This is a genomic window from Pseudomonas sp. CFBP 8770 (assembly GCF_014841705.1).
GTDB lineage: Bacteria > Pseudomonadota > Gammaproteobacteria > Pseudomonadales > Pseudomonadaceae > Aquipseudomonas.
Map to the genome: position 1 here is coordinate 912,611 of NZ_JACYUL010000001.1, position 115,343 is coordinate 1,027,953.

Annotated in this window: 91 protein-coding genes and 1 pseudogene (1 of these 92 cut by a window edge); 50 read left to right on the plus strand and 42 right to left on the minus strand. The window is 62.6% G+C overall.

Annotated elements, in window-relative coordinates; genetic code table 11:
* From IFT98_RS04005 to IFT98_RS04040, 8 genes are all read left to right on the plus strand, one after another.
* A protein-coding gene (locus tag IFT98_RS04005) for a glycosyltransferase family 4 protein (RefSeq protein WP_192047224.1) crosses the window boundary here: on the plus strand, nucleotides 1-534 show its final stretch. The gene continues 612 nt to the left of window position 1, outside the view; only the last 534 of its 1,146 coding nucleotides appear in the window; its start codon lies off the left edge, out of view; it ends in the stop codon at nucleotides 532-534.
* The gene (locus IFT98_RS04010; protein WP_192047223.1) at nucleotides 531-1,646 is read left to right on the plus strand and encodes a glycosyltransferase family 4 protein; all 1,116 of its coding nucleotides are present in this window, start codon (nucleotides 531-533) and stop codon (nucleotides 1,644-1,646) included. Before IFT98_RS04005 ends, IFT98_RS04010 begins: the two co-directional genes overlap by 4 nt.
* A gap of 24 nt (nucleotides 1,647-1,670) precedes the next feature.
* A complete protein-coding gene (locus IFT98_RS04015) occupies nucleotides 1,671-2,642 on the plus strand; it encodes a UDP-glucose 4-epimerase family protein (RefSeq protein ID WP_192047222.1) in 972 nt (323 codons plus the stop codon).
* On the plus strand, nucleotides 2,639-3,649 hold the full coding sequence (locus IFT98_RS04020) for an MraY family glycosyltransferase (protein WP_192047221.1): 1,011 nt from the start codon (nucleotides 2,639-2,641) through the stop codon (nucleotides 3,647-3,649). The genes IFT98_RS04015 and IFT98_RS04020 overlap by 4 nt, the downstream gene beginning before the upstream one ends.
* A 100-nt stretch (nucleotides 3,650-3,749) precedes the next feature.
* On the plus strand, nucleotides 3,750-5,750 hold the full coding sequence (locus IFT98_RS04025) for a polysaccharide biosynthesis protein (protein ID WP_192047220.1): 2,001 nt from the start codon (nucleotides 3,750-3,752) through the stop codon (nucleotides 5,748-5,750).
* Nucleotides 5,751-6,280: 530 nt separating this feature from the next.
* Nucleotides 6,281-7,177: a glycosyltransferase family 2 protein gene (locus IFT98_RS04030; RefSeq protein WP_192047219.1), complete on the plus strand. Its 897-nt coding sequence runs from the start codon at nucleotides 6,281-6,283 to the stop codon at nucleotides 7,175-7,177.
* A gap of 16 nt (nucleotides 7,178-7,193) precedes the next feature.
* Nucleotides 7,194-7,829 (plus strand): CatB-related O-acetyltransferase, encoded by a 636-nt coding sequence (locus IFT98_RS04035; RefSeq protein WP_122714147.1) that lies wholly within the window; start codon nucleotides 7,194-7,196, stop codon nucleotides 7,827-7,829.
* A 169-nt stretch (nucleotides 7,830-7,998) separates the two neighbouring features.
* Nucleotides 7,999-8,889, plus strand: a complete 891-nt coding sequence (locus IFT98_RS04040) for a glycosyltransferase (protein ID WP_192047218.1) — start codon at nucleotides 7,999-8,001, stop codon at nucleotides 8,887-8,889.
* A 445-nt stretch (nucleotides 8,890-9,334) separates the two neighbouring features.
* Here the strand turns inward: IFT98_RS04040 and IFT98_RS04045 are convergent, their stop codons facing one another.
* On the minus strand, nucleotides 9,335-10,540 hold the full coding sequence (locus IFT98_RS04045) for an O-antigen ligase family protein (RefSeq protein ID WP_192047217.1): 1,206 nt from the start codon (nucleotides 10,538-10,540) through the stop codon (nucleotides 9,335-9,337).
* A gap of 297 nt (nucleotides 10,541-10,837) precedes the next feature.
* On the opposite strand from IFT98_RS04045, the gene IFT98_RS04050 reads away from it, so the two are divergent.
* Nucleotides 10,838-11,161, plus strand: coding sequence for a ComEA family DNA-binding protein (locus IFT98_RS04050; protein ID WP_192047216.1), 324 nt, complete (start codon nucleotides 10,838-10,840; stop codon nucleotides 11,159-11,161).
* An 18-nt stretch (nucleotides 11,162-11,179) separates the two neighbouring features.
* Here IFT98_RS04050 and IFT98_RS04055 read toward each other — a convergent pair whose 3' ends face one another.
* The gene (locus tag IFT98_RS04055; RefSeq protein WP_192047215.1) at nucleotides 11,180-12,460 is read right to left on the minus strand and encodes a glycosyltransferase; all 1,281 of its coding nucleotides are present in this window, start codon (nucleotides 12,458-12,460) and stop codon (nucleotides 11,180-11,182) included.
* A gap of 449 nt (nucleotides 12,461-12,909) precedes the next feature.
* Between IFT98_RS04055 and IFT98_RS04060 the strand changes: the two genes are divergently transcribed.
* The 7 genes from IFT98_RS04060 to IFT98_RS04090 all read left to right on the plus strand — a co-directional run bounded on the left by IFT98_RS04060 (nucleotide 12,910) and on the right by IFT98_RS04090 (nucleotide 20,544).
* Nucleotides 12,910-13,371, plus strand: a complete 462-nt coding sequence (locus IFT98_RS04060) for a histidine kinase (protein WP_192047214.1) — start codon at nucleotides 12,910-12,912, stop codon at nucleotides 13,369-13,371.
* Nucleotides 13,372-13,673: 302 nt separating this feature from the next.
* Complete coding sequence (locus tag IFT98_RS04065; protein ID WP_192047213.1) at nucleotides 13,674-14,969, plus strand: MFS transporter; 1,296 nt, start codon at nucleotides 13,674-13,676, stop codon at nucleotides 14,967-14,969.
* A gap of 283 nt (nucleotides 14,970-15,252) precedes the next feature.
* Nucleotides 15,253-16,251 (plus strand): 2-dehydro-3-deoxygalactonokinase, encoded by a 999-nt coding sequence (locus tag IFT98_RS04070; RefSeq protein ID WP_192047212.1) that lies wholly within the window; start codon nucleotides 15,253-15,255, stop codon nucleotides 16,249-16,251.
* Nucleotide 16,252: 1 nt separating this feature from the next.
* Entirely contained in the window at nucleotides 16,253-16,876 is a 624-nt protein-coding gene (locus IFT98_RS04075; protein ID WP_192047211.1) for a 2-dehydro-3-deoxy-6-phosphogalactonate aldolase, read from the plus strand.
* A gap of 173 nt (nucleotides 16,877-17,049) precedes the next feature.
* The gene (dgoD, locus tag IFT98_RS04080) at nucleotides 17,050-18,198 is read left to right on the plus strand and encodes a galactonate dehydratase (RefSeq protein ID WP_122478323.1); all 1,149 of its coding nucleotides are present in this window, start codon (nucleotides 17,050-17,052) and stop codon (nucleotides 18,196-18,198) included.
* A 185-nt stretch (nucleotides 18,199-18,383) separates the two neighbouring features.
* Complete coding sequence (locus IFT98_RS04085) at nucleotides 18,384-19,694, plus strand: MFS transporter (protein ID WP_192047210.1); 1,311 nt, start codon at nucleotides 18,384-18,386, stop codon at nucleotides 19,692-19,694.
* 58 nt (nucleotides 19,695-19,752) lie between these two features.
* Nucleotides 19,753-20,544: an IclR family transcriptional regulator gene (locus IFT98_RS04090; protein WP_192047209.1), complete on the plus strand. Its 792-nt coding sequence runs from the start codon at nucleotides 19,753-19,755 to the stop codon at nucleotides 20,542-20,544.
* A gap of 169 nt (nucleotides 20,545-20,713) precedes the next feature.
* On the opposite strand, the gene IFT98_RS04095 is transcribed toward IFT98_RS04090, so the two are convergent.
* The 7 genes from IFT98_RS04095 to IFT98_RS04125 all read right to left on the minus strand — a co-directional run bounded on the left by IFT98_RS04095 (nucleotide 20,714) and on the right by IFT98_RS04125 (nucleotide 31,875).
* Nucleotides 20,714-21,169: an REP-associated tyrosine transposase gene (locus tag IFT98_RS04095; protein ID WP_192047208.1), complete on the minus strand. Its 456-nt coding sequence runs from the start codon at nucleotides 21,167-21,169 to the stop codon at nucleotides 20,714-20,716.
* Nucleotides 21,170-21,821: 652 nt separating this feature from the next.
* Complete coding sequence (gene efeO / locus IFT98_RS04100) at nucleotides 21,822-22,649, minus strand: iron uptake system protein EfeO (RefSeq protein ID WP_122800053.1); 828 nt, start codon at nucleotides 22,647-22,649, stop codon at nucleotides 21,822-21,824.
* 27 nt (nucleotides 22,650-22,676) lie between these two features.
* Complete coding sequence (efeB, locus tag IFT98_RS04105; protein WP_192047207.1) at nucleotides 22,677-23,990, minus strand: iron uptake transporter deferrochelatase/peroxidase subunit; 1,314 nt, start codon at nucleotides 23,988-23,990, stop codon at nucleotides 22,677-22,679.
* A 149-nt stretch (nucleotides 23,991-24,139) separates the two neighbouring features.
* Nucleotides 24,140-25,336: an iron uptake system protein EfeO gene (gene efeO, locus IFT98_RS04110; RefSeq protein WP_192047206.1), complete on the minus strand. Its 1,197-nt coding sequence runs from the start codon at nucleotides 25,334-25,336 to the stop codon at nucleotides 24,140-24,142.
* A 7-nt stretch (nucleotides 25,337-25,343) separates the two neighbouring features.
* The gene (gene efeU, locus IFT98_RS04115; RefSeq protein WP_192047205.1) at nucleotides 25,344-26,186 is read right to left on the minus strand and encodes an iron uptake transporter permease EfeU; all 843 of its coding nucleotides are present in this window, start codon (nucleotides 26,184-26,186) and stop codon (nucleotides 25,344-25,346) included.
* A gap of 105 nt (nucleotides 26,187-26,291) precedes the next feature.
* The gene (locus IFT98_RS04120) at nucleotides 26,292-31,385 is read right to left on the minus strand and encodes a dermonecrotic toxin domain-containing protein (RefSeq protein ID WP_192047204.1); all 5,094 of its coding nucleotides are present in this window, start codon (nucleotides 31,383-31,385) and stop codon (nucleotides 26,292-26,294) included.
* Nucleotides 31,386-31,557: 172 nt separating this feature from the next.
* The gene (locus IFT98_RS04125) at nucleotides 31,558-31,875 is read right to left on the minus strand and encodes an SCP2 sterol-binding domain-containing protein (protein ID WP_185793470.1); all 318 of its coding nucleotides are present in this window, start codon (nucleotides 31,873-31,875) and stop codon (nucleotides 31,558-31,560) included.
* Between the two features lie 249 nt (nucleotides 31,876-32,124).
* Between IFT98_RS04125 and sohB the strand changes: the two genes are divergently transcribed.
* The 3 genes from sohB (at nucleotide 32,125) to IFT98_RS04140 (ending at nucleotide 42,741) form a co-directional block, all read left to right on the plus strand.
* Nucleotides 32,125-33,150, plus strand: a complete 1,026-nt coding sequence (sohB, locus tag IFT98_RS04130; RefSeq protein ID WP_122795740.1) for a protease SohB — start codon at nucleotides 32,125-32,127, stop codon at nucleotides 33,148-33,150.
* Between the two features lie 96 nt (nucleotides 33,151-33,246).
* Complete coding sequence (locus IFT98_RS04135; RefSeq protein WP_192047203.1) at nucleotides 33,247-37,641, plus strand: NEL-type E3 ubiquitin ligase domain-containing protein; 4,395 nt, start codon at nucleotides 33,247-33,249, stop codon at nucleotides 37,639-37,641.
* A gap of 90 nt (nucleotides 37,642-37,731) precedes the next feature.
* On the plus strand, nucleotides 37,732-42,741 hold the full coding sequence (locus IFT98_RS04140) for a dermonecrotic toxin domain-containing protein (protein ID WP_192047202.1): 5,010 nt from the start codon (nucleotides 37,732-37,734) through the stop codon (nucleotides 42,739-42,741).
* Nucleotides 42,742-42,819: 78 nt separating this feature from the next.
* Here the strand turns inward: IFT98_RS04140 and IFT98_RS04145 are convergent, their stop codons facing one another.
* The 4 genes from IFT98_RS04145 to IFT98_RS04160 all read right to left on the minus strand — a co-directional run bounded on the left by IFT98_RS04145 (nucleotide 42,820) and on the right by IFT98_RS04160 (nucleotide 45,987).
* Nucleotides 42,820-43,314 (minus strand): DUF934 domain-containing protein, encoded by a 495-nt coding sequence (locus tag IFT98_RS04145; protein WP_192047201.1) that lies wholly within the window; start codon nucleotides 43,312-43,314, stop codon nucleotides 42,820-42,822.
* Entirely contained in the window at nucleotides 43,298-44,956 is a 1,659-nt protein-coding gene (locus tag IFT98_RS04150; protein WP_192047200.1) for a nitrite/sulfite reductase, read from the minus strand. The genes IFT98_RS04145 and IFT98_RS04150 overlap by 17 nt, the downstream gene beginning before the upstream one ends.
* A 553-nt stretch (nucleotides 44,957-45,509) precedes the next feature.
* Nucleotides 45,510-45,671 (minus strand): hypothetical protein, encoded by a 162-nt coding sequence (locus IFT98_RS04155; RefSeq protein WP_192047199.1) that lies wholly within the window; start codon nucleotides 45,669-45,671, stop codon nucleotides 45,510-45,512.
* A gap of 13 nt (nucleotides 45,672-45,684) precedes the next feature.
* Nucleotides 45,685-45,987, minus strand: a complete 303-nt coding sequence (locus tag IFT98_RS04160; RefSeq protein WP_122476881.1) for a DUF1883 domain-containing protein — start codon at nucleotides 45,985-45,987, stop codon at nucleotides 45,685-45,687.
* 149 nt (nucleotides 45,988-46,136) lie between these two features.
* On the opposite strand from IFT98_RS04160, the gene IFT98_RS04165 reads away from it, so the two are divergent.
* A complete protein-coding gene (locus IFT98_RS04165; protein WP_192047198.1) occupies nucleotides 46,137-46,487 on the plus strand; it encodes a hypothetical protein in 351 nt (116 codons plus the stop codon).
* Nucleotides 46,488-46,494: 7 nt separating this feature from the next.
* On the opposite strand, the gene IFT98_RS04170 is transcribed toward IFT98_RS04165, so the two are convergent.
* Nucleotides 46,495-46,785 (minus strand): hypothetical protein, encoded by a 291-nt coding sequence (locus tag IFT98_RS04170; protein ID WP_240998717.1) that lies wholly within the window; start codon nucleotides 46,783-46,785, stop codon nucleotides 46,495-46,497.
* A gap of 260 nt (nucleotides 46,786-47,045) precedes the next feature.
* Here IFT98_RS04170 and galU point away from each other — a divergent pair, with 260 nt between their 5' ends.
* Both galU and gorA read left to right on the plus strand, forming a co-directional pair.
* Entirely contained in the window at nucleotides 47,046-47,888 is an 843-nt protein-coding gene (gene galU / locus IFT98_RS04175; RefSeq protein ID WP_122476885.1) for a UTP--glucose-1-phosphate uridylyltransferase GalU, read from the plus strand.
* A 104-nt stretch (nucleotides 47,889-47,992) separates the two neighbouring features.
* A complete protein-coding gene (gene gorA, locus IFT98_RS04180; protein WP_192047197.1) occupies nucleotides 47,993-49,351 on the plus strand; it encodes a glutathione-disulfide reductase in 1,359 nt (452 codons plus the stop codon).
* Between the two features lie 16 nt (nucleotides 49,352-49,367).
* Here the strand turns inward: gorA and IFT98_RS04185 are convergent, their stop codons facing one another.
* Nucleotides 49,368-50,012 (minus strand): response regulator, encoded by a 645-nt coding sequence (locus IFT98_RS04185; protein ID WP_192047196.1) that lies wholly within the window; start codon nucleotides 50,010-50,012, stop codon nucleotides 49,368-49,370.
* Nucleotides 50,013-50,282: 270 nt separating this feature from the next.
* Between IFT98_RS04185 and ahpC the strand changes: the two genes are divergently transcribed.
* The 4 genes from ahpC to gloA all read left to right on the plus strand — a co-directional run bounded on the left by ahpC (nucleotide 50,283) and on the right by gloA (nucleotide 54,172).
* On the plus strand, nucleotides 50,283-50,846 hold the full coding sequence (ahpC, locus tag IFT98_RS04190; protein WP_192047195.1) for an alkyl hydroperoxide reductase subunit C: 564 nt from the start codon (nucleotides 50,283-50,285) through the stop codon (nucleotides 50,844-50,846).
* Nucleotides 50,847-51,085: 239 nt separating this feature from the next.
* Entirely contained in the window at nucleotides 51,086-52,648 is a 1,563-nt protein-coding gene (gene ahpF, locus IFT98_RS04195) for an alkyl hydroperoxide reductase subunit F (RefSeq protein ID WP_192047194.1), read from the plus strand.
* A 361-nt stretch (nucleotides 52,649-53,009) separates the two neighbouring features.
* The gene (locus IFT98_RS04200; RefSeq protein WP_192047193.1) at nucleotides 53,010-53,375 is read left to right on the plus strand and encodes a histone-like nucleoid-structuring protein, MvaT/MvaU family; all 366 of its coding nucleotides are present in this window, start codon (nucleotides 53,010-53,012) and stop codon (nucleotides 53,373-53,375) included.
* A 278-nt stretch (nucleotides 53,376-53,653) separates the two neighbouring features.
* Nucleotides 53,654-54,172: a lactoylglutathione lyase gene (gene gloA, locus IFT98_RS04205; protein ID WP_192047192.1), complete on the plus strand. Its 519-nt coding sequence runs from the start codon at nucleotides 53,654-53,656 to the stop codon at nucleotides 54,170-54,172.
* A 72-nt stretch (nucleotides 54,173-54,244) separates the two neighbouring features.
* On the opposite strand, the gene xylB is transcribed toward gloA, so the two are convergent.
* The 11 genes from xylB to IFT98_RS04260 all read right to left on the minus strand — a co-directional run bounded on the left by xylB (nucleotide 54,245) and on the right by IFT98_RS04260 (nucleotide 65,527).
* Complete coding sequence (gene xylB / locus IFT98_RS04210; protein WP_192047191.1) at nucleotides 54,245-55,714, minus strand: xylulokinase; 1,470 nt, start codon at nucleotides 55,712-55,714, stop codon at nucleotides 54,245-54,247.
* Nucleotides 55,715-55,720: 6 nt separating this feature from the next.
* Nucleotides 55,721-57,202: a mannitol dehydrogenase family protein gene (locus IFT98_RS04215; RefSeq protein WP_192047190.1), complete on the minus strand. Its 1,482-nt coding sequence runs from the start codon at nucleotides 57,200-57,202 to the stop codon at nucleotides 55,721-55,723.
* Nucleotides 57,203-57,215: 13 nt separating this feature from the next.
* Nucleotides 57,216-58,319 (minus strand): ABC transporter ATP-binding protein, encoded by a 1,104-nt coding sequence (locus IFT98_RS04220; protein ID WP_192047189.1) that lies wholly within the window; start codon nucleotides 58,317-58,319, stop codon nucleotides 57,216-57,218.
* An 88-nt stretch (nucleotides 58,320-58,407) separates the two neighbouring features.
* Entirely contained in the window at nucleotides 58,408-59,238 is an 831-nt protein-coding gene (locus IFT98_RS04225; protein ID WP_192047188.1) for a carbohydrate ABC transporter permease, read from the minus strand.
* A gap of 11 nt (nucleotides 59,239-59,249) precedes the next feature.
* Nucleotides 59,250-60,176 carry a carbohydrate ABC transporter permease gene (locus IFT98_RS04230; RefSeq protein ID WP_122476905.1) on the minus strand — a complete coding sequence of 309 codons (927 nt, stop codon included), beginning with the start codon at nucleotides 60,174-60,176 and terminating at the stop codon, nucleotides 59,250-59,252.
* A 60-nt stretch (nucleotides 60,177-60,236) separates the two neighbouring features.
* The gene (locus tag IFT98_RS04235; RefSeq protein WP_192047187.1) at nucleotides 60,237-61,556 is read right to left on the minus strand and encodes an ABC transporter substrate-binding protein; all 1,320 of its coding nucleotides are present in this window, start codon (nucleotides 61,554-61,556) and stop codon (nucleotides 60,237-60,239) included.
* A 211-nt stretch (nucleotides 61,557-61,767) separates the two neighbouring features.
* Nucleotides 61,768-62,661: an AraC family transcriptional regulator gene (locus tag IFT98_RS04240; protein ID WP_122715223.1), complete on the minus strand. Its 894-nt coding sequence runs from the start codon at nucleotides 62,659-62,661 to the stop codon at nucleotides 61,768-61,770.
* Nucleotides 62,662-62,785: 124 nt separating this feature from the next.
* On the minus strand, nucleotides 62,786-63,481 hold the full coding sequence (locus tag IFT98_RS04245) for a MurR/RpiR family transcriptional regulator (RefSeq protein WP_192047186.1): 696 nt from the start codon (nucleotides 63,479-63,481) through the stop codon (nucleotides 62,786-62,788).
* On the minus strand, nucleotides 63,481-63,723 hold the full coding sequence (locus tag IFT98_RS04250; RefSeq protein WP_192047185.1) for a hypothetical protein: 243 nt from the start codon (nucleotides 63,721-63,723) through the stop codon (nucleotides 63,481-63,483). Before IFT98_RS04250 ends, IFT98_RS04245 begins: the two co-directional genes overlap by 1 nt.
* An 81-nt stretch (nucleotides 63,724-63,804) precedes the next feature.
* The gene (locus IFT98_RS04255; protein ID WP_192047184.1) at nucleotides 63,805-65,088 is read right to left on the minus strand and encodes a glycosyltransferase; all 1,284 of its coding nucleotides are present in this window, start codon (nucleotides 65,086-65,088) and stop codon (nucleotides 63,805-63,807) included.
* Between the two features lie 76 nt (nucleotides 65,089-65,164).
* Entirely contained in the window at nucleotides 65,165-65,527 is a 363-nt protein-coding gene (locus IFT98_RS04260; protein ID WP_192047183.1) for a response regulator, read from the minus strand.
* A gap of 270 nt (nucleotides 65,528-65,797) precedes the next feature.
* Here IFT98_RS04260 and IFT98_RS04265 point away from each other — a divergent pair, with 270 nt between their 5' ends.
* From IFT98_RS04265 to IFT98_RS04285, 5 genes are all read left to right on the plus strand, one after another.
* Entirely contained in the window at nucleotides 65,798-69,283 is a 3,486-nt protein-coding gene (locus IFT98_RS04265) for a response regulator (protein WP_192047182.1), read from the plus strand.
* The gene (locus tag IFT98_RS04270; protein WP_192151346.1) at nucleotides 69,283-70,137 is read left to right on the plus strand and encodes a protein-glutamate O-methyltransferase CheR; all 855 of its coding nucleotides are present in this window, start codon (nucleotides 69,283-69,285) and stop codon (nucleotides 70,135-70,137) included. The genes IFT98_RS04265 and IFT98_RS04270 overlap by 1 nt, the downstream gene beginning before the upstream one ends.
* Nucleotides 70,134-70,709, plus strand: coding sequence for a chemotaxis protein CheB (locus tag IFT98_RS04275; RefSeq protein WP_192047181.1), 576 nt, complete (start codon nucleotides 70,134-70,136; stop codon nucleotides 70,707-70,709). Before IFT98_RS04270 ends, IFT98_RS04275 begins: the two co-directional genes overlap by 4 nt.
* Nucleotides 70,703-71,884 carry a hybrid sensor histidine kinase/response regulator gene (locus IFT98_RS04280; RefSeq protein WP_192047180.1) on the plus strand — a complete coding sequence of 394 codons (1,182 nt, stop codon included), beginning with the start codon at nucleotides 70,703-70,705 and terminating at the stop codon, nucleotides 71,882-71,884. Before IFT98_RS04275 ends, IFT98_RS04280 begins: the two co-directional genes overlap by 7 nt.
* A gap of 81 nt (nucleotides 71,885-71,965) precedes the next feature.
* Nucleotides 71,966-72,343, plus strand: a complete 378-nt coding sequence (locus IFT98_RS04285; protein ID WP_122795756.1) for a response regulator — start codon at nucleotides 71,966-71,968, stop codon at nucleotides 72,341-72,343.
* 58 nt (nucleotides 72,344-72,401) lie between these two features.
* Here IFT98_RS04285 and mltA read toward each other — a convergent pair whose 3' ends face one another.
* Both mltA and IFT98_RS04295 read right to left on the minus strand, forming a co-directional pair.
* The gene (gene mltA, locus IFT98_RS04290) at nucleotides 72,402-73,556 is read right to left on the minus strand and encodes a murein transglycosylase A (RefSeq protein WP_342214124.1); all 1,155 of its coding nucleotides are present in this window, start codon (nucleotides 73,554-73,556) and stop codon (nucleotides 72,402-72,404) included.
* Between the two features lie 279 nt (nucleotides 73,557-73,835).
* Nucleotides 73,836-74,165, minus strand: coding sequence for a hypothetical protein (locus tag IFT98_RS04295; RefSeq protein WP_192047179.1), 330 nt, complete (start codon nucleotides 74,163-74,165; stop codon nucleotides 73,836-73,838).
* A 535-nt stretch (nucleotides 74,166-74,700) separates the two neighbouring features.
* Between IFT98_RS04295 and IFT98_RS04300 the strand changes: the two genes are divergently transcribed.
* The 3 genes from IFT98_RS04300 to IFT98_RS04310 all read left to right on the plus strand — a co-directional run bounded on the left by IFT98_RS04300 (nucleotide 74,701) and on the right by IFT98_RS04310 (nucleotide 77,719).
* Nucleotides 74,701-75,972, plus strand: a complete 1,272-nt coding sequence (locus IFT98_RS04300) for a sensor histidine kinase (RefSeq protein WP_192047178.1) — start codon at nucleotides 74,701-74,703, stop codon at nucleotides 75,970-75,972.
* 273 nt (nucleotides 75,973-76,245) lie between these two features.
* The gene (locus IFT98_RS04305; RefSeq protein ID WP_192047177.1) at nucleotides 76,246-76,905 is read left to right on the plus strand and encodes a TIGR04211 family SH3 domain-containing protein; all 660 of its coding nucleotides are present in this window, start codon (nucleotides 76,246-76,248) and stop codon (nucleotides 76,903-76,905) included.
* Between the two features lie 91 nt (nucleotides 76,906-76,996).
* Nucleotides 76,997-77,719 (plus strand): DUF533 domain-containing protein, encoded by a 723-nt coding sequence (locus tag IFT98_RS04310; RefSeq protein ID WP_192047176.1) that lies wholly within the window; start codon nucleotides 76,997-76,999, stop codon nucleotides 77,717-77,719.
* Nucleotides 77,720-77,888: 169 nt separating this feature from the next.
* On the opposite strand, the gene xthA is transcribed toward IFT98_RS04310, so the two are convergent.
* A complete protein-coding gene (xthA, locus tag IFT98_RS04315) occupies nucleotides 77,889-78,707 on the minus strand; it encodes an exodeoxyribonuclease III (RefSeq protein ID WP_192047175.1) in 819 nt (272 codons plus the stop codon).
* Between the two features lie 161 nt (nucleotides 78,708-78,868).
* Between xthA and IFT98_RS04320 the strand changes: the two genes are divergently transcribed.
* The 3 genes from IFT98_RS04320 (at nucleotide 78,869) to IFT98_RS04330 (ending at nucleotide 85,028) form a co-directional block, all read left to right on the plus strand.
* A complete protein-coding gene (locus IFT98_RS04320) occupies nucleotides 78,869-79,537 on the plus strand; it encodes a GNAT family N-acetyltransferase (protein WP_122797743.1) in 669 nt (222 codons plus the stop codon).
* Nucleotides 79,538-79,602: 65 nt separating this feature from the next.
* Complete coding sequence (locus IFT98_RS04325) at nucleotides 79,603-81,330, plus strand: autotransporter assembly complex protein TamA (protein ID WP_192047174.1); 1,728 nt, start codon at nucleotides 79,603-79,605, stop codon at nucleotides 81,328-81,330.
* Nucleotides 81,331-81,338: 8 nt separating this feature from the next.
* Complete coding sequence (locus tag IFT98_RS04330) at nucleotides 81,339-85,028, plus strand: translocation/assembly module TamB domain-containing protein (protein WP_192047173.1); 3,690 nt, start codon at nucleotides 81,339-81,341, stop codon at nucleotides 85,026-85,028.
* Between the two features lie 39 nt (nucleotides 85,029-85,067).
* Here the strand turns inward: IFT98_RS04330 and IFT98_RS04335 are convergent, their stop codons facing one another.
* Nucleotides 85,068-85,442, minus strand: a complete 375-nt coding sequence (locus IFT98_RS04335; protein WP_122797741.1) for a Mor transcription activator family protein — start codon at nucleotides 85,440-85,442, stop codon at nucleotides 85,068-85,070.
* Nucleotides 85,443-85,709: 267 nt separating this feature from the next.
* Between IFT98_RS04335 and IFT98_RS04340 the strand changes: the two genes are divergently transcribed.
* The 3 genes from IFT98_RS04340 to IFT98_RS04350 all read left to right on the plus strand — a co-directional run bounded on the left by IFT98_RS04340 (nucleotide 85,710) and on the right by IFT98_RS04350 (nucleotide 87,350).
* Nucleotides 85,710-85,901, plus strand: coding sequence for a hypothetical protein (locus IFT98_RS04340; protein ID WP_192047172.1), 192 nt, complete (start codon nucleotides 85,710-85,712; stop codon nucleotides 85,899-85,901).
* A gap of 81 nt (nucleotides 85,902-85,982) precedes the next feature.
* On the plus strand, nucleotides 85,983-86,249 hold the full coding sequence (locus IFT98_RS04345) for a PepSY domain-containing protein (protein WP_122476941.1): 267 nt from the start codon (nucleotides 85,983-85,985) through the stop codon (nucleotides 86,247-86,249).
* A 75-nt stretch (nucleotides 86,250-86,324) separates the two neighbouring features.
* Nucleotides 86,325-87,350, plus strand: coding sequence for an Ldh family oxidoreductase (locus tag IFT98_RS04350; protein ID WP_192047171.1), 1,026 nt, complete (start codon nucleotides 86,325-86,327; stop codon nucleotides 87,348-87,350).
* Between the two features lie 83 nt (nucleotides 87,351-87,433).
* On the opposite strand, the gene IFT98_RS04355 is transcribed toward IFT98_RS04350, so the two are convergent.
* Complete coding sequence (locus IFT98_RS04355; protein WP_122476944.1) at nucleotides 87,434-87,754, minus strand: DUF883 family protein; 321 nt, start codon at nucleotides 87,752-87,754, stop codon at nucleotides 87,434-87,436.
* Nucleotides 87,755-87,910: 156 nt separating this feature from the next.
* Here IFT98_RS04355 and IFT98_RS04360 point away from each other — a divergent pair, with 156 nt between their 5' ends.
* Entirely contained in the window at nucleotides 87,911-88,165 is a 255-nt protein-coding gene (locus IFT98_RS04360; RefSeq protein ID WP_043189305.1) for a hypothetical protein, read from the plus strand.
* A gap of 40 nt (nucleotides 88,166-88,205) precedes the next feature.
* Here IFT98_RS04360 and IFT98_RS04365 read toward each other — a convergent pair whose 3' ends face one another.
* Nucleotides 88,206-88,676, minus strand: coding sequence for an LEA type 2 family protein (locus IFT98_RS04365; RefSeq protein ID WP_192047170.1), 471 nt, complete (start codon nucleotides 88,674-88,676; stop codon nucleotides 88,206-88,208).
* A 366-nt stretch (nucleotides 88,677-89,042) separates the two neighbouring features.
* On the opposite strand from IFT98_RS04365, the gene eat reads away from it, so the two are divergent.
* Genes eat through eutC form a run of 3 tightly spaced genes read left to right on the plus strand, consistent with a single transcriptional unit; the run spans nucleotide 89,043 to nucleotide 92,655 of the window.
* On the plus strand, nucleotides 89,043-90,401 hold the full coding sequence (gene eat, locus IFT98_RS04370) for an ethanolamine permease (RefSeq protein WP_192047169.1): 1,359 nt from the start codon (nucleotides 89,043-89,045) through the stop codon (nucleotides 90,399-90,401).
* 10 nt (nucleotides 90,402-90,411) lie between these two features.
* On the plus strand, nucleotides 90,412-91,803 hold the full coding sequence (locus IFT98_RS04375) for an ethanolamine ammonia-lyase subunit EutB (RefSeq protein WP_192047168.1): 1,392 nt from the start codon (nucleotides 90,412-90,414) through the stop codon (nucleotides 91,801-91,803).
* 45 nt (nucleotides 91,804-91,848) lie between these two features.
* Entirely contained in the window at nucleotides 91,849-92,655 is an 807-nt protein-coding gene (gene eutC / locus IFT98_RS04380) for an ethanolamine ammonia-lyase subunit EutC (protein WP_192047167.1), read from the plus strand.
* Between the two features lie 183 nt (nucleotides 92,656-92,838).
* Here the strand turns inward: eutC and IFT98_RS04385 are convergent, their stop codons facing one another.
* Complete coding sequence (locus IFT98_RS04385) at nucleotides 92,839-93,498, minus strand: HAD family hydrolase (protein WP_192047166.1); 660 nt, start codon at nucleotides 93,496-93,498, stop codon at nucleotides 92,839-92,841.
* Nucleotides 93,499-93,699: 201 nt separating this feature from the next.
* Between IFT98_RS04385 and IFT98_RS04390 the strand changes: the two genes are divergently transcribed.
* The 5 genes from IFT98_RS04390 to IFT98_RS04410 all read left to right on the plus strand — a co-directional run bounded on the left by IFT98_RS04390 (nucleotide 93,700) and on the right by IFT98_RS04410 (nucleotide 101,422).
* The gene (locus IFT98_RS04390) at nucleotides 93,700-95,043 is read left to right on the plus strand and encodes a putative bifunctional diguanylate cyclase/phosphodiesterase (RefSeq protein WP_192047165.1); all 1,344 of its coding nucleotides are present in this window, start codon (nucleotides 93,700-93,702) and stop codon (nucleotides 95,041-95,043) included.
* 149 nt (nucleotides 95,044-95,192) lie between these two features.
* A complete protein-coding gene (gene imuA, locus IFT98_RS04395; protein WP_192047164.1) occupies nucleotides 95,193-95,810 on the plus strand; it encodes a translesion DNA synthesis-associated protein ImuA in 618 nt (205 codons plus the stop codon).
* Between the two features lie 7 nt (nucleotides 95,811-95,817).
* Nucleotides 95,818-97,233 (plus strand): Y-family DNA polymerase, encoded by a 1,416-nt coding sequence (locus tag IFT98_RS04400; RefSeq protein WP_192047163.1) that lies wholly within the window; start codon nucleotides 95,818-95,820, stop codon nucleotides 97,231-97,233.
* Nucleotides 97,230-100,310: an error-prone DNA polymerase gene (locus IFT98_RS04405; protein WP_192047162.1), complete on the plus strand. Its 3,081-nt coding sequence runs from the start codon at nucleotides 97,230-97,232 to the stop codon at nucleotides 100,308-100,310. Before IFT98_RS04400 ends, IFT98_RS04405 begins: the two co-directional genes overlap by 4 nt.
* A gap of 92 nt (nucleotides 100,311-100,402) precedes the next feature.
* Nucleotides 100,403-101,422 (plus strand): branched-chain amino acid aminotransferase, encoded by a 1,020-nt coding sequence (locus tag IFT98_RS04410; RefSeq protein WP_122715253.1) that lies wholly within the window; start codon nucleotides 100,403-100,405, stop codon nucleotides 101,420-101,422.
* 129 nt (nucleotides 101,423-101,551) lie between these two features.
* Here the strand turns inward: IFT98_RS04410 and IFT98_RS04415 are convergent, their stop codons facing one another.
* Nucleotides 101,552-101,710: a hypothetical protein gene (locus IFT98_RS04415; protein ID WP_192047161.1), complete on the minus strand. Its 159-nt coding sequence runs from the start codon at nucleotides 101,708-101,710 to the stop codon at nucleotides 101,552-101,554.
* A gap of 189 nt (nucleotides 101,711-101,899) precedes the next feature.
* Here IFT98_RS04415 and treS point away from each other — a divergent pair, with 189 nt between their 5' ends.
* On the plus strand, nucleotides 101,900-103,963 hold the full coding sequence (gene treS / locus IFT98_RS04420) for a maltose alpha-D-glucosyltransferase (RefSeq protein ID WP_122797729.1): 2,064 nt from the start codon (nucleotides 101,900-101,902) through the stop codon (nucleotides 103,961-103,963).
* 605 nt (nucleotides 103,964-104,568) lie between these two features.
* Here treS and IFT98_RS04425 read toward each other — a convergent pair.
* The 8 genes and pseudogenes from IFT98_RS04425 to ppnN form a co-directional block, all read right to left on the minus strand.
* Nucleotides 104,569-105,891 (minus strand): annotated as a pseudogene (locus IFT98_RS04425) (substrate-binding domain-containing protein).
* Between the two features lie 184 nt (nucleotides 105,892-106,075).
* Nucleotides 106,076-106,873, minus strand: a complete 798-nt coding sequence (locus IFT98_RS04430; protein WP_197976533.1) for an IclR family transcriptional regulator — start codon at nucleotides 106,871-106,873, stop codon at nucleotides 106,076-106,078.
* A gap of 105 nt (nucleotides 106,874-106,978) precedes the next feature.
* Nucleotides 106,979-108,520 (minus strand): AMP-binding protein, encoded by a 1,542-nt coding sequence (locus IFT98_RS04435; RefSeq protein WP_192047160.1) that lies wholly within the window; start codon nucleotides 108,518-108,520, stop codon nucleotides 106,979-106,981.
* Nucleotides 108,521-108,523: 3 nt separating this feature from the next.
* Nucleotides 108,524-110,227, minus strand: a complete 1,704-nt coding sequence (locus IFT98_RS04440; RefSeq protein ID WP_192047159.1) for an ABC transporter permease subunit — start codon at nucleotides 110,225-110,227, stop codon at nucleotides 108,524-108,526.
* Nucleotides 110,224-111,288, minus strand: a complete 1,065-nt coding sequence (locus IFT98_RS04445; protein WP_192047158.1) for an ABC transporter ATP-binding protein — start codon at nucleotides 111,286-111,288, stop codon at nucleotides 110,224-110,226. The genes IFT98_RS04440 and IFT98_RS04445 overlap by 4 nt, the downstream gene beginning before the upstream one ends.
* A 12-nt stretch (nucleotides 111,289-111,300) precedes the next feature.
* Nucleotides 111,301-112,365 (minus strand): ABC transporter substrate-binding protein, encoded by a 1,065-nt coding sequence (locus IFT98_RS04450; protein ID WP_192047157.1) that lies wholly within the window; start codon nucleotides 112,363-112,365, stop codon nucleotides 111,301-111,303.
* Between the two features lie 254 nt (nucleotides 112,366-112,619).
* Complete coding sequence (locus IFT98_RS04455) at nucleotides 112,620-113,378, minus strand: enoyl-CoA hydratase/isomerase family protein (protein ID WP_122797723.1); 759 nt, start codon at nucleotides 113,376-113,378, stop codon at nucleotides 112,620-112,622.
* A gap of 444 nt (nucleotides 113,379-113,822) precedes the next feature.
* Nucleotides 113,823-115,196 (minus strand): nucleotide 5'-monophosphate nucleosidase PpnN, encoded by a 1,374-nt coding sequence (gene ppnN, locus IFT98_RS04460; protein WP_122715261.1) that lies wholly within the window; start codon nucleotides 115,194-115,196, stop codon nucleotides 113,823-113,825.
* Nucleotides 115,197-115,343 lie beyond the last annotated feature (147 nt).

Consider the following 115,343-nt stretch of genomic DNA (forward strand, 5'->3'; position numbering starts at 1 on the left):
CTGTTCGCCGGCACCATCGAGCCGCGCAAGAACATCGAGACGCTGCTCACGGCCTACGAAACGCTGCCGCTGGCCACGCGCCAACGCTGGCCGTTGATCCTGGCCGGCTACCGAGGCTGGCAGAACGAGGCGATCTTTGCGCGCATCGAGTCGGCGCAGCGCCAGGGCTGGGCGCGTTATCTGGGTTTCGTCCCGGCCGAGGACTTGCCGGTACTGTTCGCGGGCGCGCGGTTGTTCGCTTTTCCGTCGTTGTACGAGGGGTTCGGCCTGCCAGTGCTGGAGTCGATGAGTTCGGGCGTGCCGGTGGTCTGTGCCAACAATTCGTCTCTGCTGGAAGTGGCGGGCGAGGCGGCGCTGATGTGCGAGGCGATGGATATCGACACCTTGGCGCGGCACATGGCCAAGGCTTTGGAAGATGATCCATGGCGCGCCGAGGCTCGGCAACGGGGCCTGGCTCACGCTGAGGGATTCTCCTGGGACCGCTGCGCCGCCCAGACGCTGACATCCTATCGCCGCACGTTGGAAAGCCGATGATCAAGGTGCTGCACTTTTTCAAGACGTACTTTCCCGATTCCATGGGCGGTATCGAGCAGGTCATCTTTCAGCTGGCAGAGGGATGTGCCGCGGGCGGTGTGCAGTCCGAGGTGTTGTACCTCAGCGAGCGCGGCGCGGCGCGTGGCGAACGGGTAGGGCACCATGTGGCCCACCGTGCCAAGCTCGATTTGCACGTGGCCTCGACCGGGTTTTCCTGGTCGGCGCTGGGCGATTTCAAGGAGCTGGCCAGCCAGGCGGATCTGATTCACTACCACTTTCCGTGGCCGTTCATGGACCTGGTGCATTTTGCCAGCCGCACCGGCAAGCCGTCGGTGGTCAGTTATCACTCCGACATCATCAAGCAGAAGACCCTGCTCAAGTTGTATCAGCCGTTGATGAATCGCTTCCTCGGGTCCATGGACCGCATCGTCGTGTCCTCACCCGACTACGCGGCCAGCAGCCCGGTGCTGCAGCGCTTCACCGAAAAATTGTCAGTCATCCCGTTCGGCCTCGATCCCGCCACATACCCCACGCCGTCTGCCGAGCGCCTGGCGCATTGGCAAGCGCGTTTTCCCGGCAAGTTCTTTCTCTTCGTCGGTGCGCTGCGCTACTACAAGGGGTTGAACTACCTGCTCGATGCTGCCAAGGCGACCGGCTTGCCGGGGGTGATTCTTGGGGGTGGCCATCTGGAAGCTGAGCTCAAGGCCTATGCCCAGCAGCTTGAAGTGAGCAACGTGCATTTTCTCGGTGGCTTGCCGGATGAAGACAAGGCGGCGCTGCTGACCCTGTGCCACGCCTTCGTGTTTCCGTCGCACCTGCGTTCCGAGTCGTTCGGTATTTCGCTGCTCGAAGGCGCCATGTATGGCAAGCCGATGATCTCGTGCGACATCGGCAGTGGCATGAGCTACATCAACCTGGCCGGTGAAACCGGATTGGTGATCCCCCCGCGCGATCCCCGGGCGCTGGCGGCGGCCATGCAGACACTGTGGAACGATGAAGCCCTGGCCAGTGGAATGGGCGCCGCTGCGGCGCGTCGCTTCCAGCAGGTGTTCACCGCGCAGGGGATGGCGGACAGTTATGTGCAGTTGTATCACGACGTATTGCAGCGTTAATCCATTCGACCAAGGTGCTCGCCCATGATCTCGAAAGCTGTTTTGGTAACTGGCGCGTCGGGTTTTGTCGGTGCCGCCGTCGCGACTCGACTGGTGCGGCTGGGCTGCCCGATCACCCGTGCCGCGGTGCGCCGCGCCTACACCAAGCTGCCCATTGGGGTGGAAGGCTGCGTGGTGCCCACCCTGGCTGCCGACACCGATTGGACCAGCGCGCTGGCCGGCATTGACAGTGTGGTGCACGCCGCTGCGCGTGTGCACGTGATGCGCGAGTCGCACGCCGATCCCTTGTCCGAATATCGCCGGGTGAATGTCGAAGGCACGCTGAACCTTGCCCGCCAGGCCGCGCAGGCCGGGGTGCGGCGCTTTGTTTTCATCAGTTCGATCAAGGTCAATGGCGAAGCCACCGAGCCGGGCCAGCCGTTTCGTGCCGACGACGAGCCGTCTCCTCGCGATGCCTACGGCATTTCCAAGCTGGAAGCGGAAGTGGGCTTGAGAGCATTGGCGCAAAGCACCGGGATGGAGCTGGTGATCATTCGCCCGGTGCTGGTGTACGGGCCAGGCGTGCGCGCGAATTTCCAGACGCTGCTGCGGCTGGTGAGCAGCGGTGTGCCGCTGCCTTTCGGCAAGACCAACAACCGTCGCAGCCTGGTGGCGCTGGATAATCTGGCGGACCTGGTGTGCACCTGCCTGGAACATCCGGCAGCGGCCAATCAAACCTTTCTGGTCAGTGATGGCGAGCCGGTGTCCACTGCGAACCTGGTGCGCGCCATGGCTGCGGCGATGGGCAAGCAGCCGCGGTTGCTTGATGTGCCGTTGCCGTGGATGAGCCGCGTGGCCAATGCCCTGGGGCAGGGTGCAGTGACGCAACGGCTGTTCGACTCCCTGGAAGTCGACATCGACAAGAATCACCAGTTGCTGGGCTGGCAGCCGTCCACCTCCATGGCCGATGCGCTGGCCGCCACGGCGCGGCCCTACGTGGCAGCGCGCCGTCGATGAGCCTGCTGGTATGGCTGCTGGTCGTGCTGGTGCTTGCCTACGGGCTGACGTTCGCTCTGCGTCGCTACGCGCTGGCGCGCAGCCTCATGGACGTACCCAACGCGCGCAGTTCCCACACGGTGCCGACCCCGCGCGGCGGTGGCGTGGCGATCGTGCTGGTGTTCCTGGCCGCCATCAGCGGGCTGGCGCTTTGGGGAATGCTCGAAAGCCATGTCTGGCTGGCCCTGTTCGGCAGTGGGGCGCTGGTGGCCGTGGTGGGTTTTCTCGATGACCACAATCACATTGCCGCGCGCTGGCGCTTGCTTGGCCACTTTGCGGCCGCCGCCTGGGCCCTGCTGTGCCTGGGTGGCATGCCTGGCGTAGTCGGTGCGGTCGACGGGCTTGCCGCGTTGTGGTGGGTATTCGGCCTGTTGTATCTGGTGTGGATGCTCAACCTCTACAACTTCATGGACGGCATCGACGGGATCGCCAGTGTCGAGGCTATCTGCGTGTGCGCCGGAGCCTGTTTGATCTATGCGCTTGGCGGGCATGCGCAGCTGATGTGGCTGCCGGCCGTGCTGGCGGCGGCGGTGTCGGGCTTTCTGCTGTGGAACTGGCCGCCGGCGAAGATTTTCATGGGCGATGCGGGAAGCGGTTTTCTCGGGCTGGTGCTGGCGGTGCTGTCGGTTCAGGCAGCCTGGGTTAAGCCGGCTTACTTCTGGGGGTGGGTGATCCTTTTGGGTGTGTTCATCGTCGACGCCACGTTCACCTTGCTGCGGCGTTTGCTGCGCGGTGACAAGGTGTATCAGGCTCATCGAAGCCACGCCTATCAGTACGCCTCGCGGGTCTACGGGCGGCATCTGCCGGTGACCGTAGCGACGGCGTTGATCACGCTTGGCTGGCTGTTGCCCTGGGCCATTGCTGTGACGGTTTTCGGTCTGAACCCCGTGCTAGGCACCTTTATTGCGTACATCCCTTTGTTGTGGCTGGCTTTTCGTTATCATGCGGGGGAATTGGAACGCGCATGAAATTGCGTTCGCGCACTGGTGCAATCGGCTGATCGCACTTAAGGTTACGTAGTTGCTACAACCGACCGTCACGGTCAGGGGCCATTCGGGTCGAATACTGATGGATAGAATACGTACACGCTTGCTGGGTTTGCCACGTCGCCAGAAGCGCATGCTGCAAGTGGTAGCGGACATCGTGCTGGTCTGGGTTGCGCTGTGGATGGCCTTTCTGGTGCGCCTGGGCATCGAGGACATGTACAACCCGATCCGCGAGCATGAGTGGCTGTTCGTGGCAGCGCCGTTCGTGGCCATACCGCTGTTCATTCGTTTCGGCATGTATCGCGCGGTGATGCGCTACTTCGGCAACGACGCACTGGTGGCCATCGTCAAGGCGGTCAGCCTGTCGGCGCTGATCCTGGCGGTGGTGGTGTATTGGTACAGCAACCACCAGACGGTGGTGCCGCGCTCGATCATCTTCAATTATTGGTGGATCAGCCTGGTCATCATCGGCGGCCTGCGCCTGGCCATGCGCCAATACTTCATGGGCGACTGGTTCAACGCCGTGCACAACGTGCCGTTCGCCGGGCGTGACGACCGTTTGACCAAGGTGGCGGTGTACGGCGCCGGCGTTGCAGGCAACCAGCTGGTCGCCGCACTGCGCATGGGTAGGGTGATGCGTCCTGTGGCGTTCATCGACGACGACCCGAGCATTTCCGACCGAGTGATTGCCGGCATTCAGGTGTTCAAGCCCAAGCATATCCAGCGCATGATCGATCTGACCGGCGCCGAGGAGCTGCTGCTGGCGCTGCCGTCGACGTCGCGCTCGCGTCGTCGCGAGATTCTCAGTTTCCTCGAAGGCTTTCCGCTGCACGTGCGCAGCGTGCCCAATTTCACCGCGCTGGCCAGTGGTGAGGTGAAGGTCGACGACATTCAGGAAGTGGACATCGCCGACTTGCTCGGGCGCGATTCGGTGCCTGCGCAGGATGACCTGCTGGAGCACTGCATTGCCGGCAAGTCGGTGCTGGTAACCGGGGCAGGGGGGTCGATCGGCTCCGAGCTGTGCCGGCAGATTCTCGGCCTTGAGCCGGCGCTGCTGATTCTGCTGGATCATGGCGAATTCAATCTGTACACCATCAGCGGCGAGCTGGAGCAGCGTGCTGCCCGTGAAGGGTTGCACGTGCAGATGCTGCCGACCTTGGGCACGGTGCGCGACCAAGCCAAGCTGCTCGGGGTGATGACCACCTGGAAGGTGGACACGGTGTACCACGCGGCGGCCTACAAGCATGTGCCGATGGTGGAACACAACATCGCCGAGGGTGTGCGCAACAACGTGCTGGGTACGCTGAACTGCGCCCAGGCGGCGTTGCAGGCGGGGGTGGCCAACTTTGTGTTGATCTCCACCGACAAGGCGGTGCGCCCTACCAATGTGATGGGCAGCACCAAGCGCCTGGCCGAAATGACCTTGCAGGCGCTGAGCCGTGAAGTGGCGCCGGTGTTGTTCGGCGACCCGGCCAACGTGGCGCGGGTGAACAAGACGCGCTTCACCATGGTGCGTTTCGGCAATGTGCTGGGGTCGTCGGGATCGGTGATTCCGTTGTTTCACAAGCAGATCAAGTCGGGCGGGCCGGTGACGGTGACCCATCCGAACATCACCCGCTATTTCATGACCATTCCCGAGGCTGCGCAGTTGGTGATCCAGGCGGGGTCGATGGGGCGCGGCGGTGAGGTGTTCGTGCTGGACATGGGCGAGCCGGTGAAGATCATTGATCTGGCGCAGAAGATGATTCACTTGTCGGGCTTGAGCATTCGGTCCGAGCAGAATCCCCAAGGGGATATCGGCATCGAGTTCACTGGGCTGCGGCCGGGTGAGAAGCTGTATGAGGAATTGCTGATTGGTAACAACGTGGTGGCCACCCGTCATCCGATGATCATGAGTGCCCATGAGGATCATTTGTCATGGGAAGGGCTGAAGGGCGAGTTGACCGCTTTGCTGCGCGCACTGGATGACACTGACTTCGACCGGGTCCGCGAGATATTGCAGGAAGCCGTGAGCGGCTATGCCCCCGAAGGTGAAATCGTCGATTGGCTGCACATCCACCAGCACCGCGGCACCCCTGACTGACCCCACCCTGCGCGAACCCGCTCCCCTGTAGGAGCGGTCCGTGGCCGCGAAAGCCACACCGCGGTCTCACTGACCCACCGCGGTGTCATTTTACGGGACGAACGCGCCCCCCATCCTGTGGGAGCGGTCAGTGGCCGCGAAAGCCGCACCGCGGTCTCACTGACCCACCGCGGTGCCCTTTTCGCGGCCGATGACCGCTCCCACAGAAGGATCGCGCGCCCCCTCCACCCCTGTAGGAGCGGTCCGCGGCCGCGAAAGCCACCCCGCAGTCTCCCTGACCCACCGCGGTGTCAGTTTACAGGACGAACGCGCCCCCCACCCTGTGGGAGCGGTCAGTGGCCGCGAAAGCCGCGCCGCGGTCTCACTGACCCACCGCGGTGCCCTGTTCGCGGCCGATGACTGCTTCCACGGGTGGTCCGCAGGATCTGGCTGGACCTCCAGGCACTGGTCGACAATCGGCTACGGATCGCCCATCATGCAGCGCTGCCGATACCAGGCCGCACATACCCGAACCAGTCGTTGCCGATAAAATGACCGACATACTTTCCGAACCTGCCGTTCGAGCCGATGTGGTGGATCTTCCCCTCGTCTCGATAGTGGCGCCGTGCTACAACGCTGAAAAGTTTCTCGAAGAGGCGGTGGCCAGCATCTTCGCCCAGGATTATCCGAATTTCGAAGTGATCATCGTCGACGACGGTTCCAGTGACCGCAGCATCGAGATGCTCACCGCGCTGCAGGCGACCTACGACTTCCAGTTGCTGCAGCAAACCAACCAGGGTGTCAGCGCCGCGCTCAACTTCGGCTTGCAGCACGCCCGCGGCAAATACGTCTCCACGCCGGACCTGGACGACATCATGCTCGCCCACTCCCTGCGCGTGCGCGTCGACTACCTCGAACAGAATCCGGAAGTCGGCGCGGTAGGTGCATTGATCACCTACATGGACACCCAGGGCAATGCCCTCAAGGACCAGACGCACACGCGCATCCGCCGCATGGATTTCGCCGACATCCTCGCCAATGCCCGGGTCTGCGGCGCGCCGGTGTCGCTGTACCGCATGGACGTGCTGCGCAAGGCCAAGTTCTACGACCCGGCCATCAAGGTCCAGGATTTCCAGATCACCCTGCGCATTGCCGAGCAGGGCGTCGAGATCCACATGCTGCCGGTGATCGTGACTCGCTATCGGCGCCATCCGCACAACCTGTCGCGCCGCTACAAGACCCTGCTCGAAGCCGACATGCGCGCCATCGAGCCCTATCGCGGGCTCCCCGGCTACGAGCGCGGCCGCGCCAAGCTGGTCAACAAGGCGTTGAAATACGCGGTGGTGGAAGACAAGAAGGATGCGCTGCGACTGCTGCGCTCCATCCCGCTCAAGCTATGGGACCGCACCACGTTTCGCCGTCTCAAGCGTCTGGTGCTGCATTGGTAAGTAAGGAAGTGCGTCGATGAAGTGGTGGGACCGGTTGAAGAAAAGGAAGGTTCGCAAGCACCTCGGGCAGTTCGAGAAGCTGTTTCGTGGGCCCGAGCGAATTCGCATGCGCTACCCCCAGTATGCAATCGGGGTGGGCACCTACGGCATTCCCGACGTGCAGGAATTCGGTGACGACACCACGCTGAAAGTTGGCAACTACACCTCGATCGCCGAAGGCGTGAAGATTCTGCTCGGCGGTGGCCACCGCACCGATTGGGTGTCGTGCTTTCCGTTTCCGTTGATCATCGACGAGGTCAAGGACGTGCCGGGCGCAGCGCCCACCAAAGGCGATGTGATCATCGGCAGCGACTGCTGGCTGTGCGCCAATGTTTTGATTCTGTCTGGTGTGACAGTTGGCCATGGCGCGGTGGTTGCAGCCGGCGCGGTCGTGACCAAGGACATACCGCCCTATGCCGTGGTGGGCGGCAACCCGTGTCGGTTCATCAAGTGGCGTTTCGAAGAAAGCGTAAGGCAGGCACTGCTGGCCTCGGCGTGGTGGGACTGGCCCGTGGCCGAGGTCAAGGCGGTCGCCCATCTGCTGTGCAGCGACGACCTCGAGGCGTTTCTGGCCTATGCCCGCAACCGCCAGCCCATAGCTGTGTCTGGCTGAGGTCGTTGGAAGTGTCACGCGCTGATCGGCGTTGCGAACAAGGCCTGACAGTCATTGGGGTCATGCATTGTTACAATGCGAATGGCCCTGCCGATTGGCTCGGCCGCTCGTCGTACCTAGAGTGCCTACCTTCGCGTAGGCACGGCATCACTTTTTCAGAGCAACGAATATGAACACGTCCACCTCCGACAATCGAAAGCAGCCCCTGGTGTCGGTGATCATCGCCTCGTACAACCATGCGCCGTATATCGAGGCCTCGATCGGCAGCGTGCTGGCGCAGACCTACGCTAACATCGAGTTGCTGGTGGTGGACGATGGCTCGACCGATGGCAGCGTCGAGCTGCTGCGCAAGCTCAGTGCCGAGCATGGTTTCGATCTGCGCGTGCAGGAGAACAAGGGGCTGTCGCGGACGCTGAACGAGTCGGTGGCACGCTGCCAGGGCAGCCTGGTGGTGCCGTTCGGGTCGGACGACGTGATGTTCGCCCATCGTATCGCCACTCAGGTGGCGTACATGGAAGGCAAGCCCGAGGTGGGCATCTGCTCGGCCAATACCGAGATCATCGATGCGACCGGCAAGGTGATGTGCGAGCGTGAACAGCGCAAGCGCAACGAGCCGTTCCGCCGGCTGGATTTCGACGACATGTTCATGGACCGCAAGCCAGGGCCGACCGCCGCCACGCTGATGTTCCGTCGCGAGGCGCTGGAGAAGGTAGGGGGGTTCGATCCGGAGATTCGCCTGGAAGATGTCTATATCGAATTGGCGGTGACTCGCGCGGGCTACTTCATCGATGTGCTGGGTGAGCCCCTGGCGCAGTACCGCAAGCATGCGACCAACACCTACAAGAATGGCCGCTTCATGGTCGAGAACGTGCTCAAGACCTACGCCGTCTACCGCGAGCACCCGGCGTACGAGCAGGTGCGCTGGCGCTTCCTCAATTCGATGTTCTTGAAGTATGCGCGCAAGGACAAGCGCCTGAGCAAAGAGCTGCTGGGGATGATTCCGGTTCGAGCCTGGAACAGGAAAACCCTGCGCGGCATGATCCGTATGGTGTTTGGCTGAAATCCGCGTGCCCCGCTGACGCGGCTCGCGCCGCTGCTACAGGGATCGCGGTCCGCACCCCTGTGGGAGCGGTCCGTGGCCGCGAAGGGCGCGCTGCGGTGCATCAGGCAATCCGCGTAACCCTTTTCGCGGCCGATGACCGCTCCCACAGAAAAATCCAGGCACCCCTGTGGGAGCGGTCCATGGCCGCGAAGGGTGCGCTGCGGTGCATCAGGCAATCCGCGTAACCCTTTTCGCGGCCGATGACCGCTCCCACAGAAGAATCCAGGCACCTCTGTGGGAGCGGTCCGTGGCCGCGAAGGGTGCGCTGCGGTGCATCAGGCAATCCGCGTAACCCTTTTCGCGGCCGATGACCGCTCCCACAGAAGAATCCAGGCACCCCTGTGGGAGCGGTCTGTGGCCGCGAAGGGCGCGCGGCGGTGCATCAGGCAATCAGCAATGTCATTCAAACGGCCTTGGCAGGGCGGCTGAGGCGGTTGCCCCAGTGGCAGAGCCACTGCGCATACACCAGGGCCATCGGGATCCAGATCAGGAACCAGTGCTCTTTGGGGCGCGACATGAAGGCGCTGCCTTCGGTCAGTCCCGAGGCAAACCCGAACACCAGCCAGGTTGCAGCCAACACCACCTGCGGTTCCCGCCGATTCATCCAGCAGAAGCGCATGGCCAGACCATACAGCACCATCCACAGACTCAGCCCTGCAACGCCGCCGATGTACAGCACGCCCAGTTCGATATTGTGCGGGTCGGCCAAGGTGTACGGCAGACCTGGGATGACGATGGTCATCTCCGAATCATATCCGCGCCCCAACCAGGGGTTTTCGCCGATCTGACGCAACGATTCCATCCAGATTTCCGGCCGGTAGGACGCCCCGCGCGAGGTCAGGACGTCTGGCATCACTACGTACAGCGCTGCGATCCCCAGCAGTGCAATGGCAATCGCCAGCCCGCCGCGTTTCTTGTTTCCCGCCGCCATCAGCCACAGCAATGCCGCCGCCATGCCGATGATCGGCGTCCGCGAACCCGTGGCGATCAACGTCACGCCCAGTACCGCCAGGCACCCCAGCGCCAATGGATTCCACGGATTGCGTCCGATGTACCAGGTGGCCAGCCAGACACTGGCAAAGGCGCCGAACACATGGGCGCTGAGCAGGGGATTGTAGAGCGCTCCATACCCATCCAGACGGCTGCCCAGGGACGCGCCCTGCACCCCATAGAAGTAGATCAACGACAAACCGGCCGCTGCCGTGGCGATCACTGCCGCTGCACGGGTGAGTTGCGCCAGTCGCGCGGGCACCTTCAGCGCGATCAGGCCGGCCGAGAGCAGCACCATGGCGATGTAGAGCGGCCGCTTGAACAGCGAGCCGAAGTCTTCGCCGTCTGCGGCCCAACTCACACTGAGCAGGATGTAGGCGCTGAACGCCACGAAGGCAAGGAACATCGGGTTGCGCACCAGCGCCTTGAACGGACCTGGCTGCAACGCCAGGGCGAGCAGGGTGGGCACCGCCAGGAAGATGTAGAACAGTTTGTGATACAGAGAACGATCCCACGCCCAGAACATGCCGGTCATGATGACCAGCCAGCCGATGGGGAGCACATAGGCGTTCAGCACGTGCACCGTACGCTCGCGCACGGAAGTACTCTGGGATTGCATGAGAGGTTGTCTGTCCATAGGCCTTGGCAGTGAAGTGTTGGGGGCGGGTGGATTGTACGTGGATGTGACTTTGCATCAACACAGAAGGTCCGAACGCCGAAAAATCCTGCGGCTTGGTGCAGCTCACACACGTCCTTACACATGCCCTCGACTCTCCGAGCGCCCGCACAGGCCTGCGTCAGGTCGGTGCGACACGTCGTGCAACAGGGTGACACTGGAACATATTCCAGGCCGGTCTAGGGTTGGCAGGCGGCTCGGGAATGCCGCACTTCCCTTTCAAGTCATGGAGCAAAAGCAATGCGCAAGATCCTCTTTCCTGCACTGGCGCTGGCATTCTTCGCCAGCACCGCGGTGCCCATACTGAGCCCGGCGGCCATGGCGGCGCCTGCCGCGTCGTCATCGGTCGTCCATCCAGGGCTGCCGGGCAGGGTCAACCTCAATACGGCCGACGCCGAAACGCTCAAGAGGGAACTCTCCGGAGTAGGCCTGACCAAGGCGACTGCCATCGTCAAGCACCGACAGACCTACGGGCCATTCGACTCGGTCGAAGAGCTGCTGGAGGTCACGGGCATCGGCAAGACCTTGCTGGATCGCAACCGCGACAAGCTTGTGGTCAATTGACGATGCGCCGCGCAGGGTTCAGTTGGAACTGACCAGACGCAGTTTGAACCGGTCGGGAATCACCGCCTCGACGATGTCGGCAGCCCGCTGGGTGCCGCCCATCAGGTGAATGGCATCGGCCAGGTTCTCAAGGTCGGGCCATTGATTCTCCAGCAAATGACGCATGTGTTCCGCCAACACCCGGCTGCTGCTGTGCCGGCTGGCGTGCACGCCGGAACCGCTGTAGGCCACCCGCGCCGCAACGCCTGGCTGGTCGGCGGCGATGGGCAAGGCCAGTATCGGCGTTTCTGCCACGACGGCCTCGAGCACGATGTCGAGGTCGCCGTGGGTCACCAGCACGTCGGCGTACTGCAACAACATGGGCTGGTCGGCGAAATCCGTGACCCAGGTCGCGCCGTGCCGGAGCAACTGGTCGCTTTGCCGATGGGTCAGCCCGCCGCAATGCATCACCAGCAACTGTGCATCGATTGATTTGCAAGCCTGGGCGATGCGTTTGAACAGGCTCATCCGGTTGCCATGCAGTCGGCCGAGAGTCGCGAAAACGAAAGGTCGAGTGTTGTCCAGGGTGTAGGGCAGGTGGTTTGTCTCATCCGAGACCCGGCGCAAGGGGCCGACCTCATGGAACCAGGGTGGCAGGTTGGGCCGCGGAAAATCGAACTCCAGCACGGTCTGGCTGATTTGTGCCAAGGGCGACAGGCACTGGTGCAGGCCTTCGCGCACGCTCAGCCCGAGTGCCACCGACTGGCGGGCGATGGCTCTGCGCAATGGCTTCATGACCCAGTCATGCCGGCGCTCGGCGCGCGCATACCGCTCGACAGCGTCTTCGCCGCGCTCGTACGGGTAGGGCAACACGGCCAGGGGTACGGTTACGTCCTCGCGGTTGACCGGCAGTGCGCAGGCAATGGACACGAACGGCAGTCCAAGCGACTCTGCCACCAGTCCGCCCGCCGCCTCCATCTGGTCACAGAGCACTGCGTCGATGCGTTCTTCGCGCAGGGCGTTGGGCAACTCTTCACAGAGCATCTGCGTGACTTGCGCCATATCGGCATAGGTACGTCGCTGGCCAAGTAAAGTGTCGAAATTGGCCGCCAGTGCCAGGCTTTTTGCCAGGCTTCCGGCAGGGAAGCGTTCCTGGCCGACAATGCGGAATTTGACTTGGTTGGAATGCAAGAGATGACGCGCGTCGGGTTGGTGGAAGAACGTCACGCTGTGCCCGCGCTCGATCAACTCGATTGCCAGGTTTTCAAGTGGTTGGAAGTGGCTTGGCAAGGGTGGAGCGATAATGGCAAAGCGGATCATTGTCGACTCCCGCGCGTTCGGCTGCACACAATGCGTCAAGTCCTCTCTCTACGGCAAGCAGGGCCTGCTGTACGCTGATGCAGCTACCGTGAATCAGGGGAGGGTTTGAAGCTATGAGCGTAGGGCCTTCCAGCTTGTTCCGTATTGACTGTGGAAATGTGTCTCGACAAGGCGCTCGCCGTCGGAAAAGTGCTTGGTATACTTTCAGTAATAAAGAAATAAAACATTGAAAAACATCGGCTTGCAGGCAAACTCAAATGTAGTTTGTGATTTATCGTCAAATGCTCGACGTTTTCCGTTCCGAACTGCCGTTTTGGAGAGTAAGCTTGCCGGCGGGCCACCCCCTGGGGGTGATAATCATTGGAAGCCGCGGGTTGGATTGCACCCGCTGTAGTGGCTTGGCGAGGCGGGTAAGGGATCGTCCTGCGCCGACGCCTGGGAAGTGGATGATGGCTGACAAGAGATTGCGGATTCTGATTGCCGACGAGTTGGATCAGCAGGCGGTGCAGATCGAACGAACGCTCAATAACCTGGGCTACTTCAGGGTAGTGCCGGTGGGTTCGCTCGATGAATTGCTGACCATGGTGCAAAGCGCTTACGAGCCCTTCGATCTGTTGATTGCCAACACTGACATGGCCGTGCGCTCGGGTGTCGATCTGCCTCGGTTCTGCAAGAACAGCGAGCATGTCCGCCACGCATTGCTGTATGAGAGCCAGAAGCGCGTCGAAACCGAACTGGCCGACCCGGGTGGTGAACCTCTGAGCACCAGCGTAACTCTGCTGCCAGACCGGGACGCCCTGCAGACCTTCATGGCCATCGTCGAGTCGCCCAAGGCACCGCCGGAACACCGTGTGCGTGTGATCGGCGATGGTGTCCGCGCACGCAAGTCGCTCAGCTCGCCGCCTCTGTAGGAGCGGTCGTCGGCCGCGAATCGGGCATTGCGGTGTATCAGTTAGTCTGCGGCGTCCTTTTCGCGGCCGCTGACCGCTCCTACGGGATACGTGATTGTCAGCAGATGCCTTGTTGGAGCGGTCTTTGGCCGCGAATCCGGCGCAGCGGTGTATCAGGCCATCGACGGCGTCCCTTTCGCGGCCGCTGACCGCTTCTACGGGATGGCGGTTTATAGCGCCTGCCACGCCTGACGGTTTTTGCTATCCTGCGCGCCTTTGACAGGCGCGAGGATACGCGCCGTCGGCCACCAGCGGATTTGCCCATGCCTGCCGATAGCTCTGCCCAGCCATTGCTGCTCAACCGCAGCGACCACAAGACCCTCGGTCTGGCGGCCCTTGGTGGCGCGCTGGAAATCTACGACTTCATCATCTTCGTATTTTTCGCCCTGACCCTCAGCCAGCTGTTCTTCCCGCCGCAGATGCCCGAGTGGCTGCGCCTGCTGCAGAGCTTCGGCATCTTCGTGACCGGTTATCTGGCCCGCCCGCTGGGCGGCATCCTGATGGCGCATTTCGCCGATCGCTTGGGACGCAAGCGAGTGTTCAGCCTGAGCATTCTGATGATGGCGGTACCCTGCCTGCTGATTGGCATGATGCCTACCTATGCGCAGATCGGTTACTTCGCGCCGCTGCTGCTGCTGGCCCTGCGCATTCTGCAGGGCGCTGCCGTGGGCGGCGAGGTGCCCAGCGCCTGGGTGTTCGTGGCCGAGCACGTGCCGCTGCGTCGACGAGGCTATGCCTTGGGCTTTCTCCAGGCGGGGCTGACCTTTGGCTATCTGCTCGGCGCATTGACTGCCACCGTGCTGGCGCGGGTGTACACCCCACAGGAAATCCTCGATTGGGCGTGGCGTTTGCCTTTCCTGTTGGGCGGCGTATTTGGCGTGGTGGGCGTGTGGCTGCGCCGCCTGCTCAGTGAGACACCGGTGTTTCTGGCCATGCGTGCGCGCAGTGAGCAAGTCAGCGAATTCTCCTTGCGCACCGTGCTGCGCGAACACCGCGCCTCGCTGATCCCGGCGGTGCTGCTGACGTGTGTGCTGACCTCGGCCGTGGTGGTGCTGGTAGTGATTACGCCCACAGTGATGCAGCAGCGCTTCGGCCTGGATGCCCGACACACCTTCGCGCTGAGTAGCCTGGGTATCGTCTTCCTCAACGTCGGCTGCGTGCTGGCTGGCCTGCTGGTCGATCGTATCGGCGCCTGGCGTGCGTTGGTCCTTTATAGCGTGCTGCTGCCATTGGGCATCACCGCCCTCTATGCCAGCCTGGTTGCCGGGGTCGGCAGTCTGGCCGTGGCCTACGCGCTGGCCGGTCTGGGGTGTGGGGTAGTCGGGGTGGTGCCGTCGCTGATGGTCGGCCTGTTCCCGGCGAAGGTGCGTGTCTCGGGCATTTCGTTTACCTACAACATCGCGTACGCGCTGTGGGCGAGTACCACGCCGCTGCTGCTGATCGCCCTGATGCCTTGGAGCCCATGGGTGTGCGTAGGCTATTGCCTGGTGATGGGTGCGGTCGGTGTCGGCACCGCCTGGCTCTTTGGCAGACGCCGACCTCTTCAGGCCTACGCCTGACCCCAAACGAACCGGCCACCAGGCCGGTTTTTTTATGCCTCGATCCCAAGAATGCTGCGGTGCTGGTGTGGGAGCGGTCCGTGGCCGCGAAAGATTCACCGCGATTCAGCTGACACACCGCGGCGCTCTTTTCGCGGCCGATGACCGCTCCCACGGGGGATTTTTGCTTGTAAAATCCCTATATATGAGATTGATAATTATATATTGAGATTTCTATCCAAATAGATTTATAGTCGACCATCACACACCGCCACTCACTACCAAAAACAAACAAGGTGAAGCGATGCAGCCGCAACTCGTTGCACTCGATTGGGGAACCAGTTCCCTGCGAGCCTATCTGCTCGGCCCTGATGGCCACGTACTCGACCAGCGCTCGCTGGATCGCGGCATCATGCAGTTGTCCAACACCCCTCGTACCATTTCAGGCGAATCGACCACTGATGGCTTCGAGTTGACCTTCGACGAAGCCTGCGGCGACTGGCTCGACGCTTTTCCTGACGTTGCCGTGATCGCCTGCGGCATGGTCGGCAGCGCCCAGGGTTGGCACGAAGTGCCGTATTGCCAGAGCCCGGCGCAGGCCGCCGATGTGGCCGCCGGGATGGCTCGCGTGCGGACCCTCAGGGGTATCGATGTGCACCTCGTGCCCGGCGTCCTGCAACGTTCGGCACTGCCCAACGTCATGCGCGGCGAGGAAACCCAGATCTTCGGTCTGCTGCAGTCGCTGCCTGCGGCCGAGCGCGACCAGACCTTGCTGGTCGGCCTGCCCGGCAGCCACTCGAAGTGGGCGAGGGTGGTCGAGCAGCGCATCGAGCATTTCGACACCTTCATGACCGGCGAATTGTTCGCCGCAGCCAGTGCCCACACCATTCTCGGTCGCACGCAGAAGCGCAGTGCGTCGTTCGACAGCGCCGCGTTCGAGCGCGGTGTAGCCGTGGCGACGTCGCGCGAGGGCAGCATCGGCGTGCTCTCGACGATGTTCAGTGCGCGCAGCCTGGGCCTCACCGGCCAGTTGGCGAGCAGCGAGCAGGCTGACTATCTGTCCGGCCTGATGATTGGCCATGAACTGCGCGCGCTGGCTGAAATGCTGCGCCAGCGCAGCGGGCAGGAGTCGCTGCCGGCCGTGGTCCTGATCGGCAGCAGTGCGTTGTGCCAGCGCTATCGGCAGGCATTGGCCCTGTGTGGCTTCAACAGCGTCAGCCTGGCCGAACAGGCCACCGAACGCGGTCTCTGGAGCCTGGCGCTGGCCGCCGGGCTCGTCGTTCAACAGCTCCAAGAGGTTTGACATGCTCAAGCAAGCAATGGCCCAGAACGGGCTGATCGCCATTTTGCGCGGCCTGCGCCCCGAAGAGTCGGTGGCCATCGGCGAGGTGCTGTACAGCGCCGGGTTTCGCATCATCGAGGTACCGCTCAACTCTCCGCAGCCTTTCGACAGCATTCGGCTATTGCGCAACAGTTTGCCTGCCGATTGCCTGATCGGTGCCGGAACGGTGCTGTCGGCCGAACACGTGCAACAGGTCAAGGCGGCGGGAGGGCAGTTGATCGTCATGCCGCACAGCGATCCTGCAGTGCTCAAGGCCGCCAAGGAAGCCGGCATGTTCCTCGCGCCGGGCGTGATGACGCCAACCGAAGCCTTCGCCGCGCTGGCCGCCGGTGCCGACGTGTTGAAACTGTTCCCGGCCGAGTCGCTGACGCCGGCCGTGGTCAAGGCGCTGTTGGCGGTGCTGCCCAAAGGGACGGCGCTGGTGCCGGTGGGTGGCATCAGCCCGGACAACATGCAGCCGTTTCTCGATGCCGGCGTGGCCGGGTTTGGCCTGGGCTCGGGCCTGTTCAAGCCGGGCATGACGGTGCAGCAGGTGGCCGAAAACGCCAAGGCGTACGCCCAGGCCTGGCAATCATTGAAAGGCTGACACGTTGTATGCCCTGTAGGAGCGGTCAGCGGCCGCGAAAAGGGCGCCGCGCAGTGACTGATGCACCGCGTCGCCCGGTTCGCGGCCATGGACCGCTCCTACAGAGATCCATGCGGGCTGTAACGGCAAAATTTCCAGACGCTCGAGCGTCCATCGAACAAGAGAGACAACAGATGAAAATTACCAAACTCACCACGTTCATCGTTCCACCGCGCTGGTGCTTCCTCAAGGTCGAAACCGACGAAGGTGTGGTCGGCTGGGGCGAGCCGGTGGTCGAAGGCCGCGCGCACACCGTGGCGGCCGCTGTCGACGAATTGTCCGACTACCTGATCGGCAAGGACCCACGCAATATCGAAGACATCTGGACCGTGCTGTACCGCGGCGGCTTCTACCGTGGCGGCGCCATCCACATGAGCGCCCTGGCCGGTATCGATCAGGCGCTGTGGGATATCAAGGGCAAGGCGCTCGGCGTATCGGTCAGCGACCTGCTCGGCGGCCAGGTGCGCGATCGCATCCGGGTGTACTCGTGGATCGGTGGCGACCGGCCGGCCGATACGGCGCGGGCGGCAAGTGAAGCCGTCGCGCGCGGTTTCACCGCGGTGAAGATGAACGGCACCGAAGAACTGCAGTTTCTCGATACGTTCGACAAGGTCGATCGCGCCCTGGCCAGCGTTGCGGCGGTGCGTGATGCGGTAGGGCCGAACGTAGGCATTGGCGTCGACTTCCATGGCCGGGTGCACAAGCCCATGGCCAAGGTGCTGATGAAGGAGCTGGACCAGTTCAAGCTGATGTTCATCGAAGAGCCGGTGTTGAGCGAGAACTACGAAGCGCTCAAGGAGTTGGCGCCGTTGACCAGTACGCCGATTGCGCTCGGTGAGCGTTTGTACTCGCGTTGGGACTTCAAGCGGATTCTCAGTGAAGGCTATGTGGACATCATCCAGCCCGATGCCTCGCATGCCGGCGGGATCACCGAGACCCGCAAGATCGCCAACATGGCCGAGGCCTACGATGTAGCGCTGGCCCTGCATTGCCCGCTTGGGCCGATTGCACTGGCGGCATGCCTGCAGCTGGATGCGGTCTGCTACAACGCCTTCATCCAGGAGCAGAGCCTGGGCATTCACTACAACGAAAGCAATGATCTGCTCGACTATGTCACCCACCCTGAGGTGTTCGACTACGACAATGGTTTCGTCAAGATCCCCAATGGTCCGGGGCTTGGCATCGAGATCAACGAGGAGTACGTGCGCGAGCGCGCCGAGATCGGCCATCGCTGGCGCAACCCGATCTGGCGTCACGCCGACGGCAGCTTCGCCGAGTGGTGATGCGTGCAAGGGGCGTGCGGTGCGCCTGATGTACCGCACGGCACCCTTCGCGGCCACGGACCGCGCCCACCGGGACTGCAGCCCCCCGTGGCAGCGGTCATCGGCCGCGAAAAGCCTGCCCCGGTGCCCCTGACTCACTGACCTGCCCCCTGGCTCAGCTACAAATACAATAAAAGGTATGACTCATGCACACGCAAACCGCATCCACCGCTGCGGCGCTGGCGACGCCCAGCCGCAAGCGTTTCTTCATCATGGTGCTGCTGTTCATCACCGTGGTGATCAACTACCTGGACCGCAGCAACCTGTCCATCGCCGCGCCGGCGCTGACCAGCGACCTGGGCATCGACCCGGTCCACGTCGGCCTGATCTTTTCCGCATTCGGCTGGACCTACGCCGCCATGCAGATTCCAGGCGGCTGGCTGGTCGACCGAGTCCCGCCACGTATCCTCTACAGCGTGGCCCTGGCGTTGTGGTCCATTGCCACTGTCATGCTCGGCTTTGCCGGCAGCTTCATTGCCCTGTTCGTGCTGCGCATGGCCGTGGGCGCGCTGGAAGCGCCGGCGTACCCGATCAACAGCCGCGTAGTCACCACCTGGTTCCCCGAACGCGAACGCGCCACCGCCATCGGCTTCTACACCTCGGGCCAGTTCGTCGGTCTGGCCTTCCTGACCCCCGTGCTGGCCTGGCTGCAACACGAATTCGGCTGGCACATGGTGTTCGTCAGCACCGGTCTGGTGGGCATTGTCTGGGCGGTGATCTGGTACGCGGTGTATCGCGAACCGCGTGATTTCAAGGGCGCCAACGCGGCCGAAATCCAGCTCATCAGCGACGGCGGCGGCTTGGTCGACATGCAGAAATCGGCGCGCCAGGCCAAGGCCGGTTTCAGCTGGACCGACCTGGGCATCGTGCTGAGCAAGCGCAAGCTCTGGGGTATCTATCTGGGCCAGTATTGCCTGAACTCGACCTTGTGGTTCTTCCTGACCTGGTTCCCGACCTACCTGGTCAAATACCGCGGCATGGACTTCATCAAATCGGGCATGCTTGCCTCGCTGCCGTTCCTGGCCGCCTTCGTTGGCGTGCTGTGCTCGGGGTTCTTTTCCGATTGGCTGATCCGTCGCGGCGCGAGCATCGGCCTGGCGCGTAAGCTGCCGATCATTGGTGGCCTGTTGATCTCGACTTGCATCATTGGCGCCAACTACGTCGATTCGACCCCGCTGGTGATCGCCTGCCTGGCGCTGGCCTTCTTCGGCAACGGCCTGGCGTCGATCACCTGGTCGCTGGTCTCGACCCTGGCACCTGCGCGCCTGCTCGGGCTGACCGGTGGGGTGTTCAACTTCATCGGCAACCTGTCGGCAATCACCACGCCGATCGCCATCGGTTTCCTGGCGACCGGCGATTCGTTCGCACCCGCGATCACCTACATTGCGGTCACGGCACTGGTCGGGGCACTGTCCTACATCCTGCTGGTGGGCAAGGTCGAGCGGATCGAGCTTTGACCCCGTTGCGAGCAGGCGAACATAATGCGCCTGCTTTTACCTGACGCGAAGGTTGACCATGCAGGACGACATGCCCCCCGCTGCACCGACCGGCACTCAGACCCTGCTCCGCGGGCTGGCAGTGATTCAGGCCGTGGCCGATGGTGCCCGTGATCTGAAAGAGATCGCTCGACGCATCGGCACTACCCGCAGCACCACCCACCGGCTGGCCAGTTGCCTGGTGGACGAGCGCTACTTGCGGGTGCTGCCTCAGGTGGGGTACCTGCTTGGACCGCGGCTGATAGAGCTGGGCTTCCAGGCACGGGACGAGGTGCCGCTGGTGATGCTGGCCACACCGTGGCTGGATGAACTGTCGGCGCTGACCGGCGACACCATTCACCTGGCGATTCGCGACGGCGACGAGGTGCTGTACCTGCACAAGACGCCGGGCCGCAATGGCCCGGAGATGCGGTCGCGGGTGGGGCATCGCATGCCGCTGGCGCGCACTGGCATCGGCAAGGCCTTGATGCTCGATGCCGAGGCGGCCGAATGGCAGAGGTTGTTCGAACGAGGTGAGGCCGTTGCGGCGGCATCTGCTTTGTGGCCCGACCACCCGCAACTTACCTGGCCCCAGTTCCAGGCCCGTATGCAGACCTATGTGACGGGTCGCTATGCGTTCGACCTGGAAGACAACGAACCGTCGATCCGCTGCGTGGCTGCACCCATCCGCGATGCCAGCGGACAAATCGTGGCTGCTATCAGTGTCGCCAGCACGCTGCCGTACATGCCTGTGGAGAAGATGCAGTCCTTGATCCCTTTGGTCCAGAAAGCCGCCCAAGCCGTCTCCACCGAACTTGGAGCGCGGTTGTAACCCCCTCAGACCGTGGGAGCGGTCATCGGCCGCGAAGGGGGCACCGCGGTGCATCAGGCAAACCGCGGCGCTTGTTTCGCGGCCACAGACCGCTCCCACAGAGACTGCGCGCCCCCCTGTGGGAGCGGTCATCGGCCGCGAAGGGCGTTGCGATGAGCTGGTTAGGCTCCTACAACCAAACTGCATCCCACAGCGGATAATCCCCAACTTTAGCTACAAGACCTGCGCGCACCGGATTTGCCACGACATACCGGGCAGTGGCGAGCAAGTCCTCTTCTCTGCGCACTGCCCGATCATGAAAGCCCGCCTGCCACAGTTGACCTTTCCTGGCGCCTGAATCATTCACTGCCTTGGTGGATCGTGACTTGAGTTGTCGCATCAAGTTTTGTAGCGAAGCCCCCTGCAGTTGCACCAGCCAATGAAAATGATCGGGCATTACTACCCAAGCGAGCGAGTGCGCTTGGTTCCAGCGTTGGGCATTCATCATCTCTCTGACAACGCAGCGACCCAGTTTGAAATCCCGAAACACGGAAGCTCGGTTCAAAACCACCGTGCTCAATAGATAGATTCCGCCGCGCTGAGAATAGCGGCCCGTGCGTAATTTGCAGCTTTCGTAGAGTGGCATGGCAGCCTCCTTGGCAAGAGAATCCAATGTAGCCAACGGTCTGCGGAACGGGTGTTTTGATAGATGACTGTCTGTGTCTTCGAGATGCTTTCCGGAACGGTCCTGCGCAGGCCGAAAGCACGGGCCGGGCATGGATGAGTGGAATCGATCATCGGCTGCTAAGAGTGCGGCACTGTGTATCAGGGGTACCAGGTTGGCCTTTTCGCGGCCGATGACCGCTCCCACAGGGGGACCGCGATCGTTGTGGGAGCGGTCTGTGGCCGCGAAGGGGCGGCGCTGTGTATCAGGTGTACCGCGTGCGCCCTTTCGCGGCCGATGACCGCTCCCACAGGGGAGTGGCGATCATTGTGGGAGCGGTCTGTGGCCGCGAAGGGGCGGCGCTGTGTATCAGGTGTACCGCGTTGGCCTTTTCGCGGCCGATGACCGCTCCCACAGGGGGATCGCGATCATTGTGTGAGCGGTCTGTGGCCGCGAAGGGGTGGGGCGGTGTATCGGGTGTAACGCGTTGGCTTTTCGCGGCCCATGACCGCTCCCACAGGGGGACCGCGATCGTTGTGGGAGCGGTCTGTGGCCGCGAAGGGGCGGCGCGGTGTATCAGGTGTACCGCGTTCGCCTTTTCTCGGCCGATGACCGCTCCCACGGGAGGGATGGATCAGTTCAGGCCGAGTTTGCCGCGCAGGGTGGAGAGGTCTTCGGCGAGGGTGTTGACCGGGCCGATCAGTGCTTTGCGGTCGTTTTCCTTGACCTTGTCGTAAGTCTGGAACCCACCGTCCTGAGTGCGGTACTTGGCGAGGATCTTGTCGACGGTGGCGAAGTTCTTGTCTACCTTGGCTGCGAACGCCTTGTCCTGGCCTTCGATCTGCGGACGGAACAGGTCGACAATCTTCTTCGCGCCGTCGATGTTGCCCTGGAAGTCATACAGGTCGGTATGGCTGTAACGGTCTTCCTCACCGGACACCTTGGTCGCGGCCACCTCTTCGAGCAGTGCGGCAGCGCCGCCGACCACTTTCTCCGGCGGGAAGGTCAGCTCGGCGATACGGTTCTGCAGGTCCTTCACATCCTTGAGCAGGCCGTCGGCCAATGCATCCAGACCCTTGGTGGTGTTTTCCGAGTACAGGCTGTATTCCAGGCGATGGAATCCAGTGAAATCTTCCGCTTTCACACCGGCTTCATGGTCATCGACACGGGAATCGATCGACGCATCCAGGTCGCTGAACAGCTCGGCGATCGGCTCGATGGCCTCGTAGTGCACGCGGGTCGGCGCGTACAGCTTCTTGGCAGTGGCGAGGTCGCCTTTCTTGATTGCATCGGTAAATTTGGCGGTTTCCACGGCCAGTTGGTCGACCTTCTCGGTCACGTAGATCTTGTAGTCCGAAACCGGCCCCACCAGATCCAACGGCGACTGGGTCGCGGCGAAGGCCGACAGCGGCGCGTTCAACAGGCCTAGGGTCAGCAGCAGAGCGAGTGGCGTCTTGGTCATGAGTGGTTCCCCGGTTGTATCAAGTGGTCATGCGTTGGTCGTGGTGGTTTGCGTTGCGTCGAGCAGGCTGCGACCGATGAAATCCTGGGCGTTGGTCACCCCCGGCAGGGTGAAGAAATAACCGCCGCCCACGGGCTTGAGGTATTCCTCCAGCGGTTCTCCGTTGAGCCGCGTCTGCACGGTGATGAAGCCTTTTTCCAGATCCGCCTGGTAACAGATGAACAGCAGGCCCATGTCCAGCTGGCCGTTCTTGTTCACCCCGTTCGAATAGTTGAATGGCCGGCGCAGGATCAGATTCTGCTGCGACTCGGGGGTGCGCGGATTGGCCAGGCGAATATGCGCATCCAGCTTGGTCAGCTTGCCTTCGGGATCTTTGCCGTAGTCCGGCACATCGCTTTCAAGTCGGCCGTCCATGGGCGCACCGGTGGTTTTCACCCGCCCGAAGATGTTTTCCTGTTCTTGCAGCGGGGTGCGGTCCCAGCGTTCGACGAAGTTGCGGATGATGCGCACCGCCTGATAGCTGCCATGGGTGGCCCAGGTCGGCTCGTCGCTGCCAGGTTGTACCCATACCAGCGCATCCATCAGCCGGGTGTCGTTGGAATCCGGATTGGCCGAGCCGTCACGAAAGCCGAGGAAGTTGCGCGCGCTCTGCTCAGGTTCGCCAGGTTTGGCGGGCGCCTGCGGCGGCACCGTGCCTTCCTGCTTCCAGCGAACGAACAGCAGGTCGGGCAGGTTCTTGACGATGTCGCGCAGGGCGTGGATGTTGCTGTCCGGCGTGTTGGCGCAGAACTGCAGGGTCAGGTCGCCGTGGCATTGATCTGCCTCCAGCGCATCGTTGGGGAAACCGACCATCCGCGACAGGCGCTTGGGCTTGGCATCGGCAAGGCCGAAGCGCTCGTCGAACAAGGACTCGCCGACCGCTACGGTGATGGTCAGGTTGTCCGGGACGACCACGGGGCCAAGAATGCCTGAATCCACCGGAGGCAGCTTGGGGTCGACCTGGGCCACCGGTCCGCCGGTCATCAGAAAGCGGATACGCTCGTCCAGGGTGCGGAACAGGCGCTCCAGGTCTTCGCGGTCACTGGCCAGTACATCGAAGGCCACCATCATGCCCGCGGCCGGGCGCGGCGTGACGATGCCGGTCTGGTGCACGCCCTGGTAGTCATGGCGGTCCTGGGTCTTTTCGCTTTTCGGCGCTTCGGTGACCTTGGCAGCAGGGGCCGCCATCACCGGGCAGCTCAGGCCCGCGCCGGCCAAAGCCGCACCGGCGGCGCCCAGGCCCAGCAGCACGCGACGACGCTGGGCGTCGATGGTCGGATTCGGTTTGTCGGCGTTGCTCATGATCGTTGACCTCGTATCTTCTTCATTCACCTGAACCCTGTAGCAGCGGCGCAAGCCGCGTCGACGGTATCGGTGGTGTATCAGGCCGACCGCAGCGGAGCCGGACGCGGCTCGCGCCGCTGCTACAGGGGGCGACGCCGCGTCCTGGGTTAGCGCAGGGTGGAAAGGCCCAGGGCTGGGTCGATGCCGTCGAGGGCATCGGCCAGGGCCTTGGCCTGGGCGGCTATCTGCTCGCGCTGCTCGGTGCTGACCCTCTCGTAGCTCTGATAGCCGTCGCCGCTGCGCAGACTCGCCAACTGCATGGCCAACTCATCGGCCGCGTCATCGATGCGCGGCAGCAGCTCGGCCGCGGACTTGGTCAACAGTGGACGCAGCAGATCGACCACCTTGCGCGCACCTTCCAGATTGGCCGCGAAGCCATTGAGATCCGTGTGGCTGTAACGCTCTTCCTCACCGTTGGAACGAATGTCCGCCAGGCCGTGCAGGTTGCGCGCAACGATGCTCACCAGTTGTTCGGGAGGCAATGGCTGCGCCAGCAACTGGCGCCTCAATTCGGTGACATCGGTCGCCAGTTTCTGCGCCACCGGCACCAGACCGTTCACACTGTTCTGCTGGAACAGGCCGTACTCCAAGCGGTGGAAGCCACCGAAAGCCGTGTCCTGTTCGCGCTTCTCGTAGTAGTCGGCGCGAGCATTGATGGCATTGTCCAATTCGGCCAGGCGTTGCGCGGCGGGCGCGATACGTTGATAGGCGGCTCGTGCCGGGGCGTACAAGCTGCGTGCCTGCGCCAGATCACCGGCGACAATGGCCTGGTTCAAGGCGTCCACGGCGCGGATCAGGCCGCTGCCCTGGGTCGCCAGATACACCCGGTATTCCGACAGAGGGCCGACGAAGGCCACCATCGAGGGCCGCGCCTTGGCTGCAGCGTCGGACTCGGCAGTGGGGGTGACCTTCAAGGTGCCGCGCGGGTTGCTGAGCAGGCCGCAAGTGATCTGATAGTCCCCGGGCTGCAGGTTGGCGTTGATCACCTGGCTCAAGCCGGGCGCGATGTTCTCGCGCTCTTCGACCACCAGCACGCCATCGAGGATTTCCCATTCCACCGCGCGTTCGGAGCGGTTGACGATGCGAAAGCTGTTACGCCCGGCAGCCACGGTAAGCGCTGCCGGCTCGCAGTTGTGCGGATGAATGTTCACCACGATTTCGTTCTGCGCACTGGCCTGACGTTTGCTCGAAGCGACTTGCGATGCGTAATAGAACAGGCCGCCGGCGGCGATCATCACGACCACCGACGCGGCGAGCGCCACACGCATCAGGCGCGGTGGCGCGCCATTGACTGGGTTGGACATGGAAGCCTTACTGATGAGTGGCAGGGGAGGAGTTGACCGGCCTCGGCGCGGCATGGGGCATGAAGAACGCCACCAGGGCCACCACCAGATAGATCAGGTAGGCACCCAGGGTGCTGACCGTCGGTGCGTCCTGATAGCCGAACATGCCGGCCAGTACCGATCCGATCGGACCGTCCATGGGCAGTGTGGCGCTGATGTCGAAAACCACCGTCTGCAAACGGTTCCAGACACCGGCCTCGTGCAGGGCCATCACCGAGTTGGCGAGAATGCCTGCCGCTACCACCAGAATGAACAATCCGGTCCAGCGAAAGAACAGCGACAGGTTCAGGCGCATGCTGCCCGAATAGATGGCGAAGCCGATGGCCACCGCCAGCAGCAGGCCGAGCAGGGCGCCGATGGGCGCGCCGGGGCCTTCGCTTTGCTGAAACACGGCGAGCAGGAAAAACACGGTTTCCAGACCTTCACGGGCAACGGCAAAGAACACCATGGCGATCAGTGCAGCGACTTGATGGCGCGAGCCGGTAAGGGCCTGCTCCAGGGCCGCCTGCAGCGAGTGCTTCACCGAGCGGGCGACCTTGCGCATCCAGAACACCATGGAGGTGAGGATGACCACGGCCACCAGGCCGATGAGCGCTTCGAACAATTCCTGTTGTTTCTGCGGAAATTCCGCGCTCATCAATTCAAGGCCGCCGCCCACCAGCAGGGCCAGGGCCGCTGCCAGAAAGACGCCGATCCAGACCGCTGGCATCCATTGACCACGACCAGTCTGTTTCAGGTAGCTGGCGATGATGCCAACGATGAGCGCGGCTTCAATCCCTTCGCGCAGCATGATCAAGAATGGAACCAGCACTTCGCACCGTTCAACGAGTAAATAGGATGCTAACTTGTAACATAATGATACTCATTATTAAACAGAGCACTTGATCTTTGCGCCGAATGGAACCTGAAAATATCTTCAGGTAGAAGGCGGCGTGAACACCTCCTGCCCCAGGCGGAAAATCAGCAGCGTGACTGAATCGGCATTGGCCATGATCAGCTTCGAGCGCACGTCGGGGTCGGTCCGGAAGGACACGCGGGCATCGGCTAGATTGGTCTTGCCCGTCAGTCGCAGAATCGTTTTGTGCTGACGTCCGTCGCTGGAGCGAAAGTCGCGTCGACCATTGGAACCCATGCGAGTGAACAGCTTGGCAGCCGGCGTACTCAATGACAGCGCATCCTGGCGGATCTTGAGCAGCCTGCGCGCATACACCTGGGATTGCCCATGCGTGCCGCCAAGGTCATCAAAATGCTGGTGCAGCGGCAGGAAGGTGTCGAGGTAGGCCAGGTCCACGGTCCTGAGCACCTGATGGCTGACTTCGTGCAGCAGCGATGCCGCCTGATGGTGCGCATAGAGCTGCGCTGGCCCGCGTTCACGACGGGAATACATCAAGGTTTCGATCGGCAGGTCGAAAAATTTCTCGGTCAGGAATATGCGTTTTTGCGGATCGCCCTCCCAGACGAAGGCATGGTTGGCCTCATGGCCCACCTCGTTGAGCCCGTCCCAATAGCGTGGGGATGAGTGTGGATCCATGGCATCGCTGGTCAGTGCGTCGAGCAGCTGCACACAGCCACTGCGCAGACGTTGCAGCATGGCCGGCGTGACGTCCACCTCGAATACGTCGGTCAGGATGTCCAGAGTCTTCGCCGGCAGCGGTATGTACGGATATTTCTGGTTGAGATTTTTCAGCGCAATGCGCAAGCACTCGATCGCATGGGCATGGGCACTTACGATCATCTGGTGATGACGAGGGTAGAGCTGGCGGATCTGCTCGGTGCCCTCGGCCAAGGTGATGTAGACGTCGGGAATGTTGATGTCGGTAATCCAGGTGTCGTAGCTGTCCATCAAGGAATACGCGGCGCCCATCCGCGCAATCTCGAGATCGGCGTGCCACTTCTGCTGGTCATCCAGGGTGATGGTTGGCCCTTCACGTCCTTTGCTGACGATGTACCAACCGCGCTCGGCGCGCTTGACCTCCATGACCCTGCCATCGACGATGGCATAGCGATGCAGGGTGTCGGCGGTTTCATACATGTTGAGCAGGGCGTCATGCTTGAGCGTGTTCAACGCCACGTCGGTGACTTCCAGAGTGGCCAGTTCAGTACTCAGGCCGCGGTAAAACCGCCCCCCCACCAGCGCCTTGGGTGCAGTGTCCGTGCTTTCGGCATCCTGGATTTCGCGTTTGAAATGCTCGGCGCTGCGGCGCGCACCGACAATGGAAGCCAGGGCGGCGACGAAGTCGGCCAGCGCCTCGCCCCAGTTTCTGCGACCGATCGCCTTGACCGAGTCGTTGAGCAACTGCTGCGATTGATAAAGCGCCACCAGGGACCCGACGGCGCTGGGCAGGATCATCGCGCCTTGCTCGATTCCCAGCTTGACGATGTGACAGAACGCATTCCAGCTCGCTTCTCCCGAAGACATGGTCTGCTGGCGAGCCAGCAGTTGGATGAGCTGGAGATTGTCTTCGAACAGATAGTACAAGGCGTTGCCTTGCTCTGGCTGATCGAGCAGGGTGATGGTCGGCGGTTTGCCCAGTCTCTGGCCGTCGTTGACTTCGGTGGTCCACGGGATATGAGGCTCGCTGAAGCCGGAATGCTCATAGCGTGAATGAACCTCTTCGGGCAGCCGGCTGAGGATCTGCGCCTGAAGCGTGGCGTTGGTCTTGATCTGCTCGAGCAACTGGGCGCGCGAAGCGTACTCGCGCAGTGTCTGCGACTCGCCATAGCAGGTGTAGAGCACGACCGGACCGCAGTCGGGTCGCACCGGAGCAATCAAGTACATGCCACAGGCAATATCGGCTGGCATGCCCACGTCCGGGATCAACCCCAGCGGGCCAAGGGTGATCCTCTGGCCATTCAACGGCTCGCGGGCCACGCCATCTGGCATCTCCACCACCTGGGCGATCATGTCGGTCGCCGCCGTGCTGATCTTGCCCTGCATTTCTTGTTCTAGAGCGTTGCGCAGCATCTGCGCCGGCAGGGCCTTGGCGAACAGGAGACGGCGCAAGGCATAGTCGCCGGAAGTCGTGGATAACCTGGCAGCCAGCAGCTTGCGGTATTCGCCGCCAACATCTGCGTCATCGACCACGTTGCGGACCTGGTGCGTGGTCGGCACGTCCATGATCAGCGAGGGCGGGTCCAGGCTGATATGCATCTCGCTGGACAAAGATCCGGAGAATTGGGTTATCGCCCACTCGGTCAAGGTCTTGGTGCGACTGTCCAGCGTACCTGTGCCCATCATGCCGCCACTGCTGATACCGCCGCCGCTGGTGTCGGTCAGCTTGATCACTACCCGATCCGGATTGTGCGGCCCTGCTGGCCAGAGCTTGGCCATGGACGTGCGCAGACGCGCGCGCGAGAAATCGCCGATGAATGGAATCTGCGCGAGGTAGCTGCTTTTCGTGTTGGCGGTGGCCAGGCAGCGTCCAAGGATGGCGGTGTAGCGCGAGAGCTGAACCGCGCTGGCGTGCTGAATCCAGGGCGGTAGCAGCTCGGCGAGCTGAACGTTGGCCGCATCGACGGCCAATCGGTCCAGACCGATGGTGAGCATGTCTTCACTTCGGCTGTAGTCGGCGTTGCGCTGAAACAGGTTGGCCGAGAACCCGCATTCGATGGCCAGCGCCATGTCGACGCCGACGACCGTCAGCTGGCGATGGCACTCGATCACATCGAGCTCGGTAATGAAGTCGCCTGCAATCGCGCGGGTTTCCACTTGCACGCCTGACACCGTAGCGGCCTGAAAGTGTTCCAGCAATGTCGTCATCACGGCGGGGTCCAGGCCCTTGAGCCAGGGCGCGCGGGCGTCGGGGTGGTTGATCGAGGCGGCGATAGTTTTTTTCAGCTGCTGCAGCGAGTCGAAGGCATACAGCCCATGGTTGCCGGACCACATCAGCACCGGGCCGGCCGGTTCGGAGTGGCGATGCAGCACGAACATGTCGATCAGCGCAACGGTGTTCGTTTCCGAAGGCGTTTTCAGATAGATGGCATGCACATCGGTGTCGGTGGCATTGCGCAGGCGGGCCGTAGGGTAATCTACTGCCGTGGCGAGCAGCTCCAGCAGCGCCTTGTCGATGCTGCCCTCGCGACGGGCGATGGCCAGGTTGGTGCGCAGGCCGATTTCCCGCAGGGCCCGCCGCTGGCCTGGCAGGTCGTAGGCACCCAGATAGGGCGGTTGCGCCGCCGACATCCGTCGGCGGACCAGGCGGCGATAGGTTTTCGTCAGCGCCGGGCTGCAGGCCAGCACGAGCTGTTCTATCTGTTCGACGTCTGGCCAACCGACTTCCACGCCGGCCTGGTCCAGTACCCGATCGGCCGAGGTCAGTGGCGTCACGATGGCGCCGCTGGTCCGCTCCAGAAAGTAGTCGGTCAGACCCACGGCGGCCAACTCCGGTGCGCCGGCGATTTGCAGGTGGAGCTCATCGGCGGCCAGCGGCGACTGCATGGCCAACAGGCCAGTTGCAAGCAGGACCCGCACGCCGTCCTCGACGGCCAGGCTGCGTTGCACAATGGACCGTTGGCGGGTGCGCAGGGTTTCGATCTGCAGCAGCCAGTTGCTCTCACCCTGATCCGGCGCCTGTTCTACGGCCTGCACGACGGGTGCTTCGATTGGGTGGTCGGCATCGAGCCAGTGCAGACGAGGATGTACCAGCTTGCGCAGATCCAGCGCCTGGGCGACTGCCAGGAGAGGCGAGGGGCGCAGCTCGGCCTTGTTGCCAAGCACTTCCGAGACGCGGCGGCGTTGCAGGTCGATCAGTCCATCTGCCAACGCATCGAAGCCTGGCCCGGTCACGGCCAGGCGCTCGGGTACAGGCAAGATCGTCGCGTTGAACAGCCTTTGATCGCGCTCGACGACCCTCAGGCTCTCGCCTGCCTGGGAGGCCAGACCCTGCAGATAGCTGTTCAACGCTTCCAGGTCGGCACAATGCGTCAGCCCCTGATCCGTGCTGAACAGGTGATACCCGAGGCTGCGCCGGTCGGTGTCGCTGATGATCAACAGACCGGGCCAGGCCACGGGCTTGTCGCCCGGTGCTCCATGGGTATTGAACTGCAGGGTTTCCAGGCGCAGGCCGGCAGGCGGCTGCAGGGTCGCCACCGACTTGAGCAGCCCCAGTTGAGCAGTGCTGACGCGCAAATGGCTTTGTGCTTCGAGCACGGCGCTTAGGTAGGCCGTTTGCAGGCTGTCGCTCAGTCCATCTCGCAGGCTTACCCGCTCGGGCGCGGGCGCGGCTTTCCAGAAATCGGCCAACGCGGCGGCATAGTGTGTGGGCAGTTGCGTCGTGGTCTCTTTCAGGGTCGTGCCGTAGCAGTGCGCATCGGCCTGGCTCAATGTCTGCCCGTAGACGCCCAGGAATCGATGCTCACAATCGGGTTGCGGCAAGTCGGCCAACACGTCCACAGCGGCATCGAGCAGGCGCTGCACATTGGTCACCGCCTGGGTCTGCCGGTCGACGCGGTGCACCTTGTGAGTACGCGGGACGATCGGGTCGCTGGCGGGCATCGCGGTACGCAGCGCCGCGGTCAGGCGTTGGTCGAGGACGTCGATCAGCCGCGGCAGTTGCTGCCAGGTATGGTCGACCGCCTTGAAGCGCCGTGCCTGCGCCAGGATGATCGCTTTCATCCACCGTTTGAACGGCGCCTTGGTCAGCGACAGCCATTTCGGCTCGCGCGTGCCGTCCCAGCGCCTGCTGACCTCGAGTTGCGAGCGGGCGACCAGTGCAGCGCGCAACGCGGTGCCATTGTCGAACGGCAGGATGCCGGTCTGTGGCGAGTAATAGTACGCTGCCGGCTTGTCCGTATCGGCATGGGTGATGCGCAGCCCGCAAAAAACGCCGGGGTCGGCGTTGTCCAGCAGGCAAACCTGCATGTCTTCCGGGATGCTTGGTTGATCCGGCAGGCGACGCAGCCAGTCGTATTCGACGACGCTGATTTGCTCTGTGTCCAGGGCCTGAGTGAGTTGGCGAGACATGCACTGGGCAAGTTGACGCGAATGAAACCAGGGGAGGGTGTTGGCCATGATGCGCTCCATCGACGGTTCAGGCGGCAGGTGCCGGCCTGGGAGCGGTCAAGGCTAGGGCGATGCGATGGCGCGACGGCTGTACATATGTGGCGGGGGACGGGGTGAAAGAGGCAACCCCCATGCCCCGAGGCGTGGTCGGGGCATGGGGGTTGTTGCGGCGAGGCGGTGGTCAGACCGGAAACAGTTCACTCAGCTTCATGGCCAGCATCATGTCGCCTTCGGCGCGCAGCTTGCCGCCCATGAACGCCTGCATGCCGTCGGTTTCGCCGCTGACGATGCCTTTCAGGGTTTCGCTGTCCATGACCAGGGTCACGTTGGCGTCCGGGTTTTCGCCTTCCTGCAACTCGCAGGTGCCGTCCTTCACGAGCAGCGCGTACTGCTTGTCTTCGTCGGTGATGTTGAAACCGAATACCAGGTCCAGGCCTTTGGCGGCTTCCGGATTGAACTTGGCTTTCATGGCGTGTACGGCGTCGGCTACGGAGGTCATGGTGCGGTCCTTTTGTTGGAGGTATGCAACGATCGCGAGGGCTTGGGCGGCCTGACTCGATGGGGCAGTGAAAGTCCTGCGAGGTTAGGGGGGGTATCAACGCCTGTCAACGAATAATCATACGTGCGTTTGAATGGCTCGTTTGATGGCGATCGTTTCACGGCTGGCCCAAGGCTTTGCCCCCCGGTATGCTGGGCTCATTCCATCGCCCGCCTGGTTTGGCGGGCGTCATGCATGTAAGGAGTCACCGTGGAGTTTTTCGCCGATTACGCCGGATTTCTGATCCGCACCGTCACCGTGGTCGCTGCCATCCTGGTGGTGTTGGCCGCCATCGCGTCGCTGCGCGCCAAGGGTCGGCGCAAGCCGGCCGGCCAGTTGCAGGTCAGCAAGCTCAATGACTTCTACAAGGGCCTGCGCGAGCGGCTCGAGGGTGGGCTGTACGACAAGGACAAGCTCAAGGCCTTGCGCAAGGAACAGGCGAAAAACGAGAAGAAGGCCAAGAAGAAAAAGCCCGACAGTAAGCATCGGGTCTTCGTTCTGGACTTCGACGGCGACATCAAGGCTTCCGCCACCGAGAACCTGCGTCATGAAATCACCGCACTGCTGACCCTGGCCACCCCCAACGACGAAGTCGTGCTGCGCCTTGAAAGTGGCGGTGGCATGGTCCACAGCTATGGTCTGGCTTCCTCGCAACTGGCACGCATCCGCCAGGCCGGCGTGCCGTTGACCGTGTGCATCGACAAGGTGGCCGCCAGCGGCGGCTACATGATGGCCTGCATTGGCGAGAAGATCATCAGTGCGCCGTTCGCCATCCTTGGCTCCATCGGCGTGGTCGCGCAGTTGCCCAACGTCAACAAGCTGCTGAAGAAGCACGACATCGATTTCGAGGTGCTCACCGCCGGCGAATACAAGCGCACGTTGACCGTGTTCGGCGAGAACACCGAGAAGGGTCGGGAGAAGTTCCAGGAAGACCTCGACGTCACCCACAAACTGTTCAAGAGTTTCGTCGCCCATTACCGCCCGCAGCTGTCGATCGACGATGTGGCCACTGGTGAGGTCTGGCTGGGCGTGGCGGCGCTCGACAAGCAGCTGGTCGACGAACTCAAGACCAGCGACGAGTACCTGGCCGAACGCGCCCGCCAGGCCGAGGTGTTCCACCTTCATTACGCCAAGGCCAAGAGCCTGCAAGAGCGTGTCGGTCTGGCGGCCAGCGGCTCGATCGAGCACCTGGCCGGCAAGGCCTGGGAGAAGCTCAGCCAGCAGCGTTTCTGGTAACGTCCAGCGTTATGTAGCACCGGGCGCTTCGGGCGCCTTGTTCCACTGGGCAATCTGCGGCATGTCGCCGTGGATTGCCTGGATTGGAGCGTACTTTTGGTTACCCCAGCACTCTTCCCACACGTCAGCGACACCCCCGCCCATTTCGCCGTTATCGCCAGTCATGTTCCCGATTGGTTGCAGGCGGCCGATCCTCCGGCTATCCGTGCCTACCAAGACGCCTTGCGCCGCAGCCGCGCCAGCCAGGCGACGGCGCAGTACCTGGCCAGTGACTTTGTCGCCCCGGCCGATTTTGCCCGCTCCCGCCTGCAACAGGCATTCGACGCCGCGTTCGGTTCTGCGCAGGGTATCGATGTCACACGCGCCGAATGGGTCGAGTTCGACCGCGGCTCAGCCATCCTGGGCCGACCGCTCAACGTCCGTAGGCGCACTTTGCTGGAGGCCGCCATGGCCAATTTCAGCGAAGAGGAAGCGACCCCCAGCCACTTCACCAGCGATACGCTGCTGCTGCAGCCCGACGCCTTGCGTTTGAAGGTGAACGAGCAGGGACTGTGCTGGGGCTACAGCTGGCACTATCAGGTCAAGGACACAATCGCGGTGCAACCCCACCAATTCGCCAAGCTGTGCCGCGAACTGGATCTGGGCCAGGCTTACCAGCAACGCTTCAACGAAGTGTTCAGGCCCACGGCGATCCGCAGCCAGTGGGTCAAGGGTGCATTTCGCAGCAATATCCGCAGCGAACTGGCCGTGCAGGCGCAACAGGCGTTGTTGCAAGGTCATCTCGATGCACAGGCCTGCAAAGTGGTGCAGCAACTGATTGCGGACACGCCTGGCGTGGTGAAATGGGGTGGTCAGCCAGTGATGCTGTGCGATCTGCGCGGGCTGGTCACCTGGGTGCACGGCGGCACGGCGCTGCACGGGTTGATGTCTATCCAGACCAGCACCCAGTCAAGCGCGCCTTGTATCGTCTACATGCCCGGCGCTGCCGAGGGTGCACTCAAACAGTATCAAAGCTTCGATGCGTTCAGCTCCGAATTGCGCCTGCGGTTGCGTGACGGTGAGTTCCAGAGCTATTTCGCCGCATTCGTGGCCGAGCCCGAGCGGCGTGAGTTCTTCCTGCGGCTGAACGACACCTTGCGTCCGCAACGGCTGAGTTGGGGCGTAGCCCAAGGGCCAATGGACGATGCGGATGCCGATATCGGTTTACGCAGAACGGTCAACGCCGGGCCTCTGGTACCGATGCTGAACGAGGCGATGCTGGCCATGCGCGAGGCGGCGGCTCGCTACTCGATAGTTCCGACTGCCGATATCGACACGGCCGAGCGGCAGGCGCGGTGGATGCACTACCTGCAGCAAGGCGTGACGCTACTCAACGTTGCGGCATTGTCCGTACCGGCTCTGGGCGTGCTGATGGCGGCGGCAGGCACCGTTCAGTTGCTCGGTGAACTGTTCGTCGGCATGGACGACTGGACGCACGGGCAAACCGAAGAAGCGGCAGCGCACTTCTTCGATGTGGCCGCCAACCTTGCCTTGGTCGGAGCGACCGCTGCGGCCGGCGTAGCATTGGCGCGCAGTCCGTTCGTGGCCGGCATGCTGCCGGTCGTCGATCGGGCCGGACGTACCTGCTTGTGGCCAACGACCCTGGAAGCCTTCGCGGCCAGCGAACCGCTGCCGGAGACGGTACTGCCGAATGCGCAATGGCAATACGCGCAGGGTGGCAGTAACTACATCAAGCATGAGGGGCTGTTCTACCGACAGAGCTACGACGTCAAGACCGCCACTTGGTACATCGAACACCCTGCAGCCGACGTCGATTATCGGCTGGCCCTGACTCACAACGGCGAAGGCGCCTGGCGCGCCGACCACGAAGACCCGGGGCGGTGGACGGCCATCCAGGCGTTGCGCCGGTTCGGACCGGCGCTCGAGGGGCTGGACGATGCCGCGCTGCAACGGGTCCGTCAGGTCAGCGGGATCAGCGGGCGCCAGTTGCGCCAGCTGCATCGCTCCGGGAGCAAACTACCGGCGCTGATCAGGGCGTGCATCGATGACCTGCGCGCCGAACGAACAGTGCTGGCGCTGCCGGCGAACGAGCGCGTGGCCGCGCTGGCAAATCTGCGCAAGGTTGCGCCGGTACTGGCTGGCGATCACCCGGCGGCGCCGTTGCTCCGGGACTTTCCCGGCCTGCCGCAGGTGGTTGCCGAGGAACTCGCCGCAAGCGCCAATGACCGCGAGCGAACGCAGCTCGTTAGCGCGTCCCAGGTCCCGCTGCGCTTGGCCAGCCAGGCACGCTCGAGCCTGTGGGAGGTGCAGCTCAATCGCGCGATCCTCGGCTTGACGGGCGCGGGCAATGGACAAACCGTGGCACTGCGAAAAGGCCTGATGGCGGGCATGACCGAGCAGCAGCAGCGAACCCTCTTGCCTCGGAAACTCCTGGCCATGGCAGTCAGGGATCGACCACGGGCCGCGCGGCTCATTGGCCAGCGCCGCCCCACAACCTTCCTGGCGCCCGAACGCATGGCAGGAGACCGCTGGGGATATCGTCTGAGCGGCCGCGGCGGTCGTGGCGGCGAGGGCCGGAATGAGCTGGCGCAACCCACGCAGCCCCTCAGCGCTGCTCGGCAACAGGCACGCGTCGACGAAGGGCTTCGACTGGATGCCTCGCTTGGCCGCTGGGCACAGGAAAGCACCACCACACCCGGTGCCGACGGGCAAGCCATTGCGGTCGCCAGCGCAGACCGCGAACTGGCGCGCCAGCGCATCATGGCCGCCTGGCGGGGCGAGGCGCCCTTGGCGCAGGACGACGCCGGAGAAACGTTTCAGGTGCTCGACCTCTCGGAGTTGCGCATGGGCGCACTGCCCGTGCTGGAGGGCGACTTTTCCCGGGTTCGCTATCTGTCGTTGGAGCAATGCGGGCTCACGGAGCTGACCCCCGGGTTTCTGGAAATGTTTCCCCATCTGGAGTATCTGGAATTACAGAGCAATTACCTGACCCGTATCCCGCCGGGTGTCATGGCGTTGAGCGAACTGCAGATGATCGCGCTCGACGATAACCGTCTGCAGGCCTCGCCGACGATGTTCGATGAAGTGGCGTCATTGCCCAGCCTGCAAGCACTGGTGCTGCGTGACAACCCGATGCAGCTGCCCGAAGCCGCGGTGCAGCGCCTGGCCAACCTGTCCTCGCTGCGTTACCTGGCACTGGACAACACGGATGGCCAGGCCATGGCCGAGCACTTGCCCATCCTGGCCAGGCTGCCGAATCTGGAAAGCCTCTGGCTGGGGCGCAATGGCATGACCTTGACCCCTCAAGCCATGCAGGCCCTGGCCAGCCTGCGCAGCCTGGACTATCTGAACTTGTCGGGCAATCCGCTGGGCCCGCACCTGGACCTGAGCCTGCTGGAGGGCATTGGCGCCTTGGCCCTGCGCGACTGTCAGCTGCAGCAGTGGCCCAGTGGCTTGACGGCCTTGATGGATCGTCAGCCGATGCGCCTGCGCTGGGTCGAGCTGGACGACAACCCTATCGTCGAAATACCACCGCTGCATGCGCTGGCTTTTTTTCGCGGCGAACCTCGAGTGCCTCGCCCCTTGAGTCTGTCTTTCACACACTTGAACGCCGTTGCAGTCAGCCGCTTGCAGGCCGTAGGCGTGGTGTTCGACTACCTGCAGATTCTCACCCAATCGGCGGACGCCGAAGCTGCCGCACGGCTTGCCGGACTGCGTGCGATGCCGGGCAGCGAGCGCTTCGTGCAGATTCTGGGCAGGCTCAGCGATACGGCGGACTACCGCACGGTCCCGGTCAGTCTGGCCGAACGTGCCTGGAGGGTCATTGACGCGGCAGCGGCGTCACCCTCCCTGCGCGAACAACTGTTCGCCATTGCCCAGCGCCCGGAAACCTGCGGCGATCAGGTGATGGCCCTGTTTGCCGACCTGGAACGGCAACAGCTGTATCACCAGGCCGCCGACCCCGCCCTGGACGGCCCGCAGCGCAGTGGTCAATTGCTCGGCTTGTCACGCAGCCTGTACCGCCTGGACCGCGTCGACAGCCTGGCGCTGGCCGATGTGCGGGCCCGCGCTGCTGCGCGCGATATCGACGTGGACGAGATGGAAGAGGTCGAGGTGCTGCTGGCCTACCGGATTGGCCTGAGCGCACGGCTGGGTCTGTTGAACCAGCCCCATGGCATGCTGTTCGGGGCTATCGAGCCGGTGACGCCGGCGCAGCTCGACGCGGTGGCCAGCCAGGTGCTGCAACAGGAAAGCGATGCGACGCTGCTGGAGTGGCACATGAGCCAGGAGTACTGGCTCGATTACCTGCGCCGTGAACACCGGGTCCGGCTCGACGCCGCCCGAGCACCTTGGCTCGCGCGGCAAGCGCAGCTGCAGGAGCGCGACTACGACAGCACCTATGACGAAACGCTGGTCAGCCTGCAGGTCGAGCTGCAAGCCGCCGAGATGACGGTTCTGCGTGCGCTGACCCAGGAGGCCATGGCGCAGTAGACGCCTCGGGCGACTGCGGTGCATGGTTACCGCAGCCGCCTTGGGCATTGCTGGTTTTCTGGACGTTTCATGAAGCCAGGAAATCCAAGCATGTCTACCACCGATACTGCATTGCCGGGTCGCCACGATGCGTTCATTCGCGAGCGCATTCCTGCGTGGGTCACGGCCATCGGCACGACGCAACTGAACCAGTTGCAGCGAACGCTGGTGTCCGAACAATTCACCGCCGACGGCCCACAGCCCTGGTTCACCGCCGCGTCCAGCGAGCATCGCGAGGCCTTGCTGTCGGCCCAGGCCCTGCGCCAGCGCTGTCGTACCGAGCTGGGCCAGACGCTGGCCGGGTTCCGGAGTGTGATCGCTTTCGCCGAACCGATCCTCGTCGAAGCCATTCGCATGCGTTTCGGTACCACGTTGAATGTCCATGCCACCGATTTCGTTCGTATCCAGACGCGCGAGCACTTGCTGGGTCTGGACAACGATCACGTGCCGCAGCCTGAACAGCTGCTGATGGCCGCCCTGGGCAATTTCGTCGCCGATCCGGATTTTCATCCGCGCACAGTATTGGCGCCGTCAGGCAGCGTCAAAAAGACCGGACCGTTCCCGCAAGGACCTTTCACCAGCCGCTTCGAGTACCGCATCGACAACCCGTTGCCGATTGACGCTGGCCGGTTCGCAAGCCTGGTCCGCCAGCTGGATCTGGGTCGTCTTTACCAAACGCACCTGAGCGAGGTATTCGAGACCACGGCCACCCGGGCTGCGGTGGCAAGCGCGGTGGACGCTGCTCGCAGGGCCCAGCTGCGTGTGCTGGCCCATGTCGCCCGGATGAAGCAGCAGATCGACGAGCAGGGCTTCAGGGTGGTCGAAGGGGTGCTGGAAGGGCGCGCCGAGCGCTGGGCTGGAGGTCCGGTGCAGTGCTCGCGGCTGACCCTGCTTGGCTGCGCGCTGCACGATGTGGTCGTGATCGGCCCGGCGCGCGGTGCGGGCCAGGCGACGGCGGCCTCGCCGTGTCTGGTCTGGTTGCCCGGCGATCCGCACGCACCCCTCAGGCAGTACGCTTCATCGGCCGAGTTCGTCCAGGCGTTGGCCGCGGACTTGATCAAGCCCGACTATGCCCGCAGCTTCCTGGCGCGCATCGCCCAGGGTGAGCGCGCCGAGTTTCAGGCGCGCCTGGAGCGGCGGCTGTGGCGCAGCGAGAACGTCGACCGCGGGCGCAAGATAGCCGTGGTCAATGGCCGCCCCAATCTGGACATCGTCGAGGTCCTGGTGAAGGGCGAGCTGTTCGCCCACCTGCACGATCGCCACGTGGCCTGGCTCAAGGCCGAAGCGAAGGGGCTGGCGGTACCCACCGATCGGATCGACGCCGATCAACGTCAGGCGCGCTGGAGCGAATGGCTGGAGGAGGGCGTTTCGCTGATGAATCTGGCAGCGCTGTTCATTCCGGCACTGGGCGAGGTGATGGCGCCGGTCATTGCCCAGCAGCTGATCAGCGAGGTCTATCACGGTGTCGAGGCATGGGAAGATGGCCGCACCCATGAAGCCTTCGAACACTTCAAGGGCATCGTCGGCAACCTGGCGTTGGCCATGGTTGCCCACGGCGTTGCCGCGGATTTCGGCACGACCTACCGCAGTGACGGGGTGGTCGAAGAGATGCAGCCGGTGCGCTTGCCCGACAACAGCCAACGCCTGCTGCACCCGGATCTGCAGGGCTACCGGGCAGCGGACCTGCCCCCTGCTGTCGAGCCTGATGGCAACGGGGTCTACCGGTACCTGGGCAAGACCTTCATCAAGCTCGACGATCACATTCATGAGGTGCAACTGAACGCCGAACAGACCGAGGGCCATCTGCTTCACCCCAGCGCCTCCACCGCCTATCGCCCCAGCGTTCGGTCCAATGGCGCCGGCGCGTGGCAGCACGAATTCGAGCAGCCGTTGCAATGGCAAGGCGCCAGATTGATGCGGCGGTTCGGCACCATGACCGAGCGGCTCAGCGACCAGGACTTGCTGACCCTGGCCGAGCTGCATGCGGTGCCTGAGGATCGATTGCGTCGCCTGCATGTGGAACAGCGGCCCATGCCAGCGGCCCTGCACGAGGGTGTCGTGCGCTACCGCGCCCACCAGGACGTGGCAGCGCGCGCACCCCGGCAAAGTGCCCAGGGGGCTGTGGATGAAGAAGATGCGCGCCTGTGGGCCTCTTTGGTCGAGCGCCAGCGACCCACTGCCAGCGACGAGGCTCGGGTCCTGTGTCGTGATTTTCCAGCACTGCCAGTGCGAATCGCCAATGAAATCGGCGCACAGGTGAGTGACGCCGAGCGCACGCGCATACTCGACGCGCAACGCTTACCCCTGCGTGTGGCCGAGCAGGCCCGCGCCCGGTTGGCACAGTGGCGTGCGAGTCAGGCCTGTAGCGCGCTTTTTCTCGAAACCGGCGGCTCTGCGGACCGCGACACGCTGGTGCTTGGCCTGTTGCCCTGCCTGCCGGGATGGACAGGCAGGGTACGCATCGAACTGCGCAGCGGTGGCGTGGCCGGAGAAGTGACGGCGGCGGCGGGCGCTGAACTCGATAGCGAACTCAAATACATTGTCGCCCGCGACGGGCGTTACCGGGCCTTCGATGCGCACGACCAGGAGCTTGGGGGCTGGATGGATCTGTACAGCGCCATCTGTCGCGCATTGCCGGATACCGAACGCGCGGCACTGGATCTCACTACCAGCGCCGGTGAGGCGCTGCAGCAGCGCCTGATCGGCCAGGTCAGGGCCGACCGTACCCGCGTGTCGCAACTGCTCAAGCAGCGCCAGGTGCAGCCATGGTTCAAGTCGCCGCAACGCCACGCTGCAGGCATCGGCTACGCGCTCAGCGGGCGAGGGCAGCCAAGCTGGTTACAGAACCGGCGGTTGCGCAACCTCTACCCGGGCTTGTCGAAGACGAGTCTGCAGTTGCTGCGTGACTCCCTGGTACGGCCTGGCGAATCGTTTGAAATTGCACTCCAGCGCCTGGAGCAGGAACTGCAGGTATTGCAGCGCGAACTCAAGGCCTGGCGGCGCCGCGAGCCTGCGCAGGTGCGCCGGGAACAAGTGGCTCGGGATATCATCAGTGCCTGGCGCCGCGAGACCACCACGCTGGATCTCAGCGGACAGCCGGTGGGCGAGTTGCCTTTGATTGTCGCCGACTTCAGCCATGTGCGGCACCTGCGCATGGGCTTGATGGGGTTGCAGAGCGATCCGTCCTTCTTCCTGTCGGTCTTCCCCAATCTCCTGAGCCTGGATCTGACCAACAACGGGCTGACCAGCATCCCGACGCAGGTGCGCGCGTTGACCAAGCTCATGACGCTGGAGCTCGACGAGAACCGCCTGGCTCTCGCGCCCGACATGTTCGATGCATTGATCAGCCACCCGACCCAGACGGCACTGCGCTACCTGGGCCTGAAGCGCAGTTTCGTGACCCGAGTGGTCGCGGGGGAGGCAGTGGATAACGTGCTGCCTGCCGCGGCGATGCAAACGCTCGCTCGAATCCCTCACTTGCGAGCCTTGGATCTGGCGAGCAACGCGCTGACTCTGGACGACGCTGCCTGCGTGGCGTTGGGGCAATTGCGCGAACTGGAAACCTTGCGCCTGCAGCGCAATCACATTCGCCTGACCGAGGCGGGACGCAGCGCGCTGGCAGGCCTGACCCGCCTGCAGACCCTTGACCTGAATGGCAACCCGCTGGGACTGCCGCCGGTGGTCGAAAGGATGCTGTCGCTGCGCAACCTGGGTTTGAGCGGGACCGGTATCGATACCTGGCCGCCGGGCCTGACGCAGGTCTTCAATCGTCTACCCCAGGTGATCAGGATCGCCAACCTCAGCAGCAACGAGATCGTTCGCGTGCCTGTTCTGGAGCAGAGCGCCATGGCGCAGATCAATCTGAACCTGCTCAACCCGGGTCGTCCGGTGCTCAACCTGGACAACAATCCATTGTCGGAGCGCAGTCGCCAGCGCCTGCGTCGTGCGGGGCTGTTTCCGCGTCGGCGTTGGACCGGCGGGGCGGGCGCGCCGGCTCCGGCTGTGGCCGATCAGCGCTGGCTCGAAGGCTGTGATCCAGCGCTTGCGGCGCGCATCGCGGACGACCGCCGCAGTGAGGGGGCGGCTGCTTTCTATCGAATCATGGATCAGGTCACCCGCACGGCGGGATATGCCCGCCACGCCCGGCTGTACAAGCGGCGCATGTGGGCGATCATGGAGGCGCTGGTCCCGCCGACGGTGCTGGTCGAGGGCGATGGGCTGGGCGTGGTGGACCTGCGCCAGCAGCTCTTCGATCAGGCAACCTTGATCGAGAACACCTGCGGCGATGGTATCAGCGTAGTGATAGACGACTTCGAAACCCGAGTGTTGGCCTGGCAGGCCGCATCCACCGCTATCGACGGTGGGCCGGCGATGCTCAAGCCGTTGTCGAGGTTGAGTCGCCAGCTGTACAAGGCGGCGCTGGTGGATGAATACGCCGTGCGCATCACCCAGGCGCGTCTGGAACGGCGCGAGGCGCTGCTGGCCGGCGATCCTGCCCCCCCCCTGTTGCCTTACGACCAGCTCGGCGACCCGGTGTTGCGCGCCATCGCGCCGGACGAGGTAGAGATTCGCCTGCGATTGCGTGAGTTGTTGCAAAAACGTCTGGGCCTGCGGCAGCAACCCGAGACGCTGTACACCGAGCAGATCGGCTCAGCCGCCGTGGAGCATGTCGCCCGCGCCGTGCTGGAGCGCGCCACGGACGCCGGGCTGACCCATTGGCTGGTGGATCAGCCGTTCTGGCAGTTGTACCTGCACAAGGTGTACTCGGCGCGCCTCAAAGCGCTTTCGGAGTTCTGGGCCGAGGTTATCAATCACTTCGAGGAAGCCCTGGATGCGCACGGCGAATTCACCGACGAGGCGGCGCGGCTGACGCGTGTATTGCAGGAGCTGAAGACGTTGGCGCCCGATGTGGTATGGCAGACCGAGCAGGGGCGTGCTGCGAAAGTGGCACTGACTGAAAAGGCCACGCTGGACCTCTACGCAGTCATCGATCAGGCCCGTCGAAAGGCGTTGGACGTGCTCTACCGAGAGCTGACCGAGGCAGTGCTGGTCGGTTCATAGGAGGCAGCAAACGGCGCAATGGCAGGCTGTAACCGCCGCATTGGAACAGGCGCGGCGGTTACAGCCTGCAACGGCGACTCAGCGGCGACGGAACAGCGGCAGCGGTTCGTCGGTGGCGGCCTGGTAGCTCACGGAAAAGTCCTTGAGACTTTCCAGAGCTTCGTAGGGATCTTTGTCGGCGCGCAGGGCGAAGGCATCGAATCCGCAACGGTGCAGGTAGAACAGCTGGTCGCGCAGCACGTCGCCAATGGCGCGCAGCTCGCCTTTGAAGCCATAGCGGTCACGCAGCAGGCGGGCATTGGAGTAATTGCGCCCATCGGTGAAAGCCGGGAAATTCAAGGCGATGACCTGGAACTCGTTGGCCACCTCACCGATTTCCTCGGCTTCTTCGTCGCTGTCCAACCATACGCCCAGGCCACCGTCACGGGCCTTGAGCGCCGAACCGTGCTCGCGCCACAGGCTGAGGGGCACGATCAGGTCGTCACAGTTGCTGATGCCGTCGAACGAGGTGTCCTTGGGCAGCAGGTGCCAGGTTTCGTCGACGACTTCGTTGTTCTTAATGATTCGCTGCATAGACGCGCTCCTTGAAAGGGTCGATGCCGATTCGCTGATAGGTATCGATGAAACGCTCGTCTTCGGTGCGTTTTTCCACGTACACGTCGATCAGCTTTGAAATGACATCCGGCATGGCGTCCTGGGCGAACGACGGGCCGAGGATCTTGCCCAGGCTGGCGTCGCGGCTGGCGCTGCCACCCAGGGACACCTGGTAGAACTCCTCGCCTTTCTTGTCCACGCCAAGGATGCCGATATGGCCGACGTGGTGGTGACCGCAGGCGTTCATGCAACCGGAGATATTGAGGTCGAGCTCACCGATGTCGAACAGGTAGTCCAGGTCGTCGAAACGGCGCTGGATGGATTCGGCGATCGGAATCGACTTGGCGTTGGCCAGTGAGCAGAAATCACCGCCCGGGCAGCAGATGATGTCGGTCAGCAAGCCGATGTTCGGGGTTGCGAAACCGCCTTCGCGCAGCTCGTTCCAGAGGCTGAACAGCTGCGCCTGTTCGACGTCGGCCAGAATGATGTTCTGCTCGTGAGAGGTGCGCAACTGGCCGAAACTGTACTTGTCGGCCAGATCGGCGACGGCGTCCAGCTGCTTGTCGGTCAGGTCGCCTGGGGCCACCCCGGTGGGCTTGAGCGACAGGGTCACGGCCACGTAGCCGGGTTTCTTGTGCGCCAGGGTATTGCGCGAGCGCCAGCGGGCAAAACCCGGATGCTGGGTGTCCAGCTGGGCCAGGTCGGCGGCGAAGTCGGGCAGGGCCTTGTACTCAGGGTCGACGAAGTGCTTGGCCACGCGGTGCAGTTCGGCCTCGGTCAGCGTGGTGCTGCCGCCGCGCAAGTGCTGCATCTCGGCATCGACTTTCTGGGCGAAGACTTCCGGCGTCAGGGCCTTGACCAGAATCTTGATGCGGGCCTTGTACTTGTTGTCGCGACGGCCATAGCGGTTGTACACGCGCAGGATGGCATCGAGGTAGCTGAGCAGGTCCTGCCAGGGCAGGAACTCGTTGATGAACGCGCCTACGACCGGGGTGCGGCCCAGGCCGCCACCGACCAGTACGCGGAAGCCCAGCTCGCCGGCGTCGTTGTGCACCGGCTCAAGGCCAATGTCGTGCACTTCGATGGCTGCACGGTCGGTGCTGGCGCCATTGACGGCAATCTTGAACTTGCGCGGCAGGTAGGCGAATTCCGGGTGGAACGTGGTCCACTGGCGGACGATCTCGCACCACGGGCGTGGGTCGATCACTTCATCGGCGGCCACGCCGGCAAACTGGTCGGTGGTGACGTTGCGCAGGCAGTTGCCGCTGGTCTGGATCGCATGCATCTGCACGGTGGCCAGCTCGGCCAGGATGTCGGGGATGTCTTCCACGGCCGGCCAGTTGAACTGCACGTTCTGTCGCGTGCTGATGTGCGCGTAGCCCTTGTCGAAGTCGCGAGCGATCTTGGCCATCATGCGCGTCTGTCGCGATGTCAGCTGGCCATAGGGCACGGCGACGCGCAGCATCGGGGCAAAACGCTGGATGTAGAGGCCGTTCTGCAGGCGTAGCGGGCGAAATTCTTCTTCGCTCAGTTCGCCAGCCAGGTAGCGGCGGGTCTGATCTCGGAACTGCTTGACGCGGTCCTCGATGATCCGTTGATCGTACTCGTCATAAACGTACATAGTGATCCTGTTCTCAGGCTGTCTTGTCGCATCATCAGAAAAGCACGCGCACGGTCGCGGGCTCTCGACAGAGCCGACGGAAGATAACAGTTTGTAAATAGACGTAAAAGTGATGTTTGAGCATATGCACAGAACCAGAATGCATATGCCCCGTGGTACCTGGCACCCCTATGGGAGCGCTCACCCCGTAGGAGCGGTCATCGGCCGCGAAGGGCGCACCGCAGGGTGCCTGCGGGACCGCAGTGACCTTTTCGCGGCCAGTGACCGCTCCCACGGGTACCGCGATCACCCTTGTGGGAGCGGTCATCGGCCGCGAAGAGCGCACCGCGGGATGCCTGCGGGACCGCAGTGACCTTTTCGCGGCCACTGACCGCTCCTACGGGTATCGCGATTACCCTTGTGGGAGCGGTCATCGGCCGCGAAGGGCGCACCGCGGAGTGACCGCGGGACCGCAGTGATCTTTTCGCGGCCACTGACCGCTCCCACAGGTACCGCGATCACCCTTGTGGGAGCGGGCTCTGCCCGCGAAGGCCGCACCGCGGATCCAGGTGGATCAGAGGGCCTTGCTGACGTGAATGTCGCTGATATTCGCTGCATCTTCACCATGCAAGGCGACGAGGGCAGCATGTGCCTCTTCCAGGGAGCCGGTGGCCAGGTGGGCGAAGTCCCAGCGGCGCTGGCCGTCGAGGTTGTAGCGGATCACATACTTGATCATGGGCGCGCCTGCATCAGGTGAATTTCGAAGCCGTGCGGCGCACGATCTTGATCTTGTGGGTGAAACTGCTCTTGCGTGCCACGCTGGACAGCTTGGTGCCCGCAGTGTCGATGGTGATGTTCCAGAAACCGGTGCTCGGTGCGCTGATCTTGGCCGGGAAGGTATCGAACGCGCCGCCGTGGTAGGTATGTCGACCACCGTTCTTGAAGCTGCGGAAATTGGCATCGCTCATCAGGCGGATGTTGCAGAGCTGGGAGCACTCGATGACGACCAGGTCATCTTCATTGAGGTGCTCGCGCTGGTGAACGAATTTCATGGGCTCTCCACTGTTGCAGGTGCGCGAGTTACAGATGCGCGCAAAAGCGCAACGATATCATGCGCGTCGCGAGACGGATAAATTCTACCGATGCATGGAGCAAATTCATGACCTTGCGGTCACAGGGTATTTAATGACGGAGATGCATCATGAAGTGGGCCTGGTTGACGGCAGTGGTATTGCTCGGTGGTTGTGCCACCGTGACGGACATCGAGAAAAGCCCCGAGACCATGAGCGTGATTTCCGGCAAGACCCCCAAGGAGTATTCAACCTGCGTGGTCGCCCAACTGAGCGACAGCCGTGGGCCGTCGCTGATCGAGCAGAAGCATGACGGCTATCGGATCATCGTTCCGCAGAAACTCTCCAAGGATCCAGCCGCCGTGCTGATCGTCGACGATCGTTCCGGCGGCAGCAGCATCAAGGTGCACGAACGTCTGTCGAACGTGCCGCTGCGCCCGGCTGATGTGCGTCAGGCGGCCGAGAAATGCATTTCCGGCTGAGCCGTTTCTACTTGCACACCACCACAAGGCTGCGGGTCTGGTAATTGCCAAGGTCGGCATCCGCCAGCCCGACCTCGCCAGTGCGCCGCGGTACACCCTGCGTCGCGACCGTCTGATAGCCGGCGGGGCACTCCAGGCGGGCTTGTTCGTCGCACTTGTCCCAGGACATGGCTTGACCCGAGCAATCGATGTTCAAGCCCTGTTGGCCGTTCTTGAGAATGGTGGGCGAGGTGCTTGCGCATGCCGAAACGGCAAGCACGGCAAGGGAGGCCAGGGTGGTGCGCAGGAGGGTGCTCATCGGGCGGGATTCTTCAGGTAGACAAGGGGGCCGCTATGCGGTGGCGCAATGCTATACACTGGCAGGCGGCAAGGGTAGTTGTGCAAGGAAATTTTCCGTTGCTCGACCGGTGTAGCAATATTTACCTTGCAGTGGAACTATCTGCATCAGGATTTCTCTATCAACCAATCGGTTGGCCAGCGGCAGGCATTGTTAGGTAGTCGACGCCTGAACCCGACTGTGCCGTAACTCGTCAGCATTGCTCTTCTGTAAGGACTCACATGATCAAGAAATGCTTGTTTCCAGCGGCCGGCTACGGTACTCGCTTCCTGCCAGCGACCAAAGCAATGCCCAAGGAAATGCTGCCGATCGTCAACAAGCCACTGATCCAGTACGGCGTTGAAGAGGCCCTGGAAGCTGGCCTGAGCCAGATTTCCATCGTGACCGGTCGCGGCAAGCGCGCGATCGAAGACCACTTCGACATCAGCTACGAGCTGGAAACCCAGATCAAGGGCACCGAGAAGGAAAAGTACCTGGTCGGCATTCGCAAGCTGATCGACCAGTGCACCTTCTCCTACACCCGCCAGGTGCAGATGAAAGGCCTGGGCCACGCCATCCTCAGCGGTCGCCCGCTGATCGGCGACGAGGCGTTCGCCGTGGTACTGGCGGACGACATGTGCGTGAATCTGGACGGCGACGGTGTGCTGCAGCAGATGGTCAAGCTGTACAACCAGTTCCGCTGCTCGATCGTCGCCATCCAGGAAGTCGATCCCCAGGAAACCCACAAGTACGGTGTGATCGCCGGCGACATGATCCGTGAAGATATCTTTCGCGTGACCAGCATGGTTGAAAAGCCAAAGCCTGAAGATGCGCCGTCGAACCTGGCCATCATCGGCCGCTACATCCTGACCCCGGACATCTTCGACCTGATCGAACAGACCGAGCCAGGCAAGAGTGGCGAGATCCAGATCACCGATGCCCTGATGAAGCAGGCCCAGAACGGTTGCGTGCTGGCCTACAAGTTCAAGGGCGAGCGTTTCGACTGCGGCGGCGCCGAAGGCTACATCGACGCCACCAACTTCTGCTTCGAAAACTTCTACAAGACCGGCAAAGCGTTCATCTGACGCCCAATCGGTTAGCATGATCGACGCCGCTGCCCTCTGGACAGCGGCGTTCTTGTTTATGGCTACGGCCCGCGCGCGGGCCGTGCAGGTGCCAGGAGAGCAACATGAGCTATGACTTCGATTTATTCGTGATTGGCGCCGGTTCCGGCGGCGTGCGTGCGGCGCGCTTCGCCGCAGGGTTCGGCGCGAAAGTGGCAGTGGCTGAAAGCCGCTACCTGGGCGGCACCTGCGTCAATGTTGGCTGCGTACCCAAGAAGTTGCTGGTCTATGGCGCCCACTTCGCCCACGACTTCGAGCATGCCAGCGGTTTTGGCTGGAGCCTGGAAAAACCCTCGTTCGATTGGCCGACGCTGATTGCCAACAAGAACAAGGAGATCGAACGGCTCAACGGAATCTATCGCAACCTGTTGGTCAACAGCGGTGTGAAGCTGCTGGAAGGCCACGCACGCCTGCTGGATGCGCACACGGTCGAAGTGGATGGCCAGCGTTTCAGTGCCGAGCACATTCTGATAGCCACCGGTGGCTGGCCGCAGATTCCCGATGTGCCGGGTCGTGAGCATGCCATCACCTCGAACGAAGCGTTTTTCCTCGAGCAATTGCCCAAGCGGGTGATCGTGGTTGGCGGCGGCTACATTGCCGTCGAGTTCGCCGGGATCTTCAATGGCCTGGGCAGCGAAACCACGTTGCTCTATCGCGGCGAGATGTTCCTGCGTGGCTTCGACGGTGCGGTGCGCAAGCACTTGAGCGAAGAGCTGACCAAGCGCGGCATGAACCTGCAATTCAATTCCGATATTGCCCGCATCGACAAGCTCGACGACGGCAGCCTCAAGGTCATGCTCAAGGACGGTCGCGAGTTGGCGGCAGACTGCGTGTTCTACGCCACCGGGCGCCGGCCGATGCTGGACAACCTGGGCCTGGAGAATACCGGCGTGAAGCTGGACGACAAGGGTTTCATCCAGGTCGACGAGCAGTTCCAGACCACCGAGCCGTCGATTCTGGCGCTGGGCGACGTGATTGGCCGGGTACAGCTGACCCCGGTGGCGCTTGCCGAAGGCATGGCCGTGGCACGTCGCCTGTTCAAGCCCGAGCAGTATCGCCCGGTGGACTACAAGCACATTCCGACGGCGGTGTTCAGCCTGCCGAACATCGGTACCGTGGGCCTGACCGAAAAAGAGGCGCGCGAGCAGGGGCATTCGGTACAGATCTTCGAAAGCCGTTTCCGCCCCATGCAGTTCAGCCTGACCCACAGCCAGGAGCGCACCCTGATGAAGCTGGTGGTCGATGCAGATACCGACAAGGTGCTGGGTTGCCACATGGTTGGCCCTGACGCTGGCGAGATCGTTCAGGGCTTGGCGATTGCGCTCAAGGCGGGCGCGACCAAGCAGGTGTTCGATGAGACCATCGGCGTGCATCCTACCGCTGCCGAAGAGTTCGTGACCATGCGTACCCCGGTCGACGCCTGAGCCTGCGGCCTGCCGGTCAGTCCGGCAGGCCGACCACGGCAGCGTATTCCTGCAGCGCGGCGTCATGGCTGATGCCCAGTTTTTCCATGGCGCAGCGTTTCTGCCGGCTTATGGTTTTTTCGCTGCGCTGCAAACGCGCGGCAACGTCGCGTCCGCTCATGCCTCCCACCAGCAGCTTCAGCACTTCCAGCTCACGCGCCGACAGCCGTTCGTGGGCGCCGCGGTGTTCCACCTCATGTTCCGCCAGGCGCCGGGTGAAGCGTGCGCTGAGGTAGTGGTTGCCGCGCATCAGGCTGTAGGCAGCGGTGCTTAGATGACTCAGGCACTCCTGCTTGTCGTACAGACCCCGCGCGCCGCTGTCGAGAATGGCGCGCAGCACCATGGGATTGTCCAACGTGGTCAGCACCAGCACCGGCAGGCGTGGGTAGCGAAGACGTACCTGGCGCAGCAGAGCCAGGCCGTCGCCACCCTCGAGTTGAGGCATGCGGTAATCGGTAATCAACAGATCGCACGGCTGTTGCTGCAGCGATTCAAGCACTCGGTTGGCGTTTTCGGCCTCGCCGACCACGCTGAAGCGCGCGCGCGGTGCGCGCTCGAGGGCAATGCGCAGCCCGAGTCGAACGGCCGAGTGGTCGTCGGCCACGATGGTTTTTATAGTCACCTGGTTGGTCTCATCTGCGGAAGCGGGCCTCATGCTATCCGGCGGTTCCAAGCGTGGCTGTAGGTAGGTCGTGGGCACGACTGTGCGAAAAGTCGACAAAAAGCGGTGTCATTGCCCTGTGTTCATATTTCTTCTTTATTATGGGTAGCTTCGATAGGCAAAACCAATCGACAGCATCCAGTTTGCCAATGAGCTATCAATCGTACATCTGGTTAGGATGCTGCCTATCGAATTCAAACACGATTTCAACCCCCTGAAGGAGAGTCACCGATGCCGATCATCAACAGCCAAGTCAAACCATTCAACGCTACCGCTTACCACAATGGCGCTTTCGTGCCGGTCAGCGACGCCGATCTGAAAGGCAAGTGGTCTGTCGTATTCTTCTACCCGGCCGACTTCACCTTCGTCTGCCCAACCGAACTGGGCGACCTGGCCGACAACTACGAAGCCTTCAAGCAGCTGGGCGTGGAAATCTATGGCGTGTCGACCGACACCCACTTCACCCACAAAGCCTGGCACGACACTTCCGACACCATCGGCAAGATCCAGTACCCGCTGATCGGTGACCCGACTCACACCATCTCGAGGAATTTCGACGTGTTGATCGAGGCCGACGGTATCGCTGACCGCGGCACGTTCGTGATCAACCCGGAAGGCCAGATCAAGATCGTCGAACTCAACGACGGCGGCGTAGGCCGTGATGCATCCGAGCTGCTGCGCAAGGTGAAAGCGGCCCAGTACGTCGCCGCCCACCCAGGCGAAGTCTGCCCAGCCAAGTGGAAAGAAGGCGAAGCCACCCTGGCTCCATCGCTGGACCTGGTCGGCAAGATCTAAGCAGCTTCCCAAGCTGTTTCCCGCGGGCCACTGCCCGCGGGATTGCATCACCCCCGTAGGAGCGGTCATCGGCCGCGAAAATCCGCCGCGTTTTGCTTGTACGAACGCAGCGCCTGATTCGCGGCCACCGACCGCTCCTACGGTTGTTACCTTCTCCAAAAGCATCATCGCTCACGCAGGGTTTGACACCCTGGCGGGCAACTGTCGTCTTCGAAACACTCAAAACGGAAATCGCCCTCATGTTGGACGCCAATCTTAAAGCCCAGTTGAAAGCCTATCTGGAACGGGTCACCCAACCGATCGAGATCGTCGCGTCCCTTGATGACGGCGCGAAATCCGAGGAATTGCTTGGCCTGCTGCGCGACATCGACGCGCTGTCGGACAAGATCACGCTGCTCGACAACGGCAGCGATGCACGTCGACCATCGTTCTCCATCAATCGTCCTGGAGCGGACATCGGCCTGCGTTTTGCCGGTATCCCCATGGGTCACGAATTCACATCGCTGGTACTGGCGCTGCTGCAGGTTGGCGGCCATCCTTCCAAGGCCAGTGCCGAGGTCATCGAACAGATCGCTGCGTTGAAAGGCGAGTTTCTGTTCGAAAGCTATTTTTCCCTGTCATGCCAGAACTGCCCGGACGTGGTCCAGGCGCTGAACCTGATGGCGGTGCTCAACCCCAATATTCGTCACGTCGCCATCGACGGCGCGTTGTTCCAGGCTGAAGTGGAAGAGCGGCAGGTCATGGCCGTGCCAAGTGTCTACCTCAATGGCAAGAACTTTGGTCAGGGCCGCATGGGCCTGGAAGAAATCCTGGCGAAAATCGACACCAGCGCCAGTGATCGCCAGGCTGAAAAGCTCAACGCCAAGCAGGCGTTCGACATGCTGGTGATCGGCGGCGGGCCTGCCGGTGCGGCAGCTGCCATCTACGCTGCCCGCAAAGGCATCCGTACCGGTGTTGCCGCCGAACGTTTCGGCGGCCAGGTGCTGGACACCATGGCCATCGAGAACTTCATTTCCGTGCAGGAAACCGAAGGTCCCAAGTTGGCCGTGGCGCTGGAAGAGCACGTCAAGCAGTACGAAGTCGACATCATGAATCTGCAGCGCGCCGAGAAACTGATTCCTGGCAAGGACGGTGCGCCGCACGAAGTGATATTTGCCAGCGGTGCGTCCCTCAAGGCCAAGACGCTGATTCTGGCGACGGGTGCGCGCTGGCGTGAAATGAACGTGCCGGGTGAGCAGGAGTACCGCAACCGCGGCGTGGCCTACTGCCCGCACTGCGACGGTCCGTTGTTCAAAGGCAAGCGTGTGGCAGTGATCGGTGGTGGCAACTCCGGTGTGGAAGCCGCCATCGACCTGGCCGGTATCGTCGCCCATGTGACGCTGATCGAGTTCGACACCCAGCTGCGTGCCGACGCCGTGCTGCAGCGTAAGCTGCACAGCCTGCCCAACGTCAAGGTGATCACCAGCGCCCTGACCACCGAAGTGACCGGTGACGGCCAACGTGTCAACGGCCTGCGCTACAAGGATCGCCAGAGCAGCGAGCATCACGAAATCGCTCTGGAAGGCATCTTCGTGCAGATCGGTCTGCTGCCCAACACCGATTGGCTCAAAGGCACCATCGAGCTGTCGAACCGTGGCGAGATCATGGTCGATGCACGCGGCGAGACCGATCTGCCAGGCATCTTTGCCGCCGGTGACGTGACCACCGTGCCGTTCAAGCAGATCGTGATCGCGGTCGGCGAGGGTGCCAAGGCTTCGCTGGCAGCCTTCGATCACTTGATCCGCACTTCTGCGCCGGCCTGATCGGGCAACTGACGCGGCTTGCGCCGCTGCTACAGGGTACCGCTTGACCGACGCGGCTTGCGCCGCTGCTACAGGGTAACGCTTGACTGACGCGGCTTGCGCCGCTGCTACAGGTATTCCCCTGTAGCAGCGGTGCAAGCCGCGTCGCTTTTTAAAATATCAAACACTCTGCCTCGATCCCTCCTGCGCGCCCAATCTTCCAGACAAACTTCAAGTAACTAAAGAAGTTGCCGTCATCACTGTTACGTCATTTACGTCTCTGCGAAGTTGCACTATCGTGTGCAAGCAAACGTGGCATCTGCAAGAGAGCCCGGCTCGAAAAAGGGCAGGGCGCCATCAGGTTCTGTCCGGAGTAGAGACATTGTCAAGACTCGCTGAATACCGTGCCGCCGAAAAGGCATTGCAAGAACAACTCGCCCAGCTCGAAACAATGAAGAACGACGCGGGGTTGAAGAAGGAAATCGAGTTCGAGAAAAAGCTTCTGGGTTTGATGAAAACCTATGAAAAGGGCCTGCGCGACATTGTCGCCATTCTCGATCCACAAACCCCATCCGCCAGGGCGCCAGCCCCCGCGCCCAAGCAGCAGCGCCGGGCACGGGTGGTCAAGGTGTACGAGAACCCGCACACCGGCGAGCGTATCGAAACCAAGGGTGGCAATCACCACGGCCTCAAAGCCTGGAAACAGGAACACGGCGCCAGCACCGTAGACGGCTGGTTGCTTCGCTGAGTGAATTCGATGAAAAACGCGGAGTGACTGCTCACGTTTTCACATCCTTTTCACAGCCACTGTTCCATTATGAAATCCGCTGATGGAACAGCGCCCCAAATGCCCGCTTCGGCGGGCTTCTTATTGCCTGCGTTTCAAGATTATCTTCCTCGTAACACTCTCCGCGACACTCTCCGCGTCTCATCGTCGCGCATTCAAAGCGTCGTCGCGTTTGGCATCGTCCATTACGTTCCGTATCATGACTCGCAGCTACTGCCCATTCATTCAAGGGAGCTTTCATGAGCCTCGATCATTTGAACAGTGTGCCCGGTGTTACCGCGCAACCTGAAGCCGCCACATCCCGGTTCGTTTTCAACCACACCATGTTGCGAGTCAAGAACATCGAGCGGTCGCTGGATTTCTATACCCGTGTATTGGGTTTCAGTCTGGTGGAAAAGCGGGATTTCGCCGAGGCCCAGTTCAGCCTGTATTTCCTGGCGTTGGTGGACAAGTCGACGATTCCTGCGGACGACAAGGCGCGGACCACCTGGATGAAGTCGATGCCCGGCGTTCTGGAGTTGACCCATAACCATGGCACCGAGAACGATGCCGACTTCGCCTACCACGATGGCAACAGCGACCCACGTGGCTTCGGTCACATCTGTGTGTCGGTGCCGGATATCCACGCGGCCTGCGAGCGTTTCGAAACGCTGGGTGTGGACTTCCAGAAGCGTTTGACCGATGGCCGCATGAAGAACATCGCCTTCATCAAGGACCCTGACGGTTACTGGGTCGAAATCATCCAGCCGGACCTCTAACCTTCCGCCCGCACACCGCGGCACTTTCTTCGCGGCCGCTGACCGCTCCTACAGAGGGGCGGGGCAAGGGGGCTACGCAGGGATGTGCTGGCGGTAACGCTGGTAGGCGTGCTGATAGGCCGAGACGTTGGCGGGAATGGGTTGGGTGTGGCTGGTTTCGTCCAAGCGCACGCAGCGTTTGCACAACGCGGCCAGGCCTTGTGGATCCTGGCTGGCGCACCACGCCGCCTGGATCGCCGCGCCCAATGCCGCGGCCTCCGGCTGCTCGGTACAGACCACCGGCGCGTCCATGATGTCCGCTACGATCTGCCGCCACACCGGGCTCTTCGAGCCGCCCCCGATCAGCCGTATCACGCGGGTCTGCAGGCCGCCGGCGCGCAGCAGGTCCAGGCCATAGCGCAGACCGAAGGTCGTCCCTTCCACCGCCGCGCGGCACAGGTTTGCCGCGCTCAGGTTGTCACTGGTCAGCCCCAGCACCGAACCAGTGGCGTGAGGCAGTGCTGGCACCCGCTCGCCATTTAGGAACGGCAACATCACGATTCCCCCGGCGCCAATCGGTGCCTGTGCCACGGCCTTGTTGAATCCGCCGATGTCCAGTTGCAGCAAGTCGCGCACCGCCGTGGTGACGTTGGTCAGGTTCATGGTACAGATCAGCGGCAACCACCCTCCCGAAGACGAACAGAACGTCGCCACCGCCGGCTCGTCCAGTACGGTCGGCTGATCGCTGCAGGCGTACACCGTGCCGGAAGACCCCAGGCTCATGGTGATGACCCCAGGGTGGGTGTTATCCGTGCCGATGGCACCCATCATGTTGTCGCCGCCACCGCTGGCCACCACGGCCAGCGGGTTGATGCCCAGCCGCGCGGCAATGCCCGGACGAATCGTGCCCACTGGCTGGTGCGACTCGATCAGCGGCGGCACTGCCGCTTCCAGCCGCCCGCTTGGGTCGATCTGGCGCAGCAGGGCAAGGTCCCACTGGCGCTCGCGCACGTTGAAGTAACCGGTGCCGGAAGCGTCACCGTATTCGGCGCGCGCCAGCCCGGTCAGCCAGAAGTTCAGGTAGTCGTGTGGCAACAGCACGTGGGCGATGCGCTCGAATATCTGCGGATGATGCTCGCGGGTCCAAAGCAGCTTCGACACGGTGTACCCTGGCGCAATGACCAGCCCCAGGCGGTCGAGCGAACCCTGTTCACCACCCAGCTCGGCCAGCAGGCGCTCGTTCTGCGGTGTGCTTTCAGTGTCGCACCACAGCTTGGCCGGGCGTAACGGTTGCCCGTCTGCGTCCAGCAATACCAGTCCATGCTGCTGGCCGGACACGCCGACGCCCAGAATCTGCTGGCCATCGATGCCGGCCTGGGCCAGCGCCTGTGCGGTGGCCTGTTCGAACGCGGTCAGCCAGTCACTGGTGTCCTGCTCGCGACGGCCGTTCTCGCCGCTGATCATGTGGTGCGCGGCCGAGCCCTGGCCCAGTACCTGACCGCTGTCAGCGTCAAGGATCAGCGCCTTGGTACCTTGCGTGCCGCAGTCGATCCCGAGGAACATGGCAGGTTACTCCTTGTCGTCCAGCAGCTGTTCGAGTGTGGCGTGCACACCCTGGCTCCGCAGGCTGGCCAGTTGCTGTTCGAAGGCCGCAACGAACTCCACCGAGCGCGGAATCTGCGTGCCGAAGATTTCCTCGACCCCCAGCAGCCGTTGCGTGAGCGACGCCTCGTCGGCGACCAGCGTCTGGCAGAACTCAGCGCGTGGATCTGGAATGGTGTAGTGCGTGCCGTTCTCGTCGACGCCGCCCAGGTACAACGCCCAGGCTGCCACTACCAGCGCCGCGCGCCGAGTGTCTTGCTGGTCGAGGATGAGTCGGTTGATGGTTGGCACGGTGAACTTGGGAAACTTCGAGGAACCGTCCGAACAGACCCGTTCCAACTGGTCGGCGATGGCCTGGTTGGAAAAGCGCTCGATCAGGGTGTCCTTGTAGCCTTCCAGGTCGATGCCCGGCACGGAAGCCAGTTGTGGCGTAACGTCCTGGTCCATGTAGGCGCGGATATAGCGCACGAACAGCGGATCGTTCATGGTCTCGTGAACGAAGCGGTAACCTTTCAGGAAGCCCAGGTAGGTCAAGGCCAGGTGGCTGCCGTTGAGCAGTTTGATCTTCATTTCTTCATAGGGCGTGACATCGTCGGTGAACTGCACGCCAACCTTTTCCCAAGCGGGTCGGCCCGCGCCGAACTTGTCCTCTACCACCCATTGCACGAACGGTTCGCAGACCACCGGCCAGCTGTCCTCGACGCCATGTCGTTCGCGCAATTGAGCGCGATGAGCCTCGCTGGTCATCGGCGTGATGCGGTCGACCATGGCGTTGGGAAACTGCACGTGGCCGGCGATCCAGTGGTGCAGCGCCGGGTCCCGCAAGGCCGCGAACGCCAGCAACGCCTTGCGCGCGACTGCGCCGTTGTGGGGCAGGTTGTCGCACGACATCACGGTGAACGCTTCGATGCCGGCGTCGCGTCGTCGTTGCAAGGCCGCGCAGAGAAAACCGAATACGGTGGTGGGCGCCAGCGGGTGAGCCAGGTCCTGCTGGATCTGCGGCAAGTGGGCCATGAACTCGCCGTTGCTGTCGTCGATGCAATAACCCCCTTCGGTGATGGTCAGCGAAACGATGCGCACCGAGGGCTCGGCCAGCTTGCCGATCAAGGCCTCGGCGCCATCTTCGGCCAGGAGCATGTCGGTGATCGCGCCGATCACCCGCACTTCGGTGTCCGGCGTATCGCCCAGCTCCACCAGGGTGTAGTAGAAATCCTGCTCGGCCAGGGCGTCGCGGACCTTGCGGTCTTCGCTGCGCAGGCCGGCGCCGCAGATGGCCCACTGCCGCGCTTCGCCCTGGTTCATCAGGGCATCGGTGTAGAACGCCTGGTGCGCGCGGTGGAACCCACCGACACCGATGTGGACGATGCCATGCGCAAGCGTCGTCGGGTCGTAGGCGGGCAACTGGATATGCTCGGCGAGCTGGTGCAGATTCTGTCGATTGAGTTTCATGTTCGGTCCTGTATCAGGCAGCGGCCTGCAGCGGCTTGGCCACGGCAATGCCCTGGGCATCGAAAAGGTGGCAGTACTCGGCGTCCAGCAGCAGGTTCAGGCGTTCGCCGTACTGACTGCGCAGATCGCCGCGGATTCGCAGGGTCAGCGGTTCCTGCGAGTCGGTGACGACGTGGCAGAAGGTGTCGCTGCCCAGGCGCTCACTGACATCGGCGGTCACCGCCAGCTGGCATTGTCCCGGCTGCGCCAGGTCGAGGTGCTCGGGGCGGATGCCCAGGGTCACCGCATCGCCGACTTTCAGCGTCTGGCTGACGCGGGGCAGGTAGATTTGGGTGCCGGCGTCGAGGGCAACTTCGCAGCCCTGGCCATCGACCCGGCTGAGCGTGCCTTTGAGGAAACCCATCTTCGGCGTCCCGAGAAATCCGGCGACGAACAGGTTGGCCGGATGATGGTACAACTCCAGGGGCGCCCCTACCTGTTCGACGCGGCCGCCGTTGAGCACCACCACCTTGTCGGCCAGGGTCATGGCTTCGACCTGGTCGTGGGTGACGTAGATCATGGTGGCCTGCAGCTCCTTGTGCAGGCGCGAGAGTTCCAGGCGGGTCTGCACGCGCAGGGCTGCGTCGAGATTGGACAGCGGCTCGTCGAACAGGAAGATCTTGGGGTGACGGACGATGGCGCGCCCGATCGCCACGCGCTGGCGCTGGCCGCCCGACAATTGCTTGGGCTTGCGGTCGAGCAGGGCGCCCAGTTCGAGAATGCGCGCAGCTTCGGCGACCTTGCTCTCGACTTCGGCCTTGGGCTTGCCGGCCAGGTCCAGTGCGAACGACAGGTTCTTGCGCACCGTCATGTGCGGATACAGGGCGTAGGTCTGGAACACCATGGCCAGGTCGCGCTTGGCCGGGGGCACTTCGGTGATGTCGCGACCGTCCAGCTCGATGGTGCCACTACTGACTTCCTCGAGCCCGGCGATCAGGCGCAGCAGGGTCGACTTGCCGCAGCCCGACGGGCCGACGAACACCACGAATTCGCGATCGTGCACCTCCAGGTCGATGCCCTTGATGATCTGCAGGCCTTCGAAGCCCTTCTTCAGGTTTTTTATTTTCAATGTGGCCATGGGATGGGTCCTGATGTAAGTACGTTGTTGGCGGTGCCGGCCTCTTCGCGGCCAGTGGCCGCGAAGGCGTCCGTGAAGTCGCCACCTGTCATTTGACCGCGCCGAAGGACAGGCCGCGCACCAGCTGCTTCTGGCTGATCCAGCCGAAGATCAGGATCGGCGCGCAGGCCAGGGTCGAAACGGCCGATAGCTTGGCCCAGAACAACCCTTCCGGACTTGAGTACGAGGCGATCAGCGCGGTCAACGGCGCGGCGCCGGAACTGGTCAGGTTCAACGACCAGAAGGCCTCGTTCCAGCACAGGATCAACGACAGCAGCACGGTAGACGCCAAACCGCCCTTGCTGATCGGCAGCAGCACCCGCAGCATTTCCTGGCCCAGCGTCGCACCGTCCAGGCGCGCCGCTTCGAGGATTTCCCGAGGAATGTCCTTGAAGTAGGTGTACACCATCCACACCACGATCGGCAGGTTGATCAGGGTGTAGATGACGATCAGCGCGATGCGCGAATCCAGCAGCCCGGCGCCCTTGGCCAGCAGGTAGATGGGCATCAGCACGCCCACCGGCGGCAACATCTTGGTGGAGAGCATCCACAGCAGGGTCTGCTTGGTGCGCTTGGTTTCGTAGAACGCCATCGAGTAGGCGGCGGGAACGGCAATCAACATGCACAGGGCAGTAGCGCTGAAGGAAATCAGCACAGAGTTCCAGGCGAAATGCAGGTAGTCGCTGCGCTCCTGAATGTGCAGGTAGTTTTCCAGGGTCGGGGTGAAGATGAACTGCGGCGGTGTGGCGAAGGCGTCGATCTCGGTCTTGAAGCTGGTCAGCACCATCCAGAAGATCGGGAAGAACACCAGGATCGCCACGGCCCAGGCCAGGCAGCCCAGCACCAGGCTTTGCGGGCGACGCGATTGTTGAAGTGTCATGGCGCAGGCCCTCAATTCTTGTCGGTGAGGTTTTTGCCGATCATCCGCACCAGGATGATGGCGGCGATGTTGGCGATGACCACGGCGATCAAACCACCCGCGGAGGCCATGCCTACGTCGAACTGCACCAGCGCCTGGTTGTAGATCAAGTAGGCGAGGTTGGTGGAGGCGAAACCCGGACCCCCGTTGGTGGTGGTGAAGATTTCCGCGAACACCGAGAGCAGGAAGATCGTTTCGATCATCACCACCACGGCGATGGGGCGCGCCAGGTGCGGCAGCGTCAGGTGCCAGAAGATCGCCAGGGCGCCGGCGCCGTCAAGCCGCGCGGCTTCCTTCTGTTCCTGGTCCAGCGACTGCATGGCGGTCATCAGCAGCAGGATGGCGAATGGCAGCCATTGCCAACTGACAATGACGATGATCGAGAACAGCGGATAGTGGGCAAGCCAGTCGACCGGTTCGGCGCCGAAGAACTTCCACACGGCCGCGAGAATCCCCGACACCGGATGGAAAATCAGGTTCTTGAAGATCAGCGCGCCTACCGTGGGCATGATGAAGAAAGGCGAGATGAGCATCACCCGCACGATACCTCGGCCCAGAAACTCGCTGGCTTCCAGCAGTGCGGCGATGAGTACGCCGAACACCACGCTGATCAACAGCACGCTGCCGACCAGCAGCAAGGTGTTGGTGGCGCCCGGCATGAAGCCGGCGTCGGTGAGAAAGAAACTGAAATTCTCCAGCCCGACGAACTCGTTTTCGCCGGGGTACAGCAGGTTGTAGCGGATCAGCGAGAAATAGACGGTCATGCCCAGTGGCACGATCATCCACAGCAGCAACAAGGCCACCGACGGCGTGACCAGAAACCAGCCGGGGTTGGACAAGCGGCGCTTGCCCGTCACCTCAGCGGCATCGGGCTGGGGCTTGGCAGTCGTAGTATTCATGAGTGCGCACCTGGTGAGCAGGGCTGCCCGCCATGGTCGGCGGGCAGCAGGGCGGACGTGTTACTGCTTGGGGTAGCCGGCGCGCTTCATGGCACGCTCGGTGGCCGTCTGCGCGACGACCAACGCCTGGTCCGCAGTGGTCTGACCGGTCAGTGCGGCAGCGAATGCCTTGCCGACTTCAGTACCGATGGCCTGGAACTCGGGAATCGTCACCAACTGGATACCGACGTAGGGCTTGGCATCGGTTTGCTTGGGATCGGCGACCTTCAGCGATTCCAGGGTGATATGGGCGAACGGCGCCGCCTTCAGGTACTCGTCGGTGTAGGTGGACTTGCGCGTGCCGGGCGGCACGTTGGCCACGCCGTCGGTCTTGGCGACCAGCGCTGCATAGTCCTTGGAGGTTGCCCAGGCCGAAAACTGCTGCGCGGCCTGTTGGTTCTTCGAGCTGGCCGGAATCGCCAGGGCCCACGAGTACAGCCAGGCCGAGCCCTTGTCGGTGGTTTCATGGGGGGCGAAGGTGAAGCCGACACTGTCGGCGACCTTGCTTTGGGTCTTGTCCATGGTGAACGAGCCGGCAACGCTGGCGTCGACCCAGATGGCGCACTTGCCGCTGTTGAACAGTGCCAGGTTCTCGTTGAAGCCATTGCTCGAAGCGCCGGGAGGGCCGGACTTCTTCATGTTGTCGACGTAGAAGTTGAGCGCTTTCTTCCAGGCTTCGCTGTCGAACTGCGGCTTCCACTGGCTATCGAACCAGCTGCCGCCGAAGCTGTTGGCCACGGTGGTGATCAACGCCATGTTCTCGCCCCAGCCAGCCTTGCCGCGCAGGCACAGGCCGTATTGGTCCTTGCTCTTGTCGGTGAGTTTTCCGGCGAATTCGGCGATCTGGGTCCAGGTGGGTTTTTCCGGCATCTCGAGACCGGCCGCCTTGAACAGGTCGGTGCGGTAGTAGGTCATCGAGCTTTCGGCGTAGAACGGCAGGGCGTACAGCTGGCCCTTCACCGACAGGCCGTCGCGCACCGAAGGAAAGACATCGTCGATGTCGTAGCTGGCAGGCAGGTCCTTCATCGGTGACAGCCAACCCTTGGCGCCCCACAGCGAGGCTTCGTACATGCCGATGGTCAACACGTCGAACTGGCCGCCCTGGGTGGCGATATCGGTGGTCAGGCGCTGGCGCAGCACGTTTTCTTCCAGCACTACCCAGTTGAGCTTGATGTCCGGATGCTCGGACTCGAACGTCTTGGCCAGGCGCTGCATGCGGATCATGTCGCTGTTGTTGACGGTGGCGATGGTCAGGGTGGTGTCGGCGTAGCTGTAGCCACTGATGGCCAGTGCGCCACACAGGCCGCTGGCAACGAGCAGGCGTTTGTAGTCTATCGTCATCTCGCATTCCTCTTCGGCACGCGGGGAGGCGGCCTTGGTTATTATTCTTGTGTCTTCGTAGAGGTGAAGCACTGCCTGTGATTACAGACCCCCGCAGGCATTCTGACAAATCCCTGAGTACACCCACGCTGATACTTATTTGCACTGCACTGGCATGCGCGATCACGCGCCAGAGGCATGCATGCAGTCACTGTGAGGTTTCGTACAGGTTTCAGGAGCTCGATCGCTGCACGGCCAGACGACGGTAGTGCGACGGCGTCATGCCCTTGAGCTGTTGGAAGCGGCGGTTGAAGTTGGAAATATTGTTGAAGCCCGACTCGAAGCAGACGTCCGTCACCGGTCGGTCGCCGTCGGCCAGCAGCTCGCAGGACTTGCTGATGCGCAGGCGATTGACGAACTCGACGAAGCAACGGCCGGTGGCTTGTTTGAACACCCGGGAAAAGTAGGTGGGCTTCATGCCCAGGTAGGCGGCGACTTCTTCCAGGGACAGCTCTCGCGCGTAGTGGGCGAAGATGTAGTCGACCGCGCGGTTGGTGCGCTCCACGGCGTGCTCGTCGGCGTCCTGAGCCGCAGCGGTGCCCGAGAGCAGTTGGTAGTCTTCGCAGGCCGCCAGCGATTCCATGAGTATGAGGAAGTGTCCGAGGCGGCTGATGCCCTGGCTTTCGGCGATGCGTTGCATCGAGGCACCGGCCTGGGCGATGGTCCGCGCACAGCGGAACTCGATGCCGTAACGGGCTCGCTCGAGCAGCGGCGCAAGACTTTTGAGTTCGCTGAATACCTGGTGGCCATGGTCGAACAGCTCGTCGGTGAAATTGACCAGCATGTCGCGCTTGCTCACCGACTCGTCGTTCTGCAACTGGCTGATCCAGTTATGCGGCAGATTGGGCCCGGTGAGAAACAGGCTGCCCGGATTGAAGTTGCCGATGTAGTCGCCGACGAACACTTTGCCCGAGGTGGCGACCAGCAGGTGCAATTCGTATTCCTTGTGGAAGTGCCAGCGCACCAGTGGGCATGGGAAGCCGTGCTGGCGATAGATGATCGAGCGACCTTCGTGGTCGTCCATCAACTCGTAGGAAGGGTCGGTTATTCGCGTTGGTCGGGTCATGCCGTGGCTGCTTTTGGAGTTATGCCGATCGGAAATGCGCACCCAAGCATAGCGGTGGACGGGCCTGTACGTCCAAGGCTGAAACGCCGGGCGTCGATAAGGCCAGTGTCGAACCGGCCCCGGCTCAGCGCAAGTCGTCGTTCTTGCGCGGCCCGTCCGAGCGCGGCAGGCCTGGCAACGAGGAGCGCAGGCTGTCACGGTCCGGCTCCCAGTCGGGAAACGCTGGCTGGGCGCCGTTCGCCGCCGGTTTGAGCAACTGTACCTGAGCCAGCAACGCTTCCATGGCCGCCATCAAGCCGATCTTGGAATTGGGCAGCACGGGATGGTGGGGGGGAATGAACAGGCTCAGTGTGGACACCTGCACCAGGGGCGAGGCAGGGCAGTCGGTCACGCTCAGCACACAGGCTTCGCGGGACTTGGCGTATTCGGCCAGGCGAATGGTGTCGCGGGTGTAGGCGGGCAGGGCGATGGCCAGCAGGGTGTCGTTGCGGGTGATACCAGACAGTCGATAGGCCGACCCTTCAAGACCGCCGTCCAGGGTCACGCAGTGCGCGCCGGCGCAGAATGGGCTGAGCCCGGCAGCTGCCATGGCCGCGATGTGAAAGCTGTTGCCGAAACCGACCACGAACACATTCTGCGAGCGGGCCAACTGCCGGGCCATCTCCTCGAAGGTCTGGTTGTCGTTCATGCGTGTGACGTTGTCCAGATGGTGCTTGCTCAGGCTGATCTGCTGTTCCAGATCAAACCCCGTCTCCGGTGCCTGCTTGAGCCGGCCTTCGATGACGTCGGCCGCAGACACCACCGCCAGCAGGTTTTCCATCAGGGCGAAGCGCAGGCCGGTGAAACCATTAAGGCCGATCGCATGGCCAGGCGGTTGACAGCGGCAGTGGAGGTGCCGGTGGCGCCCGCCAGTTCTTCTATGTTGAGTGTTGCGCTGCGGTAGGGATTGGCCTGCAGGAAGGTCGACACCTTTTTCAAGGCTGGACGCAAATCGGTATGTTTGCTGCGCAGCATACGCATCAGTTCTGAGTCGTAGACTTTAGTGCTGTCGATAGGCGCCATCGTCGTTCGTCCTGAAAGGGCAATAGGAACTACCTTGGACACCAGAGATTAGTTCGCGGGCCATAAAGTGCCAGCGGCCGCTTAGACCGATTGGTTCTTGGATTGGATCCACTGCGAGAAATATTTTGTGCTTTTGTGCAGGTGATGCCGGAGCATGGTACCGGTGAAGTTCGCCCGGCGATGCTGCGCGAGGCTCTGACGCAACTGTTCCAGGCGCAGCACCAGCGCCTGCGCGTGCGGCTCGACTGCATACTGAGCGCACAGGTGCTCATGGCACTGTGCATGGGCCGTCTGCCATTGATTCACGTTTTCGTACAACTCCACGGCCGCCTGCGCGAGCTCGTCTGCGCTCCGGCCTGTCCGGCCCGGCCAGCGCTCGCCGGTACGCATTCCCTCGGCACCCACCGGGGTTGTCACGCTGGGCGTACCGCAGAGCATGGCGTCGAGCAGCTTGCCTTTGATGCCCGCGCCGAAACGCAGCGGCGCCAGCGCCACCCGAGCCTTGCCCACCACCTGCAGTGCGTCCGCCGCCCAGCCCTTGACCAGGAAACCTTGCGCGGGGTTGTGCAGGGCCATGGCCTTGGGCGGCGTATAGGCACCGTGCACGTGCAATTGCGCGCGTGGCAGCTGCGTGCGAATGCGCGGCCAGACCTGCTGCTTGAGCCACAGCACGGCGTCCCAATTGGGCGCGTGGCGAAAATTGCCGATGCAGACGAAGTGGGCGCGTTGCTCGAAAGTCAATGCTGCGCTGGGCAGCGGCTCGACCATCAGCGGACAATCATGCAGCAGGCTGGCCGGCACGCCGAAGCGTTCGATCAGCAGGCGCGTTTCGAACGGCGAGATCATCAGGCTCAAGTCGCAACGAAAGATGGCGGCCACTTCCCGCTGGGTGATATCGGCGTCGCTCATGTGTGCGTAGAGCGTGTCAGGCGATACGGCGAACAACGCGGTGAAGTCGTTTTCGTCGTCACTTGCGTGCAGGCGCTGCTTGAGCAGACCCTGACGCGCGTCGCGCAGGCTTTGCAGGTCGCAGGTTTCCAGGACGCGCACGGCCTGCGGGCAGTGCTGCTCGACCCGCCAACCGAATTGCTCTTCCATCATGAAACGATCGAACAGCACCATGTCCGGCTGCAACTCGGCAACGAAGCGGTCGAAGCTGTCGTCATTGAGTTCGATGTCGCGTTCGGCGATGCCCAGCGCTGCGAGGTCGGCCTTGTGCTCGCCGACCCTGGCGGGGCTGGCGAAGGTCACGTGCCAGCCCTGGGCGGTGAAGCACTGCAGCAACTGCATCATGTGCCCGCCGGCCGCTGAAGAGGTGGGCTCGGGCCAGACATAGCCGATGACCAGGACGCGCTGAAAAGACATGGGGCAGACTCGGGGGCAAAAACCGGGCGCGCATTAGGCCATGATTACGCGCCGGGGTGTAGCGGCAGGCGCGGCTTCAGGCCGCCAGCATGCTCTTGACCTTGTCGCGCAACTGGTCGATGGAGAACGGCTTGCCGATCATGGCCATGCCCGCCGGCACGTCCAGCGCTTCGGCGTAGCCGCTGGCGAACAGCACCGGCAATTCGGGACGCAAGGCGCGCGCCTCGACGGCCAGCTCCTTGCCATCCATGCCGGGCAGGCCCATGTCGGTCATCATCAGGTCGATAGTCTCGGCCGAATCGTTGAGGAAGGTCAGCGCCTGAGGACCGTCCTCGGCTTCCAGTACCTTGAACTCGAATTCCTCCAGCACGTCCACGATCAGCATGCGGACGATCGCATCGTCTTCGACGACAAGAATGGTTTTGGCGGTATCGGACATCGTTCGGATCCTGGTCGGCAAGGGGCGCAGACGGCGCCGAGCCGTCATGTCGCAGATAACGTTACGCCCCGAGGGCAACGAGCACCCGGGAAGCAGGGCGCCAATCATAAAGCATGGGTCGGGGTCAGGTCATGCTTGTTGAGGCATTAAACGAGACCATTCCCACGTTTAGATGTGAAAATTCTTACGAAGCATACGGAAAAAACCTAACAAATTGACTGAATTGCGGCAAAATCCCCGACCTCGATTACAGGACCCGGGCCCAAGGACATGAACAAACCCTCTTCGATCGACGAGCAGAGCTTCCGTCGCCTGCTCAGTCGCAACGTCGGCTTGCCGCTGGGCGTGGGCGTGCTCAGCGTGGCCGTGTTCATTGCGATCATCGTTTACCTGTTGTCGGTGATCGATTGGGTCGAGCACACCGACCGGGTCATCAACAACGCCAACGAAGCGACCAAGCTGTCGATCGACATGGAAACCGGGATGCGTGGGTACCTGCTCTCGGGTGCCGAGGGCTATCTGGATCCCTATGAGCTGGCCAAGCCGCGCCTGGCCGCCGAGTTGCCAGCCTTGCAGGCCCTGGTGGCCGACAACCCGCGCCAGGTCGATCGGCTGACCCGCATCATGGCGCTGCAGAAGGACTGGCTCGACTATGGCGGCGAGCTGATTGCGCTCAAGCGCGCCACCGGTGACTATTCCAGCGTGGTCCAGACAGGCCGCGGCAAGCGTCTGACCGACGCGATCCGCAAGGAATACGAGGGCTTCATTGCCATGGAGCAGCAGCTGCGGGTGGAACGCAGCGAGAACGTGTCGCGCACCATCTGGGCATCGGTCAGCCTTTATGTGCTGTTCGTTCTGGTGGTCAGCGCCTTGCTGGCGTATTTCGGCCGGCGCGACATGACCGAGCTGTCGACCTCCTACGGCGGCAACCTGGCTGCCCTGCAGAAGGGTGCCAAGCGCTTGCAGGACCAGGCCTGGCTGCGCACCGGCCAGACTCAGCTGGCCGAGCAGTTGCTGGGCCAGCAGACCCTGCAGATGCTGGGCCGCAACATGCTGCAGTTCTTCGCCCAGTACCTGGGTTCGGTGGTTGCGGCGGTGTACATCCGCGAAGAGCACGGCAACCTGCGCCGTATCGCCTCGTACGGATTCTCTCGCGAGCGTGAAGTGACGGACCAGTTGCTGATCAATGGCGAAGGCATTGCCGGTCAGGCCGTGCAGCGCAACCGGGTCATCCGCCTGGACGACGTGCCGGCCGATTACCTGCGTTTGAGCTCGGGCCTGGGCGAGGGCGCGGCCCGCAGCGTGCTGGTCATCCCGACCAGCGACAACGACCAGATCAACGCCGTGGTCGAGCTGGGCTTCCTGCGCCCCTTGACCGACCGCGACCTGGAAATCGTCGAACTGCTGGCCGACAACATCGGTACCGCCATCGAAGCGGCTCGCTACCGCCAGCGGCTGCAGGAAGTGCTCGCCGAGACCCAGCAGCTCAACGAAGAACTGCAGGTGCAGCAGGAAGAGTTGAAGACGGCCAACGAAGAGCTCGAAGAACAGTCGCGAGTGCTCAAGGAGTCCCAGGCATACCTGGAAACCCAGCAGGCGGAACTCGAGCAGACCAACGAGCAGTTGGCCGAGCGCACCGATGCCCTGGGCCAGCAGCGCGATGCGCTGGATCGCAAGAACCTGGAGCTGAACCAGGCTCAGGTACAGCTCGAAGAACGCGCCGACGAGCTGCAGCGTTCGAGCCGCTACAAGTCCGAATTCCTTGCCAACATGTCCCATGAGTTGCGCACGCCACTCAACAGTTCGTTGATCCTGGCCAAGCTGCTGGCGGAAAATCCCCAGGAAAACCTGACCAGCGACCAGGTCAAGTTCGCCGAGTCGATCTACTCCGCGGGCAACGATCTGCTCAACCTGATCAACGACATTCTCGATATCTCCAAGGTCGAGGCGGGCAAGCTCGACCTGCGACCGGAGAACAGCAGCGTGCCGCGGCTGGTCGACAGCCTGCGCATGACCTTCGAGCCGCTGGCCGGTCAGAAGCACCTGGAACTGTCGGTGCAGATTCTTCCCGACGCACCGGCGATGCTCTACACCGATCGCCAGCGCGTGGAGCAGATTCTCAAGAACCTGCTGGCCAACGCGCTGAAATTCACCGAGCAGGGCAGTGTCGAGCTGTTGGTGTCCGGCCATGCCAACCAAGGCATCGCCTTCCAGATTCGCGACACCGGCATCGGTATTGCCGTCGACCAGCAGCAGGCCATCTTCGAGGCCTTCCGCCAGGCGGACGGCACCACCAATCGACGCTATGGCGGCACTGGCCTGGGCCTGTCGATTTCCCGCGACCTGGCCAACATGCTCGGCGGCTACATCACCGTCAGCAGCGAGCTGGGCAAGGGCAGCACGTTTACCCTGGTGTTGCCGCAGCGCTATGAAGAAATCATCGAAGCACCGCGACATGCGCCCCAGCCCATGGTGATCGCCGCCCAGCCGGTGTCCAACACCCCAGCCGTGCTCGAGGCGCCGCTGACCGTGGCACGCTTCGCCGACGACCGTGATAAAGGCCCGTTCACCAAGCGCTGCATTCTGGTGGTCGAGGATGAGCCTAACTTCGCGCGTATCCTCTACGACCTGGCGCACGAGTTGGACTACCACTGTCTGGTGGCGCACGGCGCCGATGAGGGCTTCGACCTCGCGGCGACCTTCGTGCCCGATGCGATCCTGCTCGACATGCGCCTGCCCGATCATTCTGGCCTGACCGTGCTGCAGCGCCTCAAGGAACTGGCCACCACGCGGCACATTCCCGTGCACGTGATTTCGGTCGAGGACCGCGTCGAGGCGGCCATGCACATGGGCGCGATCGGCTATGCCGTCAAGCCCACCACGCGGGACGAACTCAAGGAGGTTTTCGGCCGCCTGGAAGCCAAGCTGACGCAAAAGCTCAAGCGCATTCTGCTGGTGGAAGACGATGACCTGCAGCGCGAGAGCATTTCCCTGCTGATCGGCGACGACGACATCGAGATCACTGCCGTGGGCTTTGCCCAGGAGGCGCTCGACCTGCTGCGCGACAACGTCTACGACTGCATGATCATCGACCTCAAACTGCCTGACATGCTCGGCGGTGACCTGCTCAAGCGCATGTCCAACGAGGAGATCCGTGCGTTCCCGCCGGTGATCGTCTACACCGGGCGCAACCTGACCCGCGACGAAGAAGCCGAGCTGCTCAAGTACTCCCGCTCGATCATCATCAAGGGCGCGCGCTCGCCCGAGCGTCTGCTCGACGAAGTCACGCTGTTTCTGCATAAAGTCGAATCGCAGTTGTCCCACGAGCGGCAGAAGATGTTGAAAACCGCCCGCAGCCGCGACAAGGTCTTCGAAGGCCGCAAGATCCTCGTGGTGGACGACGACGTGCGCAATATCTTCGCCCTGACCAGTGCCCTGGAGCACAAGGGCGCTATCGTTGAAGTAGGCCGTAATGGCCGTGAGGCGATCGACAAGTTGAATCAGGTCGAGGACATCGATCTGGTGTTGATGGATGTGATGATGCCCGAGATGGATGGCTACGAGGCCACCCGCGAGATCCGCAAGGACCCGCGCTGGCGCAAGCTGCCGATCATCGCGGTCACTGCCAAGGCCATGAAGGACGATCAGGAACGCTGCCTGCAGGCCGGTTCCAACGATTATCTGGCCAAGCCCATCGACCTGGACCGTCTGTTTTCGCTGATCCGCGTCTGGTTGCCGCAACTGGAGCGCATGTAGTGAGTGATTCCCTGGCCGGCGAGCCGTCACAGCCAGCTTCCGAGCGCAATATCGACATCGAGATCCGTTTGCTGATCGAGGCGATCTACCTCACCTACAGCTACGATTTCCGCGATTACTCGGGTGCGTCGGTGAAACGCCGCATCCTGCACGCGCTGCGCCAGATGGAGTGCAGCAGCGTATCGTCGCTGCAGGCTCGAGTGCTGCACGAGCCTACGGCGTTCATGGAGCTGCTGCAGTACCTGACGATTCCGGTGAGCGAGATGTTTCGTGACCCCGAGCATTTTCTGGCACTGCGCCGTGAAGTGGTGCCGCTGCTCAAGACCTACCCATCGCTCAAGGTCTGGATTGCCGGGTGCAGCACGGGCGAAGAAGTCTACTCCATGGCCATTCTGCTGCGCGAAGAAGGTCTGCTCGAACGCACCATCATCTATGCCACCGATATCAACCCGACGTCCCTGGAAAAGGCCAAGCAAGGCATCTATTCCATGGAAAGCGTGCGCGCCTACACCCAGAGCTACCAGCGTGCCGGTGGTACCCGCTCGTTCGCCGACTACTACACTGCGGCCTACGGCAACGCCATCTTCGACAGCAGCCTGCGCGAGAACGTGACCTTCGCCGACCACAGCCTGGCCACCGACAGCGTGTTCTCCGAGACCCAGCTGGTGTCTTGCCGCAATGTGCTCATCTACTTCAACAAGGGCCTGCAGGACCGCGCCTTCGGGCTGTTCCACGAGTCCCTGAGCCATCGCGGCTTTCTCATGCTCGGCAGCAAGGAAACCCTGGATTTCTCGGCCTACAGCTCGCGCTTCGAGACCTTGACGCGCCCCGAACGGATCTATCGCAAGTCATGAGTCGTTTCCGAGCGGTGGTGGTGGGCGCATCGGCCGGTGGCGTCGAGGCATTGCTGGGGGTGTACGGGCAGTTGCCGATTGATTTCAAGCTGCCGGTATTGACCGTGCTGCACCTGCCGGACGAACGTCACAGCCAGCTGGCGGAAGTGTTCGAACGGCGCTTGAATCGACCGGTGCGCCAGGCGCGCGACAAGGAGCCGATCGAACCCGGTATGTTCTACATTGCCGGGCCCAGCTATCACCTGTCGGTCGAGCGCGATTTCAGCTTGTCGCTGAGCCAGGAGGAACGGGTGCATTACTCGCGTCCCGCCATCGATTTTCTGTTCGATTCGGCCGCCGATGCCTATGGCAGCGGGTTGATCGGGGTCTTGCTGACGGGTGCCAACGAAGATGGCGCACGAGGTCTGGCCAGCATCAAACACAAAGGTGGCTTGACCATCGTCCAGGACCCCGCCGAGGCGCGGGTCGCGGTCATGCCGCAGGCAGCCATTCGCCTGCAGGCGCCTGATCACATTCTTTCACTCCACGGCATTGGCTGTCTGCTTGCCGAGCTGGAACGAAGCACATGCTAAGCAACGTCCAAGCAAAACTGTTGATCGTCGATGACTTGCCGGAGAACCTGCTGGCTCTGGAGGCGTTGATCGCCAGCCCCGGCCGTGAGGTGCACAAGGCACTGTCGGCCGACGAAGCCCTGTCGCTGCTGCTGCAGCACGAATTCGCCATGGCCATTCTCGATGTGCAGATGCCGGGCATGAACGGCTTCGAGCTGGCCGAACTCATGCGCAGCACCGAGAAAACCAAGAACATCCCGATCGTGTTCGTCAGCGCCGCCGGGCGTGAACTCAATTATGCTTTCAAGGGCTACGAAAGCGGCGCGGTGGATTTCCTGCACAAGCCGCTGGACATGCAGGCGGTGAAGAGCAAGGTCAGCGTGTTCGTCGACCTGTACCGCCAGCGCAAGACCCTCAAGGAACAGCTCGATGCGCTGGAGCGCTCGCGCCAGGAACAGGAGGTGTTGCTCAAGCGCCTGCAAGTGACCCAGAGCGAACTGGAGCACGCCGTGCGCATGCGCGACGACTTCATGTCGATCGTCTCCCACGAGGTGCGCACCCCGCTCAATGGGCTGATCCTGGAAACGCAACTGCGCAAACTCCACCTGGCGCGCGACAACGCCGACGCCTTCACCCTCGACAAGATGCGCGCGATGGTCGAGCGCGACGAGCGGCAGATCAAGAGCCTGATCCGCTTGATCGAGGACATGCTCGATGTGTCGCGCATCCGTACCGGCAAGCTGTCCATTCGTCCTGCCCAGTTCGACCTGGCGCAACTGGTGCGCAATCTGGTCGACAGTTTCGCGCCTCAGGTGGCGGCGGCCGATTGCACCATCAGCCTGCGGGCGGATGAACCGGTGCTGGGCATCTGGGACGAGTTCCGTATCGAGCAGGTGGTCAGCAACCTGATCTCCAATGCCTTGCGCTATGGCGGCAAAGGTCCGGTGGAGGTCACGGTGTACGGGCACAACGGCTGGGCGCACGTGGAGGTGCGGGACCACGGCATCGGCATCAGCAAGGAAAACCAGCTGCGCATCTTTCAGCAGTTCGAGCGGGTGTCGGGCAGCAACGTGGTCGCGGGCCTGGGCTTGGGGTTGTTCATTTCCGAGCAGATCGTGGCGGCTCATGGCGGGCGCATCGAAGTCGAAAGCGCTCTGGGCGACGGCGCAACGTTCCGCGTCAGCCTGCCGCTTTAGGAATAAGCGCAATCACACGCAACCTCTGTCGCAGGTCATGGTCGTAATGGCAGCGAAACATATAAGCACATAGGCTTCCCCATGAGTGTAGATGCACAAGATGTCGTTCTCATCGTAGAGGACGAACCGTTGATATTGATGGTACTGGCAGACTACCTGTCTGGCCTGGGCTACCGCGTTCTGCAGGCCGAAAACGGCGAGCAGGCGTTGGAGATTCTTGCGACCAAGCCGCACCTGGATCTTATGGTCACGGACTTTCGTTTGCCCGGCGGCATTTCCGGGGTGAAGATCGCCGAACCCGCTGTGCTGTTGCGACCGGATCTCAAAGTCATCTTCATCAGTGGCTATCCGGCCGAGATAGAAGAAACCAACAGCCCGATCGCTCGCAAGGCGCCTATCCTGGCCAAGCCATTTGACCTGGACACGCTGCACCAACAGATCGAGAAATTGCTGGCGTGAGAGAGCAGGGTGCCTGGCCTGACGGTCAGGCACCCTGTTTTTCGAGGCGCCATCTGCTTCAGGGCGTTGGCAACGCTGCACCTTTGGGCCACAGCAACCACACCTGACCTTCCTGCTTCATGTTTCCGGCCAGTTCGCCGGCTTCCGCTCCCGTACCCCAGAACAGATCGGCACGTACTTCGCCGGCGATGGCGCCACCGGTGTCCTGCGCGGCGACCGGGCGTACGACCGGGCTGCCGTCCGGGCGCGTGGTCGAGAGCCACAACAGGCTGCCCAGCGGGATCACCTTGCGATCGATGGCCACGCTGTAGCCTGCAGTAAGTGGCACGTTCAGCGAGCCCCGCGGCCCCTCGGTGCTGTCCGGACGCAGGCTGAAGAACACGTAGCTCGGATTGCTGGCGAGCAATTCCGGGACGCGTTGGGGGTTGGCCACGGCCCAGTCACGGATGCGGCCCATGCTCACTTCTTCTTTTTTCAGCAGGCCTTGCTCCACCAGCCAGCGGCCAACCGGGCGGTAGGGGTGGCCGTTCTGATCGGCATAACCGACGCGCAGTTGCGGACCGTTGTCCAGTTGCAAGCGACCTGAACCTTGGATCTGCAGGAACTGCAGGTCCATGGGGTCGCGCATCCACGCCACCACGGGCGCGCTGTCGATGCCTTGACGCTGGATGGTGGCAGCATCGTCATAGGGGCGCAGCACCTGACCGTCGAGTCGCCCGCGCAGGCGCTTGCCTTTGAGTTCGGGGTAGAGGCTGTCCAACTGCACGCTGATCATGTCTGCCGGCACGCCGTACACAGGCACCGGATGCCCTGCGTCTGCCTTGAGGCTGCCGGGATAGACCGGTTCGTAGTAGCCAGTGATCAGGCCGTGTTCGCCTTTTTCTGCAGAGCGCAGGCCGAAGACCTGCAGTTGTGCCTGGAGGAAGGTGCGGATCGCTGCAGGGGAGGTTTCCACCGATTGCGCCGCGGCGCAGGTCGAGCCCCAGGTTGCGTCCTTGGCCAGGCGCTGGCAGGCCGAGCGCCAGGCAATGAAGCCGGCCTGCAGGTCACTGTCGCTGACCTTGGGCAAGTCGTCCCAGGTGGCGGGTGCGTAGGTGGCGACGGGTGGTGTGGGTTGCTCGGGCTTTTTGTCGTTGTCGCAGGCCGACAACAGCGCCAACGCTGGCACGACGCCGACGAGCAGGCGTCGCCAGGGGAAACGGAAATGGGTCACGCAACGTATCCTGATAGCGAGAGGAGGCGGCTACTTTGGATAAACCCGCCCCCAACGTCAAATCCCCGGTGGGAGCGGTCATCGGCTGCGAAGGGGGCACCGCGGTGCGTCAGGTAATGGGCGGTGCCTGTTTCGCGGCCACAGACCGCTCCCACGGGCATATGGAGATCACCTGTGGGAGCGGTCCTTGGCCGCGAACGGGGCACCGCGGTGCGTCAGGTAATGGGCGGTGCCTGTTTCGCGGCCACAGACCGCTCCCACGGGGTGCAACGAGGGCAATCAGCAATAGCTGGCAATGCGACGTACCTGGCCCTGACCCTGGCCCAGGGTCCATTCGCGATTGAGGGTCTGGAACACATCGTTGACGAACTGCCGATCGGCCGCCGCTTTCTTGCCGACATAGCCTTTGCCACGCCGGTAGATCGGCATGCGTGCGCGCAGTTCAGGGTGGTTGCGCTCGAAATCCTCGCCGTCGGCATCATTGGCCAGGGCGTCGATGTGCACATCGCCACGCTGGCAGACCCAGAGAATGTGGTCGTCGAGAGTGTCACGGCCGGCTGCCAGGATACGGGCAAGTTGGTCAACGGTAGGTTGCTGGTTCAGGTTCATGTGTGCGCTCCTTGAGCTCTGTTTGATCTGTCAGGTTGTCGTCCTCAACACGAGTCGGCAGGTACGCTTCACGTGTTGTCCGTCTAGGTCAGTACTGGCTCGAGCTCGATGTGTAGTGCCGGAAACCATCACTACATGAAAGCCATGCCGTTCAGGTTCCAGCAGCCCGCCGGGTACGCGGATGTCATCGGAGTGGCTCGATGGCTCATCGAGCAGAGTTCGTTTCGACTCCGCTCTGTTCCCGATCAGGGAGACGGCCTCATCATGCAAGTCTCGAGTGGTTGCGTCAATCAATATGTAGTGCTTTTTTAGCAGCACTACATATTTTAATTATGACCTGCGAGTCACGTATTCCGGACCGTCCAGGCGTCCGTTCATTCCACTGACGGGCGCCGGCGAAAAAGCCCGGCAGCGTCCTGGTGCTTCTTCATGATCATGAAAGCCCCGGCAAGGCTTGATTGTTCAGGCGTCTCCCATAATCATGCTCGGCCCTAGCGCAGCCGGTGCGTGCTGTGCGAGTACCCAATGGAGCCGTATGGAGTTCAAGCAAAGTCTGAGTCGACGTATCGTCATCGTGTTTGCCTTGATGAGCGCTTTCGTCGCCGGGGTGTTTGCGGTGGGCATCGTTGCCACTGTGCATCTGGTGGAGCGCAAACTGACGACCATGAGTTTGAGCGGCAACCTGCATCGCTTGCTGTTGGTCGACAACGCCGACGACTGGCGCCACCGCCCCGAAAAAGACGAGCTGTTCTACATCGAGGGTGGCGACGGCGACCTGAGCATGCCCAACGAACTCAAGACCTTGCCGGTCGGATTCCAGGAGCTCACGCTCGGGCCACGTACCTACTACGCCATGGTCGCTCAGGTCGACAAGCGCCAATACGTACTACTACGCGATCAGGAGGGCATGGAGCAGCGCGCCCATGTGCTGTTCATCGTGGTGGGCGCCGGCTTTCTGTTGAGCATCGCCCTGGCGATCATGCTGGGTGGATTGCTGGCCCGTCGGGTGATGGCGCCGGTGGTGCGGCTGGCCCGTCAGGTCCGCCATCGCGACAAGATGCTTGGCCTGGCGCCGCCGCTGTCGCCCGATTACACCGACGATGAAGTCGGCGAGTTGGCGCGCTCTTTCGATGAAACCCTGAGCAAGCTGCGCGCGGCGCTCAATCGCGAGCAGATGTTCACCAGCGACGTCAGCCATGAGTTGCGCACGCCGTTGATGATCCTCGCCAGTTCCTGTGACCTGCTGCTGGCCACCGAGCTGGATGAGCGCTCGCACCGCCAAGTGGCGCGGATTGCCCGGGCCACCGACGGCATGAGCCAACTGGTCGAAACCTTCCTGCTGCTGGCACGCGACCGCGATGCGGCCAGCCAAGGCAACCCTTCCGCCACCCTGCGCCGGACCGCCGACGAACTGGTCGAGATCTGGGGTCGCCAGATCGAGGCCAAGGGCCTTGAATTCATCTACGTCGTCGACAACCAGTCGAGCGAGATCTACAACCATGCGTTCCTGCACTCGGTAATGGGCAACCTGCTGCGCAACGCCTGGCACTACACCGACACCGGATTCGTGCGCCTCACCCTGACCGAAACCGGGTTCCACGTTGAAGACAGTGGCATTGGCATCCCGGAGGAAAAGCGCAACGCCATGTTTCAGCCATTCGTGCGTGGCGATGAGCAGCGCGGCGAGGGCCTCGGTCTGGGCTTGTCACTGGTGCAACGCATTTGTGTCAACCAAGGCTGGAGCGTCAGCTTGAGCAGTCGCGAGCCCCATGGCTGTTTTTTTGCCGTGCAATTGAGCGAGGCATAGCACCAGTACACGCTCGAGCCGTGCTCCCAGTCACAGTCTTTTTGTGAACCTTGCCACCTTTTTGTGGTCTTTCAGCTGGCGGCTTGGACCGACGGCATGCCGGGCAATAGGCCCAGGGAAGCTTTTCATCGCCTTCCTTCGCAAGTAGTAGCCACCCGTAGCGGTCGTAGCGACAGGCACCACCGGTGCAGGCCCAGCCCACGGGACATTGTTGTCCCGCTATCGAATGGTCCGTTCATCGGGGCCTTTTTTCTTATTCATGTGAAGATCGCCATGCCCTCATCTCAACGTCTTTCTACCGTATTCAGCCGCACCCGCCTGGTTGCCACCGGCCTGTTCGCCGGGCTCCTGTTCACCGTAGGCCCTGCGCATGGCGAAGAAGCCCCTGGCACCAGCCGCTGGGTGAGTGACAACCTGAGTACCTTCGTGCGCAGTGGCCCGACCGATGGCTATCGCATCGTCGGCAGTTTGAAGTCCGGTCAGAAGGTCGAATTGCTTTCCACCCAGGGCGACTACAGCCAGGTACGCGGCGAAGGCGGTTCCAGTGTCTGGATCCCCAGCAGCGACCTGCAACCCACCCCCGGTCCCGCCGAACACGTTCCGCTGCTGACCCAGCAGGTCGCCGATCTGAGCGGCAAGCTGCAATCCATCGACGACAGCTGGAAGAACCGAGTGCAAGGCATGCAGGAAACCCTCGATGCGCGCAAGAAGCTGATCGACGAGCTGGAGGCGCGCAGCAAGGCCCTGAATGACGAACTCGGCGATGCCCAGTCCGAGCTGCGCAGTACCCAGGCGAAATTGGGAGATGAAAACAAGCACGTCATGATGAGCTACATGATCTATGGCGGCAGCATTGCCGGTGCTGGCCTCTTGGCTGGGCTGATCCTGCCGATGATGACGCGCGGTCGCAAGCGTAACGATCGCTGGTTCTGAAGGCGCCGCCTACAGGTTGCGCTGAACCCGCCCGGCCGCTCGATGATCTATGGTAGTGCACTCCACATCGCCACACAGAGAGAGCCTTTCCATGAACACCAGTGATCTACTTGAACAACTGCTGCGCGGTCGCAGCGGGCAATCCTCGACCGGCCAGCCTGGCGCCTCAAGCCAGCCTGGCGCCACGAAAGGGCAGGGTGGTCTGGGTGATCTGCTGGGCGGCCTGCTCGGTGGCGGCCGCGGCACATCGGGCGGCGCCGGGCTGGGTGGACTCGGCGGTTTGTTGGGTGGCTTGGGCGGTTTGCTGGGCGGACGTGGCGGCAGTCGCTCCGGCTCGGGCAAGTACGCGGCACTGGCGTCGCTGGGAATGATGGCTTTCAAGGCTTATCAGGCCTGGCAGCAACAGCAGGCTGCTGCACCCCAGCAAGCGTTGCGCACTGTCGATCAGTTGTCCGATTCCGAAGTGGAAGGCCACAGCCACGCGATTCTGCGTGCGTTGATTGCCGCGGCGAAGGCCGATGGCCGCGTGGATGCACAGGAGGAAGCCGCGATCCGCGCCGAGTTGACCGAGCATGCCGAGGACGCGCAGTTGCAGCAGTGGCTAGACGCGGAATTGGCGCGGCCGCTGGACGCGCAAGAGCTGGCCAGTGCAGCCGATGGCCCGGCGATGGCGGCAGAGATGTACCTCGCCAGCGTGATGCTCATGGGTCAGCAGGATGCCGGCGAACGTGCCTGGCTCGACCAGTTGGCAGCCGCCCTGAACCTGGCCCCGGAGCTTCGCGCCCAGCTTGACCAGCAGGCCAAGGCGCAATAAGCCTTACCTCAACACAAACCTCTGCGTTCTGCCAGACCCTGTGGGAGCGGTCAGTGGCCGCGAAAGGGACGCTGCGATGCATCAGGCAAACCGCGGCGTTCTTTTCGCGGCCACTGACCGCTCCCACAGGTATGCGTCAGAGTTCTGTGATATACGACGCAAACTTTTTTTACACACCCCCCAACTCTAACCAGATCGGCGCGTGGTCGGAAGGTTTTTCCATGGCGCGCAGATCGTAGTCGATCCCCGCGGCCTGGACTTGCTGCAGCAGCCCGCGGGACGCCAGGATCACATCGATGCGCAGGCCGCGCTTGGGCTGGTCTTCGAAGCCGCGGCTGCGGTAATCGAACCAACTAAACCGGTCGGCTACCTCCGGGTGCAGGTGACGGAAGCTGTCGACCAGGCCCCAGTCCTGCAACCGTTGCATCCACTCGCGTTCTTCGGGCAAAAAGCTGCACTTGCCCGTCTTGAGCCAGCGCTTGGCGTTGTCCGCCCCGATACCAATATCGCAATCCTGGGGCGAAATGTTCACATCGCCCATCACGATCAATGGCTGATCATTGCTGAATCCGGTTTCCAGCAAGCCCTGCAGGTCGCTGTAGAAGCGTTGCTTGGCAGGAAATTTGGTCGGGTGATCGCGGCTTTCACCCTGCGGGAAGTAGCCGTTCATCACCGTGATGACCTGGCCCTGAGCAGTGGCGAAAGTGCCACGGATGAAGCGACGTTGAGCGTCGTCTTCGTCGCCGGCAAAGCCCTTGTCGATACTCAGCGGCGCGGCGCGTGACAGCAGTGCTACGCCGTAATGTCCCTTCTGCCCATGAAAGTGCACGTGATAGCCCAGCGCCTCGATTTCGGCCTGCGGAAACTGCTCATCCGACACCTTGGTTTCCTGCAGGCCGATCACATCCGGCTGGTGCTTGTCGATCAACGCCGCCAGCTGATGGGGGCGGGCGCGCAAGCCGTTGATGTTGAACGAGACGATTTTCATGGTCGCGGATCCTGGCAAATGCGCGATGCTAACGGAGTGTGGCGCGAGCGACCAGCACGGCGGCTGACATTCCAGCGTGATTTGCCTGCCCCAGGCACGGAACCCCTGCCGCCGCGCATCGTCCATTGACTACTCGTTGCACTCGCCAAGGACAGACCCCCATGCTCCAGACCTCGACCACCGCTGCAGAAGTACGTCAGCTCGATGGTGGTTACGCGCGGGAAACCCGTGCGCTGCTCTACCAGACCTACCTGCTCGACCCGACCTTTGCCTACCTGTTCGAAGCCGATCGCCCCGGGTTCGAGCGCCGCGTGCGCTCCACGGTGCGGCAGCTGGTCAATCAGCATTTCCTCCAGGACCTTCCGGCCCTGGGCCTGTTCTTCGATGACCGTCTGGCCGGTGTCGCCCTGGTGGCGCCGCCCCAGCGTCGCCTGGGCATTACCGAGAGTTGGGCCTGGCAATGGCGGATGATGCTCGGCACCGGTGTGGAAGGCACCCGCCGGTACCTTGAATACCATCACGCCGTACAGCACTGCCTGCCTTCGGATGCGGTGCATGTGTTGCCGCTGATGGGCCTGCACCCCGACTACCAGGGCCCTGAACTGGCCGAGCAACTGCTGACGGCGGTGCACAATTGGTGCGCCCAGGACCCGACGTCCGAGGGCGTCGTGTTGGACACTGGCAATCCCCGCTATCTGGCGTTCTTCGAGCGCCAGGGCTATACCCAGATTGGAGAGGTGCCGCTGGGTCCGGTGGTCGAGCACGTGTTCTTCCATCCCAGCCCTGAAACTGTCCGCCACTCTGAAACAGTCGGTTACGCACAGAGCTGATCTCGGATCATCCACGACGCCTGGCAGGGTCCAAATCGACGTACGGGTCGTGATAGCATTCGCCTATGAACTATTCAGGACGATTGGCCACCAGCCTGGCGCTGTTGGTCGCAAGTATCGCGGCTCAGGCCCAAAGCGTACTCGATGTGCGCGTCAACCCTGCCAATCCGGCGCTCAAAAGCAATGTCGAAGGCTATATCGGCAGCTTGGGTGATCGTGACGGCGAGGCGTTGTTGCGTTTCAGTCGCGGCGCCGAGGAGCAGGCGCAGAAGGCAGCGCAGGCGCTCGGCTACTATCATGCGCACGTGACCAGCGAAGTGCAACCGGGAGAAAACCCCCGTCTGCTGCTGCACATCGAGCCGGGAGAGCCTATTCATCTGCGCAACGTCACCGTACGTGTCGAAGGTCCGGCGGCCCAACTGAAGGCCTTCCGCGTGCCGCACAGCCGGGAGCTGGCACCCGGCGCGGTGCTCAACCACGGTCAGTACGAAAACGCCAAGCAACTGATCCAGAATCAGGCCTCGCGCTATGGATTCTTCAGTGGCACTTTCAGCAAGCAGCGTCTGGCCGTCGACCCCCGGGCAGGGCTGGCTGACATCGAGCTCGTATACAACAGCGGTCCACGTTTCAAGCTGGGCAAGGTGAGCTTTCAGGGCGATACACCGTTCGACGACGAACTGCTGCGGCGCATGGTGCCCTTCAAGGAAGACACCGCCTACGACTCCGAACTGATTGCCGAGCTCAACCAGGCGCTGCAATCGAGTGGCTATTTCGAAGGCGTGCGCGTCGACGCGGCGCCAACGGCAGCCACCGAGCGGGTCATTCCCGTGGACGTGCAACTGACCACGCGCAAGCCCCGGACCATGGGTTTGGGCCTGGGTTATTCGACCGATGTCGGGCCGCGCGGCAAAGCCAATTGGACCCGCCACTGGGTCAATCCCCAGGGCCACAGCTATGGTGCGGAAATGGAGCTCTCCGCGCCTCGGCAGAACGTCGGGCTGTGGTATGACATCCCCCTGGACCCACCCCTCACCGATAAACTGCGTTGGGCCGGCGGCTATCAATACGAAGAGCTGGCCAATACCGACAGTCTGAGCAAGCTGCTGACGTTCGGGCCGGAATGGCACAGCAAATTGCCCAGCGGCTGGCAGCGTGTCATCTCGCTGAAGTGGCAGCGCGAAGAATACCGACTTGGTGACGACTCCGGCCTCAGTACCTTGTTGATGCCAGGCATCAGCTACACCTACCTCAAGAGCGACAACAAGGTCGATCCGCACAACGGCTACCGCGTGCAGTTCGATGCGCAAGTGGCCAAGGAAGGGCTGCTGTCGGACACCAACCTGTTGCATGGCAACGTAATGCTCAAGGGCTTGACCACCGTGGCACAGAACCACCGCCTGCTTGGCCGGGTACAACTGGGCGGCAATGCCACCAACGGCTACAAGTCGGTACCGCCTTCCTTGCGCTTCTTTGCCGGTGGCGACCAGAGCGTGCGCGGCTACGACTATCAGACCCTGACGCCGGAGAACTCCGATGGCGACCGCATCGGCGGACGCTACATGGTGGCCGGCAGTGTGGAATACCAGTACTCGATTGCCGAGAAATGGCGCCTGGCAACCTTTATCGACAAGGGTAACTCCTTCAACGACCTGAAATTCGCCGACCTCAAGACAGGCATCGGCGTGGGCGTGCGCTGGGTCTCGCCGGTGGGCCCGATTCGTCTCGATCTTGCCCATGCCATGGATGACGACGGTGGCGTGCGCCTGCACTTTTCCATGGGGCCGGAACTATGAAGCCCGCAGTGAAACGAGGTTTGCTGATTTCCCTGGCCGCGGTCGTTGGCGTGGTGCTGACTGTGATCCTGGCCGTATCGCTGGTATTGGGCACGCAAGCCGGCAGCCGCTGGGCGCTGGCGCGCGTGCCCGGACTGACCCTGGAAAGTTTCAGCGGCAGGTTGGGCGGGCATTGGCAGGCCGACAAGCTGGTATGGCAGCAGCAGGCGACCCGAGTCGAGGTGCAGGCGCTTGAGCTGGCCTGGTCACCTGCGTGCCTGTGGCGCATGACCCTGTGCATCGACACCTTGCACGCCGGCGCCATTCTTGCGCAGTTGCCTGCCAGCCAAGAGCCCGCCAGCAGCGGGCCGATCGTACTGCCCGATCTGCAACTGCCCGTGGCGATAGAACTTGGTGATGTGCGTATCGGTAGCCTGGAGCTGGACGGCGTGCAACAGCTCAGCGGTCTGGAGCTGGCGGCGCACTGGACCGCCGATGGCCTGAAGATCGACCGGGCCCACCTGCAGCGTGAAGAAATGGTGCTGGATGCGAACGGCACTCTGCGCCCAGGCGGCCAATGGCCGCTCGATCTCAACGTTCAGGTGCAGCTGCCTGCGGTGGACGACAAGCCCTGGCAGGTCACGCTCAACGCCACGGGCGACCTGCTGGATACCCTGACCCTGGACGGTGAGAGCAGCGGCTACCTGCAGGCGCTGATCAGCGGTACCGTGCAGCCTCTGGCCGAGCATTTGCCTGCCCAGTTGCGTATTCAGAGCGAGGCGTTCAAGCCCAGCGCCGGATTGCCAGACACCTTGGCTTTCAATCAGCTGGAATTGCTCGCCAAGGGTGACCTGCAGGGCGGCTACGCCATCGATGGCCGAGCCAGCCTGCCGGCCGAGCAATCACCCATGACCTTGTTGCTTGGCGCGCAGGTGGATGCCAAGGGCGCGGTGGTGCAGGCGCTGGATATCTCGTCCAGTGCTCAACAGCACGTGCGTCTGTCTGGCACTCTGGATTGGCAGCAAGGTCTGGCGGCAAAGGCCAGGATCGACTGGCTGGATTTCCCCTGGCACCGCCTGTATCCGGTCATTGCCGAGCCAGCCGTGAAGGTGCGACGTTTCAACGGCGAGATCGACTACAGCGACGGCAAGTACCTGGGCAACCTGAAGGGTGCCTTCGATGGCCCGGCCGGTGCATTCACTCTGGTAACGCCATTCAGCGGCGACCTGCAGCAGGTCTTCCTGCCCCAGCTGGAACTGGTGGCCGGGCAGGGCAAGGCGGCAGGGCATCTGAACCTGAAGTTTGCCGACGGGATCGCGTGGGACACGGCGCTTGCCCTGAGTGCCATCGACCCGGCCTACTGGGTCGCGCAGATGCCCGGCAGCCTTGCCGGTCCTTTGCGCAGTACCGGTGAATTCAAGAACGAGCAGCTCACGCTCGATGCCGAGCTGGACCTCAAGGGCCGCTTGCGCGGGCAACCGGCGGTGTTTCAGGCCAACGCCCAAGGCGCTGGCGAACGCTGGACGCTGGGCAACCTCGACGTTCGCCTGGGTGATAACCGCATCAAGGGCCAAGGCAGCCTGCAACAGCAAGTGCAGGGTCGCCTGGACATTGACCTGGCCCGCCTCGGGCAGTTGTGGCCCGGGCTTCAAGGCCAGCTGAAAGGGCAGCTCGATGCCGCAGGCACCCTGCAGGCACCGCAAGGCAAGCTCAAGTTGCTGGGCCAACAGCTGGCGATGGACAGCAATCGTCTGCAGAACCTGAACGTCAACGCTGGACTCGATGGGGCCCAGAACGGCACCCTCGACGTGAGCGCCGCAGGCATTCGCGTCGGTGAAACCGATCTGGGCACCCTGAGCGCCAAGGCCTCGGGCGATATCAAGCGACAGCAAGTGCAATTGGCTCTCAAGGGGCCTCAGCTGGCCCTGGCGACCAGTCTGGACGGTACGCTGGACAAAGGCTTCACCGCGCAAAGCAGCTGGCGCGGACGCCTGGCCAGCGGTTCGGTCCAGGCGGGCGGCCAGGACTGGCGTCTGCAAGCGCCAGCCCGGCTGGAATACCTGGCCGGTGGCCGTGTCAACTTCGGTGCCCACTGCTGGCGTTCCGGAGCGGCCAGCCTGTGCGGCGAGGACCAGCGTCTGGCACCCGAACCACGCCTGCGCTACCACCTCAAGCAGTTCCCGCTGGACAGCCTCGCGCAGTGGTTGCCGAAGGATTTCGCCTGGCAGGGCATGCTCAATGCCGACGTGGCGGTGGATGTGCCCGCCAGCGGTCCGGCCGGCGAGATAACAGTCGATGCCGGCAACGGCACCTTGCGGGTGCGCAACGACCAGCAGTGGGTCGACTTCCCCTATCAAACCCTGCGTTTGACCAGCCGTCTGAACCCCAAGCGCATCGATACCGAGCTCAATTTCCGCGGTGATCGGCTCGGGCAACTGCAGGTAATTGCGCAGATCGATCCGATTCCGGACAGCAAGCCCGTCACCGGCAGCTTCCGCCTGGCCGGGCTCGACCTTTCCATCGCCCGTCCCTTCGTGCCCATGGTCGAAACCCTGAAGGGCCAGCTCGATGGCAGCGGACAGATCACAGGCTCGCTGATGGCACCGCAGGTCAACGGTAACGTCCGTCTCAGCGGTGGCGAAATAGCCGGCCCGGAACTGCCGACTACTCTCGAAGACCTGCAGTTGCAGGCGCAGATCGCAGGCGAAAGCGTGCGCTTGCAAGGCAGCTGGAAAAGCGGCAAGACCGGCCAGGGCACGCTGGGTGGCACCGTGGCCTGGGCCGATGCCCTGGATGTGGACGTGCAGCTCAAGGGCTCGCGGTTGCCGATCAATGTCGAACCCTATGCGACCCTGGAAGCGGCGCCGGACTTGCGCATCCAGATGAATGGCGAGCGCCTTGCGGTGGTCGGCAAAGTGTTCATTCCCAAGGGTGCCATCGTGGTTCGGCAATTGCCGCCGTCCACCGTGAAGCTGTCCGATGACGTGGTCATCGTCGGCAACCAGACCGAGCAGGGCAAGACGCCGTTGCCCATGGCGATCGATATCGATGTGGAAGTGGGCCAGGAAAAACTCACCTTCAACGGCTTCGGCCTGAGCGCCAACCTGGCAGGTCATGTTCACATTGGCGACAACCTGGACACGCGCGGTGAGCTGGCCCTCAATGACGGACGCTACAACGCCTATGGTCAGCGCCTGACCATACGCCGCGCGCGTCTGTTGTTCGCCGGGCCAATCAGCCAGCCGTACCTGGACATCGAGGCGATCCGCACCACAGGGGATGTGATCGCCGGGATCCGCTTGACCGGCAACGCCGAGCAACCCACCAGCGAGGTGTTCTCGGAACCGACCATGAGCCAGGAGCAGGCGCTCTCCTACCTGGTGTTGGGCCGCCCGTTGGGCAACAGCGGCGAGGACAACAACATGCTCGCCCAGGCGGCGCTCGGTTTGGGTTTGATGGGCAGTTCGGGGGTGACCAGCAAACTGGCCACCGACCTGGGCATCGAAGATTTCCAGCTCGACACCCAGGGCAGCGGCGATGCCACCAGTGTGGTTGCCAGCGGCAACATTTCCGAGAAGCTCAGCCTGCGCTATGGCGTGGGAGTTTTCGAGCCGGCCAATACCATCGCCTTGCGCTACCTGTTGAGCAAGCGTCTGTATCTGGAAGTGGCCAGCGGCGTCGCCAGTTCGCTGGACCTGTTCTACAAACGTGATTTCTGAGGCTCGATCCCAAGTCCGCTAGGCGGGCTTGAGTAGGACTCAGAGCGCCAGGGTGCGGCGGATATTGCCGATCTGCCGCTGGCTCAGGCCGTACTTGTGGGCGAGGACGCTGCGTGACGTGCCGTTGCGCGTCTCGTGGTGAATCTGCTGGTTGCGCCATTGGCGCAGGAAATGGTCGGCCTTGGGAATCTCCAGGGCCATGCCGGCGAAGCGCTGGATCAACGCCACCACCGTTTCCGCTTCGAAATGTTCCGCCAGGGCGGTGCGTTGCGGGTGCTTGGGGATGTAGCGCGGGCGTCCGCCGTAGAGCTGGGTGAGGCGATAGGCCTGTTCGACGCCGATGCATTCGATCAGTACCTGCAGCGAATGGGGAAGTTGCTCGACGTCGATCTGCTGGAGCTGTTGGGTGTTCATGGTGACTTCCTTGTGGCAGCACTTGGCCAATCCGGCCGGAAGTCATTCTTGTCCAGGCGCCCCTGAGGCTCTAGGAGTCAAGAGGTCTCTGGCTGTGGGCAGGTTCCGGCAACTGCGTGGGAAATCCATACCGTCATGGGCATGACATTGGCCGTGGCGATGGGCTCGAACACTGTGCCTCGGTGGTCCCTGGCGATGTAACATGGCATGCAAACAGATACATCCCGGCAACATAATCCGGGCCAACACGACTGTCAGGACCTCTACATGACTCAAGCTCAACGTATCAAATATTCCTTGCTGATTGCCCTGGTAGTGCTGCTGCTCATGCTCGGGCTGTCGTATCTGCAGACGCAGGGCATCATCACCGAAAAACTCTTTCAATACATTGCCATGGGTATTGCCGTGTTGGTGGTGGTGATCAACGGTGTGATGCGTCGCAAGGTCAAGCGACCTTGAGCGCGCGGCCTTTGAACTAATTTTTCGGGGTGACGCTCCAAGACAGTGCAGCACAAACTAATCACTGTTATGGAGTGCCCCATGTTCAAGAAGACTTTGACTGCCGTCGTTGCAACTTCCGCCCTGATGACCGCCGGCCTGGCGCTGGCCGACAAGCCGGGTGCGGGTTGGATCACCATCGAGAAAGCCATCGAGACTGCCAAGTCCAAGGGTTACACCGAAGTGTGGAAGATCGAGGCTGACGACAACGGCTACTGGGAAGGTGAAGGCAAGAAGGCCGACGGCGTGGCTTATGAGTTCCGCATCGACGGCCAGTCGGGCAATGTGTTGCGCGATCAGAAGGACTGATTCCGGCGGGCTTGTCCTGAGGCGGGTGGGTGTGGCGTACTAGGGCCTTGCTCCGTTCACGCCAGGAAATCCCCGATGCCTGCTAGCGACGCTACCGTTCAATCGCTGTCCTTCGTCGATCTGACGCACCTGCTGCGTCAGATCTTCCTGCGTCATGGCACCTCGGCCGAGGTAGCCGATATCCTTGCCCACAACTGTGCGACCGCCCAACGCGACGGAGCCCACAGTCATGGCACATTCCGCATACCCGGTTACCTGTCTACCTTGGCCAGCGGCTGGGTTGACGGCAAAGCCCGTCCGCAGGTCGAAGATGTGGCCAGTGGTTATGTCGCGGTCGATGCCGCCGGTGGCTTTGCCCAACCAGCATTGGCAGCGGCACGTAGCCTGCTGGTGAGCAAGGCGCGCGAGGCAGGTATCGCCGTGCTGGCCATCCGCAATTCCCATCACTTTGCCGCGCTCTGGCCGGATGTCGAACCGTTCGCCGCCGAAGGCCTGGTGGCCTTGAGCGTGGTCAACAGCATGACCTGCGTCGTTCCCCATGGCGGCACCAAGCCGTTGTTCGGCACCAATCCGATTGCCTTCGCAGCGCCCTGCGCCGGCAAGGATCCGCTGGTCTTCGACATGGCGACCAGCGCACTGGCCCACGGCGACGTGCAGATCGCAGCGCGAGGCGGGCAGCCGGTGCCTGAGGGCGCCGGTGTCGACCGGCACGGGCAACCGACTACCGACGCGGCGGCAATTCTCGATGGTGGGGCGCTGCTGCCCTTTGGTGGCCACAAAGGCTCGGCATTGTCGATGATGGTGGAGCTGCTCTCAGCGGCGCTCACCGGTGGAAACTTTTCCTTCGAATTCGATTGGACACGCCATCCCGGTGCGCAGACGCCTTGGACCGGGCAATTGATCATCGTCATCGACCCTAGCAAGAGTGCTGGCCAGAACTTTGCCGAACGTAGCCGCGAGTTGGTCGAGCGCATGCATGAAGCCGGGCAATCGCGCCTCTCGGGCGACAGGCGCTATCGCCAGCGCGCACTGTCACAGACCCAGGGCATTTCGATGCCTGTAGAAGAGTTGGAAAGATTGCGGGCTTTGGCTGGAGAATGATGCAAGAAGGGCCGCTGCGATCGACGGCCCGGAACAACGATGGAAAAAACGCGGGTGAAAACAGTGGATGCACAAGGGTCGAATCAGTCGCGACGGCCCAGCAGCAGACCCAACAGCAGGCCGCAGGTGGCCGATGCAGCGACGGTCTGCCAAGGATGACCACCGATGTAGGTTTGCGTGGCTTCGACCACCGGCTTGGCGCGCTCGCGCAGCCCGGCCAGCGAATAGGAAACGTGTTCCAGCTTGGAATTGACTTGCGCGCGCAGGCTATTGGCGTCGTCACCCACCAGGGAAGCGCCGTCCCTGAGCATTTTTTCCGATTCTTCGATCAACGCCAGCAGCTCGCTGAAAACTTGATCCTTGATTTGATCCTCGGCCGATTCAGCACTTGATCTACGGGCCATTTCACTCACTCCTGGTGTTTATTAAGGCAGTGCAAGATTGAGTCCCGGCGCCCTGGAAAGTTGCATGCAGGGCGCAGGAGCGGCGTTTGCTCCTACAGTTTTTCATGTCCAGACGTGTAAGATGTCGCCTGTTTTTTCTGCTGACAGGTACTCGCAATGAGCTTCAATCTCGCTAATCGTTCGCTGGCCGAGCGCGCCATGATCGAGGATGAAAAGGCCCGTCTCTACGAGCTGTGGCAGGCCAACCTGGGCAAGGCCAAGGCCGACGCTGCCCGACTCATCGGGGAAAAGGCCAAGCGCAAGGGGCGCTGGGCCGAGTGGGTACGGGGTGAGCTTGACGGCATGTCTCCCCCTGAATACGCCAACATGGTGCGTGCCGAAGTGAACAAGCTGATGGCGGCGGCTCGCTAAACAGAGCAGCCGTCGGATCCATCCGCGCAAGTATCTGGTTTCAGTAGCCTGCGGCCGTCGGCAGGCTCAAGGTACCGCTGTCGCTGAAGCGCACCGTCCCGAACAGTCCGCCAGCAAGCTTGCCATGCAATCGGTAGGGCATGCCGTTCAGGCTCTGGGCGGGGTTCAGGCCCACGGCCTGACGCAACGCCGTGAACGCGGACAGACTCACCGGCACAGCCAGCACTTCTTCCGAATACCGTTCGATACGACCGTGCTGGCTGCTGACGCCACTGGCCAGCGGCTGTCCATTGACGTCCAGGTTTACCGCCACCCCGTCATACTCGATGGCGGTTTCATTGGGGTTCTGCAGCCGCAGCTTGATGGCGAAGCGCAGCTCCAGCTCTTGCGCAGGCAGGGGCTCGATGCCCACCACGCTGATGGAAACCGGATCCCTGGAGGGCAACAGCGAACATCCCGCCACGCCGGCCAGAAGAGCCAGGGTCAAGCAACTGCGCAATAAGCGAAACATAGGTCTGTAGCTCCCTAGCCGAGCACGACGCTCCCTGAGTGCGACCGTAAGTCTAGCGCTGGGTTCGCTGTTCGGCGTGGATGGGCAAAACGGATATGCCCGACCAAGGCTTGGACTGGCTTGATGTGTGCAGATGTTTCAAGCAAACGGCGTTCCTGCCTGGGCAGCCCTGCGCCGCTGTGGCGGTGCAGGCGTCGGTGCGTTGGATCGGGGCGATGAATCGCGGCAAGCCCCAGAGTGGCGCACTGGCTGGACCAACAAGGGTGGAGCATCTTTTACTCTCAAGGCGCCAAGTGGTTATTTGGCGCCTATGGTTACCCTTCAGGAACGCTCCTTTGCGCACATCCGTCTTCGAGGGCACACCCCATGACTGTTTCGAAACTCAAACCCACGCTGGGCACTCTGCACTTGTGGGGCATAGCCGTAGGCCTGGTGATCTCCGGTGAATACTTTGGCTGGAGCTATGGCTGGGGCAGCGCCGGCACCTTGGGTTTTCTGTGCACGACGCTGATGGTCGCGGTGATGTACACCTGTTTCATCTTCAGCTTCACCGAGCTGACCACGGCCATTCCCAATGCGGGTGGTCCATTTGCCTACAGCCTGCGCGCATTCGGCCCTGCAGGCGGCATGATCGCCGGTCTGGCGACCCTGATCGAATTCGTTTTCGCCCCTCCGGCCATCGCCATGGCCATCGGCGCCTACCTCAACGTGCAGTTTCCCGGACTCGATCCCAAATGGGCGGCAGTCGGTGCCTATGCCGTGTTCATGAGCCTGAATATCGTCGGTGTAAGCATTGCCGCCACTTTCGAACTGGTGGTCACCATCCTGGCCGTTTTCGAACTGCTGGTGTTCATGGGCGTGGTGGCCCCGGCGTTCAGTTTCAGCAACTTCGCCCTGGGCGGTTGGGCTGGGTCCGACACGTTCAGTCTCGGTGCATTGAGCGGCATGTTCGCGGCGATTCCTTTCGCCATCTGGTTCTTCCTGGCCATCGAAGGTGCTGCCATGGCGGCGGAGGAAGCCAAGGACCCCAAGCGGACCATTCCCCGCGCCTACATCGCCGGGATCCTGACCTTGGTCACCTTGGCCATCAGCGTGATGATCTTCGTCGGTGGCGTGGGTGACTGGCGCGCCCTGGCCAACATCAACGACCCGCTGCCGCAGGCCATGAAAGGCGTGGTGGGCGAGAACTCCAACTGGATGCACATGCTGGTATGGATCGGTCTGTTCGGGCTGGTGGCCAGTTTCCACGGCATCATCCTGGGCTATTCACGGCAGTTCTTCGCGCTGGCACGGGCGGGTTTCCTGCCTAGAGGCCTGGCCAAGCTGTCGCGCTTCCAGACACCGCACCGGGCCATCCTCGCCGGTGGGGTGGTGGGTATCGCAGCGATCTTCAGCGATGGCCTGGTCAACCTCCAGGGGCTGAGCCTGACCGCAGCGATGATCACCATGGCCGTATTCGGCGCCATCGTCATGTACATCATGAGCATGCTCAGCCTGTTCAAGCTGCGCCACAGCGAACCTGAGCTGGAGCGTTCCTTCCGCGCGCCCGGTTATCCGCTGGTGCCAGCCATTGCGCTGCTGCTGGCGCTGGTGTGTCTGGTCGCCATGGTGTGGTTCAATGCAATGATCTGCGGGATCTTCATCGGTCTGATGTGCCTCGGCTCGCTGTTCTGCGTGTTCGTGCGCAGCCGCGGCGACAGCCACCCCGTACTGGCCAGCGAGTGAGGAGGGCAGCATGAGTTTCGTGCACAGCGTCGCCGGGCAGACCTGGCGCTTCGACAGCCTCCGGCAATTACTGGCCAAGGCCAGTCCGGCGCGATCGGGGGACTATTTGGCCGAGATCGCCGCCGGCAGCGATGCCGAGCGGGCGGCGGCGCAAATGGCGCTGGCAGACGTGCCGCTCAAGCGTTTCCTGCACGAGGCGCTGATCCCCTATGAGGACGATGAAGTCACCCGCCTGATCGTCGATACCCACGATGCCCAGGCCTTTGCCCCAGTCGGCCATCTGACCGTGGGCGGCTTTCGTGACTGGCTGCTCGGCGACGACGCCACCGAAAGCAGCCTGCGTGCTCTTGCGCCCGGTATCACGCCGGAGATGGCCGCCGCCGTGTCGAAGATCATGCGTGTGCAGGACCTGGTCCTGGTGGCGCAGAAGATTCGCGTGGTCACACGCTTTCGCAACACGGTAGGGCTGCGTGGGCGGATGTCGACCCGGCTGCAGCCCAACCATCCCACGGACGATCCGGCCGGCATCGCCGCCAGTGTTCTGGATGGCCTGCTGTATGGCAACGGCGATGCCATGATCGGCATCAACCCGGCCAGCGACAGCCTGAGCGCCATCAGCGAGCTGCTGAAGATGCTCGATGGCGTGATCCAGCATTACGGCATATCGACCCAATCGTGCGTGCTAACCCATGTCACCTCATCGATAGCTGCCATCGAGCGCGGCGTGCCGCTGGACCTGGTGTTCCAGTCCATCGCCGGTACCGAGGCGGCCAACAGCAGCTTCGGCGTCAGCCTGGCGGTGCTGCAGGAAGGCTATGAAGCGGGCCTGAGCCTGAAGCGCGGCACCCAGGGCAACAACCTGATGTACTTCGAGACGGGGCAGGGCAGTGCGTTGTCTGCCAACGCCCACCATGGGGTCGACCAGCAGACCTGCGAGGCGCGGGCCTATGCAGTGGCGCGCCGCTTCGACCCATTTCTGGTGAATACCGTGGTCGGGTTCATCGGTCCGGAATACCTGTACAACGGCAAGCAGATCATCCGCGCCGGGCTCGAGGATCACTTCTGCGGCAAGCTGATGGGCGTGCCCATGGGCTGCGACATCTGCTACACCAACCATGCCGAGGCCGACCAGGATGACATGGACATGCTACTGACCCTGCTGGGCGTGGCCGGGATCAATTTCATCATGGGCATCCCGGGGTCGGACGACGTCATGCTCAATTACCAGACCACCTCTTTTCACGACGCCTTGTATGCACGCAAGACCCTGGGCCTGCGGCCGGCACCGGAGTTCGAAGAATGGCTGGGGCGAATGGACATTCTGCAACAGAAGGACGGCCAGCTAAGGCTGGGGAGCGGCGTGCCAGCGTTGTTCGGCAAAGCACTGGGGCGTCTGGGTTGAGGGGCCAGTCTCCTCTGGTCAAAGCTGAGGGGTGGAAAGGAACATATGAACGATAAGACGTTGACACAAGCTGACCCCTGGCATGCATTGCGCGCACTGACACCCGCGCGCATAGCCTTGGGCCGGGCCGGCACCAGCTTGCCCAGCAGCGCCCAGCTGGACTTCCAGTACGCCCATGCGCAAGCCCGCGATGCCGTGCACCTGCCGTTCGACAAGGCGGCGCTCGCCGAGGCGTGCCCCGGCAGCCTGAGCCTGCACAGCGCGGCGTCTGACCGGCATGTCTATCTGCAGCGTCCTGACCTGGGTCGGCGCCTGGATGAGGCTTCGCTGCAGCAACTGCGCAATCGCGTCGGCGAGCGTTCGGCAGGGTTCGACCTGGCGGTGGTGATCGCCGACGGTCTTTCTGCGCTGGCTGTGCACCGGCATGCGCTGCCCATGCTGCAACGCGTCGAGCAGATCGCGGGTGATGAGGGTTGGAGCGTTGCGCCGGTCTGCCTAGTGGAGCAAGGGCGGGTGGCGGTGGCCGATGAAGTGGCCCAGGCACTGGGCGCGCGCATGGTGGTACTGCTGATCGGTGAGCGGCCGGGCCTGAGTTCGCCCGACAGCCTCGGGCTGTATTTCACCTATGCACCGCGTGTGGGGTTGAACGATGCCGCGCGCAACTGCATTTCCAATGTGCGCCTGCAGGGCCTGAGCTATGCCACCGCTGCGCACAAGTTGCAGTACCTGATGCGCGAGGCCTGGCAACGCAAGCTTTCCGGCGTCCATCTGAAGGATGAAGCACTGCTACCCGAAATCGAAAACGATACCCCGCAGCGACCGGGCAATTTCCTGCTCGACAACCCCTTGTAATCCCACTGTGTGTCCCACTGTGGAAGCGGTCTGTGGCCGCGAACAAGGCGCTGCGGTGGTTCAGACACTGCGCGGTGCTCTTTTCGCGGCCGCTGACCGCTCCCACGGGATACCGGGTCTACTGTGGGAGCGGTCTGTGGCCGCGAACGAGGCGCTGTGGTAGGCAGGTAAGACGCGGCGAGATCAGTCTTCGCGCATTTTCTCGATGTGAATCCAGAGGTTTTCGTCCTCGAAGGTTTCGATCACCAGGTTAGCCCCGGCGGACCGCAGGGTTTGCGCCGATTGACTGGTCGACAGCGCCACGGTGAACAGGCCAGCCGCGACCGCGGCAGTCACTCCAGGCACCGAATCTTCGAAGGCGATGCCGGCCTCGGCCCGCGCGCCCAGGCGTTGCAGACCGGTCAGGTAGGGCAGCGGATCGGGCTTGGCGCGTGCTAGCTCCTCTGCCACCACCACGGTTGACAGGCGCTCTGCCAGCCCCAATGCATCGAGCATGTGTTCGGCATTGGCGCGCGGGGCGTTGGTCACTACCACCATGCCCAGTTGCGCCTGCTCGGCATAGTCGAGCAAACGCAACAGCCCGGCAATTGGCGCAAGTTGCGGTGCAAGCTCGCGAAAGCGCGCTTCCTTGCGATCAGCGAACGCTTCGTGCTGCGCCACCGAGCGGTCCGGAAACAGGTACTGGCACATGTCCGCGTTGGCCCGGCCACTGGCATGCAACTGAAACTCTTCATGGGTGAATTCGCGACCTTCCTCGGCCAGCAATTGCTGCACGGCAAGCAGGTGCAGGGCGTCGGTTTCAGTCAATGTACCATCGAGGTCGAACAGCAGAGCTTCGAGCATGAATCGTCCATTCCATCCCAGGGTTTGCCGCAGTGTAGCAGTGTCGACCGTCAGTTCCGAAGCTTGCGGATCTGCGACAGGGAAGATGAAGCTTGGCAAGTATTTAGTGTGATGTTATTTTGACATCAATTGAATAGTCCCTCTCTCAAATTGCCCGGTCTCTCGCAGGAAGCTCGAGCCTGACATCTGCAGGAAAGTGTCATGTCCGATCCCGTTCATGCTTCTGCTCAGGCTTTCGTGTCCTGTGATCGGCTTACTCTGTTGCCCGATCGACGACAATTTCTCACCGATCTTGGCCACCTGTTGCTGCAGCATCCGGGAGCGTCTCGTCATCTGGTGCTGATCGATGCCGTAGACACCGCCTGGGCCCATGACATGACGCTGGCCCTGGGCATGATCCCGTTCGAGAACCTGCTGTGCTGCATAGCGCGTCGGCTGAAGCGCCTGCGCGCGGGGCAGGGGCCGGTCTATCACATCGGGCGCAAGCGTTTTGCCTTCGTGCTGGACGCCGATCAAGCCGACGTCGGCAACTATCTCGACATGCTCGTACATGCCTTGCGCTGTCCCACGCAGATAGAAGGCATGCCGGTTCGACCCACCGTGCGCGCTGGCGTCACGCCCTTTCTGCTCAGCTTCGAAGCGGTCCCCGATGCACTGCGCAAAGCCATGTACGCGGCCGAACTGGCGTTGCTCGCCGGCCAGGCGTGGGCGTGGTACGACCCCGTGCGCGACAACGCTTATCGCAGGTCCTTCCGGTTGGCTGCCGATGTGACCCAGGCGCTGCGCGATGGACAGCTGCGATTGGTGTTCCAGCCACGTTTCGCCTTGCCCGAGGGTGATCAGGTCAGTGCCGAAGCACTGCTGCGCTGGGAGCATCCACGGCTGGGTCCGGTTTCGCCCGCCGAGTTCATTCCAGTGCTGGAAAGGAGCGCGTTGATCCACAGTGTGACGCGCTGGGTCATCGATGCGGCATTGACCAAGCTGGCCCAATGGCCCGCAACGGTGCTCACCAAGCTGTCGCTGAATCTGTCGGCGCTGGATTTCGATGGCCACGATATTACCCAGGTGATCAGCGGGGCCTGTCGCACCCACGGCATCCACCCCGAGCGCCTCGAAGTCGAGATCACCGAAGGCGAGTGGCTGCGTTCCAATCCCCAGGTGCTGACGCAGCTGGCCGCCATCCGCGAATTGGGCGTGGATGTAGCGATTGACGACTTCGGCACCGGCTACAGCAATTTCTCCTACCTGCACGAGATACCTGCCAACGTGGTGAAACTGGACAAGTCGATGATCACCGGAATGGAGCACAGCCCGCGGCATCAGCTGATCGTGCAGACGGTCTTGGAACTGGCGCGCAAACTGGGCTATCGCACGGTGGCCGAAGGCGTCGAAACCTTCAAGTGCATGCAGATGATCCGCGCCCTGGGTTGCGATGAAGCCCAAGGCTATTTTTTCGCCCGGCCCATGCCCGAACAGGAATTTCTCGGCTGGAGCGGCGCATCGCGCTTCCCGTTGCGCAAATTGCTGGTGGCAACGCCGGCCTGATCGCTACCGTTGGCACCCTGGGTGGCGAGAACTGAAAATAGACGCTTTACTGTTCATGCATACAGTAGTAAAAATGCAGCCATGAACAGATCACTCCCACCCACCGATATTTATTTTCCGCGCAGCCTGGCCTTGAGGGCAGCTCAGTGATGGGCGCCGTGGTCAGCCTGGACGGCCTGATCGACCAACGCCGCATCTGGCGTGGACGTCAGGAAAGCGCCCCCAGTGCCTTGCAGCCCACCGGGCATGCTGCTCTCGATGCCGTGCTCCCCAGTGGGGGGTGGCCACCGGCGGCGCTCAGTGAAATCCTTCTTGCCGCCAACGGCAGTGGCGAATTGCAGTTGCTCTGGCCGACCCTCGCACGCTTGAGCCAGGCCGGCGAACGAATCGTATTGATAGCACCGCCGTTCATCCCCTATCCCCATGCCTGGATGGCAGCGGGTGTACGTTTGCAGCACCTGTGCGTGCTCAAGGCCCAAGGCAAGGACGCCTTGTGGGCTGCCGAGCAGTGCCTGCGTTCCGGCAGCTGCGCAGCGGTACTCTGCTGGCCGCAGAATCCCGATGACAAAGCCTTGCGCCGCCTGCAGGTGGCGGCCGAAACCGGCGAAACCCTGGGCTTTGCCTTGCGCGAACAACGTGCGGCGCTTAACCCGTCACCGGCAGCGCTGCGGCTGTCGCTGCAAGGGCCTGCCGGGCAGGTGAAGGTACTCAAATGTCGCGGCGGGATACCCCCTGCGATGCCCGTTACTTTCGTCAGTCACGTTTGAGATTGCCATGCTGTGGGCCTGCATTCTGCTGCCGCAACTGGCGCTCGACGCCGTGCTGCGCCAGCGCGAAGATCCGCAGCAACCGCTTGCCCTGGTAACCGGCCCGCTGCAGCGACGCGTGCTGCAAGCGGTCAACCCGGCAGCACGTGAACTTGGCCTGAAGCCGGGGCAGTCACTCACCGCCGCCTACATGCTCAGCCGTGATTTCGCCACCGCACCCTACGACCCGGCACAGATCGAACACTGGCAGCGGTTCCTCGCGGCGTGGGCCTATCGGTTCAGCTCTCAGGTCAGCGTACATTACCCCCGGGTCCTGCTGCTCGAAGTGCAGTCGACCCTCGGACTGTTCGGGCCATGGCCTCAGTTCGAGGCGAGGCTGCGCAGCGAACTCGATGCACTGGGCTTCCGCCATCGCATCACCCTGGCCCCCAATCCGGCCGCAGCACGCATGCTGGCCAACGCCTATGACGGTTTCGGCGTCGAGGATCAATCGACGCTGGCCGATGCTCTCCAGCGCCTGCCGGTGGAACGGGTCGGCCTTGCCGCCGCCGACGCCATCGCACTCAAACGCATGGGCATGCGCCATCTGGGCCAGGTGCTGGCGCTGCCAAGGGCGCAATTGGCCAGACGTTTTCCTGCCCAGGTGCTCAGTCACCTGGATACCCTGCTCGGGTACCGGCCTCTGGCCCTCGAATTCTTCATGCCTGCCGATTTATTCGACCAACACATCGAACTCAACTTCGATGTGGAATCCCATCAGGCGCTGTTGTTTCCCTTGCGGCGTCTGATCAATGACCTGGCGGTGTATCTGGCCGGGCGGGATGTGGGGGTGCAGCGTTTCACCCTTCATCTCAAGCATGCCGAGGGCGAAGACACCCTGGTCGAAGTCGGCTTGCTCGCTGCCGAGCGGGATCCCGCCTTGTTGTTCGAACTGGCCCGCGGGCGCTTCGAGCATCTGCAGGTACCCCGGCCTGTGCAGGTGGTACGGTTGAGCGCGCTCGATCTGCCGCGTTTCGTACCCGCCTGCAAAGAGCTGTTCGACCAGCGCCCGCAACAGACCCAACCCTGGGAGCAATTGCGTGAACGCCTGCGGGCACGCCTGGGCGACGATGCCCTGCAGGATCTGCGCGCCCACGCGGACCATCGCCCCGAGCGAGCCTGGCGCAACGATGGCGCTTGGGTCCCGGTCTCTCCGGACCTGAGCGCAGCGCGTCCAGGTTGGTTGCTGGAGCAGGCCGAGCCTTTGCCCGCGCAGGGCCTGCGTGTGCTGGCGGGGCCTGAGCGTATTGAATCGGGTTGGTGGGACGGTGGCGATGTGCGCCGCGACTACTATCTGGTCGAAACTTCGGCGGGGCGACGGGGCTGGGCCTACCGCGCAGTGGGCGATGACCCTCAGTTGCTGTTGCAGGGGTGGTTCGCATGAGCCAGGGCTACGCCGAGTTGCATTGCCTTTCCAACTTCAGCTTTCAGCGCGGGGCGTCCAGTGCTCAGGAGCTGTTCGCCAAGGCTGCGGCGCTGGGCTATCAAGCGTTGGCGATCACCGATGAATGCACCATGGCCGGTATCGTGCGCGCCTGGCAGGCCGCTCAGGCCCATTCGTTGGCGTTGATCGTCGGCAGTGAAATGCGCATCGAACAGGGGCCAAAGCTGGTGTTGCTGGCCCAGAACCTCGACGGCTACCAGTCCCTGTGCCGTCTGATCACCCTGGCTCGGCGGCGCGCCAGCAAGGGCCAGTACCGCTTGCTGCGTGATGACCTCGACCAGGTCGATCGCCAAGGCTTGCTGGCACTGTGGATAGCCGATGAACCCCACGATCTGGCCCACGGCCATTGGCTCAAGGGGCGTTTTGCCGAGCGCCTGTGGGTGGCCGTGCAGTTGCACCGCGGTGCCGATGACGCGCGGCGCCTGCAAGGTCTGCTTGGCCTGGCCAAGACCCTCGGCCTGCCGGCAGTGGCGTGTGGCGACGTGCACATGCATGCCCGTGGCCGGCGGGCCCTGCAGGACACCATCACTGCCATACGCCATCACGTGCCGGTGGCCGAAGCGGGGCACGTGCTGTTTGCCAACGGCGAGCGCCATCTGCGCGGGCTGTCTCAACTGGCCGACATCTATCCCGTCGCGCTGCTGCAGGAAACCTTGAATATAGCCCGGCGTTGCAGCTTCGATCTGGGCCAGCTGCGCTATCAATATCCGCGCGAGCTTGTGCCCCAAGGTTACGAGGCCGGTTCCTGGCTGCGCCACTTGAGTGCCCAGGGTGCGCGCCGGCGCTGGCCGTCGGGGGTGGACCCCGAGGTGCAGGCGTTGCTCGACAAGGAACTGCAACTGATCATCGAGCTGGGCTATGAAAGCTATTTCCTCACCGTCCACGACATCGTCCGCTTTGCTCGTGAACGGCACATCCTCTGCCAGGGACGCGGCTCGGCCGCCAACTCGGTGGTCTGTTTCGCCCTGGGCATCACCGAGCTCGACCCGCGTGAAACGCACATGCTGTTCGAACGCTTCATCTCCAGGGAACGCAACGAGCCGCCGGACATCGACGTGGATTTCGAGCACGAGCGGCGCGAAGAGGTCCTGCAATACGTGTTCCGTCGCTACGGCCGCGACCGCGCCGCCCTGACCGCTGTCGCCAGCAGCTATCGAGGGGCGGGCGCGGTGCGTGATGTGGCACGTGCATTGGGCCTGCCAGCGGACCAGATCACTGCCCTGGCCGATTGTTTCGGGCGCTGGAGCGACCACCTGCCACCGCTCGAGCGTTTGGTGGAAGCCGGCTTCGAAACCCAAAGCCCGGTGCTCAAGCGGGTTCTGGCGCTGACCGAGCAGCTGATCGGTTTTCCCCGTCACCTGTCCCAGCATCCGGGAGGCTTCGTCATTTCCGAGCACCCGTTGCACACGCTGGTCCCGGTCGAGAACGCCGCCATGGCCGAGCGCACGGTGATCCAGTGGGACAAGGATGACCTGGATGCCGTGGGCTTGTTGAAAGTCGACATTCTGGCGCTGGGCATGCTCAGCGCGATCCGCCGCTGTTTCGATCTGGTGCGCGGCTACCGTGGCCGCGAACTGACCCTGTCGACGTTGCCCAAGGAGTGCCCGCAGACTTACGCCATGATCAGTCGCGCCGATACCATCGGCGTGTTCCAGATCGAATCGCGGGCGCAGATGGCAATGCTCCCGCGGCTCAAACCCAAGACGTTCTACGACCTGGTGATCGAAGTCGCCATCGTACGGCCAGGGCCCATCGTCGGTGACATGGTTCACCCGTATCTGCGCCGGCGCAACGGCGAGGAAGCCGTGAGCTATCCCTCCGAGGCGCTGAAGAAAGTCTTCGAACGCACACTTGGCGTGCCGCTGTTTCAGGAGCAGGTGATGGAATTGGCGATCGTCGCCGCTGGCTACACGCCAGGGGAGGCGGACCAGTTACGTCGCTCGATGGCCGCCTGGAAGCGCCACGGCGGTCTGGAACCGCATCAGCTCCGCCTCACCGAAGGCATGCTCAAGAACGGTTACACCCGTGAGTTCGCCGAACGCATCTTCGAGCAGATCAAGGGTTTCGGCAGCTACGGTTTTCCCGAGTCCCATGCGGCCAGCTTCGCCTTGTTGACCTACGCCAGTTGCTGGCTCAAGTGCCATGAGCCGGCAGCCTTCGCCTGCGCGCTGATCAACAGCTGGCCCATGGGCTTCTACAGTCCCGACCAGATCCTCCAGGATGCACGTCGCCATCATCTGCAGATCCTCGCCGTCGATGTGTGCCACAGCGACTGGGACTGCAGCCTTGAGCCCAGCAACGGCAGGCAACCGGCCCTGCGTCTGGGGCTGCGAATGGTCAAGGGCCTGCGTGAGGAAGCCGGGCGCGCCGTACAGCAGGGCCGCCTGGGCGGGCCGTTCCGCGACGTCACCGACCTGGCCCGGCGCTGTGGGCTGGACAACCGCAGCCTGGAACAGTTGGCCGATGCCAATGCCCTGGTCGGCCTGGTAGGGCACCGCCATCAGGCGCGCTGGGATGTGGCCAGCGTCGAGCAGCAGTTGCCGTTGTTCGCCGAAGCGCCCGGCCTGCGCGAGGAGCCCGTGGCCTTGCCGGTCCCCAGTGTCGGCGAAGACCTCTACGCCGACTATGCCAGCCTCGGTACCACGTTAGGTCCGCACCCGCTGGCCATGCTGCGCGAGCGCCTTCAGGCGCTGCGCTGCCGCAGCTCCCATGACCTGCAGAGCCTGGCCCACGGTCGTCCGGTCACCGTGGCCGGGTTGGTGACGGGTCGGCAACGGCCGTCGACCGCCAGCGGGGTGACCTTCGTTACCCTGGAAGACGAGTTCGGCATGATCAACGTGGTGGTCTGGCGGGATCTGGCCGAGCGCCAGCGGCGGGTGCTGGTGGGTTCGCAGATGATGCAGGTCAAGGGCCGGTTCGAGCACAAGGACGGCGTGCGCCACGTCATCGCCGGGCATATGGCCGATGTCAGCGCCATGCTCCATGGGCTGGATGTGCGAAGCCGCGATTTCCACTAGCCAGGCTGCGCGGTCCAGGCAAATGCAGTATTGTTGTGTCCATTCGTAAAAGCCTGTGCTGTTCAGGCGATCGCCAAAGGGTAGAGGGTGTCATGGGTCACGAAAGCATCAACTGGGACAAATTGGGTTTCGACTACATCAAGACCGACCTGCGCTACCTGTCGCACTGGCGCGACGGTGAATGGGACCAGGGCAACCTGACCGAAGACAACGTGCTGCACATCAGTGAAGGCTCCACCGCGCTTCACTATGGACAGCAGTGCTTCGAGGGCCTCAAGGCTTACCGTTGCAAGGATGGTTCGATCAATCTGTTTCGCCCCGACCAGAACGCCCTGCGCATGCAGCGCAGCTGTGGTCGCCTGTTGATGCCGCAAGTCCCCACCGAGGTGTTCATCGACGCCTGCCGCCAGGTGGTCGCCGCCAACGAGCGCTTCATTCCGCCCTATGGTTCAGGCGGCGCACTGTACCTGCGTCCGTTCGTGATCGGCGTGGGTGACAACATCGGCGTGCGCACCGCACCCGAGTTCATCTTCTCGATTTTCTGCATTCCGGTCGGCCCTTACTTCAAAGGTGGCATGAAGCCGCACAACTTCGTCATTTCCGGCTACGACCGCGCCGCGCCCAACGGCACCGGTGCCGCCAAGGTGGGTGGCAACTACGCTGCCAGCCTGATGCCGGGTTCCAACGCCAAGAAGGCAAACTTTGCCGATTGTATCTACCTGGACCCCCAGACCCACACCAAGATCGAAGAAGTGGGTTCGGCGAACTTTTTCGCGATCACCCGCAACGATGAATTCGTGACCCCGAAATCACCGTCCGTGCTGCCTGGCATCACCCGTCTGTCGTTGATCGAACTGGCGCAATCACGCTTGGGCTTGAAAGTGATCGAAGGTGATGTGCTGATCGATCAGCTCGACCAGTTCAAGGAAGCGGGGGCATGCGGCACCGCGGCAGTGATTACCCCGATCGGGGGAATCGAATATCAGGACAAACTGCACGTGTTCTTCAGCCAGGAAGAAGTGGGCCCATTCACGCAACGTCTCTACAAGGAGTTGACCGGTATCCAGTCCGGTGACGTGGAAGCTCCACAGGGGTGGATCGTCAAGGTCTGATCTTCAGGGCAGGCTGGCACCTGGCGGCCTGCTTGCCCTGCATTCCGTAGCCGCTCGTTCGAGCGGCATCGTCATCAGTGTCGAGCATCGCGCGTCGACTCTGCATGCCTTAGGTAGAGCCTTGCGATTTCAGCTCGCCAAATGCGTCTGAAAAGAAATGCGCTGGAACTGCGTGCGCGCATTTTCCATGGCCTGTACTTCTCGTCGCTTGTCTGCCCGTATCAGCCCCACGAAAACGAAGGTCCCGAGTACGGACAGTGCGCACCAGCCCAGCAGAAAGGTAATCATGGGTCTCTCCTGTTGATCGCCCGCGCAGGGATGATCCCCTGCCAATTGCTGTATCGGCCTGATGGCACAATGCTTTATACCGTTCATCGGATCAGGTCAGCGTGGCGCCTTCAGGGAAATCCTCGACGGATGCAACGATAACCCTCCGTCGTACTCTTACTGTAGGACACTTTTCGAGGGCAAGTAACGATGACGACGCCGGACAAGGACTACATCCAGTGGCTGGTCGACCAGTCCATGCTGCATACGGCCAAACAGCGCGCCAAGCTGTATGCCGGACAAGCGCGGCTGTGGCAACGACCCTACGCCCAGGCCAGACCTCGGGATGCATCAGCCATTGCTTCGGTCTGGTTCACGGCCTACCCGGCTTCCATTGTCACCCGCGAGGAGGGCTCGGTATTGCAGGCCCTCGGCGATGAAACCTTGTGGCATGCGTTGTCCGAGATCGGCATCCAGGGTATTCACAACGGCCCGTTGAAGCTGTCCGGCGGTCTGCGTGGACGTGATCGTACGCCCAGCGTCGATGGCAACTTCGACCGCATGAGCTTCGACATCGACCCCGAGCTGGGTACCGAAGCGGACATGATCCAGCTCAGCCGCATGGCTGCAGCGCACAACGCCGTGGTCATCGACGACGCGATCCCTTCGCACACCGGCAAAGGCGCGGATTTCCGCCTGGCCGAAATGGCCCATGCCGACTATCCAGGTCTCTACCACATGGTCGAGATCAAGGAAGAAGACTGGGGCCTGTTGCCTGAAGTGCCGGCTGGGCGCGACGCGATCAACCTGACCCCGGAAGTCTGCGACATCCTCAAGGAAAAGCACTACATCGTTGGCCAACTGCAACGTGTGATCTTCTTCGAACCCGGCGTCAAGGAAACCGACTGGAGTGCGACCCCAGTGGTGGTTGGCGTGGACGGCAAGGCGCGACGCTGGGTCTACCTGCACTACTTCAAGGAAGGCCAGCCATCGCTGAACTGGCTGGACCCGACCTTTGCCGCGCAGCAGATGATCATCGGTGATGCCCTGCATTCCATCGACGTCATGGGCGCGCGCATCCTGCGTCTGGACGCCAACGGTTTCCTCGGCGTCGAGCGTCGTGCCGAAGGTCCGGCCTGGTCGGAAAGCCATCCGCTGTCGGTGAACGGCAACCAGCTGCTAGGTGGCGCCATTCGCAAGGCCGGTGGTTTCAGCTTCCAGGAACTGAACCTCACCATTGACGACATCGCCTCGATGTCCCATGGCGGCGCGGACCTGTCCTACGATTTCATCACGCGCCCCGCCTACCAACACGCGCTGCTGCTGGGCAATACCGAGTTCCTGCGCCTCATGCTGCGCCAGGTGCATGCCTTCGGTATCGATCCGGCTTCGTTGATTCACGCCTTGCAGAACCACGACGAGTTGACCCTCGAGCTGGTGCACTTCTGGACGCTGCACGCCCACGATACCTATCTGTACCAAGGGCAGACTTTCCCCGGCAACATTCTGCGCGAGCACATCCGCGAGGAAATGTACGAGCGCCTGGCCGGCGAGCATGCACCCTACAACCTGAAATTCGTCACCAATGGAGTGTCCTGCACCACCGCCAGTATCATCACGGCGGCACTGGGCATCCGCGATCTGGAGGCGATCACCGATCAGGACATCAAGCAGATCCAGCATATTCACCTGCTGCTGGTCATGTACAACGCCATGCAACCCGGCGTGTTCGCGCTGTCGGGCTGGGATCTGGTCGGGGCGCTTACTCTGCCAGCCGAGCAGGTCGCTCATTTGATGGAAGACGGTGATACGCGCTGGATCCATCGCGGCGCCTACGACCTCGTAGGGCTCGACCCTGAGGCTGAATTTTCTGCGGGCAACATGCCCCGTCCGAAAACCCTCTATGGCAACCTGGTCGACCAACTGCAGCGTCCAGACAGCTTCGCTTCGCAGCTGAAAAAGATTCTGGCCGTGCGCCGGGCCTATGACATCGCCGCGAGCAAGCAAATCCTGATTCCGGATGTGCAACACCCTGGCCTGTTGCTGATGGTGCACGAGTTGCCCGCCGGCAAGGGTACCCAGATCACCGCCTTGAACTTCAGCAATGAACCAATCGTGGAGACATTGCATCTGCCGGGTATCGCTGCGGGTCCAGTGGTAGACATCATCAACGAGCGGGTCGAGGGTGATTTGACTGAAGCCGGCGAATTCACCATTACCCTGGATCCGTATGAGGGTCTGGCCCTGCGTGTGGTGAGTGCCTCGCCGATCTGACCGCTTGCAGGCCCTGGTGTGCGATACACGCCAGGGCTTGCAAAGCCAGATGGCGGAAAGCACTGAGGGGAGCCTGGGCTCCCCTCAAGGGTGTGTTGCATGCTCTTTTTTATTATTGAGGGGCGACCTGTTGTTGTATTTGTCAGTCGTGGCCCTTGTCGCTTGTTGTGCGACCCCCAAGCGGGGTCAAGAGCAAACGTATTTTTTTGAGCGCTGATCTGCCTTTATCATCGATCCAACCAGTGGGTAGCTACTGAGCGTAGTTTTGTTGTTCTCTACCTGGCTGCGGGGCAAGCCCCTGAAAAGCATTTCCTCTCCAAAAAAATCTGTTAGCTACGTCTCTGTCGCGTTTGTTCTTGTTATGTCAGAGTCGTTTCGTCTTGTTGTTATTGGTTTATCGCGTTGTTGTTATTGTTGTACGTATGACATAGCAGGGTACGTGCCAACTTTTAAAAATCGTTCTAAATCAGATAGTTGAATTTCTTGAGCACTCTGCATGTGACAGAGTGACGCAGATCTGTTCCCTTGTTACCCGTATCTGCTCCCGCGCTCGCATCACCGGTAACACTTTGTGTCCGCCATCGGCCACGGCACCGTGTCTTTCTTCATGGGTTTACCCAGACCTCCACCCGACGGTTCTTGATCCGGCCTTCGTCGACCTCGTTGGTCGCCACCGGCAGTTGCGCGCCAAAGCCCTGGATATTGCGGAACACCACGTCCGCCTTCGCCAGCTCCCGGCGTACCGCCATGGCGCGTAGCCGCGACAACAGCACCGCACGGGCGGAATCATCCTTGGCATCACCGAACCCCACCAGTGTGGTCTTGTTCTGCAGCAGGTGATGACTGCGCAGGTAATCCTGCACCCTTACCACGTCGGCCAAAGCCTTGTTATCCAACGTCGCGCTGCCTTCGGCAAAACGGAAACTCACCGACAGGCGCCGGCCCTCACGAGCCAATTACCGGTACAGCGCAGGCATGTCGGGCGAGACGGGGACAGTCATGGCTTGTACCGTTTGCGCCACGAAACCTTGCTGGGCAACGATTGCCTGCCCCGGTTCGCTCTGCGCGAAAGCAATCAATGCGTCGGCCCATGGCGATGGGCGCATTGGCGGGCTGTACATGTACAGCCTTCGGCTCAAGGGGTAGTCCTGGGTTGCGATCAGGCTGATGGTAGGTGCCATGAACCGACTGTCGCCATCGGCAATGGCCAGCGCGCGGGCATTGCGCACCGAAGCCAAGCCGATGAAGCCAATGGCGTAACGATCGGCGCTGACCCGATCCGACAGCTGCTCGCTGGATTCGAGCCTGACCGCATCGGCCGTCAGGCGCTTGGCATGCGGGGTCAGTACCTGGTCGCGAAACGTCTCCCATGTGCCCGAGCGGTCATCGCGGGCCAGAACATGGATCGGGCCACGGCCACCTAATACGTTCCAGTCGTGGATTTCGCCGCTGAATACCTGGGCAAGCTGGCGGGTGGTCAGCTGCCGCAAGGGGTTGTCGGGATGGACGATCACGGCCACGCCGTCGATGGCGATCACGTGTTCGGCGCCGAAGCTGGTGAGCTCGCCCAGGGACGCCAGTCGGCTGCGCTCTTGGTCACTGATGGGCCTGGAGGAGGCGGCCAGATCGGCTTGCCCGACCAATAGGCTGTCGAAGCCTGTGCTTGAGCCGTGGGCGCCGACTTCGAAGCGAAGCGAAGTGCCGTCCTGGGTCTGGGCGATAATCAGTTGTTCGCCGGGGGATGGGCTGAGCGTCTGGATATCATGCAAACCGCGGGCTTCGAGCAGCCCGCGTATAAGTGCCGGAACCAACGCCGCGCCCATGGTGTTGGAGCCCCGGATGCGCAAGGTGGCCGAATCGGCGAGGGCGCCTGTGCTCAGGTTCACGCCCAGGCTCAGGATGCACAGAATGAGAAGCAGACGGCGCATGGCGGCTCACCGGGTCGGGAAGCCTCGCAGATTAAGACAGTGATGTTGCAGGGGGATGACGGTGCATTTCAGGTGGATCACCTAGAACCTATCGCGGCCAATGACCGCTCCTACAGCGATTCGCGATGCCCCTGTGGGAGCGGTCATCGGCCGCGAAGGGCACGACGCCTTCTTCGATTGAAGCTCAAACTTTGCGCTTGACCGAGATCGACGACGCCCCGCTGATCACCAGGTCTGCATAGCGTTTGCTGTCGCGCTCCGGCACCCAGCGTGAGCGAGATACCGCAAGGTTCACCGCCCCGATGCCCCGGCCATTGCCATCGACGATGGCCGCCGCCGTCGACACGTCGCCATAGAAAAACTGGTCTTCGGTATGCGCATAGCGGCGCTGGCGAATCTGCTCGATGCTGGCCCAGATCTGCCCGCGGTCGGTGATGGTCGCCGGTGTGTGCTGGACGAACTGGCTGCGGTCGAAGATATCGTTTACCTCGTCGTCGCTGTAGGTCGCCAGCAGCGCCTGGCCCGGCGCGGTGCACCAGGCCGGCAGGCGGGTGCCGATGATGACGCTGGCATTGAATACGTGCCGGCTGACGATTCGCTGCACATAGACGATGTCGGTACCGTCGAGCACCGTCAGATTGGTCGCTTCTTCGGTGTCCGCGCTCAACTGCTGCAGGTAGGGTGCGGCACGGGTGACCAGTTCGCTGGACGTCAGGTAGTGGTAGGTGAAGTCCAGCAGCCGCGGCGACAGCTCGTACTTCTTGCTGCTGTCCTTGTTCAGGTAGCCCAGGGTTGCCAGCGTGTGGGTGAAGCGCTGAGCGGCGCTGAGGTCCATGCCGGTCAACCCGGCGATGTCGGACAGCGACAGCTGCCGCTGGCTGCCGTCGAAGGCCATGAGCACTTTCATGGCCTTGTCGACGGACTGCACGTAGAGCGAGGAGGCCGTTGGGTCGGCAGGGGGTTTCTTCGGAGTACTGGCCATGAACGCAACACATTGGTGAAAAAAATCGATTATCCGGCAGTTACCCGGCACTTTCTATCGCTATTCACTAAACCGTTACCGCACAGGCCGCTCACAGCCAGTCGTTCAACTGTGACTGTCCGAGGCGTTACTCACGTCCCTGGACAACAGATGCTTCTTGATACGCTCGCTGGGCGTCAGCTCGAATTGCTCGACTTGCCGGTAGTAGCGCGGCAGTTGATAGGACGCGCAGCGCAGCGCCGCCCATTCGCGCATGGCTGGCCACTGCGCAGCTGTGCCGGCCTCCAGTTGCACGAACAGCAGAATCTCCTGCTCGCCCACCGCCGATTCGACACCCAGCGCCGCGCAGGCTTTCACCGCAGGATGGGCACTGAACACCCGCTCCACTTCCCAAGCCGAAACGTTCTCGCCACGCACGCGCATGCTGTCGGTGCGGCGGCCGACGAAGAACAGGTCGCCCTCGGCATCCATGCGTGCCATGTCACCGGTGAACAGCCGGCCCTCGCGCAAGGCGCCCGCCGTGGCTTGGGGATTGTCCAGATAGCCAGGCAGGAAAACGCCTTCGACTTCACTGGACAGCACGATTTCCCCCAGTTGCCCCACTTCGACCGGTGTACCGTCACTATCCAGCAGTTCCACGCTCAGCCAGGGCAACGCGCGACCGATCGAGCCCGGCTTGCCGGTACGGTTCAAGGTGGCGAAGCTGGAACACTCGGTCATGCCGTAGCACTCGCGCAGAGGACAACCGAAACGTTGCTCGATCGCCGCCCAATTGGTCAGGCTCACACCCGCACCCCAAAGGGTCCGCAGGCTATGCCGAGCAGGCCACTGCTCGGCGGGCTGCTGCATGAGGATATCGATGATCCCGCCCAGGTAATGCAACTGGGTCGCCTGCACTTGCACGCACTGCGCCCAGAATTTGCTGGCGGAAAAGCGCTGCACCACGTTCAGGCTGACTTCGGCCAGAAACGGCATCAGCAGCATCTGCGCGCCACCGATATGGCACAGCGGCTCCCACAACAGCAGGCGGTCACCTGCCTTGACGTCGGCCACCTGCAGAACCGCCTCGCTGGCAATGCGCAGCATGCGGTGGGTGAACACCACGCCCTTGGGCGCGCCGGTGGTGCCGGATGTGTAGATCACGCAGAGCGTGGCATCGGCCGCGCTGTCCTCGAGCCGCAGCGTCGCTGCCGGGTAGGCCAAGGCCTGCTCGTGCAGTGCGTCGATGCCAACATAGGTCAACTGCGCGGCGGCGCTGTCCGCCAGACGCGCGGCAAATTCGGCGTCGCCGACCACCAGGTCCGGACGCGCGTGCTCGAACGGGTAGTCCAGGCCAGGGCCGCGCAGCTTGGTGTTGATCGGAATCCATACCAGGCCGCAGAGGATCAATGCGTAGATCAACACGATCTGGTCGTCGCTGTTGCCCAGCATGACCGCGACCCTGTGTCCGGCGCGCAGGCCACGGTCAGCCAATACCTGTTGCAAGGCCGCGACCCGTTGGCGCAACTCCAGAGTAGCGAGGGATCGGCCCTCGAAGGTGACGCGCACGGCGTGGTCGTCGATCAGCAGGCCGGCGTGGATCAGCGGCGCGGTGGTGAGCTGATCGTGGCTGATGCGATGCGGGAAGAAGCGAGTGTATGGATGCATCGTTCAGAGCCCTTGACGTTTGGAAGTGGAACGCCGCGATACCCACTGGGCAATCACCGCAAACAACACGATGAACACCAGCAAGGTGGTGGAAACCGCAGCCAGGGTGGGGGTGAGTGCCAGCTGGATGCTGTCCCACATCTGCTTGGGCAGCGTGGTATTGATGCCGCCACTGACGAAGATGGCGATGGTCAGGTCGTCGAACGAAGTGATGAAGGCCAGCAGGAACGCCGAGACCAGGCTCGCCGACATCAGCGGCAGGGTCACGGTGCGCAGTCGCGTGAACGCACCGGCGCCGAGAATCCGTGCGGCATCGTCCAGGCGCCAGTCGTACTGCTTGAACGCAGCCGACAGGGTGACTACTACATAGGGCAGGGCCAAGACCGTGTGGCCCAGCACCAGGCCGATGTCCTTGCCCGCGAGGCCAAGCCTGGAAAACAGATACAACAGGCCCAGGGCAATCACGATGCGCGGCACGATCAGTGGGGCGATGAACAGTGCGAACAGGCCCTTGCGCCAACCCGCGCTTACCCGGGTCAAGGCCAGGGTCGCACCGAAGCCCAACACCAGCGCCAGCAGTGCAGTGGCCACCCCGACGCCCAGCGAGCGGAACAAGGCCGCCTGCCATACGGCGGACGTGAAGAACTCCTCGAACCACTTCAAGCTGAACAGCTTGGGCGGGAAGGCAATGAACGGACTGCTGGTGAATGCCAGCGGAACGACCACCAGCACGGGCAGGATCAGCAGCATGACCAGCAGCACGCTGTAACCGGTCAACAGGGCGCCATCGCCACTGCGCCGCGGCGCCTTGCCCCGGCCCGAAAAGCAGTGCCCCAGCCAGATCAGGATCTGCAGGCCCATTCCGGACTGACGTTCCTTGGGCGCCTCGCCGCCGAGCGACGACAGCCCGGCGATGCGGTCGTAGATCACGAACACTACCAGCGAGCAGGCCAGCAGGACCACCGACAGGGCACCGGCGAAGTTCATGTCGAACAGGTCGAGCACCGAGGAAATCACCAACTGCGCCACCATCATTTCCCGTGGCGAACCCAGCAGCGCAGGCACGATGAAGAAACCGAGGCTGGTAATGAACACCAGCAGACCTGCTGCGGCGATGCCTGGGGCCGAGAGCGGCAGGAAGATGCTGAAGAAGCTCATCGAACCGCTGGCGCCCAGTGTCTGTGCGGCCGGCGCGAGGCGCTGGTCGATGCTGCGCATGATCGGCAGCAGGGTGATCACCGCCAGGGGCAGCATCGAGTGGACCATGCCGATCAGCACCCCCGAAAGTGCGGGCACCAGGCCGGACGGGTTGTCCAGCACGTCGGCGGCAAGCGTGGTCAGCAGGCCTTTGCGTGACAGCAGCAGCATCCAGGCATAGGTCTTGACCAGGTAGCTGGTCCAGAACGGCAGCATGATCCACAGCAGCCAACGCTCGCGACCCATGGGCGAGAGCCGAGTGAGCAAGTAGGCCACTGGGTACGCGAGCAGCACCGACAGCACGGCCGTCAGCGCCGAGATCCAGAAGGTAATGCCCAGCACGCGGGCGTACACCGGGGTCGAGGCGATCCGTTCGAAATTGCCCAGGCTCAGCTCGCCGCTGGCGTTCTGGAAACTGCCCATGAGCATTTCCGCCACCGGCAGCAGAAAGAACAGTGCCAGGAAAAGCAGGGCGGGGATGGCCGGAATCAGGCCTTTGCGCCAGTTCATGACGTGGCCTGCGCGGGCAGCAAAGTGGCCCGTGTGGAATTCCAGGCGATGCCAACCGGATCGCCGACGCGCGGACTGAGCTCGCGGGAACAGCGCACACTGAAGCGGTTGCCCGAAGGCAGGCGGACCAGAGCGCGGGTGTCGCTGCCCAGAAACACGCATTCATCGACGATGCCCTGCAGCAGGCCGGCAGCGGGTTCGGTCAAGCGCGCGGCTTCGGGCCGGATGAGCAGGAACGCCTCGGTCCCGGCGCTGGGCGCCTGATGCCCGGCGCAGCCAGCCAGGTCCAGGCGCTGGCCCTCGACCTGCAGGTGGCCGGTACCGTCGCGCTGGCCCTGGAGCAGATTGGAGTGGCCGATGAATTCCGCAGCGAAGCGGGTTGCCGGGCGATCGTAGAGTTCTTCTGGTGTGGCCAGCTGTTCGATGCGCGCGCGGTTCATCAGGCAGATGCGGTCGGACAGGGTCAGCGCCTCTTCCTGGTCGTGGGTGACATAGATGAACGTAGCCCCCAGCTCCTTGTGCATGCGGCGGATTTCCAACTGCATGTGCTCGCGCAAGTTCTTGTCCAGGGCGCCCAACGGCTCGTCGAGCAGGATGATCGACGGGCGGTAGGCGAAGCAGCGGGCCAGGGCGATCCGTTGTTGCTGGCCACCGGACAGTTCGTTCGGGTAGCGATGGGCGAAATCCTCCATGCGCACCATGCCCAAGGCGTCGTCGACCGCCTGGTTGACTTCGGCCTTGGGGTATTTGCGCATGCGCAGCCCGTACGCCACGTTGTCGCGCACGCTCATGTGCGGGAACAACGCATAGCTCTGGAACACCAGGCCGATGCCGCGCTTTCCGGGGGCGATGTGGGTCGCGTCCTGGCCATCGATCAGCAACTGCCCGCTGTCCGGTGGAACCAACCCGGAGATCATCTGCAGCAGGGTGGTCTTGCCTGAGCCCGAAGGCCCGAGCAGGGTCAGGAACTCGCCTTCGCGCACCTGGATATCGGTGGGTTGCAGGGCGACGAACTGACCATAGGTCTTGCCCAGGCCACGGGTTTCAAGTTTCACGCTCATGCATCGACTCCCTTACGACAAGATCCAGGCGTTGAACCGCTCGGTCACGGCAGTGCGGTTCTCTGCCCACCAAGCAGGGCTGGGCAGACGCATGTGTTCCAGGTTCTGCGGGGCGGTTGGCAGCAGCGCCGCGCGCTCTGCGGGGATGAACTCGAAGGATTTGCGGTTGGTCGGTCCGTAGGCCAGGGTGTCGGTGAAGTCGGCCTGGCGCTTGGCATCGGCGCAGAAGCGCACGAACTGTTTGGCCATGTCGGCGTGTGGAGTCCCCTTGGGGATGGCCCAACCTTCGATCGAATAGAGCCCCTGGTTCCAGACGATCTGCACCGGCGCGCCGTTGTCGATGGCGGCCTGGGCGCGGCCGTTCCAGGCCGAGATCATGTCGACTTCGCCGCTCTGGATGGCCTGCATGGCTTGCGCGCCGGAGGTCCACCACAGGTCGATGTGCGGTTTGATCTTGTCCAGGCTCTTGAACGCGCGGTCGACGTCCAGCGGGTACAGCGCGTCGAGGCTGACGCCGTCCGCCAGCAGGGCCTGTTCCAGTGTGTCCAGCGGGCTGCGACGCAGGCAGCGGCGGCCGGGGAATTTCTCGACGTTCCAGAAATCCGCCCAGCTCTGCGGGCCCTTGCCGTCCTTGAAGGTGTCGGTACGGTAGGCCAGCACCGTGGAGTACACGTCGACACCCAGGAAGTTGGCGGTGATGGCTTCGGGAAGCAGGTCGGGGTATTCGCTCGCCGACAAGCCGATGGGTTCGAGGAAACCCTGGGCTTCGAGGTAGGGGATGTCGGCGGAAATGGTCAGGGTGGTGACGTCCCACACGTAATTGCGGGTTTTGACCATGGCCGAGAATTGCGCGACTGGCTGGGATTCACGTGCGACGCTGATGACTTTGATGCCGGTGGCTTTTTCGAAGGGGTCGTAGAAAGCCTTGCGGTAAGCCACGGTGTAGGGACCGCCGGGGTCGGAGACGATGATCTGTTTATCGGCGGCGCGGACCACGCTGGGCAGGCCGCAGACCAGTGCGACCGTGGCGCCGGCCTTGAGCAACCGACGGCGTCCGGGGTTGGAAGGTGTGTGCATGACAGTCTCCTACAGAAAACGAATGGATCGTTGGGTAGTCAGGACGTCGGCAGTCAAATTGTTGCAATAGCCGGGGTAGGTACATGGCCGCCGCCGTGCGGTGTGTCAGGTGCTGCGCGGTGTTCCGTTCGCGGCCGATGACCGCTTCTACAGGGTGAATGCTGTGCGCCTGTGGGAGCGGTCCGTGGCCGCGAAAGATGCGCCGCGGTGTGTCAGGTGCTGCGCGGTGTTCCGTTCGCGGCCGATGACCGCTTCTACTTGGCGCGGGCCTTGAAGAAGGCTTCCATCATTCGCTGTGGCTCGCCGGAGTCGTAGGCCTCCTTCTGCAGGCGGCGGCCGGCTGCGATGCAATCCTTGAAGCCGGGCTCGCTCATTTCGCGGAAGCGCTGCTTGTCCAGACGCATGGCGATCGGGGGCTTGGCGGCCAGCTCTTGGGCGATTTCCAGGGCTTTGCTCATGACCTGATCAGCCGGCACCAGATGGTGGATCAAACCGATCTGCTTGCATTCATCGGCATTCATCAAACGACCAGTCAGTGTCAGCTCGATGGTGCGCGACATGCCCAGCATGCTGTTCATGATCCACGGACCGGTAGTGCTGGGGATGCCCGAGTTGATCTCTGGCTGGCCCATGCGCACGCCCGGGTGGCCGACGCGGATGTCACCCAGCAGCGCGACCTGAAACGCCGAACCGGCCGCAGTGCCATTCAGGGCGATGATCAGTGGCTTGGACAGCCCGCGCAAGGTGGCGTAATAGCGCTCCCACTCGCCGACCCATTCCACAGCGCGATCACCGTCGAAATCATGGGCTTCGGAGAGATCCTGGCCTGCCGAAAAAGCACGGTCGCCAGCGCCGGTCATGATCACGGCCTTGATCGCCGGATCGGTGTTGTAGCCGTTCAATGCTTCGATGATTTCGTTACGCATCGGCGTGGTCCAGGCGTTCAGCACGGCCGGACGATTGAGGGTGATGACAGCGACAGGCCCTTTTATTTCTAGCACGATGTCTGACATATTTATCTCAATGCGATAGTTGATGTGGAATAACGATAGAATTATCTCGCAGCATGCGCAACAGGTTTGTGTGGAAATCTTGGGCTTGAGTAAAAGACTGAAAGATTCGCGGCCACAGACCGCTCCCACAGAGTGAGTTGATCTGTGGGAGCGGTCTGTGGCCGCGAAGGGCGCGGCGGGGTGTCAGGTCTTGCGCGGTGGAAGTTTCGCGGCCGATGACCGCTCCCACAGCAAGCGCTGATCTGTGGGAGCGGTCTGTGGCCGCGAAGGGCGCGACGGGGTGTCAGGTCTTGCGCGGTGGAAGTTTCGCGGCCGATGACCGCTCCCACAGCAAGCGCTGATCTGTGGGAGCGGTCCGTGGCCGCGAAGGGCGCGGCGGGGAGTGTCAGGTAGTACGCGGTGGGATTTCGCGGCCGATGACCGCTCCCACCGTGCGGGGGCGGGTCAGGTCACTACGCGGTAGCACGGCACGTAGGCTGCGCCACCTGGCAGTTTCATGCGGTTCTGCTCGACGAATGCCTGCAGCAGTTTGTCCAGCGGTTCCATGATCGCGGCATCACCGCGGATCTGGTACGGGCCATGCTCTTCGATCAGACGGATGCCCTTGTCCTTCACGTTGCCCGCCACGATTCCGGAAAACGCCCGACGCAGGTTCGCCGCCAGTTGATGCGGGGGCAGGGCGCGGCTGAGTTCAAGGTTGGCCATGTTGGCGTGGGTCGGGTCGAACGGCCGCTGGAAGCTTTCCTCGATCTTCAAAAGCCAGTTGAAGTGAAAGGCGTCGTTACGCTCGCGGCGGAACAGCTTCACCTGCTTCAACGACTCGGTCATCTCCCGCGCCACGTCGGCCGGGTTGTCGATGATGATCTGGTAATGCTGCCGAGCCGCCTCGCCCAGGGTCGCCACGACGAACTGGTCCAACTGCTGCAGATACGCCTGCGCACTCTTGGGGCCAGTCAGGATTACCGGAAACGGCAAGCCCTGGTTGTCCGGATGCATCAGAATGCCCAGCAGGTACAGAAACTCTTCGGCCGTACCTGCGCCGCCAGGGAAGATGATGATCCCATGACCCACGCGCACGAACGCTTCCAGACGCTTCTCGATATCCGGAAGAATCACCAGCTCGTTGACGATCGGGTTCGGCGCTTCCGCCGCGATGATGCCCGGCTCGGTCAGGCCCAAGTAACGCCCGCCGCTCATACGCTGCTTGGCATGGGCAATGGTGGCGCCCTTCATCGGCCCCTTCATCACGCCAGGGCCACAACCGGTACAGATGTCCAGCCGGCGCAGGCCCAGTTCATGGCCGACTTTCTTGGTGTACTTGTATTCGTCCGAGTTGATCGAATGCCCACCCCAGCACACCACCATCTTCGGCTCGAGGCCGGCACGCAGGGTGCGGGCGTTGCGCAATAGATGAAAGACGTAGTCGGTGATGCCCTGGGAATCGCTCAGGTCGATGCGCTGGCTGTCCAGTTCGCTTTCGGTATAGACAATGTCGCGCAGTGCGCTGAAGAGCATCTCGCGGGTGCTGGCGATCATCTCGCCATCGACGAAGGCATCCGCCGGCGCGTTCAACAGCTCCAGGCGCACGCCACGGTCCTGTTGATGGATGCGTACTTCGAAATCCCGATAGGCGTCGAGGATGGTCTTGGCGTTGTCGACATGGGCGCCGGTATTGAGAATGGCCAGGGCGCACTGGCGAAAGAGGGTATAGGTGCTGCCTGAACCGGCGGCACTGAGTTGCTGCACTTCACGCTGGGAGAGGGTTTCCAGGCTGCCCTTGGGGCTGACCGACGCATTGATCACATTTCTTGGGGCCATTCTATATTCCCTTAACGCTACGCAGCGCGGCCACATGGGCCGCGCTATCCGGATAATGAGCGACTTCACCGGCGCCAGGCGGTCTGGGCCGGGCGCTGGGTCTGCTGGTCCTGCGGGTTAAAAACCGGTTCTTCCCCAGTCCTGGGG

Excerpts from the sequence above, each read along its gene's own strand:
- IFT98_RS04010 (WP_192047223.1), top strand. The coding sequence starts at position 531 with ATGATCAAGGTGCTGCACTTTTTCAAGACGTACTTTCCCGATTCCATG.
- IFT98_RS04015 (WP_192047222.1), top strand. The coding sequence starts at position 1,671 with ATGATCTCGAAAGCTGTTTTGGTAACTGGCGCGTCGGGTTTTGTCGGT.
- IFT98_RS04020 (WP_192047221.1), top strand. The coding sequence starts at position 2,639 with ATGAGCCTGCTGGTATGGCTGCTGGTCGTGCTGGTGCTTGCCTACGGG.
- IFT98_RS04025 (WP_192047220.1), top strand. The coding sequence starts at position 3,750 with ATGGATAGAATACGTACACGCTTGCTGGGTTTGCCACGTCGCCAGAAG.
- IFT98_RS04030 (WP_192047219.1), top strand. The coding sequence starts at position 6,281 with ATGACCGACATACTTTCCGAACCTGCCGTTCGAGCCGATGTGGTGGAT.
- IFT98_RS04035 (WP_122714147.1), top strand. The coding sequence starts at position 7,194 with ATGAAGTGGTGGGACCGGTTGAAGAAAAGGAAGGTTCGCAAGCACCTC.
- IFT98_RS04040 (WP_192047218.1), top strand. The coding sequence starts at position 7,999 with ATGAACACGTCCACCTCCGACAATCGAAAGCAGCCCCTGGTGTCGGTG.
- IFT98_RS04045 (WP_192047217.1), bottom strand. The coding sequence starts at position 10,540 with ATGCAATCCCAGAGTACTTCCGTGCGCGAGCGTACGGTGCACGTGCTG.
- IFT98_RS04050 (WP_192047216.1), top strand. The coding sequence starts at position 10,838 with ATGCGCAAGATCCTCTTTCCTGCACTGGCGCTGGCATTCTTCGCCAGC.
- IFT98_RS04055 (WP_192047215.1), bottom strand. The coding sequence starts at position 12,460 with ATGATCCGCTTTGCCATTATCGCTCCACCCTTGCCAAGCCACTTCCAA.
- IFT98_RS04060 (WP_192047214.1), top strand. The coding sequence starts at position 12,910 with ATGGCTGACAAGAGATTGCGGATTCTGATTGCCGACGAGTTGGATCAG.
- IFT98_RS04065 (WP_192047213.1), top strand. The coding sequence starts at position 13,674 with ATGCCTGCCGATAGCTCTGCCCAGCCATTGCTGCTCAACCGCAGCGAC.
- IFT98_RS04070 (WP_192047212.1), top strand. The coding sequence starts at position 15,253 with ATGCAGCCGCAACTCGTTGCACTCGATTGGGGAACCAGTTCCCTGCGA.
- IFT98_RS04075 (WP_192047211.1), top strand. The coding sequence starts at position 16,253 with ATGCTCAAGCAAGCAATGGCCCAGAACGGGCTGATCGCCATTTTGCGC.
- dgoD (WP_122478323.1), top strand. The coding sequence starts at position 17,050 with ATGAAAATTACCAAACTCACCACGTTCATCGTTCCACCGCGCTGGTGC.
- IFT98_RS04085 (WP_192047210.1), top strand. The coding sequence starts at position 18,384 with ATGCACACGCAAACCGCATCCACCGCTGCGGCGCTGGCGACGCCCAGC.
- IFT98_RS04090 (WP_192047209.1), top strand. The coding sequence starts at position 19,753 with ATGCAGGACGACATGCCCCCCGCTGCACCGACCGGCACTCAGACCCTG.
- IFT98_RS04095 (WP_192047208.1), bottom strand. The coding sequence starts at position 21,169 with ATGCCACTCTACGAAAGCTGCAAATTACGCACGGGCCGCTATTCTCAG.
- efeO (WP_122800053.1), bottom strand. The coding sequence starts at position 22,649 with ATGACCAAGACGCCACTCGCTCTGCTGCTGACCCTAGGCCTGTTGAAC.
- efeB (WP_192047207.1), bottom strand. The coding sequence starts at position 23,990 with ATGAGCAACGCCGACAAACCGAATCCGACCATCGACGCCCAGCGTCGT.
- efeO (WP_192047206.1), bottom strand. The coding sequence starts at position 25,336 with ATGTCCAACCCAGTCAATGGCGCGCCACCGCGCCTGATGCGTGTGGCG.
- IFT98_RS04120 (WP_192047204.1), bottom strand. The coding sequence starts at position 31,385 with ATGGCCAACACCCTCCCCTGGTTTCATTCGCGTCAACTTGCCCAGTGC.
- IFT98_RS04125 (WP_185793470.1), bottom strand. The coding sequence starts at position 31,875 with ATGACCTCCGTAGCCGACGCCGTACACGCCATGAAAGCCAAGTTCAAT.
- IFT98_RS04140 (WP_192047202.1), top strand. The coding sequence starts at position 37,732 with ATGTCTACCACCGATACTGCATTGCCGGGTCGCCACGATGCGTTCATT.
- IFT98_RS04145 (WP_192047201.1), bottom strand. The coding sequence starts at position 43,314 with ATGCAGCGAATCATTAAGAACAACGAAGTCGTCGACGAAACCTGGCAC.
- IFT98_RS04150 (WP_192047200.1), bottom strand. The coding sequence starts at position 44,956 with ATGTACGTTTATGACGAGTACGATCAACGGATCATCGAGGACCGCGTC.
- IFT98_RS04155 (WP_192047199.1), bottom strand. The coding sequence starts at position 45,671 with ATGATCAAGTATGTGATCCGCTACAACCTCGACGGCCAGCGCCGCTGG.
- IFT98_RS04160 (WP_122476881.1), bottom strand. The coding sequence starts at position 45,987 with ATGAAATTCGTTCACCAGCGCGAGCACCTCAATGAAGATGACCTGGTC.
- IFT98_RS04165 (WP_192047198.1), top strand. The coding sequence starts at position 46,137 with ATGAAGTGGGCCTGGTTGACGGCAGTGGTATTGCTCGGTGGTTGTGCC.
- IFT98_RS04170 (WP_240998717.1), bottom strand. The coding sequence starts at position 46,785 with ATGAGCACCCTCCTGCGCACCACCCTGGCCTCCCTTGCCGTGCTTGCC.
- galU (WP_122476885.1), top strand. The coding sequence starts at position 47,046 with ATGATCAAGAAATGCTTGTTTCCAGCGGCCGGCTACGGTACTCGCTTC.
- gorA (WP_192047197.1), top strand. The coding sequence starts at position 47,993 with ATGAGCTATGACTTCGATTTATTCGTGATTGGCGCCGGTTCCGGCGGC.
- ahpC (WP_192047195.1), top strand. The coding sequence starts at position 50,283 with ATGCCGATCATCAACAGCCAAGTCAAACCATTCAACGCTACCGCTTAC.
- ahpF (WP_192047194.1), top strand. The coding sequence starts at position 51,086 with ATGTTGGACGCCAATCTTAAAGCCCAGTTGAAAGCCTATCTGGAACGG.
- gloA (WP_192047192.1), top strand. The coding sequence starts at position 53,654 with ATGAGCCTCGATCATTTGAACAGTGTGCCCGGTGTTACCGCGCAACCT.
- xylB (WP_192047191.1), bottom strand. The coding sequence starts at position 55,714 with ATGTTCCTCGGGATCGACTGCGGCACGCAAGGTACCAAGGCGCTGATC.
- IFT98_RS04215 (WP_192047190.1), bottom strand. The coding sequence starts at position 57,202 with ATGAAACTCAATCGACAGAATCTGCACCAGCTCGCCGAGCATATCCAG.
- IFT98_RS04220 (WP_192047189.1), bottom strand. The coding sequence starts at position 58,319 with ATGGCCACATTGAAAATAAAAAACCTGAAGAAGGGCTTCGAAGGCCTG.
- IFT98_RS04225 (WP_192047188.1), bottom strand. The coding sequence starts at position 59,238 with ATGACACTTCAACAATCGCGTCGCCCGCAAAGCCTGGTGCTGGGCTGC.
- IFT98_RS04230 (WP_122476905.1), bottom strand. The coding sequence starts at position 60,176 with ATGAATACTACGACTGCCAAGCCCCAGCCCGATGCCGCTGAGGTGACG.
- IFT98_RS04235 (WP_192047187.1), bottom strand. The coding sequence starts at position 61,556 with ATGACGATAGACTACAAACGCCTGCTCGTTGCCAGCGGCCTGTGTGGC.
- IFT98_RS04240 (WP_122715223.1), bottom strand. The coding sequence starts at position 62,661 with ATGACCCGACCAACGCGAATAACCGACCCTTCCTACGAGTTGATGGAC.
- IFT98_RS04245 (WP_192047186.1), bottom strand. The coding sequence starts at position 63,481 with ATGGAAAACCTGCTGGCGGTGGTGTCTGCGGCCGACGTCATCGAAGGC.
- IFT98_RS04250 (WP_192047185.1), bottom strand. The coding sequence starts at position 63,723 with ATGGCGCCTATCGACAGCACTAAAGTCTACGACTCAGAACTGATGCGT.
- IFT98_RS04255 (WP_192047184.1), bottom strand. The coding sequence starts at position 65,088 with ATGTCTTTTCAGCGCGTCCTGGTCATCGGCTATGTCTGGCCCGAGCCC.
- IFT98_RS04260 (WP_192047183.1), bottom strand. The coding sequence starts at position 65,527 with ATGTCCGATACCGCCAAAACCATTCTTGTCGTCGAAGACGATGCGATC.
- IFT98_RS04265 (WP_192047182.1), top strand. The coding sequence starts at position 65,798 with ATGAACAAACCCTCTTCGATCGACGAGCAGAGCTTCCGTCGCCTGCTC.
- IFT98_RS04275 (WP_192047181.1), top strand. The coding sequence starts at position 70,134 with ATGAGTCGTTTCCGAGCGGTGGTGGTGGGCGCATCGGCCGGTGGCGTC.
- IFT98_RS04280 (WP_192047180.1), top strand. The coding sequence starts at position 70,703 with ATGCTAAGCAACGTCCAAGCAAAACTGTTGATCGTCGATGACTTGCCG.
- IFT98_RS04285 (WP_122795756.1), top strand. The coding sequence starts at position 71,966 with ATGAGTGTAGATGCACAAGATGTCGTTCTCATCGTAGAGGACGAACCG.
- IFT98_RS04295 (WP_192047179.1), bottom strand. The coding sequence starts at position 74,165 with ATGAACCTGAACCAGCAACCTACCGTTGACCAACTTGCCCGTATCCTG.
- IFT98_RS04300 (WP_192047178.1), top strand. The coding sequence starts at position 74,701 with ATGGAGTTCAAGCAAAGTCTGAGTCGACGTATCGTCATCGTGTTTGCC.
- IFT98_RS04305 (WP_192047177.1), top strand. The coding sequence starts at position 76,246 with ATGCCCTCATCTCAACGTCTTTCTACCGTATTCAGCCGCACCCGCCTG.
- IFT98_RS04310 (WP_192047176.1), top strand. The coding sequence starts at position 76,997 with ATGAACACCAGTGATCTACTTGAACAACTGCTGCGCGGTCGCAGCGGG.
- xthA (WP_192047175.1), bottom strand. The coding sequence starts at position 78,707 with ATGAAAATCGTCTCGTTCAACATCAACGGCTTGCGCGCCCGCCCCCAT.
- IFT98_RS04320 (WP_122797743.1), top strand. The coding sequence starts at position 78,869 with ATGCTCCAGACCTCGACCACCGCTGCAGAAGTACGTCAGCTCGATGGT.
- IFT98_RS04325 (WP_192047174.1), top strand. The coding sequence starts at position 79,603 with ATGAACTATTCAGGACGATTGGCCACCAGCCTGGCGCTGTTGGTCGCA.
- IFT98_RS04335 (WP_122797741.1), bottom strand. The coding sequence starts at position 85,442 with ATGAACACCCAACAGCTCCAGCAGATCGACGTCGAGCAACTTCCCCAT.
- IFT98_RS04340 (WP_192047172.1), top strand. The coding sequence starts at position 85,710 with ATGACTCAAGCTCAACGTATCAAATATTCCTTGCTGATTGCCCTGGTA.
- IFT98_RS04345 (WP_122476941.1), top strand. The coding sequence starts at position 85,983 with ATGTTCAAGAAGACTTTGACTGCCGTCGTTGCAACTTCCGCCCTGATG.
- IFT98_RS04350 (WP_192047171.1), top strand. The coding sequence starts at position 86,325 with ATGCCTGCTAGCGACGCTACCGTTCAATCGCTGTCCTTCGTCGATCTG.
- IFT98_RS04355 (WP_122476944.1), bottom strand. The coding sequence starts at position 87,754 with ATGGCCCGTAGATCAAGTGCTGAATCGGCCGAGGATCAAATCAAGGAT.
- IFT98_RS04360 (WP_043189305.1), top strand. The coding sequence starts at position 87,911 with ATGAGCTTCAATCTCGCTAATCGTTCGCTGGCCGAGCGCGCCATGATC.
- IFT98_RS04365 (WP_192047170.1), bottom strand. The coding sequence starts at position 88,676 with ATGTTTCGCTTATTGCGCAGTTGCTTGACCCTGGCTCTTCTGGCCGGC.
- eat (WP_192047169.1), top strand. The coding sequence starts at position 89,043 with ATGACTGTTTCGAAACTCAAACCCACGCTGGGCACTCTGCACTTGTGG.
- IFT98_RS04375 (WP_192047168.1), top strand. The coding sequence starts at position 90,412 with ATGAGTTTCGTGCACAGCGTCGCCGGGCAGACCTGGCGCTTCGACAGC.
- eutC (WP_192047167.1), top strand. The coding sequence starts at position 91,849 with ATGAACGATAAGACGTTGACACAAGCTGACCCCTGGCATGCATTGCGC.
- IFT98_RS04385 (WP_192047166.1), bottom strand. The coding sequence starts at position 93,498 with ATGCTCGAAGCTCTGCTGTTCGACCTCGATGGTACATTGACTGAAACC.
- IFT98_RS04390 (WP_192047165.1), top strand. The coding sequence starts at position 93,700 with ATGTCCGATCCCGTTCATGCTTCTGCTCAGGCTTTCGTGTCCTGTGAT.
- imuA (WP_192047164.1), top strand. The coding sequence starts at position 95,193 with ATGGGCGCCGTGGTCAGCCTGGACGGCCTGATCGACCAACGCCGCATC.
- IFT98_RS04400 (WP_192047163.1), top strand. The coding sequence starts at position 95,818 with ATGCTGTGGGCCTGCATTCTGCTGCCGCAACTGGCGCTCGACGCCGTG.
- IFT98_RS04405 (WP_192047162.1), top strand. The coding sequence starts at position 97,230 with ATGAGCCAGGGCTACGCCGAGTTGCATTGCCTTTCCAACTTCAGCTTT.
- IFT98_RS04410 (WP_122715253.1), top strand. The coding sequence starts at position 100,403 with ATGGGTCACGAAAGCATCAACTGGGACAAATTGGGTTTCGACTACATC.
- IFT98_RS04415 (WP_192047161.1), bottom strand. The coding sequence starts at position 101,710 with ATGATTACCTTTCTGCTGGGCTGGTGCGCACTGTCCGTACTCGGGACC.
- treS (WP_122797729.1), top strand. The coding sequence starts at position 101,900 with ATGACGACGCCGGACAAGGACTACATCCAGTGGCTGGTCGACCAGTCC.
- IFT98_RS04430 (WP_197976533.1), bottom strand. The coding sequence starts at position 106,873 with ATGGCCAGTACTCCGAAGAAACCCCCTGCCGACCCAACGGCCTCCTCG.
- IFT98_RS04435 (WP_192047160.1), bottom strand. The coding sequence starts at position 108,520 with ATGCATCCATACACTCGCTTCTTCCCGCATCGCATCAGCCACGATCAG.
- IFT98_RS04440 (WP_192047159.1), bottom strand. The coding sequence starts at position 110,227 with ATGAACTGGCGCAAAGGCCTGATTCCGGCCATCCCCGCCCTGCTTTTC.
- IFT98_RS04445 (WP_192047158.1), bottom strand. The coding sequence starts at position 111,288 with ATGAGCGTGAAACTTGAAACCCGTGGCCTGGGCAAGACCTATGGTCAG.
- IFT98_RS04450 (WP_192047157.1), bottom strand. The coding sequence starts at position 112,365 with ATGCACACACCTTCCAACCCCGGACGCCGTCGGTTGCTCAAGGCCGGC.
- IFT98_RS04455 (WP_122797723.1), bottom strand. The coding sequence starts at position 113,378 with ATGTCAGACATCGTGCTAGAAATAAAAGGGCCTGTCGCTGTCATCACC.
- ppnN (WP_122715261.1), bottom strand. The coding sequence starts at position 115,196 with ATGGCCCCAAGAAATGTGATCAATGCGTCGGTCAGCCCCAAGGGCAGC.